This is a genomic window from Streptomyces sp. NPDC036764, assembly GCF_055609385.1.
In genome coordinates this window covers 1-114,224 of the sequence record NZ_JBVJPT010000012.1, presented here as the reverse complement: position 1 = coordinate 114,224, position 114,224 = coordinate 1, and the positions used below count along the sequence as shown (strand labels likewise).

The window sequence follows — 114,224 nt, the reverse complement described above, 5'->3', positions numbered from 1 at the left end:
GAGTTCCCGCAGTACGCGCTGTTCGCGGAGGACGAGCGGGGCGAGGTGGTCGCCCATGCCTTCAGCGTTCCGTTCGCCCTCGGCGCCGAGGGCCGCGGCCGGCTGCCCGCCCGGGGCTGGGACGAGGTGCTGGTGTGGGCCTTCGCCGACCTGCGCGGCGGCGTCCGCCCCGACACCGTCAGCGCCATCTCCGTCGTCATCGCCCCGCACGCGCTCGGCGGGGGCCTGTCCGCGCGGATGCTCGGCGCGATGCGCGAGAACGCCCGCGCCCACGGCTTCAGCGAGGTCGTCGCACCGGTCCGCCCCAACGCCAAGCACCTCGAACCGCGTACCCCCATCGAGGAGTACGCCCACCGGGTGCGCCCCGACGGCCTGCCCCACGACCCGTGGCTGCGCGTCCACGCCCGCGCCGGTGCCGCGATCGACTCGATCGCTCCGGCGTCCATGACCGTCGCCGGATCGCTGGAGCAGTGGCGCCGCTGGACCGGACTGCCCTTCGACGCCCCGGGCGACATCGAGGTGCCCGGCGCGCTGGTACCGGTGCGGTGCGAGCCGGAGCGGGACCACGCGGTGTACGTCGAGCCCAACGTGTGGATGCGGCACCCGCTCTGAGCCGTCCGGGCGGGCGGGATTCGGGCGGATGCGCGCGGCCGGAGCCGGAAGCCGATGCTCCACGCGACCTGGGCCGTCGTACGAAGTGATCAGCACGACAACGGTTCGGTACAACCGGTGACCCTATGTCGGTGTCGACCTATACGCTCGAAGCGACAATCGCACGACCGAGGTTGCCCCGTACGGGGCAGGGTCGGTCGACACCGCGCGCCCACCTCAGGCATCAGGAGCAGTCATGCAAGGCCACGGCTATCCGCAGCCGGTGAACCAGCCGCCGCCGATTGGTTGGCTGGTCTTCCTGCGCGTGGTCTTCGTCGTGATGTCGGTGCTGAGCTTCGGCCTGCTCATGTGGGTCATGATGCTGCGCCTGGCGATCGTGACCCGCAGAGCGCTCGACTGGTGGCTGTTCGCGGCGTCGATCGTGGTGGAGTTCCTCGGCCTGTACCTGATGGGCTCCGAGCCCGGCGACGAGATCCACACCGCCGGCGGCTGGACGGGCCTCGCCCTCGTCCTCGGCGGCATGGTGGCCTCGATCGCGTACTACCTCTCCGCGGAGATACGCCACTTCCACCAGCTCCGCTACTCCGGCCACACCGGGCAGCGGCCGACGTCCCCGGCCTACGGCTACCCGCAGCCCCAGTCGCCGTACACCGCCACGACGGTGCCGCAGTCGCCGTCGATATCCCAGACGCCCCTGCCCCGCACCCCGATGTCCCAGACGCCGATGTCCCAGACGCCGATGCCAAGCACACCCGCGCCGCCGCCCACGCCCCCGCAGCGCCCCGCGCCCGCGCGTATCGACCAGGTGCGTGCCGAGCTCGACGAGCTCAGCGACTACCTGCGCAAGCACGACACCCGCCAGGACGGCGACCACGAGGGCGGAAGGTGACCGTGACGACAGGACGTGTCGTCGCCGGCCGTTACGCGCTGTCCGCGCTCATCGGACAGGGCGGCATGGGCCAGGTCTGGACGGCGTACGACCAACGGCTCGACCGGCGTGTGGCGGTGAAGCTGCTGCGCCCCGACAAGGTGGCCGGGCAGGAGGCGGACGAGCTGCGCCGCCGGTTCGTGCGCGAGTGCCGGGTGACCGCGCAGGTCGACCACCCCGGGCTGGTCACGGTGCACGACGCGGGCAGCGAGGGCGAGGAGCTGTTCCTCGTCATGCAGTACATCGACGGCGTCGACCTCTCCGCGCATCTCGCCGAGCGCGACCCGTACCCCTGGCAGTGGGCCGTGGCGGTCGCCGCGCAGCTCTGTGCCGTGCTGAGCGCCGTGCACGCGGTGCCGATCGTCCACCGCGACCTCAAGCCGCGCAACCTGATGGTGAAGCAGGACGGCACGGTCACCGTCCTCGACCTCGGTGTCGCCTCCGTCATGGACGCCGACACCACCCGCCTCACCCACACCGGCACGCCGATCGGCTCACCCGCCTACATGGCCCCCGAGCAGGCGATGGGCGGCGCGGTCGGCCCGTACACCGACCTGTACGCACTGGGCGTACTCATGCACGAACTCCTCAGCGGAGACGTGCCGTTCTCCGGCTCGACCGCGCTCGGTGTGCTGCACCGGCATCTGTACGAGCCGCCGCTGCCCGTGCGCCGCGTCCGCCCCGAGGTCCCCGAGCCGCTCGAAGCCCTGGTCCTGCGGCTGCTCGCGAAGGAGCCGCAGCACCGTCCCGCCTCCGCGCAGGAGGTGTACGAGAACCTGGAGGCGCTGCTGCCCGCGCGCGGCACCCCCACCGGAGCGCCGCTCGACCCCACCCGCCCCTTCCTGCGCCCGCACGCCCCCTGGCCGGACCGGGCACGCACCCCCGCGCCCCAGCCGGCGCCCGCCACCCCCGTCACGCCCGCCGACGAGAAGCCGGACGTCGCGCGCGCCGTCGACGAGGTCAAGCGGCTGCTGGGCGAGGGCCGTATCACCCAGGCCGTCGACATCCTCGGCGCGATCCTGCCCACCGCGGCCGAACAGCACGGCGAGCACTCCCCGGTGGTGCGCACCCTGCGCAAGCAGTACGCGGCCACGCTCATGGACGACGGCCAGTACCGGCGCGCGCTGCCCGAACTGCGCCGCCTCGCCGACGAACGCGCCGCCGAGGCCGGTCAGGCCGACCCGCAGGCCCTGCGGTTCCGCTACGACGTCGCCCAGTGCCTGGAACAGCTCGGCCAGCCGGCCGCCGCGCTCACCGAGTACCGCGCGCTGCTGCCGTACTACGAGAACCAGTACGTCTCCGGCGACCCCGAGCTCGCCCACGACGTCCGCCGCCGCATCGGCCACCTCCTGCTCGCCGTGGGCGACCGCCCCGCCGCCCACGACACCCTGGCCCGCCTGCTGATGGACGTCGAGCGCCTGCACGGCCCCGGCCACCCGGTCGCGGCGGAGGTACGACGCACCTTGCAGTGGCTGGGGCAGGTGCGCGGCTAGTTCTTCCCGCGGGTTCAAGGATCCCGGTGGCCGGCACGGGCTGCGCCCCGCATGAAGGATCCCGGTGGCCTGCATGGGCCGAGCCCCGCATGGCGGTGTGCGGCGGTGCCCGAAGTCCTGGTGAATCGTTGGTCCAATGGGTTGGCCAGAGCTTGCCCACTGCCTACCATCGATCACCGCAAGACTTTGTGCACCGTCGCACAAGCTCTCCTCGGGAGGTCTCCTTGCACCGCCGTCGTCGCACCGCGCTACTTCTCTCCGCCGCGATCGCCGCGGCACCCTTGCTCACCGGCTGCGGAAACGACGCGCATCCCGGTGCGGCAGCCGTCGTGGGCAGCCAGCGGATCACCGTCTCGGAGCTGGAGAACAGGGTGAGCGAGGTCCGTACGGCCCAGCGCGACGCCGTGCCGGACGAGGCCGCTTATGCGCAGGTCATCGCCAAGTCGGGCACCCTCCCGCGCGACGTCCTGCACAACATGGTCCTCGACGAGGTGCTGCACAGGGCCGCCAAGGACGCCGGGGTGAGCGTCACCCGCAAGGAGATCCAGCAGGCGCGCGGCGACCTGGAGGGCCAGGTCGGTGGCGCCAAGGCCCTGGAGACCGCCTGGCTCCAGCAGTACGGCATCCCGCCGCAGCGCCTCGACGAGAACCTCCGCCTCCAGCTCGAGGCCCAGAAGCTCGCCACCGCCCTCGGCACCGACACCGGCAAGCCGGCCTTCTGGAACGCCCTGGCCGAGGCCTCCAAGCAGCTCGACATCGACGTCAACCCGCGCTACGGCACCTGGGACGTCCAGAAGAGCAGCCGCGCGGACGCGAAGACACCGTGGGTACGCGAGGTGACGAAGACGGGGGCACAGCCCGCGATGTGACAGCGGCGGGGGGCAAGCCCACGCTGTTGACGGCTACGGCTACGGCTACGGCTACGGCTACGGCTACGGCTACGGCCACGGCCACGGCCACGGCCACGGCGGGCCGCGATACGGCGACGGTGGCGGTCGGCCACGGTGGCGGCGGGCTACGGCCCGCGGTACGGCCACGCCGGCGGCCGGCTACGGCCCCGGTACCGCCACGCCGGCGGCCGCGGTACGCCCAGGGGCAGCTCGGCGGAACCTCCCGGCTCCGCCCTGTGCGGGGCCGGACATCTCGGCCCCATCTCGGCCCCACTCCTGTGGACAACGCCGGAGCCACCCGCCCGGCCTGTGGATAACTCGGGGCCTTGTGGGTCGCTTGGGTTACGTTCGGATTGTGAACGCAACCAGTCCCGAAGCCGCCGCCCCCGGCCGCATCGTCCTGCTCACCACCAGCCACCGCGTCGCCCCCGGCCTGCTGTCCTGGCCCGCCTGGCAGGCGCTGCGCTCCGCCGACCGCGTGCTGTGCGCGGACGGCGCCCATCCGCAGCTCCCGTATCTGCGTGAGGCCGGGATACCGGTCGACGAGGCCGCCCCGACCGCCGAGGAGCTGATCAACGCGTGCGCCGGCGGCCGCACGGCCGTGGTCGTGGCGACCGGCGAGGGCGAGCCCGCGCTCACCGACGGCCTCGCCCGCCTGGCCGGCACGGGCCGTGTCGCGATGCCGGAACTGGAGCTGCTCCCCGCCTCCTACGACCTGCCCGGCGCCCGCCTCCTCGATCTCGTCCAGGTCATGGACCGCATCCGCGCCGAGTGCCCGTGGTCCTCCCAGCAGACCCACAAGGGCCTGGCGAAGTACGGCATCGAGGAGGCCTACGAGCTCGTCGAGGCGATCGAGGACGGCGACCGCGACGAACTCCGCGAGGAACTGGGCGACGTCCTCCTCCAGGTCGTCTTCCACTCCCGCATCGCCGAGGAGGACCCGGAGTCCCCCTTCTCCATCGACGACGTGGCCGGCGGCATCGTCACCAAGCTCATCCACCGCCACCCCCATGTCTTCGGCGACGAGACGGCGACGACCCCCGAGGAGGTCAAGGAGCACTGGCTGCGCACGAAGGCCGAGGAGAAGCGCCGGGAGTCGGTGACGGAGGGCATCCCCCTCGGCCAGCCGGGCCTGGCGCTCGCGGCGAAGCTGGCGTCCAGAGTCCGCACGGCGGGCCTGGAGGTACCGCTGCCGACCGGTGAAGGCATCGGGTACGAGCTGCTGGCGATGGCGGTCCGCGCGGAGGCGGCCGGGGTGGACCCGGAGGCGGCCCTGCGGGTCGCGGCGCGGGCGTACCGGGACGCGGTCCGGGTGGCGGAGGGGGTGCCGTCGTAGCGCGGGCGGTCACCTGAAGGCCGAAGCCGGGCCGCTGCGACGCCAAGGATCATCGGCGTGCTGAGAGCCAGCGTGCTGAGAGCCTGCGCGCCGAGAGCCCGCGCGCCGAGGGCCTGCGCGCCGAGGGCCTGCATGCCGAGGGCCTGCGTGCCGAGGGCCTGCGTGCCGAGGGCCTGCGTGCCGAGGGCCTGCGCGCCGAGGGCCTGCATGCCGAGGGCCTGCGTGCAGAGTCCGCCCTCCCCACCACCCGGCCGCACCCCCTGACCCTCTCCGGATACCGTCAAGGAGTGACCAACCAGCCCCACCCCCCGACCCCCCTCACCGAGGCCCCCGAACTCTTCACCTGGGAGTTCGCGACGGACCCCTACCCCGCCTACGCCTGGCTCCGGGAACACGCCCCCGTTCACCGGACCCGGCTCCCCAGCGGGGTGGAGGCCTGGCTGGTCACCCGGTACGCCGACGCCAAGCAGACGCTCGCCGACACCCGGCTCTCCAAGAATCCGGCCCACCACGACGAGCCCGCGCACGCCAAGGGCAAGACCGGTATCCCGGGGGAGCGCAAGGCCGAGCTGATGACGCATCTGCTCAACATCGACCCGCCGGACCACACCAGGCTCCGCCGGCTCGTCTCCAAGGCCTTCACGCCCCGCAGGGTCGCCGAGTTCGCGCCACGGGTGCAGGAGCTCACCGATCAGCTCATCGACCGGTTCGCGGCGGAGGGGAGCGCCGACCTCATCCACGAGTTCGCCTTCCCTCTCCCCATCTACGCGATCTGCGACCTGCTCGGCGTCCCGCGCGAGGACCAGGACGACTTCCGGGACTGGGCGGGCATGATGATCCGCCACCAGGGCGGCCCCAGGGGCGGGGTCGCGCGGTCGGTCAAGAAGATGCGCGGGTATCTGGCCGAGCTGATCCACCGCAAGCGTGAGGCACTTCCGGCCACCCCCGACCCCGGCGAGGACCTCATCTCCGGTCTCATCCGTGCCTCCGACCACGGTGAGCACCTCACCGAGAACGAGGCCGCGGCCATGGCCTTCATCCTGCTGTTCGCCGGCTTCGAGACGACCGTCAACCTCATCGGCAACGGCACCTTCGCCCTGCTCACCCACCCCGAGCAGCGGGCCCGCCTCCAGACCTCCCTGGCCGCCCACGACACCGCCCTGCTGGAGACCGGCGTAGAGGAACTCCTGCGCTACGACGGCCCGGTCGAGCTCGCCACCTGGCGCTTCGCCACCGAGCCGCTCACCATCGGCGGGCAGGACATCGCGGCCGGCGACCCCGTCCTGGTCGTCCTGGCCGCCGCCGACCGCGACCCGGAGCGGTTCGCCGACCCCGACGTCCTCGACCTCGGCCGCCGCGACAACCAGCACCTCGGTTACGGCCACGGCATCCACTACTGCCTCGGCGCCCCGCTCGCCCGTCTGGAGGGCCAGACCGCCCTCGCCACGCTCCTCACCCGCCTCCCGGATCTCCGACTCGCCGTGGATCCGGGGGAGTTGAGGTGGCGGGGCGGGCTCATCATGCGCGGACTGCGTACGCTTCCGGTGGAGTTCACCCCGGTTGGGTGAGTACGTCCACCTCCGCAAACGTGACACGCACTCATGACTGTGATCTTCACGTGATCTACGCGGCATTAACTTGTGACAAGTGATCGTCTGCCTATACGTTCACGGATCAACAAGGCGTCCAGGTTTACGCGCCGTGTTCAGTGCTGCCTCGCGAAAGGTCCCCGCATGCTCTCCGGGAACGGTCGTCACCGTCGCCCCCGTCAGGCTCCGGCTCTCCTCGTCGCGGCCGGAGTCACCGGGTCAGCGATCGCCATCCCGCTCCTCGGCGCCACCGGCGCGAGCGCCGCCGACGGCACCGTGTGGGACAAGGTGGCCGAGTGCGAGAGCGGCGGCTCGTGGAGCGCCGACAGCGGCAACGGGCACTACGGCGGACTCCAGTTGACCCAGGACGACTGGGAGAAGTACGGCGGCCTGGACTACGCCTCCAGCCCCGACCTGGCCAGCCGCTCGCAGCAGATAGCCGTGGCCCAGGACATCCTCGCGGACCGGGGGACCAGCCCCTGGGGCACGTGCGCCGTACTCAACGGGCTCACCAAGAAGTCCGGATCGGTCGACCTCGACACCGGAGTGGAGGACGACTCACCCTCCGAAGTATCCGGATCATCCGGATTGCTCGATTCGTCCAACTCATCGAATTCGGCCGATTCATCAGAGGAGTCCGGCTCCTCCGGCTCCGGCGATTCCTCCGACACGTCGACGCCGTCCGGCGATCCCTCGAATTCGGCGAGCGGCACTCCCGAGACTTCGTCCGAATCGCCCGAGAAGTCCTCTTCCTCGCCGTCTTCGTCCTCTACGCCCGACAAGTCCTCCAAGTCCGATGCGTCGCCCGAAGCGACGGACTCGCGATCGCCGGAGAGCTCGCCCGTCGAGACGCCCGAGGCGGACAATCAGGACAACTGGTCGCAAGATGCGGGCTCCTGGAGCCTGGTCGACACCGGCTCGGTCGACGGCGCGGCCGAGGGTGCGGTCGAGGAAGCGACGACCGGCACCGGTCGGCACCGCGGCCCCAGCGCCGACGAGAGCGACACCGTCGAGGCGGCCACCAAGTCCACCGGACGCCATGCCTCGTACAAGGTCCGCGAGGGCGACACTCTCGCCTCCATCGCCGACTCCCTTGACCTCGACGGCGGATGGCGCGCGCTGTACCAGGCGAACCGGAAGGCCATCGGTGTTGACGCGAACCACATCTCTCCCGGTCAGACCCTGGACGTCCCCGTCAAATAGCGGTCGAACAGGGCGAAAAACAGCGGCAGTTCGCGTCATGTTTCGCGGTGAATGTCCGTTTTAGATGGAGTGAGAGATAGATCTCAGAAGCCCTGATCGTCTTTGTAATTCCGCGAATCGCGTGTCTACGGTCATGACCGCTCGCCACCAGTGCGAGCCCCGACAGCCGTCACGCCGAATCCTGCCGGCGGTCGTACGGGAACAGTCGTCGCGTCAAGCGCCGTAGGCAGGAGCGGGGGACCCAAGGTTTGCGCCGGGTCCGGCAGTTGAGGTCCTTCGGGGCCGCACGGCCGGAACCGGCTCGGGGTGAAGCCGCGCAGCGGGAGCCGAGAGGCGAACGTGCGCGGCCGGGCAACTCAACCGGCCCGAACCCGACAGCTCACCTCGTAGGCGTCGGTGAGGGGATCCAACCATGCTGTTTTCCAGCAAGGGCAAGCACCGTCGTCCGTCCAAGGCCGCTCGCGCCATCGCCGTCGTCGGCGTCACCGGTGCCGCCGCCGTCGCCGCCCCGCTGATGGCGGCCGGCAGCGCCTCGGCCGCCACCGCCTCCGAGTGGGACGCCGTCGCCCAGTGCGAGGCCGGCGGCAACTGGTCGATCAACACCGGCAACGGCTACTACGGCGGTCTGCAGTTCTCCGCCTCCACCTGGGCCGCGTACGGCGGCACCCAGTACGCCGCCACCGCCGACCAGGCCACCAAGGCCCAGCAGATCGCGATAGGCGAGAAGGTCCTCGCTGGCCAGGGCAAGGGTGCCTGGCCGAACTGCGGCACCGGCCTGTCGAGCGCCGCCTACACCGGCGCTCCCGCCGGCGGCTCCTCGCAGAGCACCGAGTCCACCACCCGCTCCTCCGAGCAGCAGTCGGCCTCCCGCTCCGCCGACCGCCCGGCGGCGAAGAAGAGCACCAAGACCGTCACCACCCCGACCGGCAAGAAGGTCAAGAAGGGCGACGGCGAGTACAAGGTCGTCAAGGGCGACACCCTCAGCTCGATCGCCGAGAAGAAGAACGTCAAGGGCGGCTGGGAGAAGCTCTTCAAGCTGAACAAGGACATCGTCGAGGACGCCGACCTGATCTACCCCGGTCAGCAGCTCCACCTGAAGTAAGAGGGCGCGGCCGCGGCGAATACGCGGCCCACGGTTGAACCACAGCGCCTTCACATCCGTGGACCTCATAGTGAAGGCGTCGTGAGGGTCGCCCCCGTCCCCACGAACTCCCCGCCTCGGTGCGTTTTCCCCCGTACGCACCGGGGCGGGGCTCTTTGTTGTGTGCGGTTGTGGGCGGACATTTTTGTTCCGTTCGGAAACAATTTACTCTCGGTTCTGTCCACGGGGCGGTCGACCGCTGGTCTGATGCCCGGAGCCGGTTAGGCTCGTCTCGCAGTACCCACCGCGGACTGCGTACCCGCGTCACATCCCATGAAGGAGATGCTCGTGCCGTCCATCGACGTCGTCGTAGCCCGGGAAATCCTGGACTCCCGAGGTAACCCCACGGTCGAGGTCGAGGTCGGCCTCGACGACGGCAGCACGGGTCGTGCCGCCGTTCCGTCCGGCGCCTCCACGGGCGCCTTCGAGGCCATCGAGCTCCGCGACGGTGACCCGAACCGCTACCAGGGCAAGGGTGTCGAGAAGGCCGTCCTCGCCGTCATCGAGCAGATCGGCCCGGAGCTCGTCGGCTACGACGCCACCGAGCAGCGCCTGATCGACCAGGCCATGTTCGACCTGGACGCCACCGACAACAAGGGCTCCCTCGGCGCCAACGCCATCCTCGGCGTCTCCCTCGCCGTCGCCCACGCCGCCTCCGAGGCCAGCGACCTCCCGCTCTTCCGCTACCTGGGCGGCCCGAACGCGCACCTGCTGCCCGTTCCGATGATGAACATCCTGAACGGCGGCTCGCACGCCGACTCCAACGTGGACATCCAGGAGTTCATGATCGCCCCGATCGGCGCGGAGTCCTTCTCCGAGGCGCTGCGCTGGGGCACCGAGGTCTACCACACCCTCAAGAAGGTCCTGAAGAGCCGCAGCCTGTCCACCGGGCTCGGCGACGAGGGCGGCTTCGCCCCGAACCTCGGCTCCAACCGCGAGGCCCTCGACCTCATCCTCGAAGCGATCAAGGAAGCCGGCTACGCCCCCGGCGAGCAGATCGCCCTCGCGCTCGACGTCGCCGCCTCCGAGTTCTACAAGGACGGCAAGTACCTCTTCGAGGGCAAGGAGCGCTCCGCCGCCGAGATGACGGAGTACTACGAGGAGCTCGTGGCGGCCTACCCGCTCGTCTCCATCGAGGACCCGCTGTTCGAGGACGACTGGGCCGGCTGGAAGGTCCTCACCGAAAAGCTCGGCGACAAGGTCCAGATCGTCGGTGACGACCTCTTCGTCACCAACCCGGAGCGCCTGGCCCGCGGCATCGACGACGGCGCCGCCAACGCCCTGCTCGTCAAGGTGAACCAGATCGGCTCGCTCACCGAGACCCTGGACGCCGTCGAGCTCGCCCAGCGCAGCGGCTTCAAGTGCATGATGTCCCACCGCTCCGGCGAGACCGAGGACGTCACCATCGCCGACCTGGCCGTCGCCACCAACTGCGGCCAGATCAAGACCGGCGCCCCGGCCCGCTCCGAGCGCGTCGCCAAGTACAACCAGCTCCTGCGCATCGAGGAGATCCTCGACGACGCCGCGGTGTACGCCGGCCGCAGCGCCTTCCCGCGCTTCAAGGGCTGACCCCACCTGGGTAAGGCTTAGCCAGTCGTACGTACGTCCCCGTACTCGGTCCCGTACCGTGTGCGGGGACGTACGCACGTGAAAGGGGAGGCGAGAGCCGATGGCCGTCAAGGACCGGGACCGTTTCTCCACCGCGACCAGGATCCGGTTGCTCGGCGAGCAGACTGCGGCCCGCGTCTACCGCTCCCAGACCAAGCGGCAGGCCCGGCGCTCCCGGCTCACCAGCCGCGCCGCGCTGCTCGCGCTGGTGGTCTGCTCCCTCGTCGTGGCGCTGGCCTACCCCATAAGGCAGTACGTCTCCCAGCGTGCCGAGATCGCCGACCTCCAACGGGAGAAGGAGGAGGCCGCCCAGCGCGTCGAGGACCTGCGTGACATCAAGGCACGCTGGCAGGACGACGCGTACGCCGAGCAGCAGATCCGGCAGCGGCTGCACTATGTGATGCCCGGGGAGACCGGCTACATCGTGGTCGACCCGGACGCGGCGAAGAAGTCGCGGACCGACCAGAGCGCGGCCGACCGCCCCTGGTACGCGAACATCTGGGACGGGGTCGACAAGGCCGACGCCGCCGCCCAGTGAGAACCGAACCGATAGAAAGACAGGCATGGAAACGCCCCCGCCGCCCACCCCGCGCACCGAGCCCACCGACGCGGACGTCGAGGCCTTCAAGCAGCAGCTCGGGCGGCCCCCGCGCGGGCTGCGCGCGATCGCGCACCGGTGCCCGTGCGGGCAGCCGGACGTCGTCGAGACGGCCCCTCGGCTGCCCGACGGTACGCCGTTCCCGACGCTGTACTACCTGACGTGCCCGAAGGCCTCGTCGGCGATCGGCACGCTGGAGGCGAACGGGGTGATGAAGGAGATGTCGGCGCGGCTGGAGAGTGATCCGGAGCTGGCCGCGGCGTATCGCTCCGCACACGAGGACTACATCCGGCGGCGCGACGAGATCGAGGAGCTGACCGGGTTTCCGAGCGCGGGTGGCATGCCGGACCGGGTGAAGTGTCTGCATGTGCTGGTCGCGCACTCGCTGGCGGCCGGGCCGGGGGTCAATCCCCTGGGGGACGAGGCGATTGCGATGCTGCCCGAGTGGTGGATGAAGGGACCGTGTGTGGTCGCGGCCGAGTGATCTCGCCCCCGCCGCCCCTACCCTTCCCCGGGGGCTGCGCCCCCGGACCCCCGCATCGGCCTGAACGGCCTCGTCCTCAAACGCCGGACGGGCTGAAAGAACATGACCGGTCCCGTACATCAGAAGGGCACCCCATGACCCGCGTCGCCGCCATCGACTGCGGTACGAACTCGATCCGGCTCCTCGTCGCCGATGTCGACCCCGCCACCGGCGAACTCGTCGATCTGGACCGCCGTATGACCATCGTGCGCCTCGGCCAGGGGGTCGACCGCACGGGGCGGCTGGCGCCCGAGGCGCTGGAGCGTACCTTCGCCGCGTGCCGTGACTACGCGGCGATCATCAAGGAGCACGGCGCCGAGCGGCTGCGCTTCGTCGCCACGTCCGCCTCGCGGGACGCCGAGAACCGGGACGTGTTCGTGCGCGGTGTCATGGACATCCTGGGCGTCGAGCCCGAGGTCGTCACCGGGGACCAGGAGGCGGAGTTCTCCTTCACGGGCGCGACGAAGGAACTGACGGGGCGTGCGGATCTGCACCGGCCCTACCTCGTCGTGGACATCGGCGGCGGCTCGACGGAGTTCGTCGTCGGCGAGGAGCACGTCCGTGCGGCGCGCTCCGTGGACGTCGGCTGTGTGCGGATGACCGAGCGCCACCTCGTGCGCGACGGTGCGGTCTCCGACCCGCCCTCCGCCGAGCAGATCGCCGCGATACGGGCCGACATCGAGGCGGCCCTCGACCTCGCCGAGGAGACGGTGCCGCTGCGCGAGGCGAAGACGCTGGTGGGGCTGGCCGGTTCGGTCACCACGGTGTCGGCCATCGCGCAGGACCTGCCCGAGTACGACTCCACGCGCATCCACCACTCCCGGGTCACCCTCGACCGGGTCCGCGAGATCACCGACTGGCTGCTGCACTCCACGCACGCCGAGCGCGCGGCCGTGCCCTCCATGCACCCGGGGCGGGTCGACGTCATCGCGGCCGGCGCGCTGGTGCTGCTGGCGATCATGGAGCGGATCGGCGCCGCGGAGGTCGTCGTCAGCGAGCACGACATCCTCGACGGCATCGCCTTCAAGGTGGCGCAGGCGCCCCAGTAGGGCACTGGGCACCCACGCAACGGCCCCGGTCCCTCGTGGGAGGAACCGGGGCCGTCCTGTCAGCCCATCGCGGACTGTCCGTCAGTTGCAGAGGAGTACAAGGAGACCGACGCATCCATCGTCGTCGCCGTGGTTGAAGTGGTTGTTGTCGCCGTGGCCATGGTCGCCGTAGGAAGGACTGGCCATGGCCTTCGCGGTGACAGGGGTCGCTGCCGCGGTGGATGAGACCGCCGTCCCCAGCGCGAGGGCGATGCCGAGGGCGACGCCGACCGAGACTATTCGCTTGCCGGCCCGCTTGGGGGCCTTGTGTGAAGTGATCATGGCTGCACGTTATGTGCCCTTCTGATCATTTTCGCGCGGAGAGTGGCCGACCGGGTGACGGTGACTCAGATCCCGGGCGCAGGGTGGTTCGTGTCTCGTTTTCCTACCTGCCGGTAGCCATCGAGTGAGCGGTCCGGCTAGCGTGTGAGCACTTTCGAGGGGTCTTGCGATCCCCTTGCGGCCCGCCCAGGGTGACCTGCTCAAGAAAGTTCGTGAAGTTCTTCACAAGGAATTCGGCCCCGTCGGAGCACGGATAGGTGTCGGTTGACCCTTCCGAGGGGTGAACAGGCCCTTGAACATGTTCAGACGGCTCGTGTAATGGGGCTTCGGGAGTCTTCCGGCCGAGGGTGTCTCGAGCCGCTCACAGAGGGCCTGTTGGGACAGAGAGGCAGCTCACGCGGCATTGACAACGGGTCGTAGCGCACCCCGGTTCCCGGATGTGACCATGACCTGTGTCACGCGGGCCGGGGATGGTAGCACAGGGTACGGAAGAGCTTGTGAAGGGGCGCACGAGCGACCCCCCTGAGGCGGGTGGATACTCGATGGCATGAGCACCACGGAGCGTCCCAGGATCCTCGTAGTAGGCGGTGGGTACGTAGGCCTGTACGCAGCTCGGCGCATTCTCAAGAAGATGCGCTACGGAGAGGCGACCGTCACGGTCGTCGACCCCCGGTCGTACATGACCTACCAGCCCTTCCTCCCCGAAACCGCCGCCGGCAGCATCTCCCCGCGCCACGTCGTCGTCCCGCTGCGACGCGTGCTGCCCAAGGCGGAGGTCCTCACCGGCCGGGTCACCACCATCGATCAGGACCGCAAGGTCGCCACGATCGCCCCGCTGGTCGGCGAGGCGTACGAGCTGCCCTTCGACTACCTGGTCATCGCGATGGGCGCGGTCTCGCGCACCTTCCCGATCCCCGGCCTCGCCGAGCAGGGCATCGGTATGAAGGGCATCGAGGAGGCCATCGGCCTGCGCAACCACGTCCTCGAGCAGCTCGACAAGGCCGACTCCACCACCGACGAGGAGATCCGCCGCAAGGCGCTCACCTTCGTCTTCATCGGCGGCGGCTTCGCCGGTGCCGAGACCATCGGTGAGGTCGAGGACATGGCCCGCGACGCGGCCAAGTACTACACCAGCGTCTCCCGCGAGGACATGCGGTTCGTCCTCGTCGACGCCGCCGACAAGATCCTGCCCGAGGTCGGCCCCAAGCTCGGCCAGTACGGCAAGGAGCACCTGGAGGCCCGTGGCGTCGAGGTCTACCTCTCGACCTCCATGGACTCCTGCGTCGACGGCCACGTCGTGCTGAAGAACGGCCTCGAGGTCGACTCCAACACCATCGTGTGGACGGCCGGCGTCAAGCCGAACCCCGCCCTCTCCCGCTTCGGCCTGCCGCTCGGCCCGCGCGGTCACGTCGACTGCGAGCCGACCCTCCAGGTCGCGGGCACCGACTACATCTGGGCCGCCGGCGACAACGCCCAGGTCCCGGACCTCGTCGGCCGCAAGGCCGGCAACCCCAACGCCTGGTGCCCGCCGAACGCCCAGCACGCGCTGCGTCAGGCCAAGGTCCTCGGCGACAACGTGATCTCCGGTATGCGGGGCTTCCCGCAGAAGGACTACTCGCACGCCAACAAGGGTGCGGTGGCGGGCCTCGGCCTCCACAAGGGCGTCGCGATGATCGTCATGGGCAAGGTGAAGATCAAGCTCAAGGGCCGTCTCGCCTGGTACATGCATCGTGGCTACCACGGCATGGCGATGCCGACCTTCAACCGCAAGATCCGCGTCTTCGCCGACTGGACCCTCGGCATGTTCCTCAAGCGCGAGGTCGTCGCCCTCGGTGCCCTGGAGACTCCCCGCGAGGAGTTCTACGAGGCCGCCAAGCCGGCGCCGGTCGCCGCCGCGAGCACTGCCGACAAGGGCGAGAAGGCCAAGGCCTCCTGACCCCTTCCGGCCGGCCTCCCGAGGTCGCTGAACCGCCGGCCTCCCGAGGCCGTTGAACCAACCGAAGGACCTCCCGCCATCCGTGGTGCGGGAGGTCCTTCGGCGTTCCGGGGCACGGCCGTCGCGCGGGCCGACCGGGTGGCTCCTGCACCTGTTTTGCCCAGCCGTAACGCGCGTGGGGGACTGTCAACGGGCCCCGCAGGTGTTTACGTGGTGTCGGACATTCCGGGATCCGTTATCACGGAGGTGTGTGCCATGGCAGACGCCGCGGCGCGGCTGAAGGGCCTTCTCGAACAGTTGCTGGGGGTTCCACTCCCGGTGCGCATCCGCGCCTGGGACGGTTCGCAGGCGGGTCCGCCGGGCGCGCCGACCCTCGTCGTACGCAACCGCCGCGCCGTGCGGCGGCTGTTGTTCAAGCCCGGTGAGCTGGGGCTCGCCCGGGCCTGGGTAGCCGGGGACCTGGAGATCGAGGGGGATCTCTACACCGCCCTCGATCTGCTCGCGGGGTTCGTGTGGGAGCGGGACGACGACGCCCGGAGCCTGGCTCAGGCGCTTCGGGACCCCGAGGTGCGCGCCGCCGTCCGCGGGCTCGTCAGGCTCGGTGGAGTGCCGCTGCCGCCCGCGCCGCCGCCCGAGGAGGTGCGCCGGCCGGGCCATCTGCACACCAAGCGCACCGACAGACGCGCCATCAGCCACCACTACGACGTCGGCAACGACTTCTACGAGATCGTCCTCGGCCCGTCCATGGTGTACTCCTGCGCCTACTGGCCCGCCCCGGACAGCACCCTGGAGACCGCCCAGCACGACAAGCTCGACCTCATCTGCCGCAAACTCGGCCTGAAACCCGGCATGCGGCTGCTCGACGTCGGCTGCGGCTGGGGCTCCATGGCCGTGCACGCCGCCCGCGAGTACGGCGTGAGGGTCGTCGGCATCACCCTCTCCCAGGAGCAGGCCGCCTACGCCCGCAAGCGCGTCGCCGACGAGGGCCTCACCGACAAGGTGGAGATCCGCGTCCAGGACTACCGGGAGGTCGACGACGGGCCGTACGACGCCATCTCCTCCGTCGGCATGGCCGAGCACGTCGGCGCCGAGCGGTATCTGGAGTACGCCGATGTGCTGCACCGGCTGCTGAAGCCCGGCGGGCGGCTGCTCAACCACCAGATCGCCCGGCGGCCGCAGCGCGACGAATCGGCGTACGAGGTCGACGAGTTCATCGACGCCTATGTGTTCCCCGACGGTGAGCTCCAGCCCGTCGGAGTCACCATCGCCCAGCTCGAACGCGCCGGTTTCGAGGTGCGCGACGTCGAGTCGATCCGGGAGCACTACGCCCTGACGCTGCGCCGCTGGGTGGCCAATCTGGAGGCCGACTGGGCGCGGGCGGTCAAGCTCACCAGCATCGGACGCGCCCGCGTGTGGCGGCTGTACATGGCCGCGTGCGCGCTGGCCTTCGAGCGCAACCGCATCGGCGTCAACCAGGTGCTGGCGGTGCGAACCCCCGAATCCGGTGACTCCGCGATGGCGCTGCGCGCCCGCAGGTGGAGTGAAGCCGAGCGCCGTTGAGCCGGACGCAAGCCGAAGGGCCGGGTCCCCGTGGTGGGGAAGCCCGGCCCTTCGGCGCGTCGAGGCGTTACTCGGCCTTGATCGCGTTCAGCATGTTCAGCCGCGCGGCGTTGCGGGCCGGCCACATCGCGGCCAGGACGCCCACCAGACCGGCCAGCACCAGGAAGATCCCGATCCGGTCCCAGGGCAGGACCAGCTCGTAGCCCGGGATCTGGTCCGCGACGGTCTCGCCGATCGCCCAGCCGAGGAAGGAGCCGAGACCGATGCCGACCACCGCGCCGAACACCGAGATGACCACGGCCTCGAGGCGGACCATCCGCTTCACGCGGCGCCGGTCGAGACCGATCGCCCGCAGCATGCCGATCTCCTGCTGCCGCTCGAACACCGACATCGCGAGGGTGTTGACGACGCCCAGCACCGCGATGATCAGGGCCATCGCCAGCAGGCCGTACATGATGTTCAGCAGGGTGTTGATGGCGCCGCCGAACTCGTTGCGGATGTCCTGGCGGTCCATGACGGTGATCGCGGGGTTGTCGCCCAGCGCGTCGATGAGGACCTTCTCGTTCGCGGCGGACTGGCCGCCGTCGACCTTCACGAAGATCTGCCGGATGTACGGCTTGGCCTCGTGCGCGTTCACCACCTTGGTGTCGACGAGGACGGGCGAGAGGAACTCGCTGTCCTTGTAGACCGCGCCGACCGTCAGCGTGGCCTTCTTCTCGTCGGCGAAGGTGAAGGGGATGCTGTCGCCGGGCTTCCAGCCCTTGCTCTTGGCCGTCTTCTCGGCGACCGCGATCTGGCCCTTGGCGAGCGAGTCGACGTTGCCGCTGACGACGTCGACGTTCAGGACCCGCTGGATGTCGCCCGGGGTGACCGCGGAGGCGGACACGTAGTCGTCACCGACCTGGAGGTAGGCGTCCTGCTGGGGCGAGACCGCGGAGACGCCCTTGGCCTTCTCCAGCGCCGTCAGCGCGGACTGGTCGAGGTCGCCGCCGTTCGCCATCGAGACCATGTAGTCGGCCTTGATGTTGTCCGTGGTCATCTTGTCGATGGCCGTGCCGACCGTGATGCCGAGCACCGACAGGCCGGTCACCAGCGTCAGCCCGATCGCCAGCGCGGAGGCGGTAGCCCCGGTACGGCGCGGATTGCGGACCGCGTTCAGGCCGGCCAGCTTGCCGGCCACCCCGAAGGGGCCGACGAGCAGCGGACGGACGAGCGCGATCACGGGCCGGGACAGCAGCGGGATCAGGATGATCACGCCGATCAGCGCGAAGAACGCGCCCGCCCCGATGTACATCCGGCCGTCGTCACCGCCGGTCGAGGCGCCCAGCACGATCCCGGCCGCGCCGAGGCCGGTGATGGCCGTGCCGATGGAGTTGCGCACCACCATCGACTTGGTGGTGGCCGCCGCGTGGACGCTGTTCATGGCCGCGACCGGCGGGATCTTCGCGGCCCGGCGGCCGGGCAGCCAGGCGGCGAACGTCGTGATCAGCACACCGACCGCGATCGCCGCGATGACCGGCGTGGCGGACAGGATCAGCGGACCGTCCGGGATCTTCATGTCGAACGCGGCCATGCCGGAGCGCAGACCGACCGCGAGGCCGATGCCGAGGACGAAGCCGATCACCGAGGCGACGAAGCCCACCACCGCGGCCTCGGCGAGCACCGAGCGGGTGATCTGCTTGCGCGACGCACCGACGGCGCGCATCAGGGCGATCTCCTTGGTGCGCTGGGCGACCAGCATCGTGAAGGTGTTGGAGATCAGGAAGATCCCGACGAACAGCGCGATGCCCGCGAAGCCGAGCAGTACCTGCTTGAGGTTGCCCATGCCCTGTTCGATCTGCTCGGCCTGCTCGTCCGCGAGCGCCTGGCCGGTCTGGGCCTCGGCGGTGTCCGGCAGCAGCGGCTTGACCGCGGCCAGGATCTTCGCGTCGTCGGCGCCGGGGGCGGCGGTGACGGTGACGCTCTCGAAGTAGCCCGGCTTGAGGTACTGCTTCTGGGCGACCGCGGCGTCGAAGAGGACGAGGCTGCCGCCGGCGTTCACGGCGCCGTCCTCGGTGGTGAACACACCGCTGAGGGTGTACTCCTTCACCGGGCCGTTGGTCGCGACACGCACCCGGTCGCCGACCTGGTACCCGCCCTTGGTGGCGGACTCCTTGTCCAGGGCGATCTGATCGTCCTTCACCGGGCCGGAGCCGTCGGTGAACGTGTAGGCGCTGTCCTTGCCGTCCTTGCCGGGGGCGAAGTTGGAGCCCTTGTTGGACCAGCCGACGCCGATGAGCTTGCCGTCGGGGTCGGCGACCCCGGCGAAGCCCTCGACGCGGCCGTAGGCGCCGGCGACGCCGTCCACGGCGGAGATCTTGTCGAGGGTCTTCCCGGAGAGGCCGGGCTCTTCCTCGGGGTTGTCCGGGTCGGCGTGCGAGGTGACGGAGACGGCGACGTCGTCGTAGCTCTTCGCCGACTGGTTGCGGAAGGCGTTGGAGAGGGTGTCGGCGAAGACCAGGGTGCCGGATACGAACGCGACGCCGAGCATGACGGCGAGCACGGTCATCAACAGCCGGGCCTTGTGCGCGAGTACGTTGCGCAGGGCGGTGCGGAACATCAGCTTGTGCGGCCCTTCGCGTCGAACTGCTTCATGAAGTCGAGCACGTTGTCCGCGGTCGGCCGGAACATCTCGTCGACGATGCGTCCGTCGGCCAGGAACACCACGCGGTCCGCGTACGCCGCGGCCACCGGGTCGTGGGTCACCATCACGACCGTCTGCCCCAACTCCCGTACGGAGTTGCGAAGGAAGCCCAGCACCTCGGCGCCCGAGCGCGAGTCCAGGTTTCCGGTCGGCTCGTCACCGAAGATGATCTCGGGCCTGGAGGCGAGGGCGCGGGCCACCGCGACGCGCTGCTGCTGGCCGCCGGAGAGCTGGGCGGGACGGTGGCTCAGCCGGTCGGCGAGACCGACCATCCGGATCACCGAGTCCACCCACTGCTTGTCCGGCTTGCGGCCCGCGATGTCCATCGGGAGGGTGATGTTCTCCAGCGCGGTCAGCGTGGGCAGCAGGTTGAACGCCTGGAAGATGAAGCCGATCTTGTCCCGGCGCAACTTGGTGAGCTGCTTGTCCTTCAGGGAGCCGAGCTCGGTGTCGCCGATGCGCACCGAACCGGAGGAGAAGGTGTCCAGACCGGCCACACAGTGCATCAGCGTGGACTTGCCGGAGCCGGAGGGGCCCATGATCGCGGTGAACTCGGCCTGCCGGAAGTCGACGGAGACCCGGTCCAGGGCGACCACCTGGGTCTCGCCCTGTCCGTAGATCTTCGACAGATCCGTGGCCCGCGCGGCCACGGTCGTGGCCCGGTCGGCGATGGGTGCGGTGGTCACGAGAAGAACGCTCCTGAGGGGACGGCGGTGTGTTCGAAGGACGTATCCATCGTCCCGGCCGTGCGGCGCCGTGTAGTCCGTCCCTGTTCTGGTTCCGAAGGCAGACTGCGGATGGACCGCAGGCCGCTGTGTCATACCTGAGGATGACGGGGACCCCTGACACCTGTTCGCGTCGGGAACAGGTGGAGCGTCCTTGTTTGGACGGTGAAATTCCGTCATTCCGTATGCGCCGCCGAGCGCCGCAGGGAAGGCTATTGGCAAGTGCGGATGGCGTGTTCCGTGGGCTGATGCACCCTCAGACGTCAATAAAATAAGACAACATCGGTCCGCCCGTCCGCTGTTCGGGGGATGTATCCCGATAGGCTCGGGATCTCGATGCGGAGCCCATGGCCTGCCCAGATGGTGGAATGCAGACACGGCGAGCTTAAACCTCGCTGCCCCTTCGCGGGCGTGCCGGTTCAAGTCCGGCTCTGGGCACTTCCGAGCTTCTCCCTTCCTTCAAGAGTTGACCCCGGTTCAGGAGTTCCCGCACAACCGTTGACAGCGGGCGCGTGCGGCCGGAGACTCGCGTCAGGAAGCGGTGAATAAACTTTCACCACGCGAACGTGAATCAGGCGAAGGGAAGCGACCGATGCGCACCACCGTCGGCATCATCGGAGCGGGCCCCGCCGGCCTCCTCCTCGCGCGGCTGCTCCACAACGCCGGCATCGACTCGGTCGTCCTGGAGAGCCGCGACCGGGCCTACGTCGAGCACCGCCAGCGCGCCGGAATCCTGGAGCAGGGCACGGTGGACGTGCTGCGCGCGGCCGGCGCCGGGGAGCGGATGGACCGCGAGGGCCTGCCGCACGACGGCATCGAGCTGCGCTACGACCGCAAACGCCATCGCGTCGACTTCCCCGCCCTCACCGGCGGCCGGTCGGTGATGGTCTACGCCCAGACGGAGGTCTGCAAGGACCTCATCGCCCTCCAGTTGAAGGAGGGCGGTCCGCTGCTGTTCGAGGCGGAGGCGCTGGCGGTGGAGGGTGCGGACACCGACGGCCCGCGCGTGCGCTTCAGGCGCGACGGCGTCGAGGACGTCCTCGAATGCGACTACGTCGTCGGCTGCGACGGCTTCTGGGGCGTGGCCCGCAAGGCCATCCCGGCCGAGCTGGTCCGGGTCTTCGAGCGGACGTACCCCTTCGGCTGGCTCGGCATCCTCGCCGACGTCGCCCCCTCCCACGACGAGTTGGTCTACGCCCGCCACGACCGCGGCTTCGCGCTGCTGTCGATGCGCTCCCCGTCCGTCTCCCGCCTCTACCTCCAGGTACCCGAGGGCACGGACGCCGAGGCGTGGAGCGACGAGGAGATCTGGGCGGAGCTGGAGCGCCGCTTCGAGACCGCCGACGACTGGCGCCTGGAGCGCGGCCCCATCACCCAGAAGTCGGTCACGCCCATGCGCTCCTACGTCCATGAGCCCATGCGGCACGGCCGCCTCTTCCTGGCCGGTGACGCGGCCCACATCGTGCCGCCCACGGGTGCGAAGGGACTGAATCTGGCCATCGGTGACGTCGTCACCTTCGCGCGTGCGCTGACGCACGAGAGGGCCACGGGTTCGGCCGGACTCCTCGACGCCTACTCCGAGACGTGTCTGCGCCGCGTGTGGCAGGCCGAGCGGTTCTCCTACGACATGACGACGCTGCTGCACCGCGCCCCCGAGGCCACGCCGTTCGAGGACCGGCTCCAGCTCGCGAGGCTGGAGCGGATCGCGGGGTCGGCGGCGGCCGAGACGGATCTCGCCGAGGCGTACACCGGGTTTCCGCTCGGGTGACGGGGGCGGGTGGCGTGGGCGCGGGCCGGGGGAGTGATCTCCGACCGGTTCCGGCCACGTCGCAGGTTGGTCATGAATGGGCCCCTTCGTGGCCGGGAATCACCCGGCCGCGTAGCGTGTTGGCCAGCACGACGAGGGAAAGATCCTCCCCAAGCACTAGGGTCAATCCTTTGCCTACCTATTACTCTTGAGCCAAGGCCGCGCACGCCGGCCATGGAGGAGTGAAATGAGGAGCAGCAACCCGGTCTTCTCGCGACGGGGGTTCAGCCGCGACAACGGCTACGCGGGCTTCAACACCGCGCCGCAGGCCGGGGGCGCCGCTGTCGGCACGCAGGGCAACCCTTACGCCCAGCCGCAGGCCGGCAACCCGTACGCGCAGAACCCTTACGCCCAGCAGGGCCTCCAGGGCGCACCGCCGCAGGCCCCGGTCACCCCCGGCCGCATGACGATGGACGACGTCCTCATGCGCACCGGCACCACGCTGGGCATCCTGATCGTCACGGCCGCGCTCGCCTGGGCGACGCTGCCGGTCGACGACGCGAACATCAGCCGGTCCTACGGCATCGCGATCGTCGCCGGTCTGATCGGCATGGTCCTGGCGCTCGTCCAGTCCTTCAAGCGCAAGGCAGCGCCCGCGCTGATCCTGGCGTACGCCGCGTTCGAGGGCGTGTTCCTCGGCGTGGTCTCCAGCGTCGTCGACAACCGCATCGCCAGCGGTGCCGCCATGCAGGCGGTGCTCGGCACGCTCGCGGTCTTCGCCGCGGTGCTGGTGGCGTACAAGGCGGGCTGGATCCGCGTCAACCGCCGCTTCGTCGGCTTCGTGATGGCGGCCGCGCTCGGCTTCATCGTCCTGATGGCGATCAACCTGCTGTTCGCGGTCTTCGGCGGCGGTGACGGCCTCGGCTTCCGCAGCGGCCCGCTCGGCATCCTGTTCGGTGTCATCGGCATCCTGCTCGGCGCCTGCTTCCTCGCCCTGGACTTCAAGCAGGTCGAGGACGGCATCGCCTACGGCGCGCCGCGCGAGGAGGCCTGGCTCGCGGCCTTCGGCCTCACGCTGACGCTGGTGTGGATCTACATGGAGTTCCTGAGGCTCATCTCGATCCTCAACAGCAGCGACTGATCTACCGCGGTCGCAGCAAAGGCGTAAGCGAAGGGCCCCGGATCGTCATCCGGGGCCCTTCGGCTTGTCCGTGTGCGCGCCTAGAGCAGTTTGCGCGCGGCCCTCCTCATGTCGTACTCGTGGATGATCGCCTTCGCGTGGCCGTACGCGAGGTTGTGCTCGTGCCGGAGCCAGCTCACCTTCTCCTCGAAGTTGAAGAGAGCCGGGCCTTCTTCGACGGCGCGCAACCAGTCGGAGACTTCACGACCGGTGCAGTGGGGGATGCGGGCGAGCATGTTGCGGTGGGTCTCCTCGGAGAGGACGTGGGACATCGGCGCCTCCGGACGCAAAGGGGATGTAAGCCGGTCCTTCAGGTCACCGTGCCTGAGCGTTCGCCCGTTGGCAACAGTCGCGTACGCTCACGGCGTGGTTGATACGACGCGTCTGACCCGAGCCGTAGATCACTTCGCCGACCGGTTGCGGGCGGCACCGCAGAGTCGGTTGCAGAGAAGCGCTGCCGCGGAGGCGCTGGCGCTGGCCAGGGAGTTCGCCCGTCGGGCGCAGCTTCTGGAGGCGCCCGGGGTTGAGCCTCGGGAGATGCCTGATGCCGGGATGTTCGCGGCGGCCGACCAAGTCACCGTCGCCGTCCATGACTTGGCCCTCGTACTCACGGACGAGGGGGAGGTCGAGGAGGCGGTGAGGCTGGTCGAGGAGGCGCAGAAGAGAGCGGGGGTCTGAGGGCGTCGCAGGCCCCGGTGCCCGGGAGCTACAGGGACGCTATGACCCGGTCGGCCAGGATGTAGACGTTCTCCTCGCCGCACGCGAACGTCAGCGTGTACGCGCCCGAGATGCCCGAGCCGCCCAGCAGTACCGGCGTCTGGCCCGCGCGCAGGGCCGCCGCCAGGCGTTCCGCCGTCTCGCGGTGGCCCGGGGTCATGCACAGGGTGGTGCCGTCGGCGAAGACGTAGACGTCGAGGGTGCCCAGCGGGCCGGGGCGCACGTCGGTCAGTTCGGTGGCGGAGGCGGCCAGGTCCTCAAGGGTGGCCACCGTGCGCTCATGGTCGTTCACCACCGGCGACGAGGCCGGGACGAAGTCCGGGTGGGAGGGGTGACGGCGGCGGGCCGCGGCCAGTTCGGGGGACTCCCCGGAGAACTCGTCGGGCTCGGCGGTCGGCTCGATCACCGGCTCCAGGTGCTCCAGGCCCGCGAAGTCGGCCTGGCGGGGCAGGAAGAGCTCGCTGTCGGACAGACCCAGCAGGGTGGGCGCGTCGGAGGCGTCACGGGCCTCCTGGGCGGCCCAGAAGGCGCGCGCCTCGGCCAGTTCCCGCTCGCGTTCCTCGGCGAGCGCCTCGGCCACGGCTGCGCGTATCTCATCGGCGTCGGCGGCGGCGCGGGCCGGCGGGACGAGTCCGCGGGCCGCGGCGGCGTTGTTCTGTGCCAGCTCGGTGTGCAGGGCCGCGACCTGTCGGCGCAGCCCCATGAGGGTGCGCAGGACGGCGACGCCCACGGCGCCGGTGGCGGCCGTGGTGAGCAGCAAAGCGATCGGCATGGCGCTCACTGACGTACTCCCGGTTCAAAGTCGACCCCCGACTTCCTACATCAGCTTGAAGGGCGGACTATCCCGCTGTCAGTGCGTAAGGTCACGAAACGGACAGGGATTTGGGCCTGGGGTTTGGTGCTGAAACTGTTCTGACCTGCGTAAATCCCTCCGCGAAGGGAGATAGGTCACATCCTGGGGGAGATTGGATCACAAAACGGCCCAGAACCTTGGAGTTTCCCGGGTTCTGGGCCGAAGGCTCACGCTGGGTCGTCCGCCGACTACCCAGCGGCTCTGCCTCGTTGGTTCAGCTCAGGCGCTCGATGACCATCGCCATGCCCTGGCCGCCGCCGACGCACATCGTCTCCAGGCCGAACTGCTTGTCGTGGAACTGGAGGGAGTTGATGAGCGTGCCGGTGATGCGGGCGCCGGTCATGCCGAAGGGGTGGCCGACGGCGATGGCGCCGCCGTTGACGTTCAGCTTGTCGAGGTCGATGCCCAGGTCGCGGTAGGAGGGGATCACCTGCGCGGCGAACGCCTCGTTGATCTCGACCAGGTCGATGTCGTCGATGGTGAGGCCGGCGCGGCGCAGGGCCTGGTTGCTGGCCTCCACCGGGCCGAGGCCCATGATCTCGGGGGACAGACCCGAGACGCCGGTGGACACGATGCGGGCGAGCGGGGTGAGGCCGAGCTCGCGGGCCTTGGTGTCGGACATGATCACGACCGCGGCGGCGCCGTCATTGAGGGGGCAGCAGTTGCCGGCGGTGACGAGGCCGTCGGGGCGGAAGACCGGCTTCAGACCCTGGACGCCCTCCAGGGTGACGCCGGCGCGCGGGCCGTCGTCCTTGGCGACGACTGTGCCGTCGGGCAGGGTCACCGGGGTGATCTCGCGCTCCCAGAAGCCGTTCTTGATGGCTTCCTCGGCGAGGTTCTGCGAGCGGACGCCGAACTCGTCCATGTCCTGGCGGGTGACGCCCTTCGACCGGGCCAGGTTCTCGGCGGTCTGGCCCATCGCGATGTAGGCGTCCGGCACGAGGCCGTCCTCGCGCGGGTCGTGCCAGCTCGTGCCCTCCTGCTGGGCGACCGCGGCGGTGCGGGCCTCGGCCTCCGCGAAGAACGGGTTGTGCGTGTCCGGGAGGCTGTCGGAGTTGCCCTTGGCGAAGCTGGAGACCATCTCGACGCCGGCCGAGATGAAGACGTCGCCCTCGCCGGCCTTGATGGCGTGCAGGGCCATGCGGGAGGTCTGCAGCGACGAGGAGCAGTAGCGGGTGATGGTGCAGCCCGGCAGGTGGTCCATGCCCATCTGCACGGCGACGATGCGGCCGAGGTTGTTGCCCTGCTCGCCGCCGGGGAGGCCGCAGCCGAGCATCAGGTCGTCGATGTCGCGCGGGTCGAGCTCGGGGACCTTGGCGAGTGCGGCCTGGATGATCGTGGCGGTGAGGTCGTCGGGGCGCAGGTCCTTGAGGGAACCCTTGAAGGCGCGGCCGATGGGCGAGCGGGCGGTCGAGACGATCACGGCTTCGGGCATCACGGCTCCATGGGCATACCGGAGGGTCGGGCAGGGCTGTGAGGGAAGTTACCCGCACGTATGGTCGAGGTCACGGGCGTTGCGGTGTGACCCTTGCCGCAATTTTCTAAGCGCTTGCTTTCCTCGCCCCCGCCGCCCCTACCCGTCCCGTCCCCGGGGGCTACCGCCCCCGGACCCCCGCTTCGGCCCTGAACGTGCCTCGTCCTCAAGCGCCGGACGGGCTGAGAATGCAGCCCCTCCGGCGTTTGAGGAGCGGGGTCTGGGGCGGAGCCCCAGAAGGATGGGACGGGTAGGGGCGGCGGGGGCGAGGAAAGGTCCTTGGGTCAGGGGGACGGGGTTGCCGGGGTGCGGTCCGGTTCCGGGACGCGGCGACGGCGGCGGCGCTTGAGGAGGGCCCAGGGGCCCTTGGGGCCCGTCGGCATGGCGGCCGTGACCTCCGTGCCCGCCTCCGAGGCGGCCTCGGCCGCTGCCCGGGCCACCGGCAGGAAGCCCTCGCGGCGGCTGACGTCGGGACGCTCCTCCTCCGCCGGCCACAGCCCCAGCGTGGCGCAGACCGTCGGCAGGACCGCCATCGCCGCGGTGGCGTAGCCCTCCGCCGAGGGGTGGTAGTTGTCCGGGCCGAAGAGCTCGCGCGGGTTCGCCTCGAACTCCGGGCCCAGCAGGTCGCCCAGCGACACCGTGCGCCCGCCCTGCCCGATGGCGCCGATCGTCTGCGCCGCCGCCAACTGGCGGGATGCGCGCCGGGCCAGCCAGCGCAGGGGCTGCTGTACCGGCTCGATCGTGCCCAGGTCGGGACAGGTGCCGACCACCACCTCCGCGCCGGCCGTGCGCAGCCGCCGTACCGCCGAGGAGAGATGACGCACCGAGCGCGTCGGAGGCATCCGGTTGGTGACGTCGTTCGCACCGATCATGATCACGCAGACGTCGGGCGTCAGGGCCGGGTCGGCGAGGATCAGGGCCACCTGGCGGTCCAGGTCGTCCGAGCGGGCGCCCGGCAGGGCCACATTGCGCAGGACCACCGGGCGCTCCGCCACCGCCGCCAAACCCGATGCCAGCAGCGCGCCCGGCGTCTGGCCCGCGCGGTGCACGCCCTGGCCCGCGGCCGTCGAGTCACCCAGCATCGTCAGCCGCAGCGGCGGTTCCCCCTGGGTCGCGTAGAGGTGGCCGTACCGGCCGTCGGCGTTCGGCACATGGTTGCTCGTCCCGTTGCCCACGTGCCGCCTGGCCATCCGGACCTCGGCGAGCAGCAGACCCACGGCCGCCGCGCCGGCCAGACCGATGCCGCCTCCGCCGTACGCGGCGCCCGCCGCGATCCGCCGGGCCACCCTCGCCCTAGACATGCTCGTCATGCGTCGCCGCCACCTCCTCATAGCCGTACATCAACTGCTTGCCCCGCACGGACCGTCGCCCAATCCCAACGGCGCGTGAACGACCTTCACCGGTCCCGCGCAGGCCACAGGGCCTAGGCTGGCGTAACCACTACGACCACCCTTTTTGCAGCATCCGGAGACAACGGTGCATTTCCACGATTCGATGATCAGTCTCGTCGGCAACACCCCGCTGGTGAGGCTCAACAACGTGACCAAGGGCATTCAGGCCACCGTCCTGGCCAAGGTCGAGTACTTCAACCCGGGCGGATCCGTGAAGGACCGCATCGCCCTGCGCATGATCGAGGCCGCCGAGGAGAGCGGTGCGCTCAAGCCGGGCGGCACCATCGTCGAGCCGACCAGCGGCAACACCGGCGTCGGCCTCGCGATCGTGGCTCAGCAGAAGGGGTACAAGTGCATCTTCGTGTGCCCCGACAAGGTCAGCACCGACAAGATCAACGTGCTGCGGGCCTACGGGGCCGAGGTGGTCGTCTGCCCGACCGCCGTGGATCCCGAGCACCCTGACTCCTACTACAACGTCTCCGACCGGCTCGTGCGGGAGACGCCGGGTGCCTGGAAGCCGGACCAGTACTCCAACCCGAACAACCCGCTCTCCCACTACCACTCCACCGGCCCCGAGCTGTGGGAGCAGACCGCGGGGAAGATCACCCACTTCGTGGCGGGTGTGGGCACCGGCGGCACCATCTCCGGCACCGGCCGCTATCTGAAGGACGTCAGCGACGGCAAGGTGCAGGTCGTCGGCGCCGACCCCGAGGGCTCGGTGTACTCGGGCGGTTCCGGGCGGCCGTACCTCGTCGAGGGCGTCGGTGAGGACTTCTGGCCGACCGCCTACGACCGGACCGTCGCCGACGAGATCGTCCCCGTGTCCGACAAGGACTCCTTCCAGATGACCCGCCGCCTGGCCAAGGAGGAGGGACTGCTGGTCGGCGGCTCCTGCGGCATGGCCGTCGTGGCCGCGCTGCGGGTCGCCGAGCGGCTCGGCCCGGACGACGTCGTGGTGGTGCTGCTCCCCGACAGCGGCCGCGGCTACCTCAGCAAGATCTTCAACGACGAGTGGATGGCCGACTACGGCTTCCTCGAGGACGAGGGTCCGAACGCGCGTGTCGCCGACGTCCTCAACGACAAGGAGCACGGCGCCATCCCCTCCCTCGTCCACATGCACCCGGACGAGACGGTCGGCGAGGCCATCGAGGTGCTGCGCGAGTACGGCGTCTCGCAGATGCCGATCGTCAAGCCGGGCGCCGGCCACCCGGACGTCATGGCGGCCGAGGTCGTCGGGTCGGTCGTCGAGCGGGAGCTGCTGGATGCCCTGTTCACCAAGCGGGCCTCCCTCGACGACCCGCTGGAGAAGCACATGTCGGCCCCGCTGCCGCAGGTCGGCTCGGGCGAGCCGGTCGGCGACCTGATGTCCGTGCTGGGCGCGGCGGACGCGGCGATCGTGCTGGTCGAGGGCAAGCCGACCGGTGTGGTCAGCCGGCAGGACCTGCTGGCCTTCCTGGCCAAGGGCGGGAAGTAGCGGCGAACCTGCGGTGAACGGGGCGTGGCCGCGGCGAACTTGCGGTGACCTGGGCCGCTCGCCGCGTCGCGGAACTGGTACGAGCGCGTCACGTCCACGCAGCACCCGCTTAACACGGGTCCGGCACATTAGTGGATGTCGGCAGGGCGGGAGCGGCTCCCCGCCCGAGCCGGCGCCGAACGTCCAAGGACCTCCGGAGCGGCTCCCGGACCTCCATGGACGCCACGGACGCGCAAGCCCGGCCCTGACCCGGCTCGCGTCCTTCGCGGGGACCGCCGTCGTCCCGCCCCCCGGCAACGGGGGTGCGGCGGTCCCCGCGCATTATTTTTGACCGACAGGCGGGCAAGGCCGGTTCGGCACCGCCGGGGAACGCCGCCGTGGTTGCGCGCCGTTGCGGCGGAGCTTCTTCAGCGGGCGGTGCGCAGATGCTCCGCCGCGGCCCAACTCCCCAGCATGGCCAGCCTCTCCGCCGTCTCCGAGCCCCGTTCCGGTGTGTACACCACCACCGTCTGGTCCGGGTTCGTCGGGACGGTCAGGGTTTCGAAGGGCAGGGACAGCAGGCCCGCCAGCGGGTGGTCGATGCGTTTGGTGCCTGCCATGCACGCCTGGACGTCGTGGTCCGTCCACAGGCGGCGGAAGTCCTCGCTCCTGTCGCACAGTTCGCCGACGAGGGCGATCAGTTCGGGGTCGTCGGGCCGGTGGCCGGCGTTCAGCCGCAGATGGGCGACCGCCTGGGCGGCGATGCCGGGCCAGTCCGGGTACAGGTCGTGGGCGGCCGGGTCGAGGAAGACGTGCCGGGGGATGTTGCGCTCTCCTGGGGCCGTGTCGCTGTAGCCGTTCAACGCGTCGGCCAGGGAGTTCCACGCGAGGACGTCCATGCGCGGGCCGATCACGAAGGCCGGTGTGCGGTCCATGCTGTCCAGCAGCGTCTGGACGCCGGGGCGGACGCGTGCGGCCTCCGGGCGGCGTGGGCCGCGGCGCCGGGGCCGGGCCACCGTGCGCAGATAGGCGTGCTCCGTCTCGTCCAGCCGCAGGACCCGCGCGATCGCGTCCAGCACGGCGTCGGAGACGTGCTGCCCCCGGCCCTGTTCGAGGCGGACGTAGTAGTCGACGCTCACCCCGGCGAGCTGCGCCACCTCCTCGCGGCGCAGACCCGGAACACGGCGCCGCCCGTACGAGGGCAGCCCCAGATCGTGCGGCCGGATCCGGCCGCGGCGCGAGCGCAGGAAGTCTCCCAGGTCCCCGTCCATGGCTTCGAGCGTAGCCGCGCGCCGGGCCGTGAGCCTGGTACTGCCAGACACAGGAACAACGCATCCCTGGGTAGGGCGGGCGCGGCGGCCGAGGGTGAGGGGTGTTCGCCAGTCGCCGGGGAGACGCCCCGGCGGCTCCCTCACCAGGAGGAGTCCCATGTCGTACGAGAACCTGACCGGCCGTACCGCCGTCGTGACCGGAGCAGCGAGCGGGATCGGCGAGGCCGTCGCCGTGCTGCTCGCCGAGCGGGGCGCGCGGGTCGTGCTGCTGGCGCGGCGCGAGCAGCGGCTGGACGAGGTCGTCGCGAAGATCACGGCGGGCGGCGGCAGCGCGCTGGCCGTCGTCGCGGACGTCACCGACGACGCGTCCGTGGCGGCCGCCGTGGAACGGATCCACGAGGCGTACGGGGCCGTCGACCTCGTCGTCAACAACGCCGGTGTCATGCTGGGCAACCCCGTTGAGGCGGGGCGGCTCGACGAGTGGCAGCGGATGATCGACACCAATGTGACCGGGGTGCTGCGCGTCATCCGGGCGTTCACCGGCGATCTGGTGGCGGCGGCCGGCGAGGGCCGCACCGCCGACCTGGTGAACATCTCATCCGTCGGCGCGCATCTCGCCTTCCCCAACTACGCGGTGTACGGGGCGACCAAGGCCGCCGTCACGCATCTCTCCCAGTGCCTGCGCACCGAGTTCGGGCCGCGTGATGTGCGGGTGACCAACGTGGAGCCGGGGTTCGTGGAGAGCGAGCTGCGACTGCACACCGACAACGCGGAGGTGTCGGGGCAGGTCGACGGCATGCTGGAGGCCGTGGGCACGCTGGCGGCCGAGGAACTCGCCGATGTGGTGGCGTACGCGGTGAGCCGGCCCCGGCATGTGAACCTGCGGCAGATCATGGCGATGCCCACCCGGCAGGCGTGAGCCCGCCGGTCCGCCGGGGAGGCTCAGTTCTCCCAGCGGTCCCCGTCCTTGGCCGGCTTGCGGCGCCAGCCCCGGAACAGGCCGGGGTTGGTGCGGGCCGCCTGGACGACGTTGACGCCCACGATGCCGATCCAGCTAACCAGCAGGCCGGGCAGATGGGCGGTGCCGGCGCCGATCGCGGACAGCGGGATCGCCAGGACCAGCGAGACGATGCCGAAGCCGAAGCGCTCGCCGAAGGAGTCCGTCGGCCTCGGCGACCGCGCGCCCCTGGCCACCACCATCTGCTGCTCGGCCATCTGCCGCCGCATACGGCGCTCGACCGCCCCGTCGATGCGCTGGTCGACCTTCTCCATGAACGAGTCGACCAGCGCGGACTCGTACTCCTCACCCAGCTCCCTGCGGGCCTGCAGCGAGGCGTTGAGTTCCTTCTTGAGTTCGGTGTCCCGCGCGTCCATTCCGGTCATGCGAACCACGGTAGGCAGCGGGGCCGACGACTGCACTGGGGTTAGCCCCCCTGTTCGTCAGGGGGTGCGCCGTCACTTCACCAGCCCGTGCTCCTTCGCATAGGCGTTCGCCACGTCCTCGGGGTCCTTCTTGTCCTTGTCGACCTGCCGGTTCAGCTCGGTGAGCTGGGCGGTGGTCAGGGCGTTGCCGAGGCGGGCGAGGGCCTTGCGGACCGTGGAGTCGGCCTTGCGGTCGGCGATCAGGGGGACGACGTGCTGGCCGGGGATGAGGTTCTTGGGGTCGGTCAGCACCACCCAGCCGTTGGCCTGGATGTCGGTGTCGGTGGTGAAGAGGTTGGCCACGTCCACGTCGCCCTTCTTCAGGGCGCCCTTGACCAGCGGACCGGAGGAGTCCAGCGACTTGAACTCCTTGAACTCCACCCCGTAGACGTCCTTGAGGCCCACGGCGCCGACCTCGCGCTTCTTCACCTCGGGCGCCGCGCCGATGACCAGCTTGCCGTTCTGCTTCTTCAGGTCGGCGAGCGAGGTCAGGCCGTACTTCTGGGCCGTCTCGCGGGTGACGACGAAGGCGTCCGAGTCCTCGGCCATGCCGTACGGCAGTACCTGGAGGCCGTTCGGTAGGGCGATGGTCAGCGCGTTCTGCATCTCGCCCTCCTCCGTCGCCGTCGCCTTGGGGGCGACGTAGTGCAGCAGGGCGCCCTGGTACTCGGGGAGCAGGTCGATGTCGCCGCCCTTGAGGGCGGGGATGAGGATCTCGCGGGTGCCGAGGTTGGGGCGGACGCTGACCTTGACGCCGGCCGCTTCCAGTACGGCGGCGTACAGGTACCCGAGCACCTGGTTCTCGGTGAAGTTGGCGGTGCCGATGGTGATGCCGCCCTTGCTGGAGCCGCCGCCGGATCCGGCGGAGCCCTGGCCGTCGAGGGAGGTGATGCCGCTGGAGCAGGCGGCGAGGGCGGGGACGGAGGCGGCTGCGAAGAGGCCGCCGAGGAGCGTGCGTCGGTTCATCGGGAGTCCTAGGCAGTGCGGTGGCGGAAGAGGAAGCGCTGGAGGCCGGAGAGGGCCAGGTCGAGGACCACGGCGACCACGGCGACCAGCACCGCGCCGCCGAGCACCTGGACGAGGTCGCGCTGGGCGAGGCCGTCGAAGACGTAGCGGCCCAGGCCGCCGAAGGAGACGTAGGCGGCGATGGTGGCCGTCGCCACGACCTGGATTAGTGCCAGGCGCAGGCCCGTCATGATCAGCGGGAGGGCGAGCGGGAGCTCCACCTGGAACAGGACCTGGTGGCCGCGCATGCCCTGGCCGCGCGCCGCGTCCTTCACGTCCGCGTCGACGGCCGTCATCCCGGCGTAGGTGTTGGTGACGATGGCCGGGACCGCGAGGGCGACCAGCGCCACGTACACCGGGAGCATGGACAGCCCGCCGGCCAGGAAGACCAGCACGACCAGGCCGACGGTCGGCAGGGCGCGCCCGAAGGACGCGAGGTTGATCGCGACGAAGGCGCCCTTGCCGGTGTGGCCGATCAGCAGGCCGAGGGGGAGGCCGATCGCCGCCGCGATGAGCGTGGCGAGCAGGGAGTACTGGAGGTGTTCGGCCAGGCGGTGCGCGATGCCGTCGGAGCCGGACCACTGCTCGCCTGCGACCAGCCACGCGCCGAGGTTCTTGAAGAGTTCGTACATGTCAGGCTCGCCGCCTCCGCCACGGGGTCAGGACGTACTGAAGGCCGACCAGCAGCGCGTCGGCGACCACCGCCAGCAGCAGGGTGAGGACCACTCCGACGATCACCGGGGTGGGGAAGTTGCGCTGGAAGCCGTCGGTGAAGAGCTGGCCGAGGCCGCCGTCGCCGATGTAGGTGGCGACCGAGACCAGGGAGATGGACATGACGGTCGCGATCCGGACGCCGGCCATGATCACGGGCAGCGCGAGCGGGAACTCGACGGTCAGGAGCCTGCGCAGGGGGCGCGTGCCCATCGCCTTCGCGGCCTCCTTCACCTTCACGGGGACCGAGTCGAGGCCCTCGACGGTGTTCCGCAGCAGGACGACCAGGGTGTAGACCGTCAGGCCGATCACGGTCGTGGTGCGGGTCAGGCCGGAGACCGGCAGCAGAAGCACGAAGATCGCGATCGACGGGATCGTGAACAGGACGTTCGACAGGCCCAGCAGGAAGCCGCGCAGGGGGCGGATCCGGTGGGCGATCACCGCGAGCGGCAGCGAGATCAGGACGCCGAGGAAGACGGCCGTGAGCGCGGCCTGGAGATGGGAGATCGTCAGGGTGGTGAGGTCGTCGGTGTGGTCGCCTATCCACGACCAGTCGATGCTCATGCCGTCACCCTGGCTTCCGTGTGTGCCTGGCCCGCGTGCTCGTGGATGTCGTCGCGGGAGGAGACGCCGGTCAGGACGCCGTCCGCGTCGACACGGGCTATCAGGCCGGTGGGCGAGGCGATGGACTCGTTGAGGGCCGACAGGAGCGAGTCGCCGTCCCCCAGCGGCCGCACGGGGATCTCGGTGTCCTTCGACGCCCAGTGCAGGGGCTTGTTCGCCGCGTCCAGCACCAGGCTCCAGGTGCCGCCCTGTGGCGCCGGGCCCTGCGGGACGTCCGCGAGGGTGCGCAGCGACAGCAGCTTCAGACCGCGCTCGGCGCCGAGGAAGTCGGCCACGAAGTCGTCGGCGGGGCGGGCGAGCAGCTCGGCGGGGGAGGCGCACTGGACCAGGTGGCCGCCGGTGCGGAAGATCGCGATCTGGTCGCCGAGCCGTACGGCCTCGTCGACGTCGTGCGTGACGAAGACGATGGTCTTGCTCAACTCCTTCTGGAGTCGCAGCAGTTCGTCCTGGAGCTGGGCGCGCACGACGGGGTCGACCGCGCCGAACGGCTCGTCCATCAGCAGCACCGGCGGGTCGGCGGCGAGCGCGCGGGCCACGCCGACGCGCTGCTGCTGGCCGCCGGAGAGCTGGTGCGGGTAGCGCTTGCCGGAGTCGGCCGTGAGACCGACGATCTCCAGCAGCTCCGCCGCCCGGGTGCGTGCCTTGCGGCGGCTCCAGCCGAGCAGCAGCGGCACGGTGGCGATGTTGTCGAGCACCGTTCGGTGCGGGAACAGGCCCGCCTGCTGGATGACGTACCCGATGGAGCGGCGCAGCTCGGCGGAGTCCTGCCGGGTGACGTCCTTGCCGCCGACCTGGATGGTGCCGGAGGTCGGCTCCACCATCCGGTTGATCATCCGCAGCGTGGTCGTCTTGCCGCAACCGGAGGATCCGACCAGGACGGTCACACCGCCCTCCGGCATCTCCAGGGAGAGATCGTGGACTGCTGTCGTGCCGTTGGGGAAGCGCTTGTGGACCGCGTCGAACTGGATCATGAGATGTCCCTTGCCCGGCTGTATAACGTCATGCAGAGTTCTCGGTAGGTGAATAACTTGTCAACGGGTTGGTGTAAATCCGAAGTAACGGATGACTGAACCGCGAGATCGGATGTCCGGATTGAGGGGTGTTTGGGCTTGATGTCGTCTCGGATCGTGGATACGCCGGATGTTGTGTCTCCCGGGCATACCGGCTTGGTCGTCCTCGACGGGATCGGACTCGGCGTCGAGGACGTCGCACGCCTCGCCGACGGGACCGCGCGGCCGGTCCCCGCGACCGACGCGATGAAGCGGGCCGAGGAGTCCTGGGACGCCGCCCGCCTCATCGCCGCGACCGGCCGCGTCTACGGCCGCTCCACCGGCGTGGGCGCGAACCGGAACGAGGACGTGCCCACCGAGGCCGCCGCCGAGCACGGACTGCGCCTGCTGCGCAGCCACGCCGGCGCCATCGGCGAGGAGCTGCCCGCCCGGCAGGTCCGGGCCATGCTCGCCGTACGCGCCAACCAACTGCTGGCCGGCGGCGCGGGCCTGCGCCCCACCGTCATCACCGCCATGTGCGAGGCGCTGCAGAGCGGCGCCCACCCGATCGTGAACGAGTTCGGCTCGGTCGGCACCGGCGACCTCGCGGCGCTCGCCCAGACCGGCCTCGCGCTGGCCGGCGAGCATCCCTGGCGCGGTACCGGAGCGCCCGAGCCACAGCCGCTCGACAACAACGACGCCCTCGCGTTCATCAGCAGCAACGCCCTGACCCTCGGCCAGGCCGCCCTCGCGCTGCACGAGCTGCGCGGCCTCGTCGCCGCCACCCAGGTCGTCGCCGCCCTGTCACTGCTCGCCGTCGACGGCTCCCACGAGGCGTACGCCGCCCCCGTGCACACCGCCCGGCCGCACCGGGGCAGCACCGAGGTCGCCCGCCGGATGCGCGAGCTGATCGGCGCCGAGGACCGGCCGACACCGCCGCTGGGCCGGATCCAGGACCCGTACGGCTTCCGCTGTCTGCCCCAGATCCACGGCCCCGCGCACGACGCCGCCGACGCCCTGGAGCAGGTGCTCGCGGTGGAGATCAACGCCGCCGCCGAGAACCCCCTCATCTCCCCGGAGGACATGGCCGCCTACCACCACGGCGGCTTCTACCAGGCCCAACTCGCCCTCGCCCTGGACCACTTCCGGCTGGCGCTGACCCAGGTGGCCCGGCTGTCGACGTCCCGGCTGTCCACCCTGAACGAACCCGCCTACACCCGCCTCAAGCCCTTCCTCGCCGACCAGGAACCCGCCTCCTCCGGCGTGATGATCCTGGAGTACGCCGCCGCGGCCGCCCTCGGCGACCTGCGCGCCTTCTCCGCCCCCGCCTCGCTCGGCCACGCTGTACTCTCCCGGGGCGTGGAGGAGCAGGCCAGCTTCGCCTCGCTCGCCGCACGGCAGACACTGCGTGCGTGTGGCGCGTACCGTCTCGTCGTCGGCTGCGAACTCGTCGCCGCGGTACGGGCGTTGCGCCAGCGCGGCCTCAGGCCCGACGCTGAGCTTCCGATCGGCCGGGCGATGGAGCTCGCCGAGTCGGTGCTCGACGACGACCTGGCCGACCGTCCGCTCACCGACGACGTGACGGCCGCGGCCGCACTGCTGGACCGGTTCACGGAGATCTGGAGGGGGAGCGCGGCATGAGCGCGGACAGGAACACGAACGGGACGGACAGCCCCGCCGCGCGACTTCAGGCGCTCTTCGAGGGGCACCGGCTCACCCCGACCCAGCGGCGCATCGCGCACAGCATGGTGCGGCGGGCCGCCGATGTGCCCTTCCTGTCCAGCGTGGAGCTGGCGGAGCTCGCCGGGGTCAGCCAGCCGTCGGTGACCCGCTTCGCCGTCGCCCTCGGCTTCGACGGCTACCCGGCGCTGCGCCGGCATCTGCGCGAGGTCGCGCCCGTGGAGCAGAGCCCGGACGCCGGCTCGTACAACGAGTACCAGCAGGCCGTCGAGGCCGAGATCGAGAACCTGCGGCACCTGGCGGAGGTGCTGGCCGACCCGCGCCCGGTGCAGAAGGCCGGACGCCTGCTCGCGACCTCGCGTCCGCTGCCGGTGCTCGGCCTGCGCGCGGCGGCCTCCCAGGCGTACGGCTTCGCGTACTTCGCCGCCAAGGTCCATCCGGACGTACGGCTGCTGAACGAGGGCGGCACGATGATCCAGGACCGGATCGACGCCGCCGTACGGGCCGGGGCCACGGCCCTGCTCTGCTTCGCGCTGCCCCGGCATCCACGCGAGGTCGTGGACACCCTGGCGTACGCCAAGGAGGCCGGGCTGACGGTGGTGACGGTGGCCGACTCCGCGTTCGCGCCGGTCGCCAAGGTGTCCGACCTGCTGCTGCCCGCCGCCGTCGGTACCGGCCTCGCCTTCGACACGGCCTGCGCGCCGATGCTGCTGGGCCGGGTCCTGCTGGAGGCCATGTGCGACGACCTGCCGGACGCCCAGGCGCGGCTGGAGGACTTCGACGCGGGGGCGGCGAGCCGGGGACTGTTCGTCGAGTGAGCGCTTCTTAAGGCTCGTCTCACGTTGGCTGGCTAGCGTGCGCGCACAGCGACCGGACAGTGTTGAGGCGGGAGGCGGATCGTGGCACGCGGTGGAGGACAGGGACTGGCCCGGGTGGCCGTCGTCGTACGGGCCGGGGCGGGCCCGCTCTGGTGGCTCGGGGTGTTCGCGGCGGGCATCGGCGTGCTGGTGCCGGGCGTCACGGGGCGCAGGATCGGCGTGCTGGCCGGCGCCGCGCTGTTCATCGTCGCGTCGGCCGTGGTGGCGTCCGTGCGCCGCAAGCGCTACACCGCCCTGATCGGCTCGGCCGCCCGGGCCGGCAAGCACGACGTGCTCCAGGACCGCGCGGTGGCCGTACGCAACTGGCGCCGGGGGCACCGCTGGTGGCTGGTGGCGGCGTTCCTCGCAGCGCTGGGCAGCGCGTTCGCGGTGCCGGCGGCCGGCGGGATGCTGCTGGCGGGGTGCGGCGCGGGGCTGCGGCTCAAGGCGGCGTGGCTCGGGCGGCGGGAGCGGGCCGAGAATGCCCTGCTGTGGGTGCGGGTCGACTGGCTCGACGGCCGGGGCGGCCGCCCCGCGGGCAAGGCCGTGAAGGGCTACCGCACCACGGGTGTCGCCGCGGGCGACGCGGCCCCGGGCGGGGCCCGCCGCCGCACCGCGGCGCTGGTCTAGCTCAGACCTCCAGGTCCTCCTCGATCTTCCTCAACTGGTGCCGGGCCATCGCCAGATTGGCCCGCTTGGCGTCGAGGACCAGGTAGAGGAAGAGGCCGTTGCCCCCGCGCCCGGTGATCAGCCGGATCAGGTGGTACGCGTCGCTGAGGGTGATCAGGATGTCCTCGATACCGCCCTTGAGGCCGAGGTGCTCCATCGTGCGCATCTTGGCGCGGACGACGTCGGTGTTGCCGGCGGCGGCGACATTGAGGTCGAAACTCTTGCTGCCGCCCAGCGTGCCGAGCGCCATCCCGCTGGTGTAGTCGACGAGCGCGACCCCGGTCGCTCCCTCGATCGAGGCGAGGCATTCCTTCAGCGTGGTCTCGGTGTTGGCCATGACGTGTCTTCCTCTCAACTCTCGGTAGTGGTGCGCGCGTTGGCGGTGGTGCGTGCCGAACGCGCGGTTTTCGTGCGGGTGGGCATGGGTTTGGCGGGCTCCTTGGCGGAACTCCTGGCAGGGCTGCTCCTGGGCGCAGGCAGCGCCTCCGCGTCGACGAGCTCCCCGATACGGGCACCGGCCCGGCGGCCCTCCAGATGCAGCCGGCCGACGTTGACGCCGTCCGTCGCGAGCAGGGTCAGCACGGCGGTGCGGCCCGCCGCGTACGTCGCCACATAGCCGTCGGTGCCGCGGATGAGCAGTTCGCGCAGGTCGCCCCAGCCGGTCGCGTCCGTCATCCGCACCGCGACGCCGAGTGCGGCGGCGGTCAGCGCGGCGAGTCCGTCCGGTTCGACGCCGGGCGTGTCATGGGCGAGGACGAGGCCGTCCACACCGGCCGCGAGTGCTCCGGTCAGTTGGGGCACACGGGCTCTGAGCCGGCGGAACTCGTCGAGTATCGGGGCCTCGGCCGCCATCAGGTTTCTCCTCTCGGCTCGGGACCGCTGCGGTGGGCGAGGCGTCCCACCCGGCTCTCGGTCCTCGAAGGGTTTGCGGTCAAAGGGCCTCCAGCGCATCCCTGACCCTCTTCAGCAGCGCGACGTAGGGGTCGGCGGCGGCTTCGGGCGGGGGATCCGGAGCGGGCGGAAGCTGCGGGGACAAAAGCCCCGCAGCGGCCAGCCGCCTTATGTGCACCAGCGTGTGGAACGCCGGCCTGCCCAGCTCCCGAGCGATGTCCGCGGCCCTGCGCACGCCGTCCACCTGCTCCAGTACGGCCGCCTGCCGGGACGGCACCGCGGGCGCCGCGACCGGGTCGGCCCGGATCAGGGGCGCCGCGTCGGTCGCCGGGTCGGGCCAGATGTGGCGCAGCAGGGCGCGCCGGCGCAGCGTCTCGCGCTCCAGCTCGGCCACCGGCACCGGATGCACCGAGGCGAGCCAGTGTGCGGTGCCGTAGCGGAAGCGGCCGGGCGTGCTGCTGGGGCCGAGCGCGAAGTACGCGGCGTCGTACAGGGCGCTCACCTGGGCCAGCTCCAGCGCGCCCGGCGTGACGCCGTGGCTCAGGAGCCGTTCCTCGTCGGCGCTGTCCTCGACGGCCTGCCAGGTCTCGGCGTCGAGGAGGCCGTGGGCCGTCAGGAGCATGCCGAGGCTGGGCGCGAGCGGGCTCTCGGCGTGCACGACCCGGCCCTCGGCCAGGTGGAGCGTGCCGTGCTCGCGGTCCAGGACGCCGGTGGCCCGCTCCTCGGCGAGCCGGGTCAGCATCGGCGAGACGCCGCCGCCCGCCTGCTTGAGGGCCATCTGCCGGTCCCGGACCGGCAGCCGCGGCGGCGGGGTGCTCGCGACCACGGTCATCCCAGCACCAGCCGTTCGGCCATCTCGCCGAGCCGGATGCGGGCCAGCGCGAGATTGCCGTCCGCGCGGGCCAGCCACAGGTACAGGAACACGCTGCTGTCGAAGGACGTCGGCACGAACCGCAGCACGTGGTAGCTGTCCCGGTTGCTGAGGATCAGGTCCTCGACCGGCGGATCCACCGTGCCCGTGCCGTCCTCGGGCCCGAACGCCCCCTGCTCGGCGGCCAGCCGCGCCAGCTCGGCCGCCTCGGCCGCCGCCGTCTCGTGATCGCCTCCCGGTGGATCGCCCACTGTGCCCAGGGCCAGCCCGCTGGTCCAGTCGACCAGCGCGGCGCCTCGCGCACCGGGCAGCCGCATCGTCTCCAGCAAGCACTCGTCGATTCCGGGCACCGTCGCTCCCCTCCCGCCTCGGGGTGTTCGGCTGAGTGACGGCCAAACTACGCAACGTGTGTGCGCCGAGTGAGCGTTCGGGCATTTTCCAGTGGAACATGCGCGGGGAGACTAAGGTGGGTCAACTGGCCCTGTTTTCACAGCAGTTGATCACGTATGGCCTACTGCTCCACGTCGGGGTGCGTCAATGGCGCTTCGGCGCGCGCAGGGTGGTGAGGGACGCGGCGTGCGCCCCTCCCGATTCGGCCACGATCTCGTCGAGCGACTGCGCCTCGCGCACCGTCGCGAAGGCGATGCCGCCGCCGGCGTCGGGCGCGAAGCCGTAGACGCCGGGCCGGGCAAGGGAGTTGTACGCGTAGTGGTGGGCGAAGTAGTACGCCCCCGTGTCCAGCGCCGCCGCGAAGTCGCCCTGCTCCAGCAACGGCAGCGCACCGCCCTCGGCCAGCAGATCGCCGGAGAAGCAGGCCGGCCCGGCCACGTCCTGCACCACGTCCGGCCCGTCCTTCGGGCGCCCCTTGCCGTCGTACGCGGCGATCCGCAGCGGCCAGCTCCCCGGCGCGTACACCGTCCGCGTGGCGACCTGCACGCCCGCGTGCGTGACCGCCACCGGCCGCCCGCCCGCGCTCTTGGCGTACTCGACCCGCGCCACGATCGTCCCGTGCTTGGCGAGCAGCGACCGGCCGAACTCCGTGACCAGGCCGTAGCGCCCGTCGAACAGCCCCGGCACCGCCTCGCTCAGCAGCCGCGCGTACTGCGCGTACGTCGGCGTCGTCGCGTCCGACGCGAAGTTCACCGGCAGTCCGCCGCCGATGTCGAGCGTGTCGATCTGCCGCCGCCCGATCCGCCGGTTGATCTCCTCGGCCAGCGCGTACGCCTGCTCGACCCCCTGGACCATCAGCGACAGCGGGATGCCCTGCGAGCCGGTGTGCGCGTGCAGCCGGGTCAGCCACGGGCGGTCCCGATACGCCCCTACGACCCACTCCCGCGCCCCCTCGTCACGCAGCGCCACCCCGAACTTCGAGGTCGCCGTGGCCGTGGACGTCGCCTCGATCGAACCCCCGCCGACCTGCGGATTCACCCGGATCCCGAGCGGTGAGCGGCTGGCGGCGGAGCTCATCAGGGCGTCGATGCGCGCGAGCTCCTGAGGGTTGTCGACGTTGACGGCGATGCCCAGCGCCAGCGCCTCACGCAGCTCGGCCGGCGTCTTGGCGGGGGAGTCCAGGACCGTCACCTCCGGGCCGAGCCCCGCCGCCCGCGCCAGCGCCAGCTCACCCGGGCTGGCCACCTCGGCGCCGATGCCCTCCTCGCGCAGCAGCCGAAGCACCGGCACCAGTGGGGTCGCCTTCACCGCGAAGGCGTGCAGCACCGGCGTGCCAGGCGCCACCACCGCGTCGAACGCCGCCCGCAGCGCCGCCGCCGACTCCCGGATGCCCGTGACGTCGAGCAGGGCGACGATGGGCGAGCCGGGCCCGAGCAGCCCCTGCTCCACGGCCGCGCGCACCGCCTCGTCGCGCCGGGCCGCCCGCTCCGCGTCCTTGGCCGGGATCTCGATTCCGTTGCCCACAACATCCCCCGTCGTGTCGTTGTACGAGCCCATGCATCCAGCCAAACACCCGGGAGACGGCAGTGCTGGCGCACCGATCTATTGACTAGTTCTATTCAGGAAGTCAGGATGTGAATATCCACCTCAACAGTCCGCAGTCACAGTCCGCTGGGAGGCAGACCATGTCAGGACCCCGCCCCGTCCGAGCGCCGCGCGGTACGGAACTGAGTGCCCTGGGATGGCAGCAGGAAGCCGCCCTGCGGATGCTCCAGAACAACCTCGACCCCGAGGTCGCCGAGCACCCCGACAAGCTCGTCGTCTACGGCGGCACCGGCAAGGCCGCCCGCGACTGGCGCTCCTTCGACGCCATGGTGCGCACGCTGAAGGGCCTCAAGCAGGACGAGACGATGCTCGTCCAGTCCGGCCGCCCCGTCGGCGTCATGCAGACCCACGAGTGGGCCCCGCGCGTCCTCATCGCCAACTCCAACCTCGTCGGCGACTGGGCCAACTGGGAGGAGTTCCGCCGCCTGGAGGCCCTCGGCCTGACCATGTACGGCCAGATGACGGCCGGCTCCTGGATCTACATCGGCACCCAGGGCATCCTCCAGGGCACCTACGAGACCTTCGCCGCCGTCGCCGCGAAGAAGTTCGGCGGCACCCTCGCCGGCACGATCACCCTGACCGCCGGCCTCGGCGGCATGGGCGGCGCCCAGCCGCTCGCCGTCACCATGAACGACGGCGTCGCCATCTGCATCGACTGCGACCCGCGCGCCATCGAGCGCCGCATCGAGCACCGCTACCTGGACGTGAAGGCCGACTCGCTGGAGCACGCCCTCCAGCTCGCCGTCGAGGCGCGCGACCAGCGCAAGCCGCTCTCCATCGGCCTCCTGGGCAACGCCGCCGAGCTGCTGCCCCGCATGCTTGCCGAGAGCGCCCCCATCGACATCGTGACCGACCAGACCTCGGCCCACGACCCGCTGGCCTACCTCCCCATCGGCATCGACTTCGACGACATGGCCGATGCGGCCGCCAAGGACCCGGCCGGCTTCACCACCCGGGCCCGCGAGGCGATGGCCAAGCACGTCGAGGCCATGGTCGGCTTCATGGACGCCGGCGCCGAGGTCTTCGACTACGGCAACTCCATCCGCGGCGAGGCCCAGCTCGCCGGCTACGACCGTGCCTTCGCCTTCCCCGGCTTCGTGCCGGCCTACATCCGCCCCCTTTTCTGCGAGGGCAAGGGCCCCTTCCGCTGGGCGGCCCTGTCCGGCGACCCGGCCGACATCGCCAAGACCGACAAGGCGATCCTCGACCTCTTCCCGGAGAACGAGTCCCTGGCCCGCTGGATCAAGATGGCCGGCGAGCGCGTGCACTTCCAGGGCCTGCCCGCGCGCATCTGCTGGCTCGGCTACGGCGAGCGCGACAAGGCCGGCGAGCGCTTCAACGACATGGTGGCGAGCGGTGAGCTGGCCGCGCCGCTCGCGATCGGCCGCGACCACCTGGACTGCGGTTCGGTGGCCTCCCCCTACCGCGAGACCGAGGCCATGCTCGACGGCTCGGACGCGATCGCCGACTGGCCGCTGCTGAACGCCATGGTCAACGTGGCCTCCGGCGCCTCCTGGGTGTCCATCCACCACGGCGGCGGCGTCGGCATGGGCCGCTCCATCCACGCCGGTCAGGTGACGGTGGCCGACGGCACGAAGCTCTCCGGCGAGAAGATCCGCCGGGTACTGACCAACGACCCCGGCATGGGCGTCATCCGGCACGTGGACGCGGGTTACGACATCGCGGAGTCGGTCGCCGGCGAGCGCGGCGTCCGGGTCCCGATGCGCGAAGGTGACGGCGCGTGACGCAGCACCAAGGCGAGCCGAGCGGCAGCCGTCCGGCGGGGCCCGAAGCCCCGTCGCCGTCTGCCGCTCCGGCCGGCGGGTCGCGGCCCGGCCGGACCGCGGTCGGCAGTCATACCTCCTTCCACGAGATGTGGCGCGACCTGCTCCCCATCGGCAGGCACCCCGACTCCCACGGCTACCGCCGCTTCGCCTGGTCCGGGGCGGACCTCGACTGCCGGGCCTGGTTCAAGGACCAGGCCGAGGCACGCGGGCTCGCCTACGAGGTCGACCGGAACGGCAACCAGTGGGCCTGGCTCGGTGACCCCGCCGCCGGGAACGCCGTCGTCACCGGATCGCACCTCGACTCCGTGCCGGACGGTGGCGCCTTCGACGGGCCGCTCGGCGTGGTGTCCTCCTTCGCCGCGCTCGACGAACTGCGCGGCCGGGGAGCGGACCTCGCGCGGCCCCTCGCCATCGTCAACTTCGGCGACGAGGAGGGCGCCCGCTTCGGGCTCGCCTGTGTCGGGTCCCGGCTCACCGCGGGACAGCTCACCGTCGAGGGCGCCCACAAGCTGACCGACGGCGACGGAGTGAGCCTGCCCCGCGCCATGGAGGCCGCCGGATACGACCCCGACTCCATCGGGGCCGACCCGGAGCGGCTCGACCGCATCGGCGCCTTCGTCGAGCTGCATGTCGAGCAGGGCCGGGCGCTGGACCTGTCCGGCGACCGGGTCGGCATCGCCAGCGCGATCTGGCCGCACGGCCGGTGGCGGTTCGACTTCCGGGGCGAGGCCAACCACGCGGGCACCACCCGTCTCGTGGACCGGCGCGACCCCATGCTGACGTATGCCGAGACGGTGCTCGCCGCCCGCCGCGAGGCCGAACTCGCCGGTGCCGTCGCCACCTTCGGCAAGATCGCCGTCGAACCGAACGGCGTCAACGCCATCCCCTCCCTGGTGCGCGGCTGGCTCGACTCCCGGGCCGAGGACCAGACGAGCCTCGACACCGTCGTCGGCGGCATCGAGAAGGCGGCCCGCGGTTACGCGGAGGCGCACGGCATCGAGCTCGACGTCGTCCGTGAGTCCTTCACGCCCGTCGTCGAGTTCGACCACGCCCTGCGTGACGAACTGGGCCGCATCCTGGGCAAGGACACCGACATCACCGTGCCCGTCCTGGGTACCGGGGCCGGACACGACGCCGGAATCCTCTCGGGGCGCATCCCGACCGCCATGCTGTTCGTACGCAACCCCACGGGCGTCTCGCACTCCCCGGCCGAGTTCGCCGCCGAGGACGACTGCGTGGCCGGGGTCCTCGCACTCGCCGACGTACTGGAAGGGCTGGCCCGCAGGTGACATCGAAGACCTACTGGCTCGAGCACGCCTGGCTCGACACCTACGTCGAGCCGGGCGTCGCCCTGGACGTGCGGGACGGGCGCATCGCCGCCGTCCGGACCGAGGTCCCCACCCCGCCCCCCGGCGCCGAGATCCTGCGCGGGCTCACGCTCCCCGGCCTGGCCAACGCCCACTCGCACGCCTTCCACCGCGCCCTGCGCGGCACCGTCCAGGTCGGCTCCGGCACCTTCTGGACCTGGCGCGAGGTCATGTACTCCGTCGCCGAGCGGCTGACCCCGCAGACCTATCACGCGCTCGCCCGAGCCGTGTACGCCGAGATGGCGCTGGCCGGCGTCACCTCGGTCGGCGAGTTCCACTACGTCCACCACGCGCCGGGCGGCACCCCCTACGCCGACCCCAACGCGATGGGCGAGGCCCTCATCGAGGCCGCCGCCGAAGCCGGTATCCGCATCACCCTCCTCGACACCGCCTACCTCTCCTCCGGCTTCGGGCAGCCCCCCACCACCCACCAGCTCCGCTTCTCCGACGGGGACGCCGACGCCTGGGCCGCACGCTCTTCACTTCTCAAGGAACGCGATCACGCACGGATCGGGGCAGCCGTCCACTCCGTACGGGCCGTGCCCGCCGACCAGTTGGAGACCGTGGCGCAGTGGGCCGAGGAGCGGCGGGCCCCGCTGCATGTGCACCTGTCCGAGCAGACCGCCGAGAACGAGGCGTGCCTGGAGGTCCACGGCTGCACCCCGACCCAGCTCCTCGCCCTGCACGGCGTCCTCGGGCCGCGCACCACCGGCGTCCACAACACCCACCTCACCGCCGAGGACATCTCCCTCATCGGCGGCAGCGGCACCGGCACCTGCATGTGCCCGACCACCGAGCGGGACCTCGCGGACGGCATCGGTCCGGCCGTCGCCCTCCAGAACGAGGGCTCACCGCTGTCCCTGGGCTCCGACAGCCACGCCGTGATCGACCTGCTCGAAGAGGCACGCGCGATGGAGCTCAACGAGCGCCTGCGCACCCGCACCCGAGGTCACTGGACGGCGGCGGCCCTGCTGCGGGCGGCCTCGGCCGACGGCCACGCGGCCCTCGGCTGGGACGAGGCGGGCACCCTGGAGGCCGGCGCGCTCGCCGACTTCACCACGATCGCGCTCGACTCGGTCAGGACGGCAGGGCCGCTTCCGCGGCTCGGGGCCGAGACGGCCGTATTCGCCGCGTCGGCATCAGACGTGTCGCATACGGTCGTGGCAGGTCGGCACGTCGTGCGGGACGGGGCCCACACCCTCGTACCGGATGTGCCGAAGGCCCTCGCGGACGCCGTCGCAGCCCTGCGCGGATGACCCCGGGCCGCCCGTCCGCGCGGCCCGCCTCCGCCCCCGAACCCACCGCCGACCAGGCAACCAAGGACGCCATGAGCAACGCGACGACCGTCAGCCCCGCCCACTCCGCGAGCACCGCAAGCACGCTCATCACCAACATCGCCGCCCTGGTCACCAACGACCCCTCCCTCGGTGACAATTCCCCCCTCGGACTGGTCCAGGACGCCGCGGTCGTCATCGAGGGCGACCGCGTCGTGTGGACCGGTGATCAAAGCAAAGCACCCGCCACTGACAATCGGGTCGACGCAGGTGGCAGGGCCGTCATCCCGGGCTTCGTGGACTCCCACTCGCACCTCGTCTTCGCGGGCGACCGCACGCAGGAGTTCAACGCCCGGATGTCGGGGCGGGCGTACAGCGCGGGCGGCATCCGCACCACGGTCGCCGCCACCCGGGCGGCGAGCGACGCGGAACTGGAAGCCAACCTCACCCGCTACCTCCACGAGGCCCTGCGCCAGGGCACCACCACCTTCGAGACCAAGTCCGGCTACGGCCTGACCGTCGAGGACGAGGCCCGCGCCCTGCGCCTCGCCGCCTCCCACACCGACGAGGTCACCTATCTCGGCGCCCACATCGTCTCGCCCGACTACGCCGAGGACCCGGCCTCCTACGTCGCCCTCGTCACCGGCGAGATGCTCGACGCCTGTGCCCCGTACGCCCGTTGGATCGACGTCTTCTGCGAGAAGGGCGCCTTCGACGGCGACCAGGCGCGCGCGATCCTCACCGCGGGCAAGGCCAAGGGCCTGCACCCGCGCGTCCACGCCAACCAGCTCTCCTACGGCCCCGGCGTGCAACTCGCCGTCGAGCTGGACGCCGCCAGCGCCGACCACTGCACCCACCTCACGGACGCGGACGTCGACGCCCTGGCCGGCGGCCGTACCGTCGCCACCCTGCTGCCCGGCGCCGAGTTCTCCACCCGCGCCGAGTGGCCCGACGCGCGTCGCCTCCTGGACGCGGGTGTCACCGTCGCCCTGTCCACCGACTGCAACCCAGGTTCGTCGTTCACCTCGTCCGTCCCGTTCTGCATCGCGCTCGCGGTACGGGACATGGGGATGACCCCGGACGAGGCGGTGTGGTCCGCCACGGCCGGCGGGGCCGCCGCCCTGCGCCGCGACGACATCGGCCGTCTCGCCCCGGGCGCCCGCGCCGACCTGCTCCTGCTCGACGCCCCGAGCCACGTCCACCTGGCCTACCGGCCGGGCGTGCCGCTGGTCAGCGGGGTGTGGCGGAGCGGCGTGCGCGAGGTCTGAGACCGCGCCGGCGCCGGGCCGTCCCGGTCACGACGCCCCCGCCCGCCAGCGCTGGGCGGTGCCCCCGCTCGCCGGCTCCAGCGACAGCCCGTCCCCGGAGCCGCCGTCCGGTGTCACGGCCGTCCCGAAGGCGATGGCGGGGCGGATCAGCCCGGCGCCGTCCACCACGAACATCAGGTTGCGCCCGTTGCGGCCGTCCACCGAGTCGCACGACCAGATGCCGACGCCCCGGTCCGTCGAACCCCGGCTGTCCAGGCAGAAGTCGGGATCGGCGGCCGACTGGAGCACACCGCGGTCCGCGTCCACCCGCCAGCGCTGGGTGTCGGACGACGTGCAGGACGCGGTGATCACGTCGGTGCCGTTGAAGAAGGCGCCGCCCACGTCCAGGCACAGCCCCGAGCCGACATTCACGACCTGGGCGTACGTGCCCCCGGGCGGGCGCGTGGGAGACGGCGTGGGCTTCGGGCGTGCCGTCTTCGTCGGGGTCGGACTCTTCGTCGGGGAGGGGGACTTGGAGCTCCGCGACGGTGACGGTGACGGAGAGGGCGACGTCGTCGTCGGCGTCGGCGAGACCGTCGCCGTCACGGTCACCGCGACCGGTGGCACCCGCACCGGGGTGCTCGCCGAACCCACCGGATCCTGCGCCGCCGATCCGCCCTGCGCCACCAGGAACGCCACCAGCGGCAGCAGCGCCACCCCCAGCGCGGCCGACACCAGCACGACCCGTCGGCGGTCCGGCGGCCCGTCTCCTTCCAGCATGCTCCGGCTCGCACGGCCGCGCCGCGCGGCGTGACCCTCGGCCGGCATCCCGGCCGACTCGCCCGCGCCGCCCGCCGCGTACCCCGTCCCACACCACGGCAGCAGCCCCTCCGCCAGTGCCGTGCGCGGGGTGTCCCGCAGCGCCGACAGCTCCTCGTACGCCGTCGTGCAGTGCGCGCAACGCGTCATGTGGGCGAGCAGGTCGGCGCTGTCGCGGGGGCTGTCCGGCCGTACGGACTCCTCGATGAGGCGGCCGAAGTCGGGGCAGTCGGGATCGTCGGAGGCTGCGAGGCGGGCGCGCAGGCAGGACCGGGCGAGCTGCTGGAGCGCCGGGTTCGTGCCGTAGGTGACGTCCTCGCGGGTGAGGCCGAGCAGGGCCGCGGTCCGCTCCGCCGGCTCCCGCTCGACGACGCCGTACCAGATCAGGCCCTGGACGCGCGGCGGCAGGGACTGGAACGCCGTGAGCATGGGCGGGACCGGACCGGCGGGGCCGGCCGCGTTCAGCACGAGCAGCAGCCCCGAGTCCAGGCCGGCCGCCCGCTCGTCCATCGCCCAGGTTCCGGCCAGCCGGGCGGTCAGCAGCAGGAGTTGGTGCCGCCAGGGGACGCCGGGGTCGATGCCGCGCGCCGTCTGACGGGCCGCCAGGGTGAATGCCTGGGCCGCCAACTGCCGTGCCATGGAGTCGTTCGGGGTGCACAGCCGGGCGTAGGCGAGGACCTGTGCGTGATGGCGGGTGCGCAGCTCCTGGAGCGCCTGATACGCGGTGGCCGTGTCGGCGCGCAGCAGTTCGGTGAGCCGTGCGTCGGACGCGCCCGCGTGGACCCCGTGCCCCAGTTCCTCACGGCCACGATCTCTGCCGTCGTCGGCCCGAGCCATTGCGCCGCCTCCTCGCAGCCTTGCGACCCGCTCGGAGTCCTGACCTACCGGCGGGTATGACGGCTCATAGTGGAGGAAGCCAGGCCGTGGGGAAAGGGTTTCTGTGGGTAACCCGTGAGCGGTAGGTGAAAGATCCGAACGCACTGTGCCCGGTGTCCTGCCGACAGGTTCGGCGGGGCACCGGGCACAGTGCAGGTCAGCGTGCGGGAGACGCCGCCCTGCGAGCAGTCGCCGGGCGAGCGGTCATTCCTCGAGCGTCAGTCCCTTTCTGAGCCTGATCAGAGTCCGCGACAGCAGTCGCGACACATGCATCTGGGAGATGCCGAGTTCCTCGCCGATCTCCGACTGCGTCAGGCCCGCGACGAACCTCAGGGAGAGGATCTTCCGGTCCCGGGGCGGGAGTTCGGCGATGAGGGGCTTGAGGGACTCGACGTACTCGATGCCCTCGATGCCGTGGTCCTCGTAGCCGATCCGGTCGGCCAGCGCGCCCTCGGCGTCGTCCTCCTCGGGCTGGGCGTCCAGCGAGGAGGCGGTGTACGCGTTCGACGCCGCCATGCCCTCGACGACCTCGTCGTTGGTCAGGCCCAGGCGCTCGGCCAGTTCCGCCACCGTCGGGGCGCGGTCGAGCTTCTGTGCCAGCTCGTCCCCGGCCTTGGCCAGGTCGAGCCGGAGTTCCTGAAGGCGGCGCGGCACCCGCACCGACCACGACGTGTCGCGGAAGAAGCGCTTGATCTCGCCGATGATCGTCGGCATCGCGAAGGTGGGGAACTCCACGCCGCGGCTGAGTTCGAAGCGGTCGATCGCCTTGATCAGGCCGATGGTGCCGACCTGGATGATGTCCTCCATCGGCTCGCTGCGCGAGCGGAAGCGGGAGGCGGCGAACTTGACCAGCGCGAGGTTGAGTTCGACGAGCGTGTTGCGGACGTACGAGTACTCGTGGGTCCCTTCCTCCAGCGACTCCAGCCGCTCGAAGAGGGTCTTGGACAGGGCCCGCGCGTCCACCGGCCCCACCTCGTCGTACGGGGGGATCTCCGGAAGGCCGGCGAGCGCGTCGTCCTGGTCGAAGTCGCCTTCGTGGACCACTGCGACAGATTCGCTGCCGCGCTCGGTGGGATCCGGGTGCTCCGGTTGGGATGCCGACGTCGCGCTCTGGGTATGCGATGCGTCGAGCCGGGGTGACATGATGTCCTCCATCGTTCTCGGCATATGGCTGCCGAAGCCTGTCGTGCACTGCGGTGTGCGGCGCCTCCAAGCCGGCCGAGTCGGTTACGTGTCTCTACTAGCCCTACCCGCTTTCCCGAGCCCACCGCAAGTGCGCTCTGGTCCGAAATGTCCGATTCTGTGTAGATGTTCGGGTGTTGGAGGGCGTAGGGAAGGCGTAGTGTTCGAAAGCGTCAGTCAGCAGCTACGACGTCGGGAGTGAGACACGGCATGGACCGCGGGACGGTCGGCAGCGCACAGTCTGGCCGACTTCTGGTCGAGGTGCGGGAAGAGGGCTCCAGCGCCGTCGTGACTCCGGTGGGTGAGTTGGATCACCACACCGCCGATTTGTTGCGTGAGCCACTCGAGGACTGCCTCGGCAAAGGCTTCAGCCGACTGGTCGTCGACTGCTCGCGGCTCGAGTTCTGTGACTCCACGGGGCTGAACGTGCTGCTGGGGGCGCGACTGAAAGCGGAGGCCGCCGGTGGTGGTGTGCACCTCGCGGGCATGCTGCCCGTGGTCGCGCGCGTGTTCGAGATCACGGGGGCCGAGGCGGTCTTCACGGTCCACGACTCGCTGGAAGACGCCCTGGCCGACGGGTCCGACGGCGGCGGCTGACGCCGCGCCTGCGTCACTGCATCAGACGTCACATCATTCGGCCCGAATACAGGGGTGTTCCCTCGGCCCGGTCGGGCAGGAGACACCCTGAACCTGTCGGCTGTGATGTCGGCCACCGGGGGTGGGGACTGTGACCGACGTATCAGACAAGGACGTGTACCGGCGTACTGACTCTGCGTACTGACTTGTGAATCGTGTGAATGTTGAACTGGTGAATCGGTGAGGTGAAGCGCTGATGAGCACCACCCGGCCTTTCTCGCCGGGCGACCGCGGCCCTGAGCCCAGCGGCGCTTCCGGAGCGTCCGAGGGGGGCGTGCCAGGGACGGGGGCCGCCGAGCGGGGCGCGTCGGCGGCGGGAGCGTCCGACGGGGGCGCTGTGCCGTCCTTGAGGCCCGAGGAGTCCCAGGCGTCCGCAGCGGTGTCCGCGGGGCGTCAGGTCCGCAGGCTGGACTTCACGGACCAGAGCGGGGTCGTCCCGCTGGCCCGTGACTTCGCCCGGCAGGCGTTGTACGCGTGGGGCTGGCTGCCCGCCGCCACCGCCGACCAGCGGGCCGCCGCCGAGGACGTACTGCTCGTCGTCTCCGAGCTGGTCACCAACGCCTGCCTGCACGCCGAGGGACCGTCCGAGATGTGGATCGCCTGCGACAACAAGGTGATCCGCATCGAGGTCTCCGACAAGGGCACCGGCCAGCCCGCCCCGCGCACCCCGCACCGCTCGGGGCGCCCGGGCGGCCACGGCATGTTCATCGTGCAGCGGCTGTGTCTGGACTGGGGCGTCGTGCGGACCCCCGGCGTCGCGGGCAAGACGGTGTGGGCGGAGCTGGGCGCACCGGCGTAGGGCACCCGTACGCGACACGGTGGAAAATCGGTTCCGCCCTGCCGGGACGCTGCTCTACGCTCCCTGCAACGCGCTGACGGAGACAAGTAGCCGGGTCCGCGAGCCGAGAGAGCCGCCCGTCGCTGTGAAGGCGGCCTCGCGTCCCTGGTGAATCCACTCCCGAGTGCGGGGAGGAAATGCCCCGCCGGCCGGCCCCCGTCATCGGGCCCGAACGAGATCGCCGGACGGCCCCCAGGGCGTCGTACGGCGGTGAAGGCGTGGTGGCACCGCGAGCAACCCTCTCGCCCACGCCCCGAGGGACCACCCCGGGGCGGGCCCTGCCGCTCCGGTCGACCGGACGGAGCAGAGCGCCATGCTCGACGTCACCCTCATCCGACAGCACCCCGACCAAATCCGCGCCGGCCTGCGCAAACGCGGCGTGGACGCCGACATCCCGGCCTTCCTCGCCCTCGACGCCGAGTTCCGCGAGGCCCGCGGCGCCGTGGAGCGGCTGCGCGGCGAGCGGCGCCGGATCTCGGCCGAGATCGCCGTACGACGCCGTGACGACGCCCCCGCGGACGGGCTGCGGGCCGAGGCCGGCGAGCTGGCCGCCCGGCTCACCGAGGCCGAGGCGGGCCTGGCCGGGCTCGCCGCCCGCCATCAGGAGTTCCTCGACGCCCTGCCCAACCTCCCCGACGAGGACGTGCCGGCCGGCGGCAAGGAGAACAACGAGGTCGTACGGGTCGTGGGGGAGCCGCCCGCCTTCGCCTTCCCGGCCCGCGACCACGTCCGGCTCGCCGAGGACCTGGGCCTGGTCGACTACCGGCGCGGCACGGCCCTGGCCGGGAACGGCCACTGGATCTACCGCGGCGACGGCGCCGCCCTGGAGTGGGCGCTGCTCAACCACTTCCTGGACGCCCACCGCCGGGCGGGCTACGAGTTCGTGCTGCCGCCGCATCTGCTGACGTACGAGGCCGGATACACGGCCGGGCAGTTCCCGAAGTTCGCCGACGAGGTCTACCGCGTGGACGACCGCTTCCTGCTGCCCACCGCCGAGACCGCCCTGGTCAACCTCCACCGCGGCGAGACCCTCGACGAGCGCGAGCTGCCGCGCCGGTACGTCGCCTACACGCCCTGTTACCGCAGGGAGAGCGGCAGCCACCGCACGGCGGAACGCGGGACGCTGCGGGGCCACCAGTTCAACAAGGTGGAGCTGTTCCAGTTCGCGAGGCCCGGGGAGTCGGAGGCCGCGCACCTCGAACTGCTCGCCCGCGCCGAGGAGCTGGTCGCCGGGCTCGGGCTGCACCACCGGGTCACCAGGCTCGCCGCCGGGGACACCAGCCCCGCGCAGGCCAAGACCTACGACGTGGAGGTCTGGCTGCCCAGCCTGGGTGCGTATGCCGAGGTCAGCTCGGTGTCGAACGCCCGTGAGTACCAGGCCCGGCGCGGCGGCATCCGGTACCGCCCGGCCGGCGGCGGCAAGGCGGCGTACGTCCACACCCTGAACGCCTCGGGCCTCGCCACCAGCCGGCTGGTGCCCGCGATCCTGGAGCAGCACCAGCGCGAGGACGGGACGGTGGCCGTGCCCGAGGTGCTGCGGCGGTGGGGGCTGCCCGAAGTGCTGGGCCCGGCCCGACCCTGAGTTACCAAGGGTTACCCCCTCCACTCGGTGCACGCCGGATCGCCACAACTCCGGTGTGCACCATCTCTTCCTTCCTCAAGTTCCCGGGCGTACCTTGACGGCCGATCTGATGTGCCGTCAGGAATGAGGGGACCGTGTCGAAGCAGAAGCGAACCGCCGCGCTCGCGACCGCCGCGGCCCTGGCCGGATCGGCGGTGCTGATGGCCGCCCCGGCGGCCAGGGCCGAGGTCGTCGACGTCAACTACGCCTGCAAGACGCCGATCGGCGACAAGAGCGCCGTCTCGCCCATCGACATCAAGGGCGTCAAGAGCGGCGGCGGCTACAAGATCACCATGTCGTGGCAGAAGGGCGTCTCGTCCAGCCCGGTCGAACTGGGCAAGGGTGCGATGAGCCCGAGCGCCACCATCAAGCTGGGAGGCGCCGACAGCGGCACCTTGAACGTGACCGGCCCGGCCAACCAGGAGGCCATTCCCGCCAACACTCCCATCAAGATCAATGACTTGACGGGCACGTACACCCCGAAGAAGACCGGCAAGGTCACCTTCACCGCGGGCATCCTCACCATCAAGGCCCTCGGCACGACCACCACGTGCACGCCGTCCAACAGCCCCGGGCCGTCGCTGAGCCTCGACGTCACGGCGGCGAGCGGCGGAGGCGGAGGCGGCGGAACCCCGAGCGGTTCCGGCGACGAGCTCCCGCAGACCGGCCCCGAGGACTCGGCGATCGCTCTCGGCACCCTGGGCGGCACGGTCCTGCTCGCGGGTGCGGCGGGCGCGCTGTGGCTGACCCGCAGGGGGCAGGCGGTACGCCGCTGAACGCCTCCGTTTGAGAGCGCTGGAGCCGCCGATGTCGTCAGCCGCCCGTGTCCTGTTCCTGTCCCTGCTGATTCCGTTCCTGCTGGCGGTGGCCCCCGCGGCGAGGGCTGCCGAGCCCTGGTCCGTCGGGCCTTTTGGGGGCGGCCGTCCGTCCTTCTACACCGAGGGCGAGCCCGGCTCGGTCCAGCAGGACACGGTGTCCGTGACGAACCGGGGCGCCGAGCCGGTCACCGTACGGCTGACCGGCAGCGGCGTGCCGATCGCCTTCGCCGAGAGCCGGGTGCGGATCCCGGCCCGCACCCGCGCCGAGGTCCCCTTCACGGTCACCGTCCCGACGGGCACGGCCCCCGGCGACCGCTCGGGCGAGATCGTCGCCCGGGACACCGGCGGCCGCGCGAAGAGCGTCCCGCTGCGTCTGCGCGTCACCGGCCCGGAGTTGTCCGCGCTGACCGTCGAGCAGGTGGCGGTGCGGGCCGACGGCATCACATACGTGCTGGTCAACAGGGGTACGACCGCTCTCACCCCGAGTCTCGCGGTGCACGCCGAAGGTGTCCTCGGCCGCCTCCTCGACCGCGCCCCGCGCACCCTGCCCGTCGACCTGCCCCCGGGCAGTCGCACCCGGCTCACCGAGCCCTGGCCCGACCGGCCCACGCTCGACGCGGTCGACGTGCGGCTGACGGTGACGGCGGCGGACGGAGCGGGTGACACCGCGCAGGTGTCGGTGCGGTTCGTGCCGTGGGGCGCGGTGGCGTGGGCCGCGGGGGTGCTCGCGGCGGCGGGCGCCCTCTTCGCCGTACGACGCCGAAGGCGCGGGCGGTCGAACGAAGGCGAGCCGGGAGAAGCCGAACGGCCATTGCAGCAGCCGGAGTTGACGGGAGCAGGGACGTGAGGGGCAGGGTGCGGATTCCGGCGCTGGTGACGGTACTGGCGCTGCTGTTGCTGCCGATGGCGGCCGTGAGCGCGTCGGCCGCCGACGACCCGCCCGCCGTGAAGCTGTCCAAGACGCAGGCGGGGACGGGCGGTTCGGTCACCGTGACCGGCAGCGGCTGGCGGCCGCGTGCGCTGCTGATGATCCTGATCTGCGGCCAGTCCGTGCCGTCGACCGGCGTGACCGGAGGCACCAACTCATGCGCCAACGCGGACGGCAGGGCCGTGACCACGGACCGCGAAGGGAGCTTCAGCCGCAAGCTGCCGGTCGCGGAGCCGCCCGTGCCGTGCCCGTGCGTGGTGCACGTGGCGACGGCGACCGGACCGAAGGCCGAGGCCGACGCGATCTTCCAGGTCGCCGGGCACGCGGTCGAGCCGCTGCCCGCGGAGCCGGCGGGCGGCCGGCTGTCGGTGCTCACGGACACCCGTCTGGACGGATCGAGCGGCCTGCTCACCTGGTTCGGCGCACCGCCGGCCCGCACGTTCGTGTTCACGGTCGGCAACGTCGGCACCTCCGCCGTCAAGAACCCGGTCTTCCAGGTCGGCACCGCCCACGGCGTGTTCGCCCCGCAGTGGGAGGAACAGCAGTGGCGCGGCACGATCCAGCCGGGCCGCAAGGCACGCATCGAGCTGCCGGTCGAGCTCGCCGCCGGGGCGCACGGCGACTACACGGTCTCCCTGAAGTACGGCGGCAAGGTGATGGCCGAGCAGCCCTGGGGCGTGGGCCGCCCCTGGGGCGTGACGCTGTTCTGGATCCTGGTCTGTCTGGTCGTACCGGCGGCGTTGTTCCGCGTCGGGATGGCGGTGGTGGACCGGGTACGGCCGCGGCAGTCGGCCCGCCGCCGGGGCCTGCGCCTGCCCGAAGTCGCGCTTCGTCTGCCGGGGTTGCGGCCCCGCGACGAGGCGAGGCACGCGGCCCCACCCTCTTCGGCCCTGCCGTGGTTCACCCCGGACAGCGATCCGGGCACGGCCGGTCGGCTCTCCGCACCGCACGACGACAGCCCGACGAGTCCTACGACTCCGACCAGGAAGGGACCCCCGTGAGCAAGCGAAGGAGAGTCACACCGGCCCGGCCCAGGAGAGCGAGTGCGGCCGGCGCCGCGCTGATGCTCGGCGGTGCGGGCGTCCTGCTCGGTGTGAGCGCCGGGACCGCCCAGGCGGCGGAGGTGGCGTACGCGACCGAGTGCATCCCGCCCGCCATCTCCGGGCTGCCGCCGGTGCAGGGCACGACGAAGGTGGAGATCACCGCGCCCGCCGAGGCGAAGGTCGGTGACGAGGTGGAGATCGTCTGGAAGTTCGTCCAGGCGGCGTCCAAGAACCCGAACATCCTCGACCTGGAGGCGAACACGGTCCAGCCGACCGGCACGCTGAAGGCGGCCGGCGCGCAGACCGGGGACATCGCCATGCAGGGCCCGCGGGAGAACCCGCCGATCCCCAAGAACACCGACATGAAGCTGTCCGACATGAAGGGCAAGCTGAAGCTCACGGCGCCGGGCGAGGTGACGCTGACGCCGGACGCGTACAACATCAACGTCAACAAGCCGATCTCCACGGACACCAAGTGCGCGCCGAAGGAGGCGGTGAAGCAGGCGGCGACGATCAAGGTGACGGACGGGGGCGGGAACTCGGGCGGCACGACGGGAGGTCTGCCGACGGTGATCCCGACGCTGCCGACGAGCGTGCCGACCGGCCTGCCCACCGGTTCCTCCAGCCCGACGCCGAGTGAGAGCGAGACGGGCGGGGACGACGGCGGTACCGACACCGGTGGCGGAACCGGGGGCGGTGGCGGCCAGACCGACTTCACCGGCAAGGAGGTCCAGGTCCCCTACGAGTGCAAGACGCCCATCGGCGACAAGAACGCGACCTCGCCGGTCCAGATCAACGCCAAGAAGAACGGCGAGAGCTTCGACCTGACGGTCCAGTTCAAGAAGTCGGTGATGGACAGCCCCGCCGACATCCCCAAGGACTCGGTCAAGCCGTCGATGGAGGTCGCCCTGGGCGGGGCCGACAAGGGCACGGTCCATGTCGAGGGTCCGACCAACTCCGAGGCCATCAAGTCGGGCGAACCGATCGAGATCCCCGACCTCACCGGCACCTACAAGCCGGGCGCGAGCGGCGAGTCGACCCTGTCGCCGGGAGTGCTGACGATCGAGGCCCTGGGTACGACGACGACTTGCACGCCGGCGAAGTCGGAGGTCTCCCTGACCCTGGACACGACCGAGCAGGCAAGCGGGGCGTCCGGCGGCGGTTCGGCCGGTGGTTCGGCGGGAGGCTCGGCAGGCGGCTCGTCGACGAACGGCGGGCTGGCGGCGACGGGCGCGGAGGAGCATGACGCTTTGAAGGCGCTGGGCCTGGTGGCGGGGACGGCACTCCTCCTAGGGGGAGCGGTGTTCACGTTCATGCCAAGGCGCAGGACGCGCTGAGATCTTCAGGGGCGCGGGGCTGTATCAATCTGCGGCTCCGCCGCGCGGGCGCACGGTAGGAAAACCGACGGAGCCGCCGCAACCCGGGGAGGTTGCAGCGGCCCCGTTCGGCTCAAGCCGCGCGCTAGCGCACGTCGCCCATGAGCGCCTTGACCTTCTTGCGGTACATCCACACGGCGGCACCGGCGAGGACGGCCAGCGTGGCCTCCAGAGCCACGATGTTCGTCTTGTTCAGGTCGACACCGGCGATGGAGAGCAGACCGGTCGTGGCGTCACCCGCGGTGACGGCCAGGAACCAGACGCCCATCATCTGCGAGGCGTACTTCGCGGGCGCCATCTTCGTCGTCACCGACAGACCCACCGGGGACAGCAGCAGCTCACCGACGGTCTGGACGAAGTAGATCGCCACCAGCCACATCGCGGCCGCCTTGTGACCGCCCTCGGCGATCGACAGCGGGGCCAGGAAGAGGAAGAAGGACGCGCCGACCAGGACCAGACCCGAGCCGAACTTCACGATCGTGCTCGGCTCCTTGCCGCGCCGGTTCAGCGCCAGCCAGAACCAGGCGAAGACCGGGGCCAGCGCCATGATCAGGACCGGGTTGACCGACTGGTACCAGGAGACCGGGAAGTCCCAGCCGAGGACGCTGTTCTCGGCGGAACCGTCGGCGAAGATCGACAGGGTCGAGCCGCCCTGGTCGTAGATCATCCAGAACACGGCCGCGGCCACGAAGAACCAGATGTACGCGGACATCTTGCCCTGCTCGGCACGGTCCAGGTCCTTGTCGCGCTTGATGCGGACCAGGACCATCGTCGGGATGATCACACCGAGCAGGGTCAGCGGGACCAGGACCCAGTTCAGCGTGTAGCTGCCGGAGAAGCCGACGATCGCGTAGAAGACGACCGCGATACCGGCCCAGATCGCTGCCTTGCGCAGCGTCGAGGACTTCTCCTCGGCCGACAGCGGCGTCGGGACGACGCTGGAGCGCTCCGCCAGGTGGCGGGAGCCGATCAGGAACTGGGCCAGACCCAGCGCCATGCCGAGTGCGGCGAGCGCGAAGCCCAGGTGCCAGTTGACGTTCTCACCGATGGTGCCGATGATCAGCGGCGCGGCGAAGGCACCGAGGTTGATGCCCATGTAGAAGACCGTGAAGCCACCGTCGCGGCGCGGGTCGGACGGGCCGTCGTAGAGGTGGCCGACCATCGTGGAGATGTTGGCCTTCAGCAGACCCGAGCCGATAGCCACCAGGCCGAGGCCGGCGTAGAACGTGCCGGAGGACGGCAGGGCCAGGGTGAGGTGGCCGAGCATGATGATGCCGCCGGCCACGGCGACGGTCTTGCGCGGGCCCCAGACCCGGTCGCCGAACCAGCCGCCGGGCATGGCGAGCAGGTACACCATCGACACGTAGACCGAGTAGATCGCGGTGGCCGTAGCCGGGTTGAGGTGCAGGCCGCCCGGAGCGACCAGGTACAGCGGGAGCAGTGCCCTCATGCCGTAGTAGGAGAAACGCTCCCACATCTCGGTCATGAAGAGAGTGGCCAGTCCGCGGGGGTGGCCGAAGAAGGTCTTCTCGGAGCCGGGGGTGCCCGGGCGGGCCGAGTCCTTCGTCAGGCTGGACGCCATGGTCGATCCTTGCTGGTCGGGACGCGCACCGACGTAGAAACGTTCACGCGCCCGGTGGGGGGCGGCCGGCACCGGCGGACAGGGCCGTCCGCCCCACGCCCAGGGACAGTCCGCTCCGGGTCACGGAGGGGAAGACGGCGACCGTCGGGATCCACGCCCCCGCCTTCGGGGGCCCGGCCACAGGTCATTCCAATCGGGACCGGTGAGCACCGGTCCCGCACACAAAAGAGACCCTCAGCGTCAAGTGCGCCGAAGGTCCCCGCAGTGCTGCGGGCGTTGATTCACCATACGTCAGGACAGTGCCTGAAATGGAAGGACTTGAGACAGGGATCACAGGTGTCGAGGGAACCGCAGGCACCCTTTCCAAGGTCTTTTGCAAGGCCCTTCCCAGGATCGCATCCCGGCGGCATAGGTCTGTACCACAGCAGCCGAAGGTAAGAGACACGCCCGGGACCGGTGAGAATCCGGGCGGGCGATCACTCTCCAGCTCTTGTCATGGGCGGACTACCATCACCTCATGACCCGAGTACTGCTCGCCGAGGACGACGCGTCCATTTCGGAGCCGCTGGCCCGCGCACTGCGCCGGGAAGGGTACGAGGTCGAGGTCCGTGAGGACGGCCCCACCGCGCTCGACGCCGGCATGCAGGGCGGCATCGACCTCGTCGTGCTGGACCTCGGCCTGCCCGGCATGGACGGCCTGGAGGTCGCCCGCCGGCTGCGTGCCGACGGTCACGCCGTGCCGATCCTCATCCTCACCGCGCGCGCCGACGAGGTGGACACCGTGGTCGGCCTGGACGCGGGTGCCGACGACTACGTCACCAAGCCGTTCCGGCTCGCCGAACTGCTCGCCCGGGTCCGGGCCCTGCTGCGGCGCGGGGCGGCCGAGCCGCAGCAGCCGCCGGCCACCCACGGCGTACGGATCGACGTCGAGTCGCACCGGGCGTGGATGGGCGACGAGGAGCTCCAGCTCACGGCGAAGGAGTTCGACCTGCTGCGGGTGCTGGTGCGCGACGCCGGCCGGGTGGTGACCCGGGACCAGCTCATGCGCGAGGTCTGGGACACGACCTGGTGGTCGTCGACCAAGACGCTCGACATGCACATCTCCTGGCTGCGCAAGAAGCTGGGCGACGACGCGGCCAACCCCCGCTACATCGCGACGGTGCGAGGCGTGGGCTTCCGTTTCGAGAAGAGCTGAGTCCGGTCCCGGCGCCGAGGCCGTACGGGCGAGCCCGCCGTACCGGTATCCAGGCCGTACAGGTAAGTAGCAGGACATGCGTCGTCGACTGATCCAGTCCACCCTCGCCGTCGTTCTCGTCGTGATCGCCGTGTTCGGCGTGTCGCTCGTGATCGTCGAGACGCGGACGATCACCAACACCGCTCAGGAGCGGGTGGACACCGAGGCGGTCCGGCTCGCCAGCATCGTGGACAGCCGGCTGCTCGGGGACGAGAGCGTGGACGCCACGGTGCTGCGGGACCAGATCCAGGGGGACCGCTACGCCGAGATCCGGATCCCGCAGCATCCGGTGATCGAGGTCGGCACCAAGCCGACCGGCGACGTCATCAGCGCCACGGAGACCGGCGAGGAGGGCGAGACGGTCACCGTGCAGGAGCCGCGCTCGTCGGTGACGCGGGAGGTCGGCCGCACGCTGCTGATCATCGGGGCCGTCGCCCTGCTCGCGGTGATCGCGGCGGTGCTGCTCGCGGTGCGCCAGGCGAACCGGCTGGCCTCGCCGCTCACCGACCTCGCGGAGACGGCCGAACGCCTCGGCTCGGGCGACCCCCGGCCGCGGCACAAGCGCTACGGCGTGCCCGAGCTGGACCGGGTGGCGGACGTGCTGGACTCCTCGGCCGAGCGCATCGCGCGCATGCTGACGGCGGAGCGGCGCCTGGCCGCCGACGCCTCGCACCAACTGCGCACCCCGCTCACCGCGCTCTCCATGCGCCTGGAGGAGATCACCCTCACCGACGATCCCGACACGGTGAAGGACGAGGCGACCATCGCGTTGACGCAGGTGGAGCGGCTGACGGACGTCGTCCAGCGCCTCCTGACCAACTCCCGCGACCCGCGCACCGGCTCCGCCGTCACCTTCGACCTCGACGAGGTCATCCAGCAGCAGCTCGCCGAGTGGCGCCCCGCCTATCGCAGCGCGGGCCGGGCCATCGTCAGCTCCGGCAAGCGGCACCTCCAGGCGGTCGGCACCCCGGGCGCCGTCGCCCAGGTCCTCGCGGCCCTGATCGAGAACTCGCTCATGCACGGCGGCGGCACCGTGGCGCTGCGCACCCGGGTGACCGGCAACCAGGCGGTCATCGAGGTCACGGACGAGGGCCCCGGCGTCCCCGCCGACCTCGGCGCCCGCATCTTCGAGCGCGCGATCAGCGGCCGCAACTCCACGGGCATCGGCCTCGCGGTGGCCCGGGACCTGGCCGAGGCGGACGGCGGCCGACTGGAGATGCTCCAGGCGAAACCCCCGGTCATCGCCCTGTTCCTGTCCCGCACCCCCCCGAAGAAGCCGCAGACCTCGGGGCAGACGGTCAGGTAGAGGCCTGTTCAGCCCACGCGCTGGCCGACCCGGCGCTCCGGCGCCGCAGGCCCTCGCGGGGGCTCCAGGAACGATTCGGCGGACGATGCCGGCTCCTCCGTCGGCAGCGCACGGAACACCCACGTGCGGTACGACCAGAAGCGGAACAGCGTCGCGATGCCGATGCCGAGGAACTTGAAGATGTTGCTCTGCAGCGGGCTGTCCCAGCCGAAGCCGTACGTCGCCGCGTACAGGACACCGTTCTCGATCACCAGGCCGACCACGCTGAACAGCAGGAACAGGGTCAGTTCCTTGGTGCGGCGGCTCTTGTCGCGATCCCGGTAGGTGAAGTACCGGAAGCCGATGTAGTTGAAGATGATCGCGACGACCGTCGCGATGACGCTCGCGCGCACGACCTGGAGGTCGGTCACATGCCGCACCAGGTTGAACACGAGGAGGTTGACGAGCAGCCCCGCGCCACCCACCGCACCGAACTTCGCGACCTCACGCACCAGCCGATCGAAGCGCTGCCGCACGGATTTTCCGGATACCGGAGGCGACGTATGAAGCCCCGAGGAACCACGTCCCATGGTTGTGAAGGCTCCCTGTCGGTCGGTTTCGTCAACTCAGCCATGCTAACCACCCCCCTTCGCGATTTGCCTGTGGGTGAGCTCATACGTCGGGGAAGAGACCCGCAAAAGTCCGGTAAGAGGGTCGCCCCGCGGCGGCCGATACCCTAGGGGCGTGACGTTCCCGGTAGTCGGCATGGTCGGCGGGGGCCAGCTCGCGCGTATGACACACGAGTCAGGCATCCCGCTGGGCATCAGGTTCAAGCTTCTCAGTGACACCCCGCAGGATTCCGCTGCGCAGGTCGTCAGCGATGTCGTCATCGGCGACTATCGCGACCTCGACACGCTGCGCGAGTTCGCCCGCGGGTGCGATGTGATCACCTTCGATCACGAACATGTGCCCACCGAGCACCTCAGGGCCCTGGAGGCGGACGGCATCCCCGTCCGCCCGGGCCCCGACGCGCTCGTGCACGCCCAGGACAAGGGAGTGATGCGCGCGCGGCTCGATGCGATCGGTGTGCCGTGCCCGCGGCACCGCATCGTGAGCGACCCACAGGACGTCGCCGCGTTCGCGGCCGAGGGCGACGGCTTCCCGGTCGTCCTGAAGACGGTCCGCGGCGGCTACGACGGCAAGGGCGTCTGGGTCGTGGACAGCGTGGCCGAGGCGGAGGACCCCTTCCGCGCCGGCGTGCCCGTCCTCGCCGAGGAGAAGGTCGACTACGTCCGCGAGCTCGCCGCCAACGTCGTACGGTCGCCGCACGGCCAGGCCGTCGCGTACCCGGTGGTCGAGTCCCAGCAGGTGAACGGCGTCTGCGACACCGTGATCGCCCCGGCGCCCGACCTCGACGAGGCCCTCGCGCTCAAGGCCGAGGAGATGGCCCTGACCATCGCCAAGGAACTCGGCGTCGTCGGCCACCTCGCGGTCGAGCTGTTCCAGACCCGCGACGGCCGCATCCTCGTCAACGAGCTCGCGATGCGCCCCCACAACTCGGGCCACTGGAGCCAGGACGGCGCCATCACCTCGCAGTTCGCCAACCACGTCCGGGCCGTCCTCGACCTCCCCCTCGGAGACCCGCGCCCGCGCGCCAGGTGGACGGTCATGGTCAACGTCCTCGGCGGCGACTACCCGGACATGTACTCCGCGTACCTGCACTGCATGGCCCGCGACCCCCAGCTCAAGATCCACATGTACGGCAAGGACGTGAAGCCCGGCCGCAAGGTCGGTCATGTCAACACCTACGGCGACGACCTGGACGACGTGCTGGAGCGCGCACGTCACGCAGCCGGCTACCTGAAGGGCACGATCACCGAATGAGTTCCGCTGCCGGCCCCGTCGTGGGCATCGTCATGGGGTCCGACTCCGACTGGCCCGTCATGGAGGCCGCCGCCCAGGCCCTCGACGAGTTCGAGATCGACTACGAGGTCGACGTCGTCTCCGCGCACCGCATGCCGCGCGAGATGGTCACCTACGGCGAGCAGGCGGCCGAGCGCGGGCTGAAGGTGATCATCGCCGGTGCCGGGGGCGCCGCCCACCTGCCCGGCATGCTCGCCTCGGTGACCCCGCTGCCGGTGATCGGCGTGCCCGTCCCGCTGAAGTACCTCGACGGCATGGACTCCCTGCTCTCCATCGTGCAGATGCCGGCCGGCGTGCCCGTGGCCACCGTCTCGGTCGCCGGCGCGCGCAACGCGGGTCTGCTCGCCGCCCGCATCCTCGCCGCCCACGACGAAGACCTGCTCCAGCGGATGCGCGACTTCCAGCAGGACCTGAACGACCAGGCCACCGAGAAGGGCAAGCGCCTGCGCGCCAAGGTCGAGGGAGCGGGCGGGTTCGGCTTCGGCACGGGGAAGTGACGCCGATGACCTCCCTGGAGACAGCCCGGGAGCTGCTGCGCGAGTTCCCCGTCGTCGACGGCCACAACGACCTCCCCTGGGCGCTGCGCGAACAGGTCCGCTACGACCTCGACGCCCGCGACATCGGCGGCGACCAGGCCGCCCATCTGCACACCGACATCCCCCGCCTGCGTGGCGGCGGGGTCGGCGCGCAGTACTGGTCGGTGTACGTCCGCTCGGACTACGCCGGCGACAAGGCGGTCAGCGCCACCCTCGAACAGATCGACTGCGTACGGCAGTTGCTGGCGCGTTATCCGCACGACCTGCGTCCGGCGCTGACGGCGGCGGACATGGAGGCCGCCCGCGCCGAGGGCCGTATCGCCTCCCTGATGGGCGCGGAGGGCGGCCACTCGATCGCCAACTCCCTCGCCACACTGCGCGCGCTGTACGCGCTCGGCGTCCGCTACATGACGCTCACGCACAACGACAACATCGCGTGGGCGGACTCGGCGACGGACGAGCCCGGCGTGGGCGGCCTGTCCGCCTTCGGCCGCGAGGTCGTGCGGGAGATGAACCGCGAGGGCATGCTGGTCGACCTCTCGCACGTGGCGGCCACGACCATGCGCGACGCGCTGGACGCCTCCGCCGCCCCGGTGATCTTCTCCCACTCCTCCTCCCGTGCCGTGTGCGACCACCCGCGCAACATCCCGGACGACGTGCTGGAGCGCCTGCCCGGCAACGGCGGCGTCGCGATGGTGACGTTCGTGCCGAAGTTCGTGCTCCAGGCGGCGGTCGACTGGACCGTCGCGGCCGACGAGAACATGCGCGCCCACGGCTTCCACCACCTCGACACGACCGCCGAGGCGATGAAGGTGCACCGCGCCTTCGAGGAGACCAATCCGCGTCCGATCGCCACGGTGTCCACGGTCGCCGACCATCTGGACCACATGCGCGAGGTCGTCGGCGTCGACCACCTCGGCATCGGCGGCGACTACGACGGCACGGCGTTCACCCCGGACGGCCTGAACGACGTCTCCGGCTACCCCAACCTCATCGCCGAGCTGCTGGACCGCGGCTGGTCGAAGCCCGACCTGGCCAAGCTGACCTGGCAGAACGCGGTACGGGTACTGGGCGCGGCGGAGGACGTGGCCCGCGACCTTCAGACGACGCGGGGTCCGTCCAACGCGACCATCGAGGCACTGGACGGCTGACGTACCCCCGAACGCCCCGTCCACCAGGAAGGCTTCGCGGGTCCGTGCGACGGTGAACCGTACTGCTGATCAGTACGTCGTTCACGTACGGAGACCGCCATGGCAGACCTCAAGTACGAAGCGGACACCGGCCCCGAGGTCGGCGAGATAGGCGACCTGCCCGTTTCGCTGCCCGGGGATCCGTCCGAGGCCGTCGCCGGCCCGGGTGAGAACTCCGGCACCGATCTCCTCGCCCGGGCCCACCGCCTGCTGGCCGCGCATCCCGTCGCCGACGGCTACAGCGGACTTCCGTGGGCGCTGCGCCGTCTGCCCTGGTTCGATCTGGAGCTCGGCGAGAGCGCCGTGGACACCGATGTGCCGCGGATGCGCGAGGGCCACGTGGGCGCGCTGTTCTGGGCGCTGCACCTGCCCGAGGCGCTGGACGGGGACCGGGCCGTCGGCGCCACGCTCGACCAGCTCGACCTGGTGAAGACGGTCGTACGGGCCCACCCCGAGGGCCTGCGCCTCGCCGACACCCCCGGGCCGATCACCGACGCCCGCCACAGCGGCCGCGTCGCCGTGCTGCCGGGACCGGCGGGGGCCGCCGCGCTCGGCGACTCGCTCGGCATCCTGCGCTCCCTGCACGGCCTCGGGCTGCGTGCCCTGACCCTGTCCGGCGCCTCCTGGGCGAGTGAGGCGGGGCTGACCCGGTTCGGCGAGGAGGTGCTGCGCGAGATGAACCGCCTTGGTGTGCTGGCCGACCTCTCCGGCGCCTCCGCGGACACCGTGCGCCGGGCGTGCGCGGTCTCCAAGGCGCCGGTCCTGTGCGCCCGCTCGGCCGCCCGCACCCTGCGCCCGCACCCGGCCAACCTCCCCGACGACCTGCTGGCCGAGCTGGGCGCCGTCCGGGGCCTGTGCATGGTGCCGCTCACCGCCGAGCAGACCGGCCCGACCGTCCGGGACGTCGCCGACCACCTCGACCACGTCCGCGAGGTCGCCGGCCCCGAGTGCGTGGGCCTGTCCGGTACCTACGACGCCGGCGCGGCCCACCCGCAGGACCTCAGCGACGCCTCCTGCTATCCGCACCTCGTCGCCGAGCTGCTGCGCCGGGGCTGGCCGGAGGCCGATATCGCGATGCTGACCTGGGGCAACGTCCAGCGTGTGCTGCGCGAGGCCGACTTCACGGCCCGGGAGGCACAGCGACGCCGGGCGCCGTCGACGATGAAGATCGCCGAGCTGGACGGGTAACCGGTCCTCCCGGCTGGTCGGCCGTGTTCAGGCGGTGCACAGGCAGAACGGGTGCCCCGCCGGATCCGCGTAAACCCGGAAGCCGCGCGAGCGGTCCTCGGTGTCCAGCGGCTTCGCGCCGAGGGCCAGCACCGCCTCCTCGGCCGCGTCCAGGTCGGCGACGGTCAGGTCCAGATGGAACTGCTGCGAGCGCTCGGACGAGGGCCACTGCGGCGGTACGAAACCGGGGGCTGCCTGGAACGCCAGCAGCGGCCCGCCGGGCACCTTGAGATCCGCCCATTCCCCTTCGTCCTCGACGCTGCCGCCGAGCACGCTCGCGTAGAAGGCGGCGAGGGCGCGGGGGTCGGGACAGTCCAGGACGACGGAGCCGATTTCGGCGATGGCCATGACTTCCTCCTCGGAGTCTGCGTTACCTGTGAACCGCATCAACAGGTAACGCGGTTACCTCATGCTCGCGCATTGGGGGTAACCTCGCAAGGGAATTCGAGAAGCGAGGACAGCGTGCGCAGTCATGAGTGAGAGATCGCCCGCGCCCGGGGGCCTGGAGCTGATCCAGTCCCTGGTCAACACACTGGACCTGGAGTCGGGCGCGGACGCGCTGGACACGGCGCAGGGCCGGGCGCGCTTCGGGCTGGGCGAGGGGGACGTGGCCGGGGCGCGGGAACTGCGGGAGTCGTTGCGCGTGGTCCTGCTCGCCCACGCGGGCCATCCCCCGCACCGCGAGGCGACCCCGCTCGGTGCTCTGCTGACGGGGAGCCCGCTGCTGGTCGCGGTGGACGCCGCCGACGGCTCGGCCGCCCTCGCCCCAGCCGACGAGGGTCCGCTGCGCTCCAGAGTGGCCGCGGCCATCGCCCAGGCCCTGGTCGAGGGCACCTGGATCCGGCTGAAGGCCTGCGAGGCGGTCGACTGCCACTGGGCGTACTACGACCGCAGCCCGGCCGGGCGCGGCCGCTGGTGCTCGATGCAGGTGTGCGGGGCGCGCGCGAAGATGCGGCGCTACCGAGCGAAGTGAGCCATTTCGAAAGGTCGTTGAAGATTCATTCGGCGTGATGCGCCGGTGTGCGGCAGAATGCGAACGACGCCGTTTCGGCCGACTGAGCCTCGGCCGAAACGGCGTCGCGCCGGTCCGGCGCTGTCCTGCGGTTCGGCAACGCCCTCAAGGGGGCGCGGGGCTGTATCCATGTGCGGCTCCGCCGCGATGGGGGTCCCCCCGCTCGAGCGAAGTCGAGAGTGGGGGAGCGACCAACCACGACGACGCCGCAGACGAACGACGGCGCACATCACGGCACATCCAGCGGAGCGCTACGCGGTCGGCCGCCCCATCGCCCGGTAGCTCCAGCCGGCCTTGCGCCACAGCTCGGGGTCGAGGGCGTTGCGGCCGTCCAGGATGACCCGCGCCGCGGCGGCCTCGCCGAGCGCCTTCGGGTCCAGCTCGCGGAACTCCCGCCACTCCGTCAGATGCAGTACGACATCGGCGCCCCGCACCGCCTCGACCGCGCTGTCGGCGTAGCCGAGGGTCGGGAAGAGACGGCGGGCGTTGCCCATGCCCTTGGGGTCGTAGACCGTGACCTGGCCGCCCTGGAGGTGGATCTGCCCCGCGACGTTCAGCGCGGGCGAGTCGCGTACGTCGTCCGAGTCGGGCTTGAAGGTGGCGCCGAGCACCGCGACCCGCTTGCCGAGGAACGAGCCGCCGCCCAGTGCCTGCCGGGCGAGCTCCACCATCTGCCCGCGCTGGCGCATGTTGATCGAGTCGATCTCGCGCAGGAACGTCAGCGCCTGGTCGGCGCCCAGCTCACCGGCACGCGCCATGAACGCGCGGATGTCCTTCGGCAGACAGCCGCCGCCGAAGCCGATGCCGGCGCGCAGGAACTTCTTGCCGATCCGGTCGTCGTGCCCGATGGCCTCCGCGAGCTTGGCGACATCGCCGCCGGCGGCCTCACAGACCTCCGCCATCGCGTTGATGAAGGAGATCTTGGTGGCCAGGAAGGAGTTGGCGGAGGTCTTCACCAGCTCGGCGGTGGGGAAGTCGGTGACGACGAAGGGGGAGCCGTCGGCGATCGGCGTCGCGTACACCTCGCGCAGCAGCTTCTCGGCGCGCTCGCTGCGCACGCCGACCACGATCCGGTCCGGGTGCAGGGTGTCGTCGACGGCGAAGCCCTCGCGCAGGAACTCCGGGTTCCAGGCCAGCTCCACCTCGCCGCCGCCCGGCGCGAGCTCCAGGATGCGGGCCGCGAGCCGGTCGGCGCTGCCCACCGGCACGGTCGACTTGCCGACGACCAGGTTGGGGCCGCGCAGGTGCTTGGCGAGGGACTCGACGGCGGAGTCGACGTAGCTCATGTCGCAGGCGTACTCGCCGTGCTTCTGCGGAGTGTTCACACAGACGAAGTGCACATCGCCGAACTCGGCGATCTCCGCCCAGTCCATCGTGAAGCGCAGCCGCCCGGTCGAGCCCTCGATGCCGGCGACGTGCTTGCGCAGCAGCTCCTCCAGGCCCGGCTCGAACATCGGGACCTGGCCCCGGCCGAGCATCTCGATCTTCTCGGGCACGACATCGAGCCCCAGTACCTCGAACCCGAGCTCGGCCATGGCCGCGGCGTGGGTGGCGCCGAGATAGCCGGTACCGATCACGGTGATCTTGAGGGCCATGGGGGTACTCCAGAAGGGGGAGGGGGCGTGCGGGCCCGAGCATAGTCGGAGGGTCTGACGGGCAGCTTCCCCGCTGTCGCCAAGCTCACGTATCACTCCCGTGGGCCGACCCCTAAAATTTGAGTTACTTAACGGTAATTAGCGCCGGCATCGCACTTGCCACACAGCGTCCTTGGAGCGTGAGAGACCTTGGCCGGATCGGCTGACTTCGACCTGTACCGCCCGTCCGAGGAGCACGACATGCTCCGCGACGCCATCCGCTCCCTGGCCGAGGCGAAGATCGCGCCGCACGCCGCCGCGGTCGACGAGGAGGCCCGCTTCCCGCAGGAGGCGCTGGAGGCCCTGGTCGCGAACGACCTGCACGCGGTGCACGTACCCGAGGAGTACGGCGGCGCGGGCGCCGACGCGCTCGCCACCGTGATCGTGATCGAGGAGGTGTCCCGCGTCTGCGCGAGCTCCTCCCTGATCCCCGCCGTGAACAAGCTGGGCTCGCTCCCGGTGATCCTCTCCGGCTCCGAGGACCTGAAGAAGCGGTACATGACCCCGCTCGCCAAGGGCGACGGCATGTTCTCCTACTGCCTGTCCGAGCCCGACGCCGGCTCCGACGCGGCCGGCATGAAGACCAAGGCCGTCCGTGACGGAGACCACTACATACTGAACGGCGTGAAGCGCTGGATCACCAACGCCGGCGTCTCCGAGTACTACACGGTGATGGCGGTCACGGACCCGGCGAAGCGCTCCAAGGGCATCTCGGCGTTCGTCGTGGAGAAGTCCGACGAGGGCGTCTCCTTCGGCGCCCCGGAGAAGAAGCTCGGCATCAAGGGCTCCCCGACCCGCGAGGTCTACCTGGACAACGTCCGCATCCCCGCGGACCGCATGATCGGCGAGGAGGGCACCGGCTTCGCCACCGCGATGAAGACGCTGGACCACACCCGCATCACCATCGCCGCCCAGGCCCTCGGCATCGCCCAGGGCGCCCTCGACTACGCCAAGGGCTACGTCCAGGAGCGCAAGCAGTTCGGCAAGCCGATCGCCGACTTCCAGGGCATCCAGTTCATGCTCGCCGACATGGCCATGAAGATCTCGGCCGCCCGCGCCCTGACCTACCAGGCCGCCGCCGCCTCCGAGCGCGGCGACGCCGACCTCACCTACCTCGGCGCCGCCGCCAAGTGCTTCGCGTCGGACGTGGCGATGGAGGTCACCACGGACGCCGTCCAGCTCCTCGGCGGCTACGGCTACACCCGTGACTACCCGGTCGAGCGCATGATGCGCGACGCCAAGATCACGCAGATCTACGAGGGCACCAACCAGGTCCAGCGCATCGTCATGGCGCGCAACCTGCCGTAGCCTCGCGGGATTTGACAGTGAAGGGTGTCCGGGTCCCCCGGGCACCCTTCACCCGTTCGGGCCCGTGTCACCGCCTCCGGCGGAATGCGCAGGTGCGCGCCAAGTGCGACTTCTGGTGCGAAATGTTCGCGTCCGCCCGATGGCGCACCGCCGTGGGCGGGCGTAGGACGGAAGGGCACGGGGCCCGCCCCGGGCTCCCGCGTCCCCCAGGAGGAGCCATGACCCAGCCCGGAACCATCCCGATGAGCAAGGAGATGCAGGACTGCGTCGACGCCTGCATGACCTGCCACAGCATCTGCGAGGAGACCATGAGCTCCTGTATGCAGATGGGCGGCCAGGCCCAGATGCAGATCATGCGGGCGCTCATGGACTGCGCCGAGACGACCCGGATGTGCGCGGACATGATGATGCGCCGCTCGCCCATGTCGGCCGAGATGTGCGCGATGTGCGCCAAGGCCTGTGAGATGTGCGCCGAGGCGTGTATGTCCATGCCGGACGATCCGCAGATGATGCGCTGCGCGGAGGCGTGTCGCCGCTGCGCCGCGACCTGCCGAGCGATGGCCGGCGCCACGATGTGACCGCCGCCTGAGCGCGATCGAGGGCACCCGTCCGGGTGCCCTCGATCAGTGCGGTCGCGCCTTGGCTACTTGTCCGAGACGGTCACAGGCTCGTCGTTCTTGAGCTGATTCACCAGTGTCTTCACCTTGGTCATGTCCCACTGCAGGTTGCCATTCCCGGAGTTGCCCGAGATCGGCATGTTCATCGACTTGCCGTCGCCGCCGCTGACGCCCTTCATCGCCCAGAACATGGACGCCAGGTCCCACAGGCTCATGTCCTTGTCGACGGTCAGGGAGTCCAGGCCGGCGCCCATGGTCGGGTAGAGCTTGAAGGGGTTCAAGACCGTGCCCGGGGTGGCCACCTGGTTGGCCAGGGCCGAGAGGAACTTCTGCTGGTTCTGCGTACGGTCAAGGTCGGAGCGGGCCAGTGCGTAGCGGGTGCGGACGAAGGCGAGCGACTCCTCGCCGTTCAGGGTCTGCTTGCCCTTCTTGAAGTCCGCACCGGACTTGGAGTCCTTGATGTCCTGCGGGATGTCTATCTCGACACCGCCGACCGCGTCCACGATGTTCGCGAAGCCCGCGAAGCCGATCTCGACGTAGTGGTCGATGTGCAGACCCGTGTTGAACTCGACCGTGCGGACCAGCAGCGTGGGCCCGTCGATCGAGTACGCCGCATTCAGCTTGTTAGCGCCCATCGCGGCCCGGATCTTCCCGGACTCGGAACCCTCGAACTTCGGAATCGTGACGTTCGAGTCGCGCGGCAGCGATATCAGCGTCGGCCCGTTGTCGCCGACGTGCAGGATCATCATCGAGTCCGTGCGCTTGCCCTCGGCGGACCCGGTGTGCAGCTTCTTCTTCTCCTCGGCGGACATGCCCGCACGGCTGTCGGAACCGACGATCAGGTAGTTGGTGCCCTCGCCCGCCTCGGGCCGGTCGATGACCTTGGACAGGTCGACGTCACGGTTGAGCTTGGAGTCGGCCCAGAAGTAGGTGGCGACGGTCGTCACGACCAGCACCGTCACCAGCGTGATCGCGGTCCACTTGAAACGGCGCCGCCAGTTCGGCGCGGGCCGCGGCTCGTATCTGTCCTCGTCGCCGGGGCCGCCCGGGCCACCGCGGCCGTAGACCTGGCCCGTGTTGTAGCCGCTGTCGTACTCGTCGTCGGCGTAGCCCCCGTGGCCCTGGCCGTTCACGTATGACGGCTGCTGCGGCACACCCCCGTAGCCCTGGCCGGGCGGCGTCGCGGAGCCGCGGCGGACCTGCCGCATCACGCGCGCGCCCTCGGGCTGTGCGCCTGCGCTGCCGCGTCCGTAACGGCTGCCGCGGTTGTCGTCGGACCATGCCTGGGGCCAGTCATTCATGCGCCCCAGTGTGCAGGGCACGGCCAGGTGTCTTACAAGGTTCGGCGGAAAATAGAGGCACGGCTGTTGCGAACCCAACACAAAGTCCGCGAATGACAGCTCGGCATAAGGTGGACGCCATGACAGACCAGGTCACCGTAGCGGAGTCGGGCAATCCGGAGATCCCGGGCAAACCGACCTCCGCGTCCCGCACCACTCTCAGCCACATCATGACCCACAGCGACACCAACCTTCTGGGGACGGTGCACGGCGGTGTGATCATGAAGCTCGTCGACGACGCCGCGGGAGCCGTGGCCGGCCGGCACTCCGGCGGCCCCGCCGTCACCGCGTCCATGGACGAGATGGCGTTCCTGGAGCCGGTCCGCGTCGGTGACCTCGTCCATGTGAAGGCCCAGGTCAACTGGACCGGCAGGACCTCGATGGAGGTCGGCGTACGGGTGCTGGCCGAGCGCTGGAACGAGTCGACGCCGCCCACGCAGGTCGGCTCGGCGTACCTGGTGTTCGCCGCCGTCGACGCCGACGGCAAGCCGCGCCGCGTGCCCCCGGTGATAACGGAGACCGAGCGCGACAACCGTCGCTACCAGGAGGCCCAGATCCGCCGCACCCACCGCCTGGCCCGCCGCCGCGCCATCAAGGAACTGCGCGAGAAGCGGGCGGCGGAGGGCTACCAGGACTGAGCAGGCCGGGCCGTGGCCCGGGGACACGGGATCGGGGGCGGCTGGCCGATTCCCGACCCTGTTCCGGGGTTACGAGCACCCCGTCTCGTCCCCCCGCACCACCGTGGAGTGGCCATGCAACGGGTCCTCCGCCCGCACCTTGCGGACCTGCTTGAAGTCCTTGCCCACGATCACCTTCAGCGTCGGCCCGAGCCCCTTCACCGCCCGCAGCTCGCTGCCGGGCAGTGCGGCCGCCAGGGACTTCGCCGAGCGGTCCCAGCCGGGGTCGTGGGCGACGACCGTCCGCTTCAACGAGCGTTCCGCCGCGGCCGCCGGGCGTCCCGTCGTACGGAACCCGATCCCCGCCAGCGCCGCGTCGGCGCGCTTGCCGAGGCCCTCCTGCGCGGTGCCGTTCTCCACCTGGACACGGATCTGCTGCGGGGCGACCTCCACCGGGACGGCCCGGTGCTTCGGGCGGTGCTCGGCCAGCGGCCTGTCCTCGCGCAGGGCCCGGAAGAGGCGCTCGGCGCGCTCGGTGTCCCACTTCACCGTGGAACCGAGGCCCTTGACCGTGTATCCGAGCTGCCCGATCGGCACGGTCGTGAACTCCGACGACGACGGCGAGAAGTTCCGCATCGCCCGCCCGAGGTCGAGCAGCTCGCCCGTGCCGAACTCCTTGTCGGCCCGCACCGACCCCAGCACCGCCCGTGTCACGTCCCGGAACCGCATCGGGTTCAGCAGGATCCCCGACGACGTCGCGCGCTCGACCAGCGCCGCCATGAACCGCTGCTGGCGCTGCACCCGCCCCAGGTCGGAGTCGCTGTCGATGTGCCGGGCGCGCACGAACTGCAACGCCTCGCCGCCCTTGAGCCGATGGGAGCCGGCCGGCAGGTCCAGCCCGGTGTAGGAGTCCTTCAGCGGCTCGGCGGTGCAGATCCGCACCCCGCCGAGCACGTCCACGGTCTTCATGAAGCTGGTGAAGTCGACCTCCAGATAGTGGTCGATCTTGACGTGGGTCATGTGCTCGACCGTGCGCACGGTGAGGTTCGGACCGCCCTCCGCGTACGCTGCGTTGATCTTGATGGCGTGCGTCTCCCGCCCCTCGCCGGCCGGCACCTCGGCGTACGAGTCGCGCGGCAGGCTCACCACGCTCGCCCGTTCCCGGTCCGCCGAGATGTGCACGATCATGATCGTGTCGGTGCAGTGACAGGGGGCGCCGCCCAGCTTGTACCTGCGCCGCTCCTCGTCGCTGATGCGGTCGCGGCCGTCGGTGCCGACGAGCAGGACGTTCATCCCGTGCCCGGTCGGCGGCCGGTTCTTCATGTCCTTGAACGGGTCCACGCGCTCGATCTTCGCGTCCAGACTGGTCACCACCGCGTGCCCGATGCCGGCGGAGGCCAGCACCACGACGGACAGCGTCGTCACCGCCCGCATGGCCCAGCGCGGCCGCCCGCGCCGCGCTGGAGCGACCGGCCGCTCGCCGCCGCGGGACAACTGCGGGCGTCGCTGCGCGGGGGCGGGGGAGCGGCGGGGCGGCGTGGGCATGAAGCAATACCTCCGCTGGGGCTTGCCCTGGGGGTCGAACGTGGGATCCGTGAGCACCGTAGGGCCATACGATCTGCTGCCCGGAGCACCGGCACCGGCGGGGCGCACCGGTGTCCCCCGTTCGCGGTAACGTGAGCCCCCTATGAACGCCAATCCCGACGTGCAGCTCCCCGCCGTGTCCGTCATCATGCCCGTCCTCAACGAGGAGCGGCATCTGCGCGGAGCCGTCCAAGCGATCCTCGCGCAGGAGTACGCCGGCGAGATGGAGGTCGTGATCGCCCTCGGTCCGTCCACGGACCGCACGGACGAGATCGCCGCCGAGCTGGTACGGGACGACTCCCGTGTGCACACCGTCCCGAACCCGACCGGCCGCACCCCCGCCGCCCTCAACGCCGCGATCAAGGCCTCCCGCCATCCGATCGTCGTCCGCGTCGACGGCCACGGCATCCTCTCGCCGAACTACATCGCCACCGCCGTACGGCTCCTGGAGGAGACCGGCGCGCAGAACGTCGGCGGCATCATGCACGCCGAGGGCGAGAACGACTGGGAGCACGCCGTCGCCGCCGCGATGACCTCGAAGATCGGCGTCGGCAACGCGGCCTTCCACACGGGCGGCGCGGCCCAGCAGGCCGAGACCGTGTACCTCGGTGTGTTCCGGCGCGAGGCGCTGGAGCAGCAGGGCGGCTACAACGAGGAGTTCATCCGCGCCCAGGACTGGGAGCTCAACTTCCGGATCAGGGAAGCGGGCGGGCTGATCTGGTTCTCGCCGGAGCTGAAGGTGTCGTACCGCCCGAGGCCGAGCGTGAAGGCCCTCGCCAAGCAGTACAAGGACTACGGCCGCTGGCGCCATGTCGTCGCCCGCTACCACGCCGGCTCCATCAACCTGCGCTATCTCGCCCCGCCGACGGCGGTGTGCGCCATCGCGGCCGGACTGGTGCTGGGCGCCCTGGTCACCCCGTGGGCGCTGGTGGTCCCCGGCGGCTACCTCGCGGCCATCACCGCGGGCTCGGTCCCGGCCGGCAAGGGCCTGCCGCTGAAGGCACGCCTGCAGATCCCCATCGCCCTCGCGACCATGCACATGTCCTGGGGCTACGGCTTTCTGACCAGCCCGCGTTCGCTGGCGCGGAAGGTCATCGCCTCCCGCCGCCCGGCGGTGCTCAGCGCCAACTGAGCACGCCGCCGGGCGCGGTGCCCGTCACCAGGTGAAGCCCGGGTTCACCTTCATGCACGCCTTGGTGTCCGAGGCGTTCAGCGCCTCGGCCGTGTCCGGCGTGCTGTCGTCCTGCTTCGGTGCCTTGTACGCCGTGCCCTCCCGCCAGTCGGCGCCGACGACCAGGGTGACGCCGGAGACGTCCGTGGACTTCTCCACGGCACCGGTCGGGATGCCGAGGGCCTTGGCGAGCCGCTGGGCGTCGCCCTGGAGTTCGGCGCTCGGGTAGCGCACGACGGTCGTGTCCGCGGTCGGCGTCGTCGAGGAGTCCGCCGCGGCCCGCGTGAAGCCCCTGTCGACGAGCATCGCGGCAACGGTGGTCGCGCGGCCGGAGACCGGGGCGAGGACGTCTGTGCGGGTGCCGTTCTGCACCTGCACGGCGATCTCGCCGTCCGCGGCGGCCGGGTCGGTGGGCGCCTTCTCCTCGGTGGTCTTCTTCTTGTCCTTGCCGTCCAGCGCGATGTCCTCACGCACCAGCCGGAACAGCTTCGTGGCGTCCTCGGTGGGCTCGACGCGCGAACCGACGTACCGGTTGGGCATCGTCGTCATGGTGATGCGCGAGGTCGGGACCTTCTTGAGCTCGCCGGCCAGGTCGTACAGCTTCGCGACCGTGCCCAGGCCCGGGTCGACGGTGAGCGCGTTGGTGGCCGCCTCGGCGAGGGCGCGCAGCTTGCCCGGGTTGCTCAGCTTGGCGTTCTTGCGCAGCTCGCGCACCATCGAGTTCATGTACTGGTGCTGAGCCTTGGCGCGGGCCAGGTCGCTGCCGTCCTCGAAGCCGTACCGCGTGCGCAGCCACTGCAGGGCCTGCTCGCCCTTGACGTACGTCGTGCCCTTCTCCAGCTTCAGCCCGGAGCCGTGGCCCTGGCTGTCCTTGGAGTGGATGTTCTTGTCGACGCAGACCGGGACACCGCCGATCGCGTCCGCCATCGACACCACACCCGAGAAGTCGATCATCATGAAGTGGTCGATGTGGATGTCGGTCAGCTTCTCCCACGTGGCCACCGTGCACCCCGGACCGCCGCGCCCCAGCGACTCGTTCGTCATCGCGCGCTCACGGGACTCGTAGACGTCCCCGCTGTCCGGATCGGTGCACTTGGGGATGTCCACGAGCGTGTCGCGGGGCATGCTGACGACCGACATGTTGGTGCGGTCCGCGGAGACGTGCAGCAGCATCTGGACGTCGGCGAGCGGTATGCCGCCGAACGTCTCCTTGGCGCCGCCGAGTTTCTGGTTCTCCTTGCTGTCGCGGGCGTCCGAGCCGATCAGCAGGATGTTCAGCGGCGTCTGGCCGGCCGCGTTCGCCTCGGTCTCGGCGGCGCGGTCCTTGGCGTCGCCGATGTTGAGGTCGTCCTTCTTCAGATTGCCGTTGAGGTGCTGGTAATAGAGATAGCCGGCACCCGCGGTGCCCAGTATCACCACCGCCAGTACCGTCGCCGACCAGCGCAGCACGCGCCGTCTGCGGGGCCTGCCGTCGGTTCCGCCGCCGCCTTTGGAACCCCCGCCACCGTGCCGGCCGCGCTGGTCGGCCGGCGTGTCCTGGTCGGCCCGCGGAGTGAGCGACATGGTGTCGTCCACCGCCGGAGCCTCCCCTCGCACACTGCTCTGCGCCAACTCTCCGCCCTTCCCCACCCTGTGCCCGACACGGCCGCGCTCCGCGTCGGACCTCCCTGTCCGGTGCGGAGCGAACCATTTCAGACCACCCTGTCCGACACCGGTTCGCTACCTGTCAGACCTCTGTGGGTCCGAGCCGGGTTGGCCACGCGTCGGCAAAATCAGCGCCGGGTCCGGCCGCGTGGCGCGCCCGGCCAACGCCGGCTGACACAACAGTGTCGTGTGTCAGACCAACGAGCGACGCCGACAGTTGCGTTCCGCGCCGCAGATTCCGTGCAGCGATCCTCGTACGACGATCTCCGTACGAGGACCGACGATCTCCGTACGACGTTCGACGATCTCCGTACGACGACTCCACGCCCCGGTGCGCGCGCCGGAGCGGGCCCGTCCTGCCCCAAGTGGGCGGTGGGACGGGCCCGTTGGGCCGTTACCGGTCGGCTACTTCGCGCACTCGACCTTGTCGGCCGTGGACTTCTCCACGTCCGGTGCCTTCGTCGGCGCCGTCAGTGACACGCCCGCGCCCTTGAAGTCCTTGCCCAGCGTCAGTGTCATCGTGGGCAGACCCTGCGAGTTGGTGACGCTCTTGCCCGGCTTCAGCGCCGCACCGGACAGCCCCATGATGTCGGCGAGCCGGCGTGCCTGGTCCGCCTGGTCGGGCGAGTACTCCAGCGTCGTCTTCGCGAGCGACGCCGGGGCGTTGCCCGCGTTCTCGGACTTGGTCACGTTCTCCTCGGTCTGCAGCCAGGTGAGGGTCTCCTGGGCGCTGCCCGCGGGCGCCCCGCCGTTGTAGACCTGCACCCGCACCTCGGAGGCGTCGGCCTTGGTGCCCTTGAGGCGGGCGGCCACGGCGGCGGCCTCCTTCTGCTTCTGCTGCTTGACCGCGGTGAAGGAGACGTCGTTCTGGATCGCCTCGAAGACCTCGGGCGCCGTCGTCTCGTTCAGCACGACGGTCGTCTTCACCTTCTCCGCCGGGTTGTCGATCACCGGAACCGTCGTGAAGGTCAGGTTCTTGGTGTTGAGCTTGCCCAGCTCCAGACCGAGGTCCTTCAGCTTGTCGATGCTGTCGAGCTGGGAGTCGACGGTCAGCGCCTTCGTGCCCGCCTCGGCCAGCTTGATCATCTTGGTCGGGCTGCTGAGCGTGTCGTTCGACTTCAGCTTGCGCATCAGCGCGCTGAGGAACTGCTGCTGGAGCCCGATCCGGCTCAGGTCACCGCCGAAGCCGACCGAGTGCCGGGTGCGCACGAAGGCCAGCGCGTCCTCGCCCTCGATCGTGTGCTTGCCCTTGGTGAGGTTGAGCTTGGAGTCGGGGTCGTCGATGTCCTTGGCCAGGCACACCTCGACGCCGCCGACCGCCGTGGTCAGCGTCTTGACCGCGTTGAAGTCGGCCACCATGAAGTTGTCCGGCTTGATCCCGGTCAGCTCGGTGACGGTCCGCGCGGTGCAGCTCGGCGTACGGCCTTCCTGGCCCAGGCTGGTGTTGAAGCGGACGCCCGTCTCACCGGCGATGACCTTCTCGGAGCCGTCCTCCTGCGTGGTCGGGCAGTCCGGGATGTCGACGATGAGGTCGCGCGGGATGCTCAGCGCGGTCGCGTTGGAGCGGTCCTTGGAGACGTGCAGCAGGATCGTGGTGTCGGCGTGTCCCGCACTGCCCGAGTCGCCGTACTTCTCGTTGCCCGCGCCGGTGCGCTTGTCCGTGCCGATGAGCAGGATGTTGATGGCCTTGTCCTTGCTGAAGCCACCGGTGCTCGCGCCGTCGTCGGAGACGGAGTTGATGTTGTCGTTGAGGTGCTCGATGTAGAGATACGCACCGGTCGCGGCGGCGACCACGACGAACGCCATGATGCCGCCGGTCCAGAGCACGGCTTTCTTCGCCTTGCTCTTCTTCTTCACCGGCCGGCGACTGCGCCGCCCGGGCAGGGGCTCCTCCGGTGCCCCCCTGCGCCTGCGCTGCGGGGGGACCTCACGGCCCGGTGCCTGGCGCGTCTCGCGCCCCGGGGCCGCGGTCCGATTGCGCACCGCACCACCCGCGCCGGCACCCGTACCGCCGGCGCCTGCCGCGCCCTTGGTCGCGGTACCGGCCGAACGTGCGGCGGCACTCGCGCGGGAAGCAGCTCTGCGAGGTCCCGGGACCGGTGACTGCGGAGAGGAAGGACCCAGTCGCAGTTCGTATTCACCGGTGTTCGGATTGAGCACCCACTGGTCTGCGGGATCGATATCGTCCGCCCGCCCACGGCCTTGCGCGTCCACGGTTGTCTGAATCCTCCGTCGGGGCCACGCGGCGCCTACCCCCTCCAAGGCGCTCGGGTCTCGGTCAAACAGTGCGCAAGCCTAACTACGGCAGGGAGCACCGGATCGCTCACACTATCCGCCCAGTTCAGCGTGGAGCGACGACGGTGACAAATTCCACGTCCCTACAACTGGGCAATCCGCCCCATTTCTTTGAAACAGGGTTCACGGACTTGGTGAGCGCTTTACCCGCAGGGGTTCTCGGCGGCGGTACTGCCACGGAAAGTGGGTGCCGCAGAAGTGGGCGCGGCGGGCTCGTCGGATCGCTGTGCACCGGACTTCTGGTCACCGTCATGGGAACGGGTGTGCGAAGAATCGCGCCGCGGGCCTTGGGATCCCTGGGATTTATCGGTCGAATTCGCCACTTCCACCGGTGCGTCGATCCGCAGCCGTTCGAAGAGACGCTGGGCCTCGGGTTCCACGAGCTGGTCGCGATTGGAGTTGTAGACGTACGACTCCCTCGGAACGGTGAGGAATTGCACGCGTTCGGTGGGGATGTCGCGCACTCCACGCGCGAGTTCGTACAAACCGCGCAAGCTGGCCAGTGCCGGGTCCGTGGTCAGCGACGATGTGGCGGCGTCCAGGACCGGATAGAGCCTGACCGGGTTCAGCAGGACGTTATCGCTCTGCGCCTTGTGCACGAGAGCGGCGAGGAAGCGCTGCTGGCGGTCCATGCGGTCGGTGTCGCTGCCGTTGCCGAGCGATTTGCGGGCACGGACGTAGCCGAGGGCCTGCTCGCCGTCGAGGGTCACCTTCCCGGCCGGGAGCCTGAGCTTGGCGGCCTTGTCGCTGATGGGTTTCGCGAGGCAGATCTCGACGCCGTCGAGGGCGTCGACCATCTCCTTGAAACCGTGGAAGTCGATGACCATGTGGTGGTCCATGCGGATGTTCGTGAGCCGTTCCACGGTGCGCACGGTGCACGCCGAACCGCCCACCTGGAAGGCGTAGTTGAACATCGCGAGCATCGGCTCGCTGCGGCTGCCGTCGGAGCGGCGGCAGCCGGGGACGTCGACCATGAGGTCACGGGGTATCGAGACGGCGGTGGCGCTGCGGCGGCCGGAGGACAGGTGCAGCAGGATCGTGGTGTCGGAGCGCTCGGTGCCCGAGTCCTTGCCGTAGCGGCGGTTGCCGGAGCCGGCCCGGGAGTCGGAGCCGATGACGAGGATGTTCTGGGCACCGCGCACGAGCGAGGTGGGGCGCTCCTTCTCATACCGGGCGAGCTCGGCGGCGGCGGCCTCGTCCGGGGTGATGTTGGAGTCGAGCTTGGCATACACGCCCCAGGCGACGCCCCCCGCGGCGACGACCACGAGCCCGACCGCGACCGCCCCCCGCCGGACCCAGCGCCGCACAGGCCCCTTCCTGCCGGCCGACGCCCTTCGGCGCGCATCTGCGGTGTCGGTCACGGCCGTGTCCACCCCTCATTGCGTACAGCGTGTGGTGTGGGCTGCTGTTACGACCATGGCTTGGATGGGGGGTGGGGGGTGGGTGGTGGTGGGCTGAATGGGTGAGGGTGCCTGCGGCGGTCGGGCCGGGGGCTTGTGGTGCTGGGGTCGGGGGCCAGTGGCGGTCGGGCTGGGTGGTTGTGGCGGTCGGGTCGGGTGTCTGCGGCGGTCGGGTCGGGTGTCTGCGGCGCTCTGGCCGGCTGCTTGCGGCGGGCGGATCGTGGTGCTCGCGTCGGGGTGTCTGTGCCGGGCTGTGGTGCGGTCCTCTCGGTGCCGGTGCGCAATTTTCAGCCCGTCCGGCGTTTGAGGACGAGGCCCGTTCAGGGCCGAAGCGGGGGTCTGGGGGCGGCAGCCCCCAGGCGGGTTCGCGGTGACGCCGAGTGCCTGCGGGGACGGCGCTCGGAGCTACCGCGCCGTCGCCGTCACCCGCTCCGCCTCGATCCGCTTGGCCAGCGACTCCTCGCTCAGTGAGTCGAGGTGCCGGCACAGGACCACCGAGCCGCCGGTCGCCAGCGCCGCGTACAGGCCGGCGTTGAGGCCCTCCCAGGTGTCGTACGGCAGGGCCGACAGGATCCGTGAGCCCGGGCCCGTGAGCCCCAGGGCCGGAGCCTCCGCCCGGGCGCGTTCGACCAGTTCGGCGGCGCTGAACTCGCGTCCGGCCACGATCAGCGCCGGGTCCTCGGGGTCGACCGGGGCGAAAGGCGCGAATCGGTCACCCTGGCTCGGCACCTCGACCGCGTAGTCGGCGAAGCCGGCCGGTGGCTGCGGGAAGCGGCCCCCGAGCGGCCGCAGCGCCAGCGCGACCCGCTCCCCACGGCACGCCCGAGCGGTCTCCAGGTTCTCCGGCCCGCTCACCACCACGTCGGCCGTCGCCGGGTCCCCGCCCACGTCCGCGATCGTGCCCACCGACGAACACGCCAGCAGCCACACCGCCGCCTGCCAGTGCGTGGGCAGCAGCAGCGTGACCCGGTCGCCCGGCCCGGCGCCGAGGTCGCCCTGAAGCAGATTCGCGGTCTTGGCCACCCAATTGGCGAAGGTGGCCACGGACAATTCCACGCGTTCCCCGGTGGCGTCGTCGTAGAAGGTCACCAGGGGGCGTCCGGGATCCGCGGCGAGCGCGGAACGCAGCAGGTCGGCGGGGGTGCGATCGGTGGCATTCACCCGCGCAAGGGTACGCGCAGCCGTGGTCGCGCACCCCCCTGCGGGGCGTGCGGCCACCACCGGTTCGGCGGAGCCGGGGACCGACGTGCCGTCAATTTCCCAATGGACAGCTTTGTATGACTATGTCCAACATCAGGAGCATGCGTGGATTCCTTGCTTCTTCGATCGGTGTCACGTGCGCGGCCGCTCTCGCTCTCCCGCTCACCCCACCCGCCGCCGCGGCGGCCGTGCGCCCGGCGCTCGGAGCGGAAGCCGCCAACAGCGGGCAGACGGTGGCCGTCGGATCGGCGGTGCGGCGTGCGGACGCCGAGCCCTATGCCCCCGGCAGCACGCAGTCGCTGCCCCTCGTCCCCCTCACCCGTGACCGTGCCGCCGGCGCCCCCACCGAACAGGGGCTGCCTCCACGGGACGTACGTCACTTCTCCCTCGTCGGCGTCATCTGGGACGACCCGGCCACCGAACTGCACGGCCGCGTCCAGGTCCGCACCCGCGCGGTCACGACCGGCACCTGGTCCGACTGGCAGGACGTCGAGACCCACTACGCCGAACACGCGGCCGACCCGGACACCGCCGAGAGCGGCTCCGCCGGGGTACGCGGCGCGACCGCGCCCCTGTGGGTCGGCGACTCGGACGGCGTACAGGTACGCGTGACGCCGGAGGGCGCGGACCCCAAGCCTGAGGCTGCCGCGTCCAAGCCGAAGCCGAAGCCTGAGACCGCTGCGTCCAAGCCGAAGCCTGAGGCCGCTGCGTCCAAGCCGAAGCCTGAGGCTGCCGCGTCCAAGCCGAAGCCGAAGCCTGAGGCTGCCGCGTCCAAGCCGAAGCCGAAGCCTGAGGCCGCCGCGTCCAAGCCGAAGCCTGAGGCTGCCGCGTCCAAGCCGAAGCCGAAGTCCGAAGCAGCCACGCCCAAGCCGAAGCCGGACGCTGCCGGACCCAAGCCGAAGTCCGAAGCAGCCGCGCCCAAGCCGAAGCCGGGGGCCGCCGAACCCAAGCCCGAAGCCGCTGAGCCCAAGCCCAAGGTCGAACGGGGTGAGGAGGGCGAGGAGGGCGGTGACGACTCGGCGGTCGACGCCGCGGCGGCCGTCACCCCGCTGCCCGCCGGCCTCCACCTCGAACTCGTGGACCCCGGCGATCCCGCCCCGGAGCAGGGCGAGCCCGGCCCCGTGCAGGGTGAGCCCGGTCCCCGCCCCGGCTCACTGAACCCCGAGACCCTCGGTACCGCCGACACCCTCGCCGCCTCCGCCGCCAACGCCGAGCTCGCGCCCCTGGGTGCCGCCGAGATCCCCCCGCTGGAACGCGCGGAGACCGAGCGGGAGCTGCTGGCGCTGCGCGGCAGCGAGCTGACGCCGGAGCAGCGGGCGAAGCCCTACATCGGCCCGCGTCCGCGCATCGTCACCCGGCGCGGCTGGGGAGCCAACGAGAAGTGGCGGGAGCGGCAGTTCGCCTACACGAAGAAGGTGAAGGCGGCCTTCGTGCACCACACCGCGTCCGGCGGCAAGTACTGGTGCACCCAGGCTCCCTCGCTCATTCGCGGTATCTACCGCTACCACGTCCTGAGCATGGGCTGGCGCGACATCGGCTACAACTTCCTCGTCGACAAGTGCGGAAACATCTACGAGGGGCGCGCCGGGGGCGTGGCGAAGCCGGTCCTGGGCGCGCACACCCGCGGTTTCAACACCAACAGCATGGGGATCGCCGTCCTCGGCAGCTACGGCTCCAGCAAGCCGACCGTGGCCGCCGTGAACGCCATCGCCCGACTCACCGCCTGGAAGCTGGGGCTCTACGGCGCCAATCCGCGCGGAAAGACATACCTGACGTCCGGGGGTGGCAATCTGTTCCGAAAGGGCAGGAACGTACGACTGAATGTGATCTCCGGCCACCGGGACGGCTACTCCACGGAGTGCCCCGGCCGGCAGCTCTACCGCAAGCTCGGCTCGGCCCGCGCCTCGGCGGCCCGCTTCCAGGGTCGCTGAGGCAGGGAGGGCAATTCAGGGGGGAAGTACGGGGAACCACGGGGCATCCCGGGGAACCCCGGAGGGTCTGGGGCGGGGCGCATTCACCGCCGTCGGGGGAGGAGGGGCGGGATGTGTCGTCATACCGCACTGCCGTCGAGGGCGCCGCACAACGGTCTGCATACACTGGCCGGCCGAAAGACAGTTCGGCCGGTCCCGGCAGGAAGCAGAGACGACAGGTGACAGAAGCGATCCTCCTGGTCGGCGGCAAGGGCACTCGGCTGCGTCCGCTCACCGTGCACACACCGAAGCCCATGGTTCCGGCGGCCGGGGTGCCGTTCCTCACGCACCAGTTGGCGAGAGCGAGAGCGGCGGGCGTCGAGCACATCGTCCTGGCCACGTCGTATCTGGCCGAGGTCTTCGAGCCGTACTTCGGCGACGGCTCGGCGCTGGGGCTGCATCTGGAGTACGTGACGGAGGAGGAGCCCCTCGGCACGGGCGGCGCGATCCGGAACGTGGCGTCCCGTCTCCACTCCGGGCCGGACGACCCGATCCTGATCTTCAACGGGGACATTCTGACGGGGCTGGACATCCGGGCCCTGGTCCGCACGCACGAGACGACGGGCGCGGACATCTCCCTCCACCTCACCAAGGTGACGGACCCGAGGGCGTACGGCCTGGTCCCCACGGACGACACGGGCCGGGTGACCGCCTTCCTGGAGAAGCCGCAGACCCCCGAGGAGATCGTCACCGACCAGATCAACGCGGGGGCGTACGTCTTCCGTCGCTCGGTCATCGACACGATCCCGTCGGGCCGCCCGGTCTCGGTCGAGCGCGAGACGTTCCCGGACCTCCTGTCCGCAGGCGCCCATCTCCAGGGCATGGTCGACTCGACGTACTGGCTCGACCTCGGCACGCCGGCGGCGTTCGTCCGGGGCTCGGCGGACCTGGTCCTGGGGCGGGCTCCGTCCCCCGCGGTCCCAGGCCGCTGCGGCGACCGTCTGGTCCTCCCTACGGCCAGGGTGGCGCCCGACGCCAAGCTGACGGGCGGAACGGTGGTGGGTGAGGGAGCGTTCGTGGCCGAGGGGGCGCGCGTCTTCGGCAGCACGATCCTGCCGGGTGCCGTCATCGAGCCCGGCGCCGTCATCACCGACTCCCTCATCGGCACCCGCGCCCGCGTGGGCGAACGTTCTGTCCTCACCGGCACGGTCATCGGCGACGGCGCGGTCATCGGCGCCGACAACGAACTGCGCGAGGGCGCCAGGGTGTGGTGCGACGCCCGGATACCGGCGGGCGCGGTTCGGTTCTCGCCCGATCTATAGGTGCGTGGGGGGTGCGCGTAGCGCCTGCGGGTGCGTTGTGGGTCGGGGCCGTGCCGGGGGCGTCCGTCCTCGGTCCGGCGGTTGCTGTGCCTTTCGCGGGCTACCGCCCCTTGACGCCGGCCGCTGCGGGCGGACACCTTCCGGCACGTCCCCTTACGCCGTGGGCGAGTGCGGGCACGTGGGCCTACACCCGCCTCGGCCCGCAGGGCTTCGCCCATACGGCGACTGAGGCTTCGCTGTCCGAATGCTCCCGTGGGCCTACACCCGCCTCGGCCCGCAGGGCTTCGCCCATACGGCGACTGAGGCTTCGCTGTCCGAATGCTCCCGCCCTGGTGGCCTGTCCGGCGTCCGCGCCTCACCCACTCGTTGGTGGTCCGTCCGGCCATCGGGCTGAGGCGTCGTCATCCCTAGCCCCATCCGCCCGCTGGTGGCTTCGCCTCTCGGTGCCGGTCCGCGATTCTTCAGCCCGTCCGGCGTTTGAGGACGAGGCCGTTCAGGCCGAAAGCGGGGTCTGGGGCGGCAGCCCCAGGAGCACCGGGGTTGAAGGGGCAGCGCCCCTGGAGGACGGGACGGGCAGGGGCGGCGGGGGCGAGGAAAATGGGGGATGAGCGCAGCGCGGGCAGGCAGCCGCCCGCCGCGTCACAACCGCCCGATATCCCCCCGAGGCATCCGCGGAGCCCGCCGCGCAGGCACCCGCCCACTCAGCAGGATCAACCGAGCCGCCCGATGCCGCTGCCCCGCATACGGCTCCAGCAACTCCAGCATCACGGAGTCATCCGCATCCCGATCCCCGGCCAGCGCGAACCCCACGATCCCCGGCAGATGCAGATCCCCCACGGTCACCGCATCCGCCGCCCCATGACTGCGCTGCACAACCTCCGCCGACGTCCACGGCCCGATCCCCGGCACGACCTCCAACCGAGCCTGCGCCTCGGCCGGAGGCATCCGCACCGCCTCCTCCATCCGCGCCGCAACCCGCACGGCCCGCAAAATCGTCGACGCCCGCTTGTTGTCGACCCCGGCCCGATGCCACTCCCAGGACGGAATCAGCGCCCAGGTCCGCGCATCCGGCATCACACACATCCGCCCGGGCGCGGGCCCAGGAGCCGGCTCCCCGAACTTGCGCACCAGCAACCGCCACGCCCGATACGCCTCATCGGTCGTGACCTTCTGCTCCAGCACGGACGGAATCAACGACTCCATCACCAGCCCGGTCCGCGTCAGCCTGAGCCCCGGCCGCCGATGCCGGGCCATCGCGACCACCCGGTGCCGCGGCACGAAGACGGACGGATCGTCGGCGGCCCCCAGCAGCTCCGGCAACCGCTCCAGCAGCCACTCGGCCCCCGGCCCCCACGCCTCGCCCCGCACCTCGGCCCCGCGCGCGGCGACCCGCAGCGTGCCGGGCCCGGCGGGCGTGAGGCTGGCCCGCCACACGGACCCGTCGGGCATCGCCCGGAACGTCGGATCCCCCGGCCCACGCCGCAAGGGCCCCAGCACCAGCCCGAGATCGAGCGGCCCGTCCGGCACCCAGGTCCGCACCCGCCCGGGGGCCGCGGCCTGACGCGGTATCCCCCCGGGCACGGCGACATGCCCACCGCGCACGGTCGTACGCGTGGGCCGCGGAGAGAAACGTCCTGCCACGGATGAGGTCCTAGGGGTACGGGAGGTGTCCTACGAGCGTAGGCGCTGGACGGCGTGGGTCACCGCACCTCGACGAAAGCCGCCGCATCCCGCTCCGGCCTCGCCCGCGGCTCCTCCGCCGGGTGGCCGACCGCCACCGCCCCCATCGGATCCCAGTCCTCCGGCAGCCCGAGCACCTCGCGCACCACGTCCCGGCAGAACATCGTCGACGACACCCATGCCGAGCCCAGTCGTTCCCCGGCCAGCGCGACCAGGAAGTTCTGCACCCCGGCCCCGGTGGCGACGACGAACATCTCCCGCTCGGCGCCGTCCCGACGGGCGTCGCCGTAGGTGTGCGAACCGTCCATGACCAGGCACGGAACCACCAGATACGGCGCGTTGCGCAGCACGTCCCCGCGTCGCACCCGCTTGGCGATGGACTCCTCGCTCTTGCCGTCCCGCCGGAGGTCGGCGATCCAGGCGTCGCGCATCGCGTCGAGCAGCCGCGTCCGCGACTCCGGCGACTCCAGCAGCACGAACCGCCACGGAGTGGTGTGGTGCGGCGCCGGCGCCGTGACCGCCGCCGCGACCGCGCGTCGTACGGCCCCGGGGTCGACCGGCTCGTCCGTGAACGCCCGTACCGTACGGCGCTGGGTCACCGCCTCCCGTACCGCCTCCGACGTCCCCAGCCGGAACATGTCGTCGCGCGCGTCGCGCACCATGGCCCGCGCGCCGTCCCCGTGGTCCTCGGTCACGGTGTGCGCGAGCCCGCGCACGACGGCGACGGGCAGCCCGGCGGCCTTGCCCTTGACCAGATCACCGGCGGCGGCGAGTTCGTCCGCGGTCGCCACCACGGTCGCGCTGAGCGGATTGCCGTGTGCGTCCGTGCCCCCGCGCAGATCGTCGAGCACGCGGATGCCGGCGGCGCCGATCGCGACGTCGGTGAGCCCGGAGCGCCAGGGGCGTCCGAACGTGTCGGTGACGAGGACGCCGACGTCGACGCCGAGGGCGTCGCGCAGTCCGTCGCGGATCGCCCGCGCGGACGCGTCCGGGTCCTCTGGCAGCAACAGCACGGTCCCGACGAGGGTGTTGGAGGCGTCGACCCCGGCGGCGGCCATCACCAGGCCCTGCCGGTTCTCGACGATGCGCAGGGGGCCGCGGCGCGCCACGACCCGTACCGTCTCCGCGTCGATCGCGGACTCCCGGTCGCCCGCCTCCACGATCCGGCCCTCGGCCTTGGACACGATCTTCGAGGTGACGAGCAGCACGTCCCCGTCGACGAGACCGGGCTCGGCGGCCGCGATCAGTTTGGCCAGATCGTCGCCCTGCGCGACCTCGGGGATGCCGGCGACGGCCCACACCCGGTAGCCCGGGGGCCGCTCCGAGTGCTGTTCGCCGCTCAAATCCCCCGCACCTCCTCCGCCAGCTCCAGCGCCTCGCGGGCCATCTGAGCGGAGGCGTCGAGGTCGGTCATCATCAGCGGTACGGCGCGGCAGCGGATACCGGCCGCCTCGACCCGTTCCACGGAGCCGGCGTCCACGGTGTCCACGAGCCAGCCGTCGAGCAGCCCCGAGCCGTAGTGCTCGGCGACCGCCGCGGCCGTCGACTCCACGCCCACCGCGGCGAGCACCTTGTCGGCCATCCCGCGCACGGGCGCGTCCCCGACGATCGGGGAGAGGCCGACCACCGGCACGCCCGCGTCGGCGATCGCCTCGCGGATGCCGGGCACGGCGAGGATCGTGCCGACCGAGACGACCGGGTTGGACGGCGGGAAGAGGATGACGTCGGCCTGGGCGATGGCCTCCAGGACCCCGGGCGCGGGCTTCGCCTGCTCGGCCCCGACCGGCACGATCGCCTCCGCCGGTACCGAGGCCCGCAGCCGTACCCAGTACTCCTGGAAGTGGACGGCCTTGCGCTCGCCCTCCTCCACGACGGCGACATGCGTCTCGACGCGGTCGTCGGTCATGGGGATGAGCCGTACTCCCGGGTTCCACCGGTCGCAGAGGGCCTCCGTCACCGCGCTCAGCGGGTATCCGGCGCCGATCATCTGCGTCCGCACGATGTGTGTGGCGAAGTCCCGGTCACCGAGCCCGAACCACTCCGGGCCGACGCCGTACGCCGCGAGCTCCTCCTTGAGATGGAAGGTCTCGTCGGCCCTGCCCCAGCCCTGTTCCTCGTTGATACCGCCGCCGAGCGTGTACATCACCGTGTCGAGGTCCGGGCAGACCTTCAGCCCGAAGAGGTGGATGTCGTCCCCGGTGTTGCCGATGACCGTGATGTCCGCGTCCGGCACGGCCCGCTTCAGACCACGCAGGAACCGGGCACCACCGATGCCGCCTGCCAGAACCACAATGCGCATTGAAACAGTGTGTCAGCCGCCAGGCTGACTCGTTGAGGGGTGGTCGGGCGACGGGCGGGCAAGTCTTGCAGGCGGGTACGACAACTTGTCAGGCAGTCACCGGACGCGCCTCGGTGTGCGCCGCGCAGGCCGACGAAGTGTGCATCGGCATCTCGGTCAGGCCCGGGTAGTACACGTGCAGGCTCACCGCCGGCTCCAGCGCGTCGTTCACCACGTCGTGCGCGTACCCCGGCGCGAACACCCGTTGGGCTCCCGCCGCCAACACGCGCGTGCCGCGCTCCGTGCGCTCGGTCAGCGTGCCGTCCAGGACGGTCAGGACGCCGGAGGAGCCGCCGTGGTCGTGCAGGCCGCTGCCCTGCCCGGGGACCCAGGACAGCAGCCACACCTCGTAGCCGGGGCCGGTGCGCAGCCGGTGGTACCAGCGCGTGGTGGCGTCGTACCGGACGAGGTGCTCCCACTGCGAGCGGTCGGCGGCGATGGAGCGGGCCAGGCCGACGAACTCGGCGACGGTGGCCGGGTGCTCGCGCGGTGCCTGGAGGAGGTGCGGGACTTCGAGGATGTCGCCGGCGATCTGGAGGTCGCTGTCGCTGTTCATGAGGTGCGTGGGTTCCTTGCGGAAGAAGTGGGGGGTGGCTGGGTGTCGATTGCCGTCCGCCCGGGTCGCGGGGGACGCAGCGGCCCTGGTCGGGGCGTGGGAACAAGCAGCCGAGTCGCGGTGGACTCAGAGGCAGCCGGAGCGGTCGGAGAGGCTCAACAGCCGGAACAGCAACAACAGCTACAGCGAGCGCGGGCAGCACCGTGGGACCCGGCGGTGCGGGTCGAGGTGAGTGCCGAGTTCGCGAGCATGCCCATAAGGACATCGGTTCGCACCTTCAGTGTCAACTCGGCGCCCACCCTGTGGGACATGTTTCACCTCATCCGGTGCATCTCTATGGCGAAAGGTTTGTTCATGGGGTGGACGGGACACATGGCGCACAATCGGGCGCACGGGCGTCGTTGTGATCCTGTGATCCGACTGTGATCCGGTTCGCTTCCGCGCGTGTGTGCAACGAGATCGAACTTCTGGGCGTCCTTTTCCGTACAGGCTCTGCGGAGGGCCGGGGGTCCTCCTGGGTCTTGTCCGCTTGTCAAGGTTTATGCCGATTTGAACACTTTCCGCTATGCCTTGGTTCCGCAGAGTGAATAAGGGGCTCAATAGCAGATCTCGGCTTGACTCGCCCGGAGCAGCACACTTGTAATTTCACTCGTGTCGTTCAGCCGGAATCGGTAACGGCTACATCACGGGGACGCGAAAGACAGACGAGGGGCGCACATGACCGAGCTGGTGCAGCAACTGCTGGTCGACGACGCGGACGAGGAACTCGGCTGGCAGGAGCGCGCGCTGTGCGCCCAGACCGACCCCGAGTCCTTCTTCCCCGAGAAGGGCGGCTCCACCCGCGAGGCCAAAAAGGTCTGCCTCGCCTGTGAGGTCCGCTCCGAGTGCCTCGAATACGCCCTCGCCAACGACGAGCGCTTCGGAATCTGGGGCGGCCTGTCCGAACGGGAGCGTCGCCGGCTGAAGAAGGCGGCCATCTGATCGCACGCCGTCCGTCCGGCCGTCGCGGGCCTGGCCGCAGGACCGAGCGGCGAGGTCGAGCGATGGGGGCGAAGCGTACGAATCGGCACATAGGCATCCGCTGTCACATCCGCTGCATCCGCACGCACATACGTCTCGAACAGGTCTCGAACGGCCCGTCGCAGGTGGGTTATCCACAGGCGGCGGGCTGTTGTGATGCCCAGCCGATAGTGTGGTCGCTCGTCCGAGACACCCCGGTGTCCCCTCGGGGCACGGGCGTCCACCGCAGTCCATCGAACCAGGGCCCGTACCTCGATGTCCGTGCACAGCCACACGGCAGCCCAGCACGACTCCGCTGCCACACCTGAGTTCCCGCGTCATGTGGTGACGGCGGTGCTCGTCTCCCACGACGGTGCCCGCTGGCTGCCCGACGTGCTTGCCGGGCTGCTCGGCCAGGAGCGTCCCGTCCAGTTCGCCGTCGCGGCCGACACCGGCAGCGCGGACCAGTCCGCGCAGCTCGTCACCGAGGCCCTGGGCGCCGACCGCGTGCTGCACCTCGCGCGGCGCACCGGATTCGGCCAGGCCGTCGAGGAGGCCAACCGCACCGCCCCCCTCCTCACCCCGGACGAGCTGACGTATCTGAAACGGCCCAGCGGCTGGGACCCCGTCACGCGCACCTGGCGCGACGACGCCTACGACCTGCCCGAACTCCCCCACGGGGAACCGGTCCAGTGGCTGTGGCTCCTGCACGACGACTGCGCACCCGAACCCGACGCCCTGGCCCAACTGCTGCGCGTCGTGGAGAACGAGCACGAGCTGGGACGCGACGACGTCGCCGTGGTGGGCCCGAAGCTGCGCGGCTGGTACGACCGCCGCCAGCTCCTCGAGGTCGGCGTCACCATCGCCAACTCCGGCCGCCGCTGGACCGGCCTGGACCGCCGCGAGCAGGACCAGGGCCAGCACGACCACGTGCGCCCGGTGCTGTCCGTGTCCACCGCCGGCATGCTCATCCGGCGCGACGTCTTCGAGGAACTCGGCGGCTTCGACCGGCGACTGCCCCTCATGCGGGACGACGTCGACCTGTGCTGGCGCGCCACGGCCGCCGGGCACCGCGTCCTCATCGCCCCCGAGGCGGTCGTACGACACGCCGAGGCGTCCTCCCGCGAGCGCCGCACCGTCGACTGCGTGGGCCGCACCGCCGCCTCCCCGCACAAGGTCGACAAGGCGGGCGCGGTCTACACCCTGCTCGTCAACACCCGCACGGCCGTGCTGCCCTGGGTGCTGCTGCGCCTGGTGTTCGGCACCGTCCTGCGCACGCTCGCCTACCTCGTCGGCAAGGTCCCCGGACAGGCCCTGGACGAGATCCGCGGCCTCGTGGGCACCCTGCTGCGCCCCGAACGGATCATCGCCGGCCGGCGCAGGCGCGGGCGTCCCGTCATCGACAAGGGCGAGCTGCGGGCCCTGTTCCCGCCGCCCGGCGCGACCGTGCGGGCCACCGTCGAACAGGTCGCGGGCAGCGTCGTCGGCAGCTCCGACGCCGAGGTCGCCTCCGGCGCGGGACGGCACGGCAGCGCCGTCGAGTCCGGACCCGGCGGCGACGACGCGGACTTCCTGGAGATAGAACAGTTCGCGCGCCTCAAGCGCATCGCCCGCAAGCCCGGCCCGGTGCTCTTCCTGGTGCTGCTGTTCGTCTCGCTGATCGCCTGCCGCGAACTTCTCGGCAACGGCGCGCTCGCGGGCGGCGCCCTGCTGCCCGCCCCGGCCGAATCCGGCGAGCTGTGGTCGCGTTACCTGGACGCCTGGCATCCGGTGGGCGCCGGCGGCACCCCGTCCGCGCCGCCGTACCTCGCGCTCGTGGCGATGCTCGCCTCCACCCTGCTGGGCTCGACCGGGCTCGCCGTCACCGTGCTGCTGGTCTGCTCGGTGCCGCTGGCCGGATTCACCGCCTACTTCGCCTCCCGCCCGCTCGTCGAGTCGCGCCTGCTGCGTGCCTGGGCGGCCGTCGTCTACGCCTTCCTGCCAGCCGCGACCGGCGCCCTGGCCGGCGGTCGCATCGGCACCGCGGTACTCGCCATCCTGCTGCCGCTCATCGCCCGCGCGGGCATCGCGGCCAGCGGCCTGGCGAACGGCTCCGGCGCGCGCGGCAGTTGGCGCGCCACCTGGGCGTACGCCCTGCTGCTGACGATCGCCACGGCCTTCACACCGATCATCTGGCCGATCGCGCTGCTCCTCGGTATCGGTCTGCTGGCGGTGCGGCGCACCGACCTCACCGCCTACGGCCTGCGCTTCCTGGCCCAGTTCGGGGTGCCCCTGCTGGTGCTCGCGCCCTGGTCGCTGTCGCTGCTGCCGTTCGGCTTCTTCCGCGAGGCCGGTCTGGAGTACGGCTCCTCGGCCGCGTCCGCCCTGGACCTGCTCGGTGCCAGCCCCGGCGGGCCCGGCACCGTCAGCGGGCTGATGCTCATCGGCGTCGTACTGGCCGCGCTGGCCGCCCTGCTGCGCTCCGAGCGTCAGCTCGGGATCCGCACGGCCTGGGCGGTCGCCCTGCTGGGCTTCGTCTTCGCGGTCCTGTCCAACAGTTCCACCTGGGCCGGCCCCGCGACCCTCGTCTACGGCATCGCCCTCCTGGCCGCCGCCCTGCTCGGCGCCGACGGGGCACGCTCGCGCGTGGCCGAGCAGAGCTTCGGCTGGCGTCAGCCGGTCGCCGCGCTCATCGCCTTCACCGCGGCCGCGGGCCCGCTTCTCGTCGCCGCCGGCTGGATGATCCGCGGTGCCGACGGACCGCTGGAGCGGCGCGATCCCGTGCAGGTGCCCGCGTTCGTCGCCGAAGAGAGCGGCACCCGCGACCAGGCCCGCACCCTCGTCCTCGACAGCGACTCCTCGGCGCACGTCGGCTACATGCTCGTGCGCGGCTCCGGCGCCCGCCTCGGCGACGCCGAACTGGCCGTGGCCGACGGGGAGAACGCCAAGCTCGACAAGATCGTCGCCAACCTCGTCGCCGGTTCCGGCGCCGACCAGGCGGACCAGCTCGGCGCGTTCGCCGTGCGCTACGTCCTCGTCCACAAGGGCGCGCCGCGTGACGTCACGCGCGTGCTGGACGCGACGCCGGGGCTGTCGCGGCTGAGTGAGCAGAACGGCAGCGCGCTGTGGCGGATCGACCGCCAGGTGTCGCGGGCGGCCATCGTCGCGGGGTCCGGCTCGGGCGCCGCGGCCGGTGAGCCCCAGCCGGTCGCCGCCGGGCCCGTCGAGATCCACACCACGGTGCCGGCCGGCTCCGACGGGCGCGTGCTGCGGCTCGCCGACAGCGTCGACGACGGGTGGACGGCCACCCTGGACGGCAAGGAACTCACCCCGACCACGGTCGACGGCTGGGCGCAGGGCTTCGAGCTGCCCGCCGACGGCGGCAGGCTGGACGTCACCTACGACGACCCGATCGGCCACACCGCCTGGCTGTGGGTACAGGGCTTCCTCGCCCTCGTGCTCGTCGTGATGGCGCTGCCCGGACGTCGCCGTGACATCGACGACGACCTGCCCGAGGAGGCCCCCGTCCCGGCCGAGGCCATGGCGGGCGACGGACGGCGGGCCCGCCGGCTGCGCGCCCAGGCCGAGGCCGAAGAGGGCGGTCAGGGCGGGGAGTTCCCGCCCCCTCCCGCACAGGAGCCCTCCACGGCCGTTCCGCAGCAGACTCCGTACGGACAGTGGGACACCCCCAGCTACGCGGGCGCCGAGTACGACAACTACGGCGGCGAGCAGTACCAGGGCGGTCAGGGCGAGGGGCAGTATCCGGCGGGCGGCGCGTACGACCAGGGGTACCAGGCGGATCCGTACCAGGGCGGCCAGTACGACCCGTACGCGTACGGCGGTCAGTCACAGGGCGCGGCGTACGACCCCTCGTACGACCAGACGTACCAGCAGGGTTACGACGCCACGTACGACCCGCAGCAGCACGGCAGTGAGCGTTCCGACGGGAGCCAGCAGTGAACCGCACCACCCTGTCCCTGATCGCCGGCGTCGGCGCCCTCGCCGCCGTCACCGGGTTCGCGGCGCTGGCCTCACCGGACGCCTCCGGTGCGAGCCCTGCGAAGACGGCGGCCGAGCTGCCGGTGGAGCGTACGAGTCTGGTGTGCCCGGCGCCCAGCAGTTCGGACCTCGCCGAGACGACGTACACGTCGTTCACGCCCGTCACCAAGGGGACGGCGAGCGGTGGCAAGGCGGAACTGCTGTCCGCGGGCGAGGAGTCGGGAGCCGCGGCGGGCGGCAAGGGCGGCAAGGACGAGAAGGCAGGCAAGGGCGCCAAGGGCGGCAAGACCGCGACCGCCGGCAAGCCCGTCCTCGCCGCCAAGGAGCCGGGGAAGCCGGTGACCGAGGACGCCTCCGGGGCGGACTCGCCGGCGCTCGTCGGGACCGCCGACGGGAAGTTCGCGCCCGGGTGGACCGTGCAGCAGACCACTCAGGTCGCGGCGGGCACCGGGCGCGGGCTCCAGGGGGTCAACTGCACGGCGCCGGACACCGAGTTCTGGTTCCCCGGGGCCAGCACGGCTCCCGACCGCACGGACTACGTGCATCTGACGAACCCGGACGACTCCGCCGCCGTCGTCGACATCGAGCTGTACGGCAAGGACGGGGCCCTGGAGACCACGGTGGGGGAGGGGATCACGGTTCAGCCGCACTCCGGCGAGCCGATACTCCTGTCCACGCTCACCGGTGAGAAGCAGGACAACGTGACCGTGCACGTGAGTGTGCGCAGCGGTCGCGTGGGCGCCTCGGTGCAGGCGCTGGACGACAAGCTCGGCGGGGACTGGCTCGCGGCGTCCGTCGACCCCGCCGGGAGCCTGGTGATGCCCGGCATTCCCAAGGACGCCACGGCCGTGCGGCTGGTCGCGTTCGCGCCGGGGGAGGCGGACGCGGATCTGAAGGTGCGGCTCGCTTCGCCGTCCGGGCTGATCACGCCCGCCGGGAACGAGACGCTGCACGTCAAGGCAGGGATGACCAGCGCGGTGGACCTCGGTGACGTGATGCGCGGCGAGGCGGGGTCGCTCGTGCTGACGCCCTCGGATCACTCCGTGCCGGTGGTAGCGGCGCTGCGGGTGGTGCGGGGGAAGGGCGCCAAGCAGGAGACGGCGTTCATCCCGGCCAGCCGGGCCGTCGGCACGCGCGCGACGGCGGTGGACAACCGCGAGAAGGGCACGACGCTGTCCGTGACGGCGCCGTCCGGTACGGCTCGGATCAAGGTCACCGCGTCGCCGGGGAGCGAGGGCGGCACGGCCGCCTCGAAGACGTACACGGTCAAGTCCGGTACCACCCAGGAGATTCAGGTGCCGGTCCCGAGCGGCCTGAAGGGCACGTACGCCCTCACGGTCGAGACGGTGTCGGGCGGGCCGGTGTACGCGTCCCGCACGCTCGCGGCGTCGGAGGACGGGGTGTCCGGCTTCACCGTCCAGACACTGCCGGACGACCGGGGGATGGTGGCCGTGCCCGAGGCGGACGAGGACCTGTCGGTCCTGCAGAGGTAGTGGCGGGAGGGCCTTCGGGCCCTCCCCTGCGGCGCTCGGTTCCGCTTGCCGGCCCTGGCCGTCAGTCCTCGCCGTAGCGCGGATCGACCGTCTCCGGTGTGAGGCCCAGCAGCTCTGCCACCTGTTCCACGACCACCTCGTGGACCAGAGCCGCCCGCTCGTCCCGGCCCTTGGTGCGGATCTCCACGGGGCGGCGGTAGATGACCACGCGCGCGGGGCGTCCCTCGCGGGCGGCGATCGTGCCGCCCAGGGGGACCGCCTCGTCGTTCCAGGTCCTGCCGTCCAGGCGGGGGACCTCCAGGACCAGGAAATCGATGTCGGTGAGCTGCGGCCAGCGGCGTTCGAGGCGCTCCACCGAGTCCTGGACCAGGTCCGCGAAGACATCGGCGCGGCTGGCGGCGAGGGGGACCTGGGGTGGTGCGATAGGGCCGCGCATGCCCCGTCCGTGGCGATCACGGCGGCGGGGCCCGGGGCCGGCGGCACGAGGCGGTACAGGGGTGTCCATCACTGATGAAGGGTAGTCCTCACGGCAGGTACGTGTCCGATCGCGGTCGGGTGGCGGGGGCGGCGTCCGCCCGGCCCGTACGGCATGTCGGCAGATGACCATTCCAGCCAAGGTTGGGCTCGATTCCGCATCTCTCCGAGACCGTCGAAGTCAAGGTAATTGTTGGGTTTTGTCGTGAGTTGTGACCGGCCCCGTCGCCGTCCGGGATTCCGCAACGCGGCTTTTGGGCAGGTCAGAAGGGTGGTGCGAGGGGGGCGCGTGGGGCGCGTCACAACACGACACGGTGGGGTGACCTGGGGGAGAGTCGTCGCGGCCCGCTCAAGAGTGCGGTACCGTCCAACGTCGTGAGCCCTGTACGTCGCTGTTCGCGCACCGCTTGCGGCCGCCCCGCCGTCGCGACGCTGACGTACGTCTACGCCGACTCGACCGCGGTCCTCGGCCCGCTCGCCACCTACGCCGAACCCCACTGCTACGACCTGTGCGCCGAGCACTCCGAGCGCCTCACCGCGCCTCGCGGGTGGGAGGTCGTACGCCTGCTGGACGGCTCCGCTCCGGCCCGTCCGAGCGGGGACGACCTGGAAGCGCTTGCCAACGCCGTGCGCGAGGCGGCCCGTCCGCAGGAGCGGGCGGCCGGGGCCGCCGGGGGCAGCCGTGGCGCCGACCCGATGGAGGTCGCGCGGCGAGGTCATCTCAGGATCCTCCGCTCGCCCGACAACTGACGACCGGTTCCCTTCGTCTGTCTTCGCCTCCCTCCCTCGCTCTCCTTCGGCGCGCCTTCGTTTGGTTGAGTGATGCACAAGCATTGACGCGCTGTTGTCGCGGACACGACCATTCCGTATGCCGGAACGAGAAATCGCTTTCCGCATGGCGGAATCCGGGAGGTGCCCGTGTACATCCAGGAACTGGAGCCCGTAGCAGGCTCACTGGGGCTGTCCGCCCTCGTGGCGGCCCTGCCCCTGGTGATCGTGCTCGTCCTGCTGGGCGGGGTCCGGATGAAGGCGCATCTCGCAGGGCTCACCGGGCTGCTGGCGGCCGTACTGGTCGCCTGGCTCGCCTACGGCATGCCGCTCGACCAGACGCTCTCCAGCGGCGCCCAGGGAGCCGTCTTCGGGCTCTTCCCCATCCTGTGGATCGTCGTCAACGCCCTGTGGGTGTACCGGATGACCGTCCGGACGCGGCACTTCGACATCCTTCGGCGGTCGTTCGGGCGGCTGTCGGACGACCCGCGCATCCAGGCGCTCGTCGTCGCGTTCTGCTTCGGCGCCCTGCTGGAGGCCCTCGCCGGCTTCGGGGCGCCCGTCGCGATCTGCTCGGTCATGCTGGTGGCGCTCGGGTTCGAGCCGGTACGCGCGGCCGTCGTCGCGCTGGTCGCCAACACGGCACCCGTCGCCTTCGGCGCGATGGGGACACCCGTGGTGACGCTCGCCCAGGTCACCGGGCTGCCGCTGGACGACGTGGCGTCCGTGGTCGGGCGGCAGACGCCCCTGCTGGCGGTGGTCGTGCCGCTCGTGCTGGTCGGGCTCGTGGACGGGCGGCGCGGGCTTCGGGAGACCTGGGTGCCCGCAGTGGTGTGCGGAGTCGCCTTCGCCGTCGCCCAGTTCGCCGCCTCGAACTACGTCTCCGCGCAACTCGCCGACATCGGCGCCGCCTTGGCCGGCGCGGGCGCCCTGGTCGCCGTACCGCACGCGCGTGTGCCCGCCACCGAGGCCGTGCGCGCGTCCGTGCTGACCGGGTCGCGCAGCGAGGATCTGGACGAGGACGATCCGCGCCGGGAGGTCGTGCGGGCCTACGCGCCGTACGCCCTGATCGTCGTGATCTTCTCCATCGCCCAGATATCCGTGGTCAAGGACTGGCTGGCCGGGGCCACCCAGACGTTCGACTGGCCCTTCCTGAACGTCGCGAACCCGGACGGCGAAGCGGTCGGCGGCAATGTCTTCGCCTGGCCGATCGTGTCCACCGGCGGCACGCTCGTGCTGATCGCCGGGCTGTTCACGGCGGTCGTTCTGGGGGTGCACGCGCGCATGGCCGTCAGGGAGTGGGCCGCCACCGTGCACGAGTTGCGGTTCGCCATCCTCACCGTGACGTCCGTACTCGCGCTCGCGTATGTCATGAACCTGTCCGGGCAGGCCGCCACCATCGGCCACTTCGTGGCGGCGGCCGGTGCCGGGCTCGCCTTCCTGTCGCCGGTGCTCGGCTGGTTCGGGGTGGCGGTGTCCGGGTCGGACACCTCGGCCAACGCGCTGTTCGGGGCGTTGCAGGTGACGGCCGCGCGGGAGTCCGGCCTCTCGCCGGAACTCCTGGCCGCCGCCAACAGTTCAGGAGGTGTGCTCGGCAAGATGATCTCGCCGCAGAACCTCACCATCGCGTGCGCGGCAGTAGGGCTCGCGGGCAAGGAAGGCGACCTGCTGCGGCGGGTGCTGCCGTGGAGCCTGGGGCTGCTGCTGGTGATGTGCCTGATCGTCGTCGGACAGAGCTCACCGGTGCTGGGCTGGATGCTGCCCTGACGTCCGCGCTGACCTTGAGGTTACGGCTTTGGGTCCACTAAGTGGCCGCCCGGCGCACTGTCGGTCCGGGCGGGTAGTTTGTGGTGACCGACAGGACTTTCAGGAGGTTGTCCGTGGCTGCTGATCTGTCACAGCTCGTGAAGGCGTACGACGTGCGCGGGGTCGTACCGGATCAGTGGGACGAGTCGCTGGCCGAGCTCTTCGGCGCCGCCTTCGTCAAGGTCACGGACGCGAGCGCGATCGTGATCGGCCATGACATGCGCCCCTCGTCACCCGGTCTGTCCCGCGCCTTCGCGCGCGGTGCCGCGGCCCAGGGCGTCGACGTCACCGAGATCGGCCTGTGCTCCACGGACCAGCTCTACTACGCCTCGGGCGCGCTGAACCTGCCGGGCGCGATGTTCACGGCCTCGCACAACCCGGCCCAGTACAACGGCATCAAGATGTGCCGCGCCGGCGCCGCCCCGGTCGGCCAGGACACCGGCCTCGCCGAGATCCGCGAACTGGCGGAGAACTGGATGGAGTCGGGCGCCCCGGCCCCGGCCGCACGGACGGGCGTCATCACCCGGCGCGACACCCTCGAGGACTACTCGGCCCACCTCCGCTCCCTGGTGGACCTGACCTCCATCCGCCCCCTGAAGGTCGTCGTCGACGCGGGCAACGGCATGGGCGGCCACACCGTGCCGACCGTGTTCGGCGGCCTCCCGCTCGACGTCGTCCCGATGTACTTCGAGTTGGACGGCACCTTCCCGAACCACGAGGCGAACCCGCTGGACCCGGCGAACATCGTCGACCTCCAGAAGCGGGTCCGCGAAGAGGGCGCCGACCTCGGGATCGCCTTCGACGGCGACGCGGACCGCTGCTTCGTCGTCGACGAACGCGGCGAACCCGTCTCCCCGTCCGCCATCACCGCCCTGGTGGCCTCGCGCGAGCTCGCCAAGCACGGCGGCAAGGGCACGGTCATCCACAACCTGATCACGTCCTGGTCGGTCCCGGAGGTCGTCAGGGAGAACGGCGGCACCCCGGTCCGCACCCGCGTCGGCCACTCCTTCATCAAGGCCGAGATGGCGAAGTCCGGCGCGATCTTCGGCGGCGAGCACTCCGCCCACTACTACTTCAAGGACTTCTGGAACGCCGACACCGGCATGCTGGCCGCCCTTCACGTCCTCGCCGCCCTCGGCGGCCAGGAGGGCCCCCTGTCCGGTCTCGTCGCCCAGTACGACCGCTACGCCGGCTCCGGCGAGATCAACTCCACCGTCGCCGACCAGGCGGACCGCCTCGCCGCGATCAAGACCGCGTACGAGGGCCGCGAGGACGTCCGACTGGACAACCTCGACGGCCTGACGGTCACCTCCACCGACTGGTGGTTCAACGTCCGCCCGTCCAACACGGAGCCCCTCCTCCGCCTGAACGCGGAGGCCCGGGACGAGGAGACGATGAGAAAGGTACGGGACGAGGCCCTGGCCATCATCAGAGCCTGAGCCGACCCGGGCCTTGCCCACCCGTGCCCCCCGGTCTTGCCCACCCCGGGTCTTGCCCCCCGGTCTTGGCGTGACTCACCTGCCGGGGCCTCGCCTTCCGGCGCCGGTCCGCGATTCTTCAGCCTGTCCGGCGTTTGAGGACGAGGCCGTTCAGGCCGAAAGCGGGGTCTGGGGCGGCAGCCCCAGGAGCACCGGGGTGAAGGGGCAGCGCCCCTGGAGGACGGGACGGGCAGGGGCGGCGGGGGCGAATCCCTCGCCGCCCCCGCACAACACCGCCCAACCCCGGCACCCCGCCCTCACCGGCGGTACGCTGACCAGGCACATCCGCACACCCGCACGTACCGCGCACCCCCACCCCAGAAGGGACCCGCCATGCCGCTGGAAGCCGGCCTCCTGGAGATCCTCGCCTGCCCGGCCTGCCATGCCTCCCTCAAGGAGCAGGAAGCCGAGCTGATCTGCACCGGCCAGGACTGCGGCCTGGCATACCCGGTCCGCGACGGCATCCCCGTCCTCCTCGTCGACGAGGCCCGCCGCCCCGCGTAACCGGGCTCCACGGCCGGGGCCAAGCCCGCCGAACACGACGCCACAGGCCGCAGTCCCGACGTCACACCACGGCCACCCCCCGACCCGGCCAAGGCCAAGGCCACGGCCACCGCCCAACCCGGCCACGGCTACAGCCCGACCCGGTCACGGCCACCGCCGGACCCGGACCCGGCCACGGCTGCAGCCCGCCCCCGGCCACGGCTACAGCCCCGACCCAGCCACGGCCAAGGCCACGAAGACGGCCCCGCACGAACACAACCCCACAGGCACACCGCCACAGCACCCGGTATCACGCCTTGGCATTACGCCCCGGCACCACACCCTGGCACCACACCCGCCACAACAGACCCCAAAGAATCCCGGCGATCGGAGGCCGTCGCCCATGCTCGACGAATCGCTGCTGGACACGCCGAAGGCACTCGCCGACGCCGACCGCCGTGCCCTGCTCCGCGGCGCGGCCGAAGCCGGCGCCCGCGTCCGCACCGCCGCCCGGCACGCCGCCGAGGCCGGCGTCAGCGACCTCAAACCGGACGGCCGCCCCCGCGCCGTCCTCATCGCGGGCCCCGGCGCCGCCGCCACCTGCGTCGCCGACCTCCTCGGCACACTCGCCGGCGCCACCACCCCGGTCACCCGACTGGCCCCGGCCGGCGTAGCCCCCGCCGCGGGCGCCCTGCGCTGGGAGCTGCCCGGCTGGGCAGGCTCCGTGGACCTCCTGCTGATCGCCACCCCCGACGGCACCGAGCCGGGCCTGTCCCTGCTCGCCGAGCAGGCCTACCGCCGCGGCTGCGCGGTCGTCGCCGTGGCCCCCGCCGCCACCCCGCTCACCGAGGCGATGCACGGCAACCACGGCCTGTTCGTGCCGATGGCGACCGCCCCGTACGAGCAGGACGAGTCCCTCGCCGCCTCCGCCCCCGGCGTCTTGTGGGCACTGCTCACCCCGCTGCTGGCGCTCCTGGACCGCACCGGTCTGATCACCGCCCCGCCCGACGCCGTCGAGAAGGTCGCCGACCGCCTCGACCACATCGCCGAGCGCTGCGGTCCCGCCATCGCGACATACAGCAACCCCGCCAAGACCCTCGCCGCCGAACTCGCCGACGCGCTCCCGCTGATCTGGACCGAGGGTGTCTCCGCAGGCCCGGCCGGCCGCCGTTTCGCGGCCGCGCTCGCCGAGCTCTCCGGCCACCCCGCGCTCGTCGCCGAACTGCCCGAGGCACTCGCCTCGCACAGCGCCCTGCTCGCCGGCCGGCTCGCGGCGAGCGCCGACCCCGACGACTTCTTCCGGGACCGTGTGGAGGAGACTCCGGCCCTGCACGCGCGCGTGGTCCTGCTGCGCGACCGCCCGATCGGCGGCCTCACCGCCGCGCCCTCCGCCCGGGACCTCGCCCTCAGCCACGACACACCGATCAGCGAGCTGGAGCCGGAGCCCGGCGGTGAGCTGGAGACCCTCGCCGAACTGATCGCCATCACGGATTTCGCCGCCGTTTACCTGGCGCTCGCCTCGGGGGCCTGATCTGTCCCTGGGCGCCCCGACAGCCGTACGCCGGCGGAACCGGCAGTCGTACACCAGGCGAACAGGCGTCCTCCACGAAGAGATCCCGCCTACCCGCAGAGAGCAGGCAGACAACCGCATGGACCGCCTCGACAACACCGTCCGCCCCTACGCCTGGGGTTCCACCACCGCGATCCCGAAGCTCCTCGGCGTCGAGCCGACCGGCGAGCCGCAGGCGGAGATGTGGATGGGCGCGCACCCGGGAGCACCCTCGCGCACCGGGCGCGGGACGCTCGTCGAGGCGATCGAGGCCGACCCGGAGCGCGAGCTGGGCGCGGCGGCCGTGGCGAAGTTCGGCCCGCGCCTGCCCTTCCTCCTCAAGATCCTCGCCGCCGGCGCCCCGCTCTCCCTCCAGGTGCACCCCAACCTGGAGCAGGCGAGGGAGGGTTACGAGGACGAGGAGGCCCGCGGCATCCCCGTGGACGCCGGCCACCGCAACTACAAGGACGCCAACCACAAGCCCGAACTGATCTGCGCGCTCACCGAGTTCGACGGCCTGTGCGGCTTCCGCGACCCCTTGCGGACCGCCGACCTGCTGGAGGGCCTCGGCATCGACTCCCTCAAGCCGTACGTCGACCTGCTGCACGCCCACCCCGAGGAAGCGGCCCTGCGCGAGGTGCTCACCGCGATCCTCAGCGCCGACCCGGACGAGATGGCCCACACCGTCGCCGAGGCCGCGGCCGCCTGCTCCCGCATCGGCGGCGAGTACGCCCCGTACGCCGACATCGCCCACCACTACCCCGGCGACCCCGGCGTCATCGCCGCCATGCTCCTCAACTACGTCCGCCTGCAGCCCGGCGAGGCCCTGTTCCTCGGCGCCGGCATCCCGCACGCGTACCTGAACGGCCTCGGTGTCGAGATCATGGCCAACTCCGACAACGTCCTGCGCTGCGGCCTGACCCCCAAGCACGTCGACGTCCCCGAACTCCTGCGCGTCGTCCGCTTCGAGGCCGGCGACGCGGGCGTGCTGCGCCCCGAGGCCGCCCCCGACGGCGAAGAGGTCTACGAGACCCCGATCGACGAGTTCCGGCTCTCCCGGTACGTCCTCCCCGAGGGCACCACCGCCCACGACCTCACCCGCGCGACCCCACAGATACTGCTCTGCACGGCCGGTGCCGTCCGCGCCGGCGAGCACGAGCTGACGCCGGGCGGCTCCGTCTTCGTACCGGCGGGCGAAAAGGCCGAAGTGTCCGGGGCCGGTACGGTCTTCCGGGCCACGGTCGTCGCCTGACCGAGGGCATCTCACGACCCGGCGCGCCACAGTCGGACCGGGCTGCAACAATGGCCCACCGGCAAAGGACGGGCAAAGCCGATCGGGGGCGAGGCTCCCTCGGCGACGCCCTGAACGGCGTACGTACGAAGCCATGGGGCATGAGGTCCCGAGGCCGTGAGGCCCCGAGGGCTGCGAACGCCACGAAGGCTACGAAAGCGAAGGGACAACGCGACACATGAGCGCGTCAGGCGGTACCAGGGCGATCGTGGCGGCACTCGCCGCCAACCTCGCAATCGCGGCAGCGAAGTTCGTGGCGTTCGCGTTCAGCGGCTCGTCGTCGATGCTCGCCGAGGGCGTGCACTCGCTCGCCGACTCAGGCAACCAGGCCCTGCTGCTGGTCGGCGGCAAGAAGGCCCAGCGCGAGGCGACCCCGCAGCACCCCTTCGGCTACGGCCGCGAGCGCTACATCTACGCCTTCCTCGTCTCGATCATCCTGTTCTCGGTGGGCGGCATGTTCGCCCTCTACGAGGGCTACGAGAAGATCAAGCACCCGCACGAGATCGAGCACTGGTACTGGCCGGTCGGCGTGCTCGTCTTCGCGATCATCGCCGAGGCCTTCTCCTTCCGTACGGCCATCAAGGAGTCGAACCTCCTGCGCGGCAGGAAGTCGTGGAAGGAGTTCGTCCGCCACGCCAAGGCCCCCGAGCTGCCCGTCGTCCTCCTGGAGGACCTCGGCGCGCTGATCGGTCTGGTCCTCGCCCTGGGCGGCGTCGGCCTGGCCCTGCTCACCGGCGACGGCGTCTGGGACGGCATCGGCACCATCTGCATCGGCGTCCTGCTCGTCCTGATCGCGGTCGTCCTGGCCATCGAGACCAAGTCGCTGCTGCTCGGCGAGTCCGCGGGTGTCGAGAACGTCCAGAAGATCGAGGCCGCGATCGTCGACGGCGATGTGGTCACCCGCATCATCCACATGCGCACGCTCCACCTCGGCCCCGAGGAACTCCTGGTCGCCGCCAAGATCGCCGTCCAGCACGACGACACGGCCGGCCAGGTCGCCTCCGCGATCAACGCCGCCGAGGCCCGTATCCGCGAGGCCGTCCCGATCGCCCGCGTCATCTACCTGGAGCCCGACATCTACAGCGAGGCCGAAGCGGCCAAGGGCGCCGACCGCGAGGCGACCCCCGGAGGCCCGGCACAGCACGGCACCGAGCACTGACCCGTACGGCTACGGGGCCCGCCGAGTGGATCGGCGGGCCCCGTAGTCATTGCCGCGGTGCCGGTTCGGCCGTCATGCCGGCAGGTGCCAGTTCGGGGCGATCGGAGCGCGACCCTGCCGCCGTACGACCCGGGCAGCGATCCCAAGTCCGACCCCGACCAGCATCAGCACCGCCCCGAGCACGATCGCCGTACCGAGGGCGGCAGGTACGGCGTAGCCGTCGATCGCGCGCCCCCGGATCTCGGACTCGGCGAAGGTCCCGCCCCGGTCGTCGAGAAAAGTGCGCGAATCACGGGCGTTCGCTCGGTTGTCACCCAGCAGGAACAGCCGTCCCTCGGGAACCCGGACGTCGTAGGACGCAACCCCGAACCCGCCACCCGCCTCCCCGCCCTTCAGATACGGCTCCTCGATCGGCTTCCCGTTCACGGTGACGCGCCCGGCCGCGCCCGCCCCCGTGCAGCACGCCACCCGGTCGCCGCCCACGCCGATGACCCGCTTGACCACGAGCCCGTCGAAGCCGTACCGGTCCGGCGCCGAGAGCACCACGACGTCCCCGCGCCGCACCTCGTCCCCGCCGGTCCGCTCGTAGAAGATCCGGTCACCCGGCCCGTACGTCGGTGTCATGCTCTCGCTCGACACGACGGCGCCCCCGAGCGCGACCCGCGCAAAGGCGACCCCGCCCAACCCCAACACCAGCCCCAACAGCCCCACTACGACGGCTGCGACCCCAAGTCTTCGCCCTGTGCCCGCCATTGCACCCCTCCCCATACGGCCCCTGCGTGTGCGGAGCGTAACCGGCCCGTGTGACCCGGCAGTGCGGGGCCCGCGCCCGACAACACCCGGACGCGGACCCGCTCGACGCCGCTAACCGACCTCGCGCAGCACCCCGAGCACGGCCGACTCGTCCGGCGCCGCCAACAGCCGCTCCCGGAACTCCGCGTCCATCAACTTCCGCGACAGCAGCGCCAGAATCCGCAAGTGCTCGTCCCCGGCGGCCGCCTCCGGTACGGCGATCATGAACACGAGCCTCGCCTTCGTACCGTCCGGCGAGCCCCACTCGACGCCCTCCGCGGACCGCGCGAAACCGACGACCGGCGCGCTCACCGCATCCGTCTTGGCATGCGGAATCGCGATCTCCTCGCCGAGCCCGGTCGTCCCCTGCGCCTCCCGGCGCAGCGCCGTCGCCACGAGCTCGTCCGGATCCACGACCTTGCCGGTCCGCCCGAGCAGCTCCGCCATCTCACGGATCGCGGACTCCTTGTCACCGGCGCCGAGCCGGACCCTCACGGTCTGCTCGGTGAGATACCCGGAGAGGACCTCGGCCACTTCGGCGGCGCCGGCCGGGACAGCGTCGTCGGCAGAGTCAGCCGGGCCGGCCTGCCTGGGCACGCCCCCCTGCTCCACGACCCCTGCGCCGGCACCACCACTTGCGCCCGCTCCGACACCGGCACCGACACCGGCCCCCACGAGCACAGCCTCGCGCGCACCCACGCTCACACCGACGCCCGCCTCCCCGCGCCGCCTGCGCTCACCCAGGTCGACGAGGGCGACCGTCGTCAACGCGGTGACGACCGAACCGATCACCACGGCCACGAAGAACATCGGCACACCGCTCACCGCGCCCAGCACGGCCACGATCGGCCCGCCGTGCGGCACCGCGTCCTCGACGCCGGCGACCCCGGCGACCGCCCCGGCGACCGCGCCGCCCAGCATGTTGGCGGGGATGACCTGCGCGGGCCGCGCCGCCGCGAACGGGATCGCGCCCTCGGAGATGCCGAAGCAGCCCATGAACAGCGACGCGAGCCCGGTCTCCCGCTCCTGCTCGGTGTACAGCCGCTTGCGTATCAGCGTGGCCAGACCCTGACCGAGCGGCATGACCGGGATCGCGGCCGCGCACATACCCATGACCGTCTGGTTGCCGGTCGCGATGAGCCCGGCGCCGAACAGGAACGCCGTCTTGTTGACCGGCCCGCCCATGTCGAACGCGATCATGAGCCCGAGAATCGCGCCGAGCAGGATCGCGCTCGTACCTGTCATCCCGCTGAGCCAGTCGGTCAGGTTCTCGAACACCCAGGAGATCGGCTTGCCGATGACATAGATGAAGAACATGCCGAGCGCCGTGGTCGCCACGATCGGGATCACGATGATCGGCATGATCGGCCGCGCGAACTTCGGGACCTTGACCTTCTTGATCCACAACACCAGATATCCGGCGAGGAACCCGGTCACGATCGCCCCGATGAACCCGGCGCCCGCCTTCGAGTCGTACAGCTCACCGGTGTTGGCGATCCAGCCGCCGACCATGCCGGGCACGAGGGCGGGCCGATCCCCGATCGCATACGCGATGTAACCGGACAGGATCGGCACCATCAGCGTGAAGCCGATGACGCCGATGTTGTTCACGTCCATCCAGAAGGAGTCCTTCGGGATGACCAGACCGCCCGACGGGTCCGTGTGGCCGCCGAGCGACAGCGAGATCGCGATCAGCAGCCCGCCGACCACCACGAACGGGATCATGTAACTGACCCCGTTCATCAGCGCCTTGTACCCGACACTGCGCTCCTTGCCGCCGCCGGACGCGCGGCTCGCGGGGCCCGTGGGGGTGCCCCCTGGTGTGTGCACCGGCGCCGACATCACACGCTCGATCAACTGCTCGGGGTGACGAATGCCCTCGGCCACACCCACGGTCAGCACCCGCTTGCCCGCGAAACGGCTCAGGTCCACGTCCTTGTCCGCGGCGACGATGACGCCGTCCGCATGCTTGACATCGTTGTCATCGAGAACGTTTTCAGCCCCGATGGATCCCTGCGTCTCCACCTTCATGTCGATGCCGCGACTCTCGGCGGCCTGCGCGAGCTTTTCAGCCGCCATGTACGTGTGGGCGATGCCGGTCGGGCACGCGGTCACCGCGAGCAGCTTCAACCGCTGCTGCCCGCCACCGCCGCTGCCCGTGGGGGGAGGGCCGGCCGGATTGGTCACGTCGATCTCCTAACGCCTTTGTCGTGCGGAAACGCCGTCCCGGGCGCCCGCAAGATCGATCAGTTGTTCCGATCTCCAGGCATCCTGCCCCAGCTCCCCGCAAGCTCAAAGGGGCAGAGTTCCCGGAACATCCCGGTCTGCCGACACCTGTGAACCGTTCGTTGGTGTCCTGTTATCGCTCCCGCACCCGACCGTCACCTGACCTGCCGCCGACGTCTGAGCAACCCCTCTCCCCGCCCACCCTCGGGCCACTTGATGGCTCGATCTGTTCGGAGGCGGACTGGGGGCGGCCGGGCGTCCCGGTGTAGCTTGGGACAGAGCCAGACGTCGCTGCTGATGGCGGTCGGGCGGTCCCGACAAGGACCGACCGAGGGAGAGAGGGCCTCCGACGGACTGCGCTGCGCGTACGCGGGCATGCCTGTGTCCTCTTCGGGCACCCCGGTGTCCGCCGCCGCGCAGACCAGCCGTACCCACCCTCGCCCCAACCCCGAGGAGCAGCTCGTAATGACGACTGTCGAGAACCGACAGGACTTCAAGGTCGCCGATCTCTCCCTGGCCGACTTCGGCCGCAAGGAGATCACCCTCGCCGAGCACGAGATGCCCGGCCTGATGGCGATCCGCAAGGAGTACGCCGAGACCCAGCCGCTGGCCGGCGCCCGCGTCACCGGCTCCCTGCACATGACCGTGCAGACCGCCGTCCTGATCGAGACCCTGGTCGCCCTGGGCGCCGAGGTCCGCTGGGCGTCCTGCAACATCTTCTCCACCCAGGACCACGCCGCCGCCGCGATCGCCGTCGGCCCGAACGGCACCGTGGACAACCCCCAGGGCATCCCGGTCTTCGCCTGGAAGGGCGAGACCCTGGAGGAGTACTGGTGGTGCACGGAGCAGGCGCTGACCTGGCCGAACACGCCCACCGGCGGCCCGAACATGATCCTGGACGACGGCGGTGACGCCACCCTCCTCGTGCACAAGGGCGTCGAGTACGAGAAGGACGGCAAGGTCCCCTCGGTCGACACCGCCGAGTCGGACGAGCACCGCGTCATCCTCGAACTCCTGCACCGCACCATCACGGACGGCTCGCAGAAGTGGACCCAGCTCGCGTCCGAGATCCGCGGCGTGACCGAGGAGACCACGACCGGCGTCCACCGCCTGTACGAGATGCAGCGCGACGGCGTCCTCCTGTTCCCGGCGATCAACGTGAACGACGCCGTCACCAAGTCGAAGTTCGACAACAAGTACGGCTGCCGCCACTCCCTGATCGACGGCATCAACCGCGCCACCGACGTCCTGATCGGCGGCAAGACCGCGGTCGTCTGCGGCTACGGCGACGTGGGCAAGGGCTGCGCGGAGTCCCTGCGCGGTCAGGGCGCCCGCGTGATCATCACCGAGATCGACCCGATCTGCGCCCTCCAGGCGGCGATGGACGGCTACCAGGTCACGACCCTCGACGAGGTCATCGACCAGGCCGACATCTTCATCACCACGACCGGCAACAAGGACATCATCATGGCCTCGGACATGGCCAAGATGAAGCACCAGGCGATCGTCGGCAACATCGGCCACTTCGACAACGAGATCGACATGGCCGGCCTCGCCAAGATCCCCGGCATCGTCAAGGACGAGGTCAAGCCGCAGGTCCACACCTGGAAGTTCCCCGACGGCAAGGTGCTGATCGTCCTCTCCGAGGGCCGCCTGCTGAACCTGGGCAACGCCACCGGCCACCCGTCCTTCGTGATGTCCAACTCCTTCGCCGACCAGACGCTGGCGCAGATCGAGCTGTTCACCAAGCCGGACGCCTACCCGACCGGTGTGTACACGCTGCCCAAGCACCTGGACGAGAAGGTCGCCCGCCTCCACCTGGACTCGCTCGGCGTAAAGCTGACGACGCTCCGCCCGGAGCAGGCCGCCTACATCGGCGTCGAGGTCGAGGGCCCGTACAAGTCGGACCACTACCGCTACTGAGCCGAGCCGGCTCCATGCGGACCGCGGTGCCGCCGAACCGGCCGCCTGAACCGGGTTGCCGCTGAACCGGACCGCTTGAACCGGGTTGCCGTACGACGACGCTCGTACGGCAACCCGCGGCGAGAGCAATCCGGCTGGGCGGCGCGCTCCGGCGGCACTTCACCGGCGTGGCCGCAAGCAGCGTTCCTCCGAGGCAGGCCCCCGCACCCCCGTGCCGGGGGCCTGCCTCTTTGGCCCACATGGCCGGCCCGCGTAGCCTCATCGGCCGAAGTGGCCGGGGCCATCCCGTCCAGCCCGTCCGTCAAGCACCAGGACCCCGATGCCCCGCGGCCGCTATTCGCTCCACGATCCGCACGATCACACCCCCCTCGCAGAAGAGCATTTCCACTGCGCCCCCGGCCCTTCCGGCTGGCGCTACGTCGCTCAGCTCACCACCCCCGCGGGCGATCACAGCGGCTCCGTCGACCTGGCCCTGGACGAGCTGGGCCGCCCCATCCGCCTCGAACTCCACGCCGGCGGCTGGCAGGTACGCGGTGCCGCCCTGGACGGCGTCACCTGGGTCCGCACCGACCCCACCGGAGTTCACGCCACCGAAGGCAATGTGCGCGCCCACGCCTTCACCGGCACGTCCCCCGCGTTCCTCATCGCCACCACCCGTCTCCTCCGCCTCACCCCTTCCGCACCGGCAACCCGCGTCCGCCTCGTGGCCTTCACGGATCCGGTCCTCGCCCCGCGCACGGTGGACCAGTCCTGGGCGTTGGTGGAAAGACAAACACACGCCACTGACAATGGCCCCCTGGCCGTGGACGAATACCAGGTCACAGCCCTGGACACGGGCGAGCAGCACGCCGTACACATCGCCGGCGACGTGGTCCTCTCGGCCCCCGGCATCGAGCTGGAGGACCTGGACTCGCCGCCGTCGACGCTCGCTTGAGCCGGCTAGGCGGGGGGAGCGAAGCCCGTGGCGGGCGGGTCGTCCGACGCCGCACCCTGCGGCGCCGGCGCAGCGGGCTGCCGTACGGCGTCCCGCGCGACGGGCGGGTGCCCAGCACCTGCCGGCGCCACATACGGACCACTGACCGGGGCGACGCCCCCGCCATGTGCGCCAGGCGCTGGTGGAGCGGGCGCAGCCACAGCAGCGCCATTACCGAAGGCGCGCCGTGCCTCCCGTGCCTGCCGCTCCTGAAGAACCGCGGCCAGATAGGCGGCCGGCGGCACGCCGTGGGGCGCCGGAGCGCCGGTGCGCCCCGCGAGGTCCGTCGCGAGCCGCTCAGCCATGCTCCAGGCGACCTGCGGATCGAGCTGCTGCATCCGCGTCAGGTACTGGCGAATCGCGAGCCACAGACCATCGGGAACCGCCGACAGGTCGAGCCCCGCGAACCGCCCGGCCAACCACGGCGGAGGCGGCGGAACGAAGCCCGTCCGCGTCACGGGCACGCGCTCCCGCACGACGAGAGTCCCGGCGAACACATCACCCAGCCGCCGCCCGCGCTCGGACACCAGCGAAGCGATGACGGCGACGACCCCGAGCGTCATCAGAATCTCGATCACACCGATGAGGCCCCGCACCAGTGCGTGCCGGAACCGGATCGGCCCGCCGTCGTCACGCACCACCCGCAGCCCGCAGGCCAACTTCCCGAGCGAACGCCCATGACTGAGCGTCTCGACGGCGATCGGCCCGCCGACCAGCAGCAGCACGAACATGGCGATGGACAGTGCGGTCTGCGCTGCCTCGTCCAGAGAAGCGGTGGCGATCACGACACCCGTCGTCACGACGAGGTAGGCGATCAAGGCCACAGCCAGATCGAGCAGCACGGCCAGCGCCCTGCTGGGCAGCTTCGCAGGGCGCAACTCCAGCGCCACCGCCTCGCCCGTCACCAGCTCACTCACGCCGACCGTCCTTCCCCTGACCTGCCCTCGGAATGGCCAGTCTGCCAAGCTGAGGGCGCATCGCGCCGCAGTACGACAAGCTGACGTCCAACGACGAGTCGCCGACGAACAGCCGGGGAGCAGGAAAGCAGATGGACCTCGACGTCTTCGTCACCGCCCACCGCGCCGAGTGGGACCGCCTCGACGCCCTGCTCGGGCGCCAGCGCCGCCTCACCGGCGCCGAGGCCGACGAACTCGTCGCCCTCTACCAGCGCACCGCCACTCACCTGTCCCTGATCCAGTCCAGCGCACCCGACCCCCAGTTGACCGGCAGGCTCAGCCAACTCGTGGCACGCGCGCGTAGTGCCGTGACAGGCACGCGACGCGCCTCTTGGCGCGACGTCACACGCTTCCTCGCATACGGCTTTCCGGCCGCGGTCTACCGTGCGCGCCACTGGTGGGTGCCCACGGCACTCCTGTCCACCCTCGTCGCGGCCCTCCTGGGCTGGTGGATAGGCACCCATCCCGAGGCACAGGCCACCATCGCGGCCCCCAGCGAACTACGCGAGCTCACCCGCCCCGGCGGCCAGTACGAGACGTACTACTCCAGCCACCCCGCGGCCTCCTTCGCCGCCCAGGTCTGGACGAACAACGCCTGGGCAGCCGCCCTCTGCCTGATCCTCGGCGTCTTCCTGGGCCTTCCGGTCCTCTGGATCCTCTTCCAGAACATGCTGAACCTCGGTGTCGGCTTCGGCCTGATGTCCTCAGCAGGACGCCTGGACACCTTCCTCGGCCTCGTCCTGCCGCACGGCCTCCTCGAACTGACCGCGGTCTTCGTAGCCGCCGGCACGGGCTTGCGCCTCGGCTGGACACTCATCGACCCCGGCCCCCGCACCCGACGCTCAGCTCTCGCCGAGGAAGGCCGAGCCGCGATCGGCATGGCAATCGGCCTGGCCCTGGTCCTTTTCGTCTCAGGCGCCATCGAAGGCTTCGTCACCCCGTCAGGCCTGCCCACCTGGGCCCGCATCACCATCGGCGTCGTCGCTGAGCTGGCATTCCTGGCATACGTCTTTGTCCTCGGCGGCCGTGCCGCCCGCTCCGGAGAGACAGGCGACCTCGATGCGGCCGAGCGCAGCGCCGCCGTTCCGACGGCGGCTTGATGTGCGTGCACACCTGTTGAGCTGCTAGTCTCCTCTTCGCCCCACAAGAGCCGTTGACACGGAGCGCGTGGGGAGGTAGATTCGAACAGTTGCCTGGAAATGGGTACAGTCCCATCGGGCAGAGTGAGTGTCTGTCTGCTTCAGTGGAACTTTGATTCCCAGGAAGCCTCCTCCCGATGATTTCGGAAATGAACGGCTGGTTAGTCCGGCCTGAAGCTTCTGATAAAGTCGGAACCGCCGGAAAGGGAAACGCGGAAGCGGAAACCTGGAAAGCACCGAGGAAATCGGGTCGAGAAAAGATCTGATAGAGTCGGAAACGCAAGACCGAAGGGAAGCGCCCGGAGGAAAGCCCGAGAGGGTGAGT

Annotated in this window: 97 protein-coding genes, 1 tRNA gene and 1 riboswitch (1 of these 99 running past the window's edge); of the genes, 60 read left to right on the top strand and 38 right to left on the bottom strand. The window is 71.0% G+C overall.

The features are described from left to right. The 12 genes from ACZ69Q_RS33365 to ACZ69Q_RS33310 all read left to right on the top strand — a co-directional run. Positions 1–612: the 3' portion of an N-acetyltransferase gene (locus tag ACZ69Q_RS33365; RefSeq protein ID WP_471049190.1), read on the top strand. The gene continues 132 nt to the left of window position 1, outside the view; 612 of the gene's 744 nt are visible here — the last part of the coding sequence; the start codon falls outside the window, past its left edge; it ends in the stop codon at positions 610–612. 235 nt (positions 613–847) lie between these two features. Continuing rightward, positions 848–1,501 (top strand): hypothetical protein, encoded by a 654-nt coding sequence (locus ACZ69Q_RS33360; RefSeq protein WP_471049187.1) that lies wholly within the window; start codon positions 848–850, stop codon positions 1,499–1,501. Between the two features lie 38 nt (positions 1,502–1,539). After that, positions 1,540–3,033: a protein kinase domain-containing protein gene (locus ACZ69Q_RS33355; protein WP_471049679.1), complete on the top strand. Its 1,494-nt coding sequence runs from the start codon at positions 1,540–1,542 to the stop codon at positions 3,031–3,033. A 224-nt stretch (positions 3,034–3,257) separates the two neighbouring features. Beyond that, entirely contained in the window at positions 3,258–3,902 is a 645-nt protein-coding gene (locus ACZ69Q_RS33350; RefSeq protein WP_471049184.1) for a SurA N-terminal domain-containing protein, read from the top strand. Positions 3,903–4,278: 376 nt separating this feature from the next. Next, complete coding sequence (locus ACZ69Q_RS33345; protein WP_471049182.1) at positions 4,279–5,259, top strand: nucleoside triphosphate pyrophosphohydrolase; 981 nt, start codon at positions 4,279–4,281, stop codon at positions 5,257–5,259. 287 nt (positions 5,260–5,546) lie between these two features. Next, a complete protein-coding gene (locus ACZ69Q_RS33340; RefSeq protein ID WP_471049179.1) occupies positions 5,547–6,827 on the top strand; it encodes a cytochrome P450 family protein in 1,281 nt (426 codons plus the stop codon). A gap of 165 nt (positions 6,828–6,992) precedes the next feature. Further along, positions 6,993–8,051, top strand: coding sequence for a transglycosylase family protein (locus ACZ69Q_RS33335; RefSeq protein ID WP_471049177.1), 1,059 nt, complete (start codon positions 6,993–6,995; stop codon positions 8,049–8,051). Between the two features lie 208 nt (positions 8,052–8,259). Then, positions 8,260–8,459: riboswitch (cyclic di-AMP (ydaO/yuaA leader) on the top strand. Between the two features lie 4 nt (positions 8,460–8,463). Beyond that, positions 8,464–9,153 carry a transglycosylase family protein gene (locus ACZ69Q_RS33330; RefSeq protein WP_471049175.1) on the top strand — a complete coding sequence of 230 codons (690 nt, stop codon included), beginning with the start codon at positions 8,464–8,466 and terminating at the stop codon, positions 9,151–9,153. A gap of 321 nt (positions 9,154–9,474) precedes the next feature. Next, complete coding sequence (gene eno / locus ACZ69Q_RS33325) at positions 9,475–10,761, top strand: phosphopyruvate hydratase (RefSeq protein WP_471049677.1); 1,287 nt, start codon at positions 9,475–9,477, stop codon at positions 10,759–10,761. 100 nt (positions 10,762–10,861) lie between these two features. Next, positions 10,862–11,338: an FtsB family cell division protein gene (locus ACZ69Q_RS33320; RefSeq protein ID WP_471049172.1), complete on the top strand. Its 477-nt coding sequence runs from the start codon at positions 10,862–10,864 to the stop codon at positions 11,336–11,338. Between the two features lie 25 nt (positions 11,339–11,363). After that, positions 11,364–11,882: a DUF501 domain-containing protein gene (locus ACZ69Q_RS33315; RefSeq protein ID WP_107905794.1), complete on the top strand. Its 519-nt coding sequence runs from the start codon at positions 11,364–11,366 to the stop codon at positions 11,880–11,882. Between the two features lie 134 nt (positions 11,883–12,016). Next, positions 12,017–12,970 (top strand): Ppx/GppA phosphatase family protein, encoded by a 954-nt coding sequence (locus ACZ69Q_RS33310; protein WP_471049168.1) that lies wholly within the window; start codon positions 12,017–12,019, stop codon positions 12,968–12,970. A gap of 81 nt (positions 12,971–13,051) precedes the next feature. Here the strand turns inward: ACZ69Q_RS33310 and ACZ69Q_RS33305 are convergent, their stop codons facing one another. Beyond that, positions 13,052–13,291: a hypothetical protein gene (locus ACZ69Q_RS33305; protein ID WP_471049165.1), complete on the bottom strand. Its 240-nt coding sequence runs from the start codon at positions 13,289–13,291 to the stop codon at positions 13,052–13,054. A gap of 547 nt (positions 13,292–13,838) precedes the next feature. Between ACZ69Q_RS33305 and ACZ69Q_RS33300 the strand changes: the two genes are divergently transcribed. Next, positions 13,839–15,227 (top strand): NAD(P)/FAD-dependent oxidoreductase, encoded by a 1,389-nt coding sequence (locus tag ACZ69Q_RS33300; RefSeq protein WP_471049162.1) that lies wholly within the window; start codon positions 13,839–13,841, stop codon positions 15,225–15,227. A gap of 255 nt (positions 15,228–15,482) precedes the next feature. Next, positions 15,483–16,787, top strand: a complete 1,305-nt coding sequence (locus tag ACZ69Q_RS33295) for a class I SAM-dependent methyltransferase (protein WP_471049159.1) — start codon at positions 15,483–15,485, stop codon at positions 16,785–16,787. Positions 16,788–16,854: 67 nt separating this feature from the next. On the opposite strand, the gene ACZ69Q_RS33290 is transcribed toward ACZ69Q_RS33295, so the two are convergent. Beyond that, the gene (locus tag ACZ69Q_RS33290) at positions 16,855–19,386 is read right to left on the bottom strand and encodes an ABC transporter permease (protein WP_471049156.1); all 2,532 of its coding nucleotides are present in this window, start codon (positions 19,384–19,386) and stop codon (positions 16,855–16,857) included. After that, positions 19,386–20,156 (bottom strand): ABC transporter ATP-binding protein, encoded by a 771-nt coding sequence (locus tag ACZ69Q_RS33285; RefSeq protein WP_471049154.1) that lies wholly within the window; start codon positions 20,154–20,156, stop codon positions 19,386–19,388. Before ACZ69Q_RS33285 ends, ACZ69Q_RS33290 begins: the two co-directional genes overlap by 1 nt. Positions 20,157–20,549: 393 nt before the next feature. Between ACZ69Q_RS33285 and ACZ69Q_RS33280 the strand changes: the two genes are divergently transcribed. The 3 genes from ACZ69Q_RS33280 to ACZ69Q_RS33270 all read left to right on the top strand — a co-directional run bounded on the left by ACZ69Q_RS33280 (position 20,550) and on the right by ACZ69Q_RS33270 (position 23,083). Beyond that, positions 20,550–20,633 (top strand) — tRNA-Leu (locus ACZ69Q_RS33280). A gap of 154 nt (positions 20,634–20,787) precedes the next feature. Next, positions 20,788–21,963, top strand: coding sequence for a 4-hydroxybenzoate 3-monooxygenase (locus tag ACZ69Q_RS33275; RefSeq protein ID WP_471049151.1), 1,176 nt, complete (start codon positions 20,788–20,790; stop codon positions 21,961–21,963). Positions 21,964–22,189: 226 nt separating this feature from the next. Then, entirely contained in the window at positions 22,190–23,083 is an 894-nt protein-coding gene (locus tag ACZ69Q_RS33270) for a Bax inhibitor-1/YccA family protein (protein WP_471049148.1), read from the top strand. Positions 23,084–23,163: 80 nt separating this feature from the next. On the opposite strand, the gene ACZ69Q_RS33265 is transcribed toward ACZ69Q_RS33270, so the two are convergent. Continuing rightward, positions 23,164–23,394 (bottom strand): DUF4287 domain-containing protein, encoded by a 231-nt coding sequence (locus tag ACZ69Q_RS33265; protein WP_383413203.1) that lies wholly within the window; start codon positions 23,392–23,394, stop codon positions 23,164–23,166. Between the two features lie 94 nt (positions 23,395–23,488). On the opposite strand from ACZ69Q_RS33265, the gene ACZ69Q_RS33260 reads away from it, so the two are divergent. Then, on the top strand, positions 23,489–23,800 hold the full coding sequence (locus ACZ69Q_RS33260) for a hypothetical protein (RefSeq protein ID WP_471049144.1): 312 nt from the start codon (positions 23,489–23,491) through the stop codon (positions 23,798–23,800). Between the two features lie 28 nt (positions 23,801–23,828). On the opposite strand, the gene ACZ69Q_RS33255 is transcribed toward ACZ69Q_RS33260, so the two are convergent. The 3 genes from ACZ69Q_RS33255 to ACZ69Q_RS33245 all read right to left on the bottom strand — a co-directional run bounded on the left by ACZ69Q_RS33255 (position 23,829) and on the right by ACZ69Q_RS33245 (position 27,476). Continuing rightward, positions 23,829–24,611: a hypothetical protein gene (locus ACZ69Q_RS33255; protein ID WP_471049141.1), complete on the bottom strand. Its 783-nt coding sequence runs from the start codon at positions 24,609–24,611 to the stop codon at positions 23,829–23,831. A 295-nt stretch (positions 24,612–24,906) separates the two neighbouring features. After that, positions 24,907–26,127, bottom strand: coding sequence for an acetyl-CoA C-acetyltransferase (locus ACZ69Q_RS33250; protein ID WP_471049139.1), 1,221 nt, complete (start codon positions 26,125–26,127; stop codon positions 24,907–24,909). Positions 26,128–26,450: 323 nt separating this feature from the next. Further along, a complete protein-coding gene (locus ACZ69Q_RS33245) occupies positions 26,451–27,476 on the bottom strand; it encodes an SGNH/GDSL hydrolase family protein (RefSeq protein WP_471049137.1) in 1,026 nt (341 codons plus the stop codon). A gap of 166 nt (positions 27,477–27,642) precedes the next feature. Here ACZ69Q_RS33245 and ACZ69Q_RS33240 point away from each other — a divergent pair, with 166 nt between their 5' ends. After that, complete coding sequence (locus tag ACZ69Q_RS33240; RefSeq protein WP_471049134.1) at positions 27,643–29,031, top strand: cystathionine beta-synthase; 1,389 nt, start codon at positions 27,643–27,645, stop codon at positions 29,029–29,031. Between the two features lie 407 nt (positions 29,032–29,438). On the opposite strand, the gene ACZ69Q_RS33235 is transcribed toward ACZ69Q_RS33240, so the two are convergent. Continuing rightward, positions 29,439–30,281, bottom strand: a complete 843-nt coding sequence (locus ACZ69Q_RS33235) for a helix-turn-helix transcriptional regulator (protein WP_471049132.1) — start codon at positions 30,279–30,281, stop codon at positions 29,439–29,441. Positions 30,282–30,438: 157 nt separating this feature from the next. On the opposite strand from ACZ69Q_RS33235, the gene ACZ69Q_RS33230 reads away from it, so the two are divergent. Beyond that, positions 30,439–31,200 (top strand): SDR family oxidoreductase, encoded by a 762-nt coding sequence (locus ACZ69Q_RS33230; protein WP_471049129.1) that lies wholly within the window; start codon positions 30,439–30,441, stop codon positions 31,198–31,200. A 23-nt stretch (positions 31,201–31,223) separates the two neighbouring features. Here ACZ69Q_RS33230 and ACZ69Q_RS33225 read toward each other — a convergent pair whose 3' ends face one another. From ACZ69Q_RS33225 to ACZ69Q_RS33205, 5 genes are all read right to left on the bottom strand, one after another. Continuing rightward, positions 31,224–31,655, bottom strand: a complete 432-nt coding sequence (locus tag ACZ69Q_RS33225) for a hypothetical protein (RefSeq protein WP_471049675.1) — start codon at positions 31,653–31,655, stop codon at positions 31,224–31,226. Between the two features lie 81 nt (positions 31,656–31,736). Then, complete coding sequence (locus ACZ69Q_RS33220) at positions 31,737–32,669, bottom strand: ABC transporter substrate-binding protein (protein ID WP_471049127.1); 933 nt, start codon at positions 32,667–32,669, stop codon at positions 31,737–31,739. Between the two features lie 8 nt (positions 32,670–32,677). Further along, on the bottom strand, positions 32,678–33,340 hold the full coding sequence (locus ACZ69Q_RS33215) for an ABC transporter permease (RefSeq protein WP_471049124.1): 663 nt from the start codon (positions 33,338–33,340) through the stop codon (positions 32,678–32,680). Position 33,341: 1 nt separating this feature from the next. Next, positions 33,342–33,983, bottom strand: a complete 642-nt coding sequence (locus ACZ69Q_RS33210) for an ABC transporter permease (RefSeq protein WP_471049121.1) — start codon at positions 33,981–33,983, stop codon at positions 33,342–33,344. After that, entirely contained in the window at positions 33,980–35,014 is a 1,035-nt protein-coding gene (locus ACZ69Q_RS33205) for an ABC transporter ATP-binding protein (protein ID WP_471049118.1), read from the bottom strand. The genes ACZ69Q_RS33210 and ACZ69Q_RS33205 overlap by 4 nt, the downstream gene beginning before the upstream one ends. Before the next feature lie 141 nt (positions 35,015–35,155). Between ACZ69Q_RS33205 and ACZ69Q_RS33200 the strand changes: the two genes are divergently transcribed. The 3 genes from ACZ69Q_RS33200 (at position 35,156) to ACZ69Q_RS33190 (ending at position 38,199) form a co-directional block, all read left to right on the top strand. Further along, a complete protein-coding gene (locus ACZ69Q_RS33200) occupies positions 35,156–36,673 on the top strand; it encodes an aromatic amino acid ammonia-lyase (RefSeq protein WP_471049116.1) in 1,518 nt (505 codons plus the stop codon). Beyond that, positions 36,670–37,530, top strand: coding sequence for a MurR/RpiR family transcriptional regulator (locus tag ACZ69Q_RS33195; protein WP_471049113.1), 861 nt, complete (start codon positions 36,670–36,672; stop codon positions 37,528–37,530). The genes ACZ69Q_RS33200 and ACZ69Q_RS33195 overlap by 4 nt, the downstream gene beginning before the upstream one ends. Positions 37,531–37,611: 81 nt before the next feature. Continuing rightward, complete coding sequence (locus tag ACZ69Q_RS33190; protein ID WP_471049110.1) at positions 37,612–38,199, top strand: hypothetical protein; 588 nt, start codon at positions 37,612–37,614, stop codon at positions 38,197–38,199. 1 nt (position 38,200) lies between these two features. Here ACZ69Q_RS33190 and ACZ69Q_RS33185 read toward each other — a convergent pair whose 3' ends face one another. The 5 genes from ACZ69Q_RS33185 to ACZ69Q_RS33165 form a co-directional block, all read right to left on the bottom strand. Further along, the gene (locus ACZ69Q_RS33185) at positions 38,201–38,575 is read right to left on the bottom strand and encodes a roadblock/LC7 domain-containing protein (RefSeq protein ID WP_471049108.1); all 375 of its coding nucleotides are present in this window, start codon (positions 38,573–38,575) and stop codon (positions 38,201–38,203) included. Positions 38,576–38,589: 14 nt separating this feature from the next. Then, on the bottom strand, positions 38,590–39,090 hold the full coding sequence (locus ACZ69Q_RS33180; RefSeq protein ID WP_471049105.1) for a roadblock/LC7 domain-containing protein: 501 nt from the start codon (positions 39,088–39,090) through the stop codon (positions 38,590–38,592). A gap of 79 nt (positions 39,091–39,169) precedes the next feature. Then, the gene (locus ACZ69Q_RS33175; RefSeq protein ID WP_471049102.1) at positions 39,170–39,961 is read right to left on the bottom strand and encodes a transcriptional regulator; all 792 of its coding nucleotides are present in this window, start codon (positions 39,959–39,961) and stop codon (positions 39,170–39,172) included. Next, positions 39,958–40,350, bottom strand: a complete 393-nt coding sequence (locus tag ACZ69Q_RS33170) for a hypothetical protein (RefSeq protein ID WP_147999679.1) — start codon at positions 40,348–40,350, stop codon at positions 39,958–39,960. The genes ACZ69Q_RS33175 and ACZ69Q_RS33170 overlap by 4 nt, the downstream gene beginning before the upstream one ends. A 184-nt stretch (positions 40,351–40,534) precedes the next feature. Next, on the bottom strand, positions 40,535–41,947 hold the full coding sequence (locus ACZ69Q_RS33165) for a type III PLP-dependent enzyme domain-containing protein (RefSeq protein WP_471049099.1): 1,413 nt from the start codon (positions 41,945–41,947) through the stop codon (positions 40,535–40,537). A 128-nt stretch (positions 41,948–42,075) separates the two neighbouring features. Between ACZ69Q_RS33165 and hutU the strand changes: the two genes are divergently transcribed. The 4 genes from hutU to hutI all read left to right on the top strand — a co-directional run bounded on the left by hutU (position 42,076) and on the right by hutI (position 47,691). After that, positions 42,076–43,740, top strand: a complete 1,665-nt coding sequence (gene hutU / locus ACZ69Q_RS33160; protein ID WP_471049096.1) for a urocanate hydratase — start codon at positions 42,076–42,078, stop codon at positions 43,738–43,740. A gap of 128 nt (positions 43,741–43,868) precedes the next feature. Further along, positions 43,869–45,071: an allantoate amidohydrolase gene (locus tag ACZ69Q_RS33155; RefSeq protein ID WP_471049672.1), complete on the top strand. Its 1,203-nt coding sequence runs from the start codon at positions 43,869–43,871 to the stop codon at positions 45,069–45,071. After that, positions 45,068–46,405, top strand: a complete 1,338-nt coding sequence (locus ACZ69Q_RS33150; RefSeq protein ID WP_471049094.1) for a formimidoylglutamate deiminase — start codon at positions 45,068–45,070, stop codon at positions 46,403–46,405. The genes ACZ69Q_RS33155 and ACZ69Q_RS33150 overlap by 4 nt, the downstream gene beginning before the upstream one ends. Beyond that, positions 46,402–47,691, top strand: coding sequence for an imidazolonepropionase (gene hutI, locus ACZ69Q_RS33145; protein ID WP_471049092.1), 1,290 nt, complete (start codon positions 46,402–46,404; stop codon positions 47,689–47,691). The genes ACZ69Q_RS33150 and hutI overlap by 4 nt, the downstream gene beginning before the upstream one ends. Before the next feature lie 27 nt (positions 47,692–47,718). Here the strand turns inward: hutI and ACZ69Q_RS33140 are convergent, their stop codons facing one another. After that, positions 47,719–49,326: a ricin-type beta-trefoil lectin domain protein gene (locus tag ACZ69Q_RS33140; protein ID WP_471049090.1), complete on the bottom strand. Its 1,608-nt coding sequence runs from the start codon at positions 49,324–49,326 to the stop codon at positions 47,719–47,721. 243 nt (positions 49,327–49,569) lie between these two features. Next, complete coding sequence (locus tag ACZ69Q_RS33135) at positions 49,570–50,520, bottom strand: RNA polymerase sigma factor SigF (protein ID WP_471049088.1); 951 nt, start codon at positions 50,518–50,520, stop codon at positions 49,570–49,572. Positions 50,521–50,757: 237 nt separating this feature from the next. Here ACZ69Q_RS33135 and ACZ69Q_RS33130 point away from each other — a divergent pair, with 237 nt between their 5' ends. The 7 genes from ACZ69Q_RS33130 to ACZ69Q_RS33100 all read left to right on the top strand — a co-directional run bounded on the left by ACZ69Q_RS33130 (position 50,758) and on the right by ACZ69Q_RS33100 (position 57,768). Then, positions 50,758–51,144, top strand: a complete 387-nt coding sequence (locus ACZ69Q_RS33130) for an STAS domain-containing protein (protein WP_471049087.1) — start codon at positions 50,758–50,760, stop codon at positions 51,142–51,144. A 235-nt stretch (positions 51,145–51,379) separates the two neighbouring features. After that, the gene (locus ACZ69Q_RS33125) at positions 51,380–51,982 is read left to right on the top strand and encodes an ATP-binding protein (protein WP_471049084.1); all 603 of its coding nucleotides are present in this window, start codon (positions 51,380–51,382) and stop codon (positions 51,980–51,982) included. A 352-nt stretch (positions 51,983–52,334) separates the two neighbouring features. Further along, on the top strand, positions 52,335–53,603 hold the full coding sequence (gene serS, locus ACZ69Q_RS33120) for a serine--tRNA ligase (RefSeq protein WP_471049082.1): 1,269 nt from the start codon (positions 52,335–52,337) through the stop codon (positions 53,601–53,603). A 134-nt stretch (positions 53,604–53,737) separates the two neighbouring features. After that, positions 53,738–54,418, top strand: coding sequence for an LPXTG cell wall anchor domain-containing protein (locus ACZ69Q_RS33115; RefSeq protein ID WP_471049079.1), 681 nt, complete (start codon positions 53,738–53,740; stop codon positions 54,416–54,418). A 31-nt stretch (positions 54,419–54,449) separates the two neighbouring features. Next, positions 54,450–55,307, top strand: a complete 858-nt coding sequence (locus tag ACZ69Q_RS33110; protein WP_471049076.1) for a COG1470 family protein — start codon at positions 54,450–54,452, stop codon at positions 55,305–55,307. Positions 55,308–55,363: 56 nt separating this feature from the next. Next, on the top strand, positions 55,364–56,389 hold the full coding sequence (locus tag ACZ69Q_RS33105; protein ID WP_471049670.1) for a hypothetical protein: 1,026 nt from the start codon (positions 55,364–55,366) through the stop codon (positions 56,387–56,389). A gap of 62 nt (positions 56,390–56,451) precedes the next feature. After that, positions 56,452–57,768, top strand: a complete 1,317-nt coding sequence (locus tag ACZ69Q_RS33100) for a hypothetical protein (RefSeq protein WP_471049667.1) — start codon at positions 56,452–56,454, stop codon at positions 57,766–57,768. A gap of 124 nt (positions 57,769–57,892) precedes the next feature. Here the strand turns inward: ACZ69Q_RS33100 and ACZ69Q_RS33095 are convergent, their stop codons facing one another. Next, positions 57,893–59,389, bottom strand: coding sequence for an oligopeptide:H+ symporter (locus ACZ69Q_RS33095; RefSeq protein WP_471049074.1), 1,497 nt, complete (start codon positions 59,387–59,389; stop codon positions 57,893–57,895). 517 nt (positions 59,390–59,906) lie between these two features. Between ACZ69Q_RS33095 and ACZ69Q_RS33090 the strand changes: the two genes are divergently transcribed. Then, positions 59,907–60,584 carry a response regulator transcription factor gene (locus tag ACZ69Q_RS33090; RefSeq protein WP_217205354.1) on the top strand — a complete coding sequence of 226 codons (678 nt, stop codon included), beginning with the start codon at positions 59,907–59,909 and terminating at the stop codon, positions 60,582–60,584. A 76-nt stretch (positions 60,585–60,660) separates the two neighbouring features. Beyond that, positions 60,661–61,929 carry an ATP-binding protein gene (locus ACZ69Q_RS33085; protein WP_471049070.1) on the top strand — a complete coding sequence of 423 codons (1,269 nt, stop codon included), beginning with the start codon at positions 60,661–60,663 and terminating at the stop codon, positions 61,927–61,929. A gap of 8 nt (positions 61,930–61,937) precedes the next feature. Here ACZ69Q_RS33085 and ACZ69Q_RS33080 read toward each other — a convergent pair whose 3' ends face one another. Then, positions 61,938–62,498: a GtrA family protein gene (locus ACZ69Q_RS33080; protein WP_471049068.1), complete on the bottom strand. Its 561-nt coding sequence runs from the start codon at positions 62,496–62,498 to the stop codon at positions 61,938–61,940. A gap of 154 nt (positions 62,499–62,652) precedes the next feature. Between ACZ69Q_RS33080 and ACZ69Q_RS33075 the strand changes: the two genes are divergently transcribed. The 4 genes from ACZ69Q_RS33075 (at position 62,653) to ACZ69Q_RS33060 (ending at position 66,745) form a co-directional block, all read left to right on the top strand. Continuing rightward, positions 62,653–63,792, top strand: coding sequence for a 5-(carboxyamino)imidazole ribonucleotide synthase (locus tag ACZ69Q_RS33075; protein ID WP_471049065.1), 1,140 nt, complete (start codon positions 62,653–62,655; stop codon positions 63,790–63,792). Then, complete coding sequence (purE, locus tag ACZ69Q_RS33070) at positions 63,789–64,328, top strand: 5-(carboxyamino)imidazole ribonucleotide mutase (protein WP_471049063.1); 540 nt, start codon at positions 63,789–63,791, stop codon at positions 64,326–64,328. Before ACZ69Q_RS33075 ends, purE begins: the two co-directional genes overlap by 4 nt. Positions 64,329–64,333: 5 nt before the next feature. Further along, a complete protein-coding gene (locus ACZ69Q_RS33065; RefSeq protein WP_471049061.1) occupies positions 64,334–65,518 on the top strand; it encodes a dipeptidase in 1,185 nt (394 codons plus the stop codon). Between the two features lie 99 nt (positions 65,519–65,617). Further along, positions 65,618–66,745 carry a dipeptidase gene (locus ACZ69Q_RS33060; protein ID WP_471049058.1) on the top strand — a complete coding sequence of 376 codons (1,128 nt, stop codon included), beginning with the start codon at positions 65,618–65,620 and terminating at the stop codon, positions 66,743–66,745. Between the two features lie 27 nt (positions 66,746–66,772). Here the strand turns inward: ACZ69Q_RS33060 and ACZ69Q_RS33055 are convergent, their stop codons facing one another. Then, the gene (locus tag ACZ69Q_RS33055; protein ID WP_471049056.1) at positions 66,773–67,132 is read right to left on the bottom strand and encodes a VOC family protein; all 360 of its coding nucleotides are present in this window, start codon (positions 67,130–67,132) and stop codon (positions 66,773–66,775) included. 124 nt (positions 67,133–67,256) lie between these two features. Between ACZ69Q_RS33055 and ACZ69Q_RS33050 the strand changes: the two genes are divergently transcribed. Beyond that, on the top strand, positions 67,257–67,757 hold the full coding sequence (locus tag ACZ69Q_RS33050) for a CGNR zinc finger domain-containing protein (protein ID WP_471049054.1): 501 nt from the start codon (positions 67,257–67,259) through the stop codon (positions 67,755–67,757). A gap of 290 nt (positions 67,758–68,047) precedes the next feature. On the opposite strand, the gene ACZ69Q_RS33045 is transcribed toward ACZ69Q_RS33050, so the two are convergent. Then, complete coding sequence (locus ACZ69Q_RS33045; RefSeq protein WP_471049051.1) at positions 68,048–69,391, bottom strand: UDP-glucose dehydrogenase family protein; 1,344 nt, start codon at positions 69,389–69,391, stop codon at positions 68,048–68,050. Positions 69,392–69,580: 189 nt separating this feature from the next. Between ACZ69Q_RS33045 and ACZ69Q_RS33040 the strand changes: the two genes are divergently transcribed. Continuing rightward, the gene (locus ACZ69Q_RS33040) at positions 69,581–70,738 is read left to right on the top strand and encodes an acyl-CoA dehydrogenase (RefSeq protein WP_471049050.1); all 1,158 of its coding nucleotides are present in this window, start codon (positions 69,581–69,583) and stop codon (positions 70,736–70,738) included. A gap of 218 nt (positions 70,739–70,956) precedes the next feature. Further along, on the top strand, positions 70,957–71,316 hold the full coding sequence (locus ACZ69Q_RS33035) for a four-helix bundle copper-binding protein (RefSeq protein WP_471049046.1): 360 nt from the start codon (positions 70,957–70,959) through the stop codon (positions 71,314–71,316). Positions 71,317–71,381: 65 nt separating this feature from the next. Here ACZ69Q_RS33035 and ACZ69Q_RS33030 read toward each other — a convergent pair whose 3' ends face one another. After that, a complete protein-coding gene (locus ACZ69Q_RS33030; RefSeq protein ID WP_471049044.1) occupies positions 71,382–72,656 on the bottom strand; it encodes an LCP family protein in 1,275 nt (424 codons plus the stop codon). 119 nt (positions 72,657–72,775) lie between these two features. On the opposite strand from ACZ69Q_RS33030, the gene ACZ69Q_RS33025 reads away from it, so the two are divergent. Beyond that, the gene (locus ACZ69Q_RS33025; RefSeq protein WP_471049042.1) at positions 72,776–73,333 is read left to right on the top strand and encodes an acyl-CoA thioesterase; all 558 of its coding nucleotides are present in this window, start codon (positions 72,776–72,778) and stop codon (positions 73,331–73,333) included. Between the two features lie 69 nt (positions 73,334–73,402). Here ACZ69Q_RS33025 and ACZ69Q_RS33020 read toward each other — a convergent pair whose 3' ends face one another. Continuing rightward, the gene (locus ACZ69Q_RS33020) at positions 73,403–74,857 is read right to left on the bottom strand and encodes an LCP family protein (RefSeq protein ID WP_471049039.1); all 1,455 of its coding nucleotides are present in this window, start codon (positions 74,855–74,857) and stop codon (positions 73,403–73,405) included. Between the two features lie 142 nt (positions 74,858–74,999). Between ACZ69Q_RS33020 and ACZ69Q_RS33015 the strand changes: the two genes are divergently transcribed. Next, positions 75,000–76,028, top strand: coding sequence for a glycosyltransferase family 2 protein (locus ACZ69Q_RS33015; RefSeq protein WP_471049037.1), 1,029 nt, complete (start codon positions 75,000–75,002; stop codon positions 76,026–76,028). Between the two features lie 24 nt (positions 76,029–76,052). Here the strand turns inward: ACZ69Q_RS33015 and ACZ69Q_RS33010 are convergent, their stop codons facing one another. From ACZ69Q_RS33010 to ACZ69Q_RS32995, 4 genes are all read right to left on the bottom strand, one after another. Beyond that, the gene (locus ACZ69Q_RS33010; protein WP_471049664.1) at positions 76,053–77,630 is read right to left on the bottom strand and encodes an LCP family protein; all 1,578 of its coding nucleotides are present in this window, start codon (positions 77,628–77,630) and stop codon (positions 76,053–76,055) included. Positions 77,631–78,116: 486 nt separating this feature from the next. Next, a complete protein-coding gene (locus ACZ69Q_RS33005) occupies positions 78,117–79,925 on the bottom strand; it encodes an LCP family protein (RefSeq protein WP_471049034.1) in 1,809 nt (602 codons plus the stop codon). Positions 79,926–80,149: 224 nt separating this feature from the next. Then, positions 80,150–81,313 carry an LCP family protein gene (locus tag ACZ69Q_RS33000; RefSeq protein WP_471049032.1) on the bottom strand — a complete coding sequence of 388 codons (1,164 nt, stop codon included), beginning with the start codon at positions 81,311–81,313 and terminating at the stop codon, positions 80,150–80,152. Between the two features lie 498 nt (positions 81,314–81,811). Next, positions 81,812–82,567, bottom strand: coding sequence for a TIGR03089 family protein (locus ACZ69Q_RS32995; protein ID WP_471049029.1), 756 nt, complete (start codon positions 82,565–82,567; stop codon positions 81,812–81,814). A 140-nt stretch (positions 82,568–82,707) separates the two neighbouring features. Between ACZ69Q_RS32995 and ACZ69Q_RS32990 the strand changes: the two genes are divergently transcribed. Beyond that, positions 82,708–84,537, top strand: a complete 1,830-nt coding sequence (locus ACZ69Q_RS32990) for a peptidoglycan recognition protein family protein (protein ID WP_471049027.1) — start codon at positions 82,708–82,710, stop codon at positions 84,535–84,537. 218 nt (positions 84,538–84,755) lie between these two features. Next, positions 84,756–85,838 (top strand): mannose-1-phosphate guanylyltransferase, encoded by a 1,083-nt coding sequence (gene manB / locus ACZ69Q_RS32985; RefSeq protein WP_471049024.1) that lies wholly within the window; start codon positions 84,756–84,758, stop codon positions 85,836–85,838. 639 nt (positions 85,839–86,477) lie between these two features. Here the strand turns inward: manB and ACZ69Q_RS32980 are convergent. From ACZ69Q_RS32980 to ACZ69Q_RS32965, 4 genes are all read right to left on the bottom strand, one after another. Next, entirely contained in the window at positions 86,478–87,479 is a 1,002-nt protein-coding gene (locus ACZ69Q_RS32980; protein WP_471049021.1) for a DNA-3-methyladenine glycosylase family protein, read from the bottom strand. A 59-nt stretch (positions 87,480–87,538) separates the two neighbouring features. Next, positions 87,539–88,861, bottom strand: coding sequence for a coenzyme F420-0:L-glutamate ligase (locus tag ACZ69Q_RS32975; protein ID WP_471049018.1), 1,323 nt, complete (start codon positions 88,859–88,861; stop codon positions 87,539–87,541). Further along, positions 88,858–89,817 (bottom strand): 2-phospho-L-lactate transferase, encoded by a 960-nt coding sequence (gene cofD / locus ACZ69Q_RS32970; RefSeq protein ID WP_471049015.1) that lies wholly within the window; start codon positions 89,815–89,817, stop codon positions 88,858–88,860. Before cofD ends, ACZ69Q_RS32975 begins: the two co-directional genes overlap by 4 nt. 88 nt (positions 89,818–89,905) lie before the next feature. Beyond that, the gene (locus tag ACZ69Q_RS32965) at positions 89,906–90,412 is read right to left on the bottom strand and encodes a cysteine dioxygenase (RefSeq protein ID WP_471049012.1); all 507 of its coding nucleotides are present in this window, start codon (positions 90,410–90,412) and stop codon (positions 89,906–89,908) included. A 717-nt stretch (positions 90,413–91,129) separates the two neighbouring features. On the opposite strand from ACZ69Q_RS32965, the gene ACZ69Q_RS32960 reads away from it, so the two are divergent. The 3 genes from ACZ69Q_RS32960 (at position 91,130) to ACZ69Q_RS32950 (ending at position 96,882) form a co-directional block, all read left to right on the top strand. Continuing rightward, a complete protein-coding gene (locus ACZ69Q_RS32960) occupies positions 91,130–91,393 on the top strand; it encodes a WhiB family transcriptional regulator (RefSeq protein ID WP_010986447.1) in 264 nt (87 codons plus the stop codon). A 294-nt stretch (positions 91,394–91,687) separates the two neighbouring features. Beyond that, on the top strand, positions 91,688–95,350 hold the full coding sequence (locus tag ACZ69Q_RS32955; RefSeq protein ID WP_471049009.1) for a glycosyltransferase family 2 protein: 3,663 nt from the start codon (positions 91,688–91,690) through the stop codon (positions 95,348–95,350). After that, complete coding sequence (locus tag ACZ69Q_RS32950) at positions 95,347–96,882, top strand: DUF5719 family protein (RefSeq protein ID WP_471049006.1); 1,536 nt, start codon at positions 95,347–95,349, stop codon at positions 96,880–96,882. Before ACZ69Q_RS32955 ends, ACZ69Q_RS32950 begins: the two co-directional genes overlap by 4 nt. A gap of 61 nt (positions 96,883–96,943) precedes the next feature. Here the strand turns inward: ACZ69Q_RS32950 and ACZ69Q_RS32945 are convergent, their stop codons facing one another. Beyond that, positions 96,944–97,387 (bottom strand): metallopeptidase family protein, encoded by a 444-nt coding sequence (locus ACZ69Q_RS32945; RefSeq protein ID WP_125528256.1) that lies wholly within the window; start codon positions 97,385–97,387, stop codon positions 96,944–96,946. Positions 97,388–97,731: 344 nt separating this feature from the next. On the opposite strand from ACZ69Q_RS32945, the gene ACZ69Q_RS32940 reads away from it, so the two are divergent. The 7 genes from ACZ69Q_RS32940 (at position 97,732) to ACZ69Q_RS32910 (ending at position 105,890) form a co-directional block, all read left to right on the top strand. Then, positions 97,732–98,106 (top strand): DUF3499 domain-containing protein, encoded by a 375-nt coding sequence (locus ACZ69Q_RS32940; RefSeq protein WP_471049004.1) that lies wholly within the window; start codon positions 97,732–97,734, stop codon positions 98,104–98,106. Between the two features lie 168 nt (positions 98,107–98,274). Then, positions 98,275–99,891: an L-lactate permease gene (locus ACZ69Q_RS32935; protein WP_471049002.1), complete on the top strand. Its 1,617-nt coding sequence runs from the start codon at positions 98,275–98,277 to the stop codon at positions 99,889–99,891. Positions 99,892–100,004: 113 nt separating this feature from the next. Then, positions 100,005–101,369 carry a phosphomannomutase/phosphoglucomutase gene (locus ACZ69Q_RS32930; protein WP_471048999.1) on the top strand — a complete coding sequence of 455 codons (1,365 nt, stop codon included), beginning with the start codon at positions 100,005–100,007 and terminating at the stop codon, positions 101,367–101,369. A gap of 372 nt (positions 101,370–101,741) precedes the next feature. Then, positions 101,742–101,912 carry a Trm112 family protein gene (locus ACZ69Q_RS32925; protein WP_093746251.1) on the top strand — a complete coding sequence of 57 codons (171 nt, stop codon included), beginning with the start codon at positions 101,742–101,744 and terminating at the stop codon, positions 101,910–101,912. Positions 101,913–102,294: 382 nt separating this feature from the next. Continuing rightward, positions 102,295–103,422 carry an SIS domain-containing protein gene (locus ACZ69Q_RS32920; protein ID WP_471048996.1) on the top strand — a complete coding sequence of 376 codons (1,128 nt, stop codon included), beginning with the start codon at positions 102,295–102,297 and terminating at the stop codon, positions 103,420–103,422. A 118-nt stretch (positions 103,423–103,540) separates the two neighbouring features. Next, positions 103,541–104,692: a mannose-6-phosphate isomerase, class I gene (manA, locus tag ACZ69Q_RS32915; RefSeq protein WP_471048994.1), complete on the top strand. Its 1,152-nt coding sequence runs from the start codon at positions 103,541–103,543 to the stop codon at positions 104,690–104,692. A 217-nt stretch (positions 104,693–104,909) separates the two neighbouring features. Continuing rightward, positions 104,910–105,890 (top strand): cation diffusion facilitator family transporter, encoded by a 981-nt coding sequence (locus ACZ69Q_RS32910; protein ID WP_471048991.1) that lies wholly within the window; start codon positions 104,910–104,912, stop codon positions 105,888–105,890. Positions 105,891–105,962: 72 nt separating this feature from the next. On the opposite strand, the gene lepB is transcribed toward ACZ69Q_RS32910, so the two are convergent. Together lepB and ACZ69Q_RS32900 are read right to left on the bottom strand one after the other, a co-directional pair. After that, positions 105,963–106,643 carry a signal peptidase I gene (lepB, locus tag ACZ69Q_RS32905; RefSeq protein WP_471048988.1) on the bottom strand — a complete coding sequence of 227 codons (681 nt, stop codon included), beginning with the start codon at positions 106,641–106,643 and terminating at the stop codon, positions 105,963–105,965. A gap of 111 nt (positions 106,644–106,754) precedes the next feature. Continuing rightward, complete coding sequence (locus tag ACZ69Q_RS32900) at positions 106,755–108,869, bottom strand: fructose-specific PTS transporter subunit EIIC (RefSeq protein ID WP_471048985.1); 2,115 nt, start codon at positions 108,867–108,869, stop codon at positions 106,755–106,757. A gap of 504 nt (positions 108,870–109,373) precedes the next feature. Between ACZ69Q_RS32900 and ahcY the strand changes: the two genes are divergently transcribed. Continuing rightward, complete coding sequence (ahcY, locus tag ACZ69Q_RS32895) at positions 109,374–110,831, top strand: adenosylhomocysteinase (protein ID WP_471048982.1); 1,458 nt, start codon at positions 109,374–109,376, stop codon at positions 110,829–110,831. A 319-nt stretch (positions 110,832–111,150) separates the two neighbouring features. Continuing rightward, entirely contained in the window at positions 111,151–111,765 is a 615-nt protein-coding gene (locus ACZ69Q_RS32890; RefSeq protein ID WP_471048979.1) for a hypothetical protein, read from the top strand. 5 nt (positions 111,766–111,770) lie between these two features. Here the strand turns inward: ACZ69Q_RS32890 and ACZ69Q_RS32885 are convergent, their stop codons facing one another. Continuing rightward, positions 111,771–112,721, bottom strand: a complete 951-nt coding sequence (locus ACZ69Q_RS32885; protein WP_471048975.1) for an RDD family protein — start codon at positions 112,719–112,721, stop codon at positions 111,771–111,773. A 131-nt stretch (positions 112,722–112,852) separates the two neighbouring features. Between ACZ69Q_RS32885 and ACZ69Q_RS32880 the strand changes: the two genes are divergently transcribed. Further along, a complete protein-coding gene (locus ACZ69Q_RS32880) occupies positions 112,853–113,860 on the top strand; it encodes a stage II sporulation protein M (RefSeq protein ID WP_471048972.1) in 1,008 nt (335 codons plus the stop codon). Positions 113,861–114,224: the final 364 nt, after the last annotated feature.

Excerpts from the sequence above, each read along its gene's own strand:
- ACZ69Q_RS32965 (WP_471049012.1), bottom strand. The coding sequence starts at position 90,412 with ATGAACAGCGACAGCGACCTCCAGATCGCCGGCGACATCCTCGAAGTC.
- ahcY (WP_471048982.1), top strand. The coding sequence starts at position 109,374 with ATGACGACTGTCGAGAACCGACAGGACTTCAAGGTCGCCGATCTCTCC.
- ACZ69Q_RS33330 (WP_471049175.1), top strand. The coding sequence starts at position 8,464 with ATGCTGTTTTCCAGCAAGGGCAAGCACCGTCGTCCGTCCAAGGCCGCT.
- ACZ69Q_RS32955 (WP_471049009.1), top strand. The coding sequence starts at position 91,688 with ATGTCCGTGCACAGCCACACGGCAGCCCAGCACGACTCCGCTGCCACA.
- ACZ69Q_RS33010 (WP_471049664.1), bottom strand. The coding sequence starts at position 77,630 with ATGTCGCTCACTCCGCGGGCCGACCAGGACACGCCGGCCGACCAGCGC.
- ACZ69Q_RS33290 (WP_471049156.1), bottom strand. The coding sequence starts at position 19,386 with ATGTTCCGCACCGCCCTGCGCAACGTACTCGCGCACAAGGCCCGGCTG.
- ACZ69Q_RS33210 (WP_471049121.1), bottom strand. The coding sequence starts at position 33,983 with ATGAGCATCGACTGGTCGTGGATAGGCGACCACACCGACGACCTCACC.
- ACZ69Q_RS33100 (WP_471049667.1), top strand. The coding sequence starts at position 56,452 with ATGCTCGGCGGTGCGGGCGTCCTGCTCGGTGTGAGCGCCGGGACCGCC.
- ACZ69Q_RS33025 (WP_471049042.1), top strand. The coding sequence starts at position 72,776 with ATGACAGACCAGGTCACCGTAGCGGAGTCGGGCAATCCGGAGATCCCG.
- ACZ69Q_RS33245 (WP_471049137.1), bottom strand. The coding sequence starts at position 27,476 with ATGACGAGCATGTCTAGGGCGAGGGTGGCCCGGCGGATCGCGGCGGGC.
- ACZ69Q_RS33320 (WP_471049172.1), top strand. The coding sequence starts at position 10,862 with ATGGCCGTCAAGGACCGGGACCGTTTCTCCACCGCGACCAGGATCCGG.
- ACZ69Q_RS33205 (WP_471049118.1), bottom strand. The coding sequence starts at position 35,014 with ATGATCCAGTTCGACGCGGTCCACAAGCGCTTCCCCAACGGCACGACA.
- ACZ69Q_RS33130 (WP_471049087.1), top strand. The coding sequence starts at position 50,758 with ATGGACCGCGGGACGGTCGGCAGCGCACAGTCTGGCCGACTTCTGGTC.
- ACZ69Q_RS33235 (WP_471049132.1), bottom strand. The coding sequence starts at position 30,281 with ATGGACGGGGACCTGGGAGACTTCCTGCGCTCGCGCCGCGGCCGGATC.
- ACZ69Q_RS33155 (WP_471049672.1), top strand. The coding sequence starts at position 43,869 with ATGTGGCGCGACCTGCTCCCCATCGGCAGGCACCCCGACTCCCACGGC.
- ACZ69Q_RS33195 (WP_471049113.1), top strand. The coding sequence starts at position 36,670 with ATGAGCGCGGACAGGAACACGAACGGGACGGACAGCCCCGCCGCGCGA.
- ACZ69Q_RS33180 (WP_471049105.1), bottom strand. The coding sequence starts at position 39,090 with ATGGCGGCCGAGGCCCCGATACTCGACGAGTTCCGCCGGCTCAGAGCC.
- ACZ69Q_RS32890 (WP_471048979.1), top strand. The coding sequence starts at position 111,151 with ATGCCCCGCGGCCGCTATTCGCTCCACGATCCGCACGATCACACCCCC.
- ACZ69Q_RS33315 (WP_107905794.1), top strand. The coding sequence starts at position 11,364 with ATGGAAACGCCCCCGCCGCCCACCCCGCGCACCGAGCCCACCGACGCG.
- ACZ69Q_RS33220 (WP_471049127.1), bottom strand. The coding sequence starts at position 32,669 with ATGAACCGACGCACGCTCCTCGGCGGCCTCTTCGCAGCCGCCTCCGTC.
- ACZ69Q_RS33255 (WP_471049141.1), bottom strand. The coding sequence starts at position 24,611 with ATGCCGATCGCTTTGCTGCTCACCACGGCCGCCACCGGCGCCGTGGGC.
- manA (WP_471048994.1), top strand. The coding sequence starts at position 103,541 with ATGGACCGCCTCGACAACACCGTCCGCCCCTACGCCTGGGGTTCCACC.
- ACZ69Q_RS33140 (WP_471049090.1), bottom strand. The coding sequence starts at position 49,326 with ATGGCTCGGGCCGACGACGGCAGAGATCGTGGCCGTGAGGAACTGGGG.
- ACZ69Q_RS33060 (WP_471049058.1), top strand. The coding sequence starts at position 65,618 with ATGGCAGACCTCAAGTACGAAGCGGACACCGGCCCCGAGGTCGGCGAG.
- ACZ69Q_RS33095 (WP_471049074.1), bottom strand. The coding sequence starts at position 59,389 with ATGGCGTCCAGCCTGACGAAGGACTCGGCCCGCCCGGGCACCCCCGGC.
- ACZ69Q_RS33090 (WP_217205354.1), top strand. The coding sequence starts at position 59,907 with ATGACCCGAGTACTGCTCGCCGAGGACGACGCGTCCATTTCGGAGCCG.
- ACZ69Q_RS33035 (WP_471049046.1), top strand. The coding sequence starts at position 70,957 with ATGACCCAGCCCGGAACCATCCCGATGAGCAAGGAGATGCAGGACTGC.
- ACZ69Q_RS33065 (WP_471049061.1), top strand. The coding sequence starts at position 64,334 with ATGACCTCCCTGGAGACAGCCCGGGAGCTGCTGCGCGAGTTCCCCGTC.
- ACZ69Q_RS33125 (WP_471049084.1), top strand. The coding sequence starts at position 51,380 with ATGAGCACCACCCGGCCTTTCTCGCCGGGCGACCGCGGCCCTGAGCCC.
- ACZ69Q_RS32925 (WP_093746251.1), top strand. The coding sequence starts at position 101,742 with ATGCCGCTGGAAGCCGGCCTCCTGGAGATCCTCGCCTGCCCGGCCTGC.
- ACZ69Q_RS33250 (WP_471049139.1), bottom strand. The coding sequence starts at position 26,127 with ATGCCCGAAGCCGTGATCGTCTCGACCGCCCGCTCGCCCATCGGCCGC.
- ACZ69Q_RS33225 (WP_471049675.1), bottom strand. The coding sequence starts at position 31,655 with ATGGACGCGCGGGACACCGAACTCAAGAAGGAACTCAACGCCTCGCTG.
- serS (WP_471049082.1), top strand. The coding sequence starts at position 52,335 with ATGCTCGACGTCACCCTCATCCGACAGCACCCCGACCAAATCCGCGCC.
- ACZ69Q_RS33360 (WP_471049187.1), top strand. The coding sequence starts at position 848 with ATGCAAGGCCACGGCTATCCGCAGCCGGTGAACCAGCCGCCGCCGATT.
- ACZ69Q_RS33045 (WP_471049051.1), bottom strand. The coding sequence starts at position 69,391 with ATGGCCCTCAAGATCACCGTGATCGGTACCGGCTATCTCGGCGCCACC.
- ACZ69Q_RS32990 (WP_471049027.1), top strand. The coding sequence starts at position 82,708 with ATGCGTGGATTCCTTGCTTCTTCGATCGGTGTCACGTGCGCGGCCGCT.
- ACZ69Q_RS33020 (WP_471049039.1), bottom strand. The coding sequence starts at position 74,857 with ATGCCCACGCCGCCCCGCCGCTCCCCCGCCCCCGCGCAGCGACGCCCG.
- ACZ69Q_RS33215 (WP_471049124.1), bottom strand. The coding sequence starts at position 33,340 with ATGTACGAACTCTTCAAGAACCTCGGCGCGTGGCTGGTCGCAGGCGAG.
- ACZ69Q_RS33050 (WP_471049054.1), top strand. The coding sequence starts at position 67,257 with ATGAGTGAGAGATCGCCCGCGCCCGGGGGCCTGGAGCTGATCCAGTCC.
- hutI (WP_471049092.1), top strand. The coding sequence starts at position 46,402 with ATGACCCCGGGCCGCCCGTCCGCGCGGCCCGCCTCCGCCCCCGAACCC.
- ACZ69Q_RS32920 (WP_471048996.1), top strand. The coding sequence starts at position 102,295 with ATGCTCGACGAATCGCTGCTGGACACGCCGAAGGCACTCGCCGACGCC.
- ACZ69Q_RS32960 (WP_010986447.1), top strand. The coding sequence starts at position 91,130 with ATGACCGAGCTGGTGCAGCAACTGCTGGTCGACGACGCGGACGAGGAA.
- ACZ69Q_RS33305 (WP_471049165.1), bottom strand. The coding sequence starts at position 13,291 with ATGATCACTTCACACAAGGCCCCCAAGCGGGCCGGCAAGCGAATAGTC.
- ACZ69Q_RS32880 (WP_471048972.1), top strand. The coding sequence starts at position 112,853 with ATGGACCTCGACGTCTTCGTCACCGCCCACCGCGCCGAGTGGGACCGC.
- eno (WP_471049677.1), top strand. The coding sequence starts at position 9,475 with ATGCTCGTGCCGTCCATCGACGTCGTCGTAGCCCGGGAAATCCTGGAC.
- ACZ69Q_RS33295 (WP_471049159.1), top strand. The coding sequence starts at position 15,483 with ATGGCAGACGCCGCGGCGCGGCTGAAGGGCCTTCTCGAACAGTTGCTG.
- ACZ69Q_RS33335 (WP_471049177.1), top strand. The coding sequence starts at position 6,993 with ATGCTCTCCGGGAACGGTCGTCACCGTCGCCCCCGTCAGGCTCCGGCT.
- ACZ69Q_RS33080 (WP_471049068.1), bottom strand. The coding sequence starts at position 62,498 with ATGGGACGTGGTTCCTCGGGGCTTCATACGTCGCCTCCGGTATCCGGA.
- cofD (WP_471049015.1), bottom strand. The coding sequence starts at position 89,817 with ATGCGCATTGTGGTTCTGGCAGGCGGCATCGGTGGTGCCCGGTTCCTG.
- ACZ69Q_RS33105 (WP_471049670.1), top strand. The coding sequence starts at position 55,364 with ATGGCGGCCGTGAGCGCGTCGGCCGCCGACGACCCGCCCGCCGTGAAG.
- ACZ69Q_RS33265 (WP_383413203.1), bottom strand. The coding sequence starts at position 23,394 with ATGTCCCACGTCCTCTCCGAGGAGACCCACCGCAACATGCTCGCCCGC.
- ACZ69Q_RS32945 (WP_125528256.1), bottom strand. The coding sequence starts at position 97,387 with ATGGACACCCCTGTACCGCCTCGTGCCGCCGGCCCCGGGCCCCGCCGC.
- ACZ69Q_RS32910 (WP_471048991.1), top strand. The coding sequence starts at position 104,910 with ATGAGCGCGTCAGGCGGTACCAGGGCGATCGTGGCGGCACTCGCCGCC.
- hutU (WP_471049096.1), top strand. The coding sequence starts at position 42,076 with ATGTCAGGACCCCGCCCCGTCCGAGCGCCGCGCGGTACGGAACTGAGT.
- ACZ69Q_RS33085 (WP_471049070.1), top strand. The coding sequence starts at position 60,661 with ATGCGTCGTCGACTGATCCAGTCCACCCTCGCCGTCGTTCTCGTCGTG.
- ACZ69Q_RS33275 (WP_471049151.1), top strand. The coding sequence starts at position 20,788 with ATGCGCACCACCGTCGGCATCATCGGAGCGGGCCCCGCCGGCCTCCTC.
- ACZ69Q_RS33015 (WP_471049037.1), top strand. The coding sequence starts at position 75,000 with ATGAACGCCAATCCCGACGTGCAGCTCCCCGCCGTGTCCGTCATCATG.
- ACZ69Q_RS33110 (WP_471049076.1), top strand. The coding sequence starts at position 54,450 with ATGTCGTCAGCCGCCCGTGTCCTGTTCCTGTCCCTGCTGATTCCGTTC.
- ACZ69Q_RS33200 (WP_471049116.1), top strand. The coding sequence starts at position 35,156 with ATGTCGTCTCGGATCGTGGATACGCCGGATGTTGTGTCTCCCGGGCAT.
- ACZ69Q_RS33185 (WP_471049108.1), bottom strand. The coding sequence starts at position 38,575 with ATGGCCAACACCGAGACCACGCTGAAGGAATGCCTCGCCTCGATCGAG.
- ACZ69Q_RS33030 (WP_471049044.1), bottom strand. The coding sequence starts at position 72,656 with ATGAATGACTGGCCCCAGGCATGGTCCGACGACAACCGCGGCAGCCGT.
- ACZ69Q_RS33270 (WP_471049148.1), top strand. The coding sequence starts at position 22,190 with ATGAGGAGCAGCAACCCGGTCTTCTCGCGACGGGGGTTCAGCCGCGAC.
- ACZ69Q_RS33175 (WP_471049102.1), bottom strand. The coding sequence starts at position 39,961 with ATGACCGTGGTCGCGAGCACCCCGCCGCCGCGGCTGCCGGTCCGGGAC.
- lepB (WP_471048988.1), bottom strand. The coding sequence starts at position 106,643 with ATGGCGGGCACAGGGCGAAGACTTGGGGTCGCAGCCGTCGTAGTGGGG.
- ACZ69Q_RS33055 (WP_471049056.1), bottom strand. The coding sequence starts at position 67,132 with ATGGCCATCGCCGAAATCGGCTCCGTCGTCCTGGACTGTCCCGACCCC.
- ACZ69Q_RS33300 (WP_471049162.1), top strand. The coding sequence starts at position 13,839 with ATGAGCACCACGGAGCGTCCCAGGATCCTCGTAGTAGGCGGTGGGTAC.
- ACZ69Q_RS33135 (WP_471049088.1), bottom strand. The coding sequence starts at position 50,520 with ATGGAGGACATCATGTCACCCCGGCTCGACGCATCGCATACCCAGAGC.
- ACZ69Q_RS33230 (WP_471049129.1), top strand. The coding sequence starts at position 30,439 with ATGTCGTACGAGAACCTGACCGGCCGTACCGCCGTCGTGACCGGAGCA.
- purE (WP_471049063.1), top strand. The coding sequence starts at position 63,789 with ATGAGTTCCGCTGCCGGCCCCGTCGTGGGCATCGTCATGGGGTCCGAC.
- ACZ69Q_RS33310 (WP_471049168.1), top strand. The coding sequence starts at position 12,017 with ATGACCCGCGTCGCCGCCATCGACTGCGGTACGAACTCGATCCGGCTC.
- ACZ69Q_RS33165 (WP_471049099.1), bottom strand. The coding sequence starts at position 41,947 with ATGGGCTCGTACAACGACACGACGGGGGATGTTGTGGGCAACGGAATC.